This is a genomic window from Microbacterium sp. B35-30 (assembly GCF_010634855.1).
Lineage (GTDB): Bacteria > Actinomycetota > Actinomycetes > Actinomycetales > Microbacteriaceae > Microbacterium.
Genome location: NZ_MWLQ01000016.1, coordinates 1 through 108,667 on the forward strand (window position 1 = coordinate 1; position 108,667 = coordinate 108,667).

96 protein-coding genes are annotated in these 108,667 nt (G+C 70.7%); 32 read left to right on the forward strand and 64 right to left on the reverse strand.

Annotated features, from left to right (window positions below):
* Window positions 1-7: 7 nt before the first annotated feature.
* The 4 genes from B2K11_RS08660 to B2K11_RS08675 all read right to left on the reverse strand — a co-directional run bounded on the left by B2K11_RS08660 (window position 8) and on the right by B2K11_RS08675 (window position 9,577).
* Window positions 8-1,684 (reverse strand): ribonuclease J, encoded by a 1,677-nt coding sequence (locus B2K11_RS08660; RefSeq protein ID WP_163617879.1) that lies wholly within the window; start codon window positions 1,682-1,684, stop codon window positions 8-10.
* Window positions 1,685-1,756: 72 nt separating this feature from the next.
* Window positions 1,757-2,734, reverse strand: coding sequence for a 4-hydroxy-tetrahydrodipicolinate synthase (gene dapA, locus B2K11_RS08665; RefSeq protein WP_163617880.1), 978 nt, complete (start codon window positions 2,732-2,734; stop codon window positions 1,757-1,759).
* Window positions 2,735-2,849: 115 nt separating this feature from the next.
* Window positions 2,850-5,609, reverse strand: a complete 2,760-nt coding sequence (locus B2K11_RS08670) for a M4 family metallopeptidase (protein ID WP_163617881.1) — start codon at window positions 5,607-5,609, stop codon at window positions 2,850-2,852.
* A 47-nt stretch (window positions 5,610-5,656) separates the two neighbouring features.
* Complete coding sequence (locus B2K11_RS08675) at window positions 5,657-9,577, reverse strand: S8 family serine peptidase (RefSeq protein ID WP_163617882.1); 3,921 nt, start codon at window positions 9,575-9,577, stop codon at window positions 5,657-5,659.
* Between the two features lie 260 nt (window positions 9,578-9,837).
* Between B2K11_RS08675 and B2K11_RS08680 the strand changes: the two genes are divergently transcribed.
* Entirely contained in the window at window positions 9,838-10,464 is a 627-nt protein-coding gene (locus B2K11_RS08680) for a winged helix-turn-helix domain-containing protein (protein WP_163617883.1), read from the forward strand.
* A gap of 1 nt (window position 10,465) precedes the next feature.
* Here the strand turns inward: B2K11_RS08680 and B2K11_RS08685 are convergent, their stop codons facing one another.
* Genes B2K11_RS08685 through B2K11_RS08695 form a run of 3 tightly spaced genes read right to left on the reverse strand, consistent with a single transcriptional unit; the run spans window position 10,466 to window position 12,625 of the window.
* On the reverse strand, window positions 10,466-11,230 hold the full coding sequence (locus B2K11_RS08685) for an SDR family oxidoreductase (protein WP_163617884.1): 765 nt from the start codon (window positions 11,228-11,230) through the stop codon (window positions 10,466-10,468).
* Between the two features lie 10 nt (window positions 11,231-11,240).
* Window positions 11,241-11,819, reverse strand: coding sequence for a dihydrofolate reductase (locus B2K11_RS08690; protein ID WP_204260063.1), 579 nt, complete (start codon window positions 11,817-11,819; stop codon window positions 11,241-11,243).
* Window positions 11,816-12,625, reverse strand: coding sequence for a thymidylate synthase (locus B2K11_RS08695; RefSeq protein ID WP_163617885.1), 810 nt, complete (start codon window positions 12,623-12,625; stop codon window positions 11,816-11,818). The genes B2K11_RS08690 and B2K11_RS08695 overlap by 4 nt, the downstream gene beginning before the upstream one ends.
* 143 nt (window positions 12,626-12,768) lie before the next feature.
* Between B2K11_RS08695 and B2K11_RS08700 the strand changes: the two genes are divergently transcribed.
* The 4 genes from B2K11_RS08700 to B2K11_RS08715 all read left to right on the forward strand — a co-directional run bounded on the left by B2K11_RS08700 (window position 12,769) and on the right by B2K11_RS08715 (window position 15,256).
* The gene (locus tag B2K11_RS08700; protein ID WP_163617886.1) at window positions 12,769-13,206 is read left to right on the forward strand and encodes a thioredoxin family protein; all 438 of its coding nucleotides are present in this window, start codon (window positions 12,769-12,771) and stop codon (window positions 13,204-13,206) included.
* Window positions 13,193-13,765, forward strand: a complete 573-nt coding sequence (locus tag B2K11_RS08705; RefSeq protein ID WP_163617887.1) for a DUF4395 domain-containing protein — start codon at window positions 13,193-13,195, stop codon at window positions 13,763-13,765. Before B2K11_RS08700 ends, B2K11_RS08705 begins: the two co-directional genes overlap by 14 nt.
* 128 nt (window positions 13,766-13,893) lie before the next feature.
* A complete protein-coding gene (locus B2K11_RS08710) occupies window positions 13,894-14,319 on the forward strand; it encodes an OsmC family protein (protein WP_163617888.1) in 426 nt (141 codons plus the stop codon).
* The gene (locus B2K11_RS08715) at window positions 14,312-15,256 is read left to right on the forward strand and encodes a TIGR01777 family oxidoreductase (RefSeq protein ID WP_163617889.1); all 945 of its coding nucleotides are present in this window, start codon (window positions 14,312-14,314) and stop codon (window positions 15,254-15,256) included. The genes B2K11_RS08710 and B2K11_RS08715 overlap by 8 nt, the downstream gene beginning before the upstream one ends.
* Window positions 15,257-15,419: 163 nt before the next feature.
* Here the strand turns inward: B2K11_RS08715 and B2K11_RS08720 are convergent, their stop codons facing one another.
* Complete coding sequence (locus B2K11_RS08720; protein ID WP_163617890.1) at window positions 15,420-15,878, reverse strand: tetratricopeptide repeat protein; 459 nt, start codon at window positions 15,876-15,878, stop codon at window positions 15,420-15,422.
* Entirely contained in the window at window positions 15,875-16,690 is an 816-nt protein-coding gene (locus tag B2K11_RS08725) for a dihydrodipicolinate reductase C-terminal domain-containing protein (RefSeq protein WP_163617891.1), read from the reverse strand. The genes B2K11_RS08720 and B2K11_RS08725 overlap by 4 nt, the downstream gene beginning before the upstream one ends.
* A gap of 72 nt (window positions 16,691-16,762) precedes the next feature.
* Here B2K11_RS08725 and B2K11_RS08730 point away from each other — a divergent pair, with 72 nt between their 5' ends.
* Window positions 16,763-17,236, forward strand: a complete 474-nt coding sequence (locus tag B2K11_RS08730; RefSeq protein ID WP_163617892.1) for a GNAT family N-acetyltransferase — start codon at window positions 16,763-16,765, stop codon at window positions 17,234-17,236.
* A gap of 13 nt (window positions 17,237-17,249) precedes the next feature.
* On the opposite strand, the gene B2K11_RS08735 is transcribed toward B2K11_RS08730, so the two are convergent.
* The 3 genes from B2K11_RS08735 to B2K11_RS08745 form a co-directional block, all read right to left on the reverse strand.
* The gene (locus tag B2K11_RS08735) at window positions 17,250-17,852 is read right to left on the reverse strand and encodes a histidine phosphatase family protein (protein WP_163617893.1); all 603 of its coding nucleotides are present in this window, start codon (window positions 17,850-17,852) and stop codon (window positions 17,250-17,252) included.
* A gap of 121 nt (window positions 17,853-17,973) precedes the next feature.
* A complete protein-coding gene (locus B2K11_RS08740) occupies window positions 17,974-19,035 on the reverse strand; it encodes an aldo/keto reductase (protein ID WP_163617894.1) in 1,062 nt (353 codons plus the stop codon).
* 314 nt (window positions 19,036-19,349) lie between these two features.
* A complete protein-coding gene (locus B2K11_RS08745) occupies window positions 19,350-21,641 on the reverse strand; it encodes a polyribonucleotide nucleotidyltransferase (RefSeq protein ID WP_163617895.1) in 2,292 nt (763 codons plus the stop codon).
* A gap of 334 nt (window positions 21,642-21,975) precedes the next feature.
* Between B2K11_RS08745 and B2K11_RS08750 the strand changes: the two genes are divergently transcribed.
* Together B2K11_RS08750 and B2K11_RS08755 are read left to right on the forward strand one after the other, a co-directional pair.
* Complete coding sequence (locus tag B2K11_RS08750; RefSeq protein WP_163617896.1) at window positions 21,976-22,158, forward strand: DUF5302 domain-containing protein; 183 nt, start codon at window positions 21,976-21,978, stop codon at window positions 22,156-22,158.
* Window positions 22,159-22,173: 15 nt separating this feature from the next.
* Window positions 22,174-22,359: a hypothetical protein gene (locus tag B2K11_RS08755; protein WP_163617897.1), complete on the forward strand. Its 186-nt coding sequence runs from the start codon at window positions 22,174-22,176 to the stop codon at window positions 22,357-22,359.
* A gap of 18 nt (window positions 22,360-22,377) precedes the next feature.
* Here B2K11_RS08755 and B2K11_RS08760 read toward each other — a convergent pair whose 3' ends face one another.
* Window positions 22,378-23,175, reverse strand: a complete 798-nt coding sequence (locus B2K11_RS08760) for an MBL fold metallo-hydrolase (RefSeq protein WP_163617898.1) — start codon at window positions 23,173-23,175, stop codon at window positions 22,378-22,380.
* 282 nt (window positions 23,176-23,457) lie between these two features.
* Entirely contained in the window at window positions 23,458-24,909 is a 1,452-nt protein-coding gene (locus B2K11_RS08765) for a cation:dicarboxylase symporter family transporter (protein WP_163617899.1), read from the reverse strand.
* 180 nt (window positions 24,910-25,089) lie between these two features.
* Between B2K11_RS08765 and B2K11_RS08770 the strand changes: the two genes are divergently transcribed.
* Both B2K11_RS08770 and B2K11_RS08775 read left to right on the forward strand, forming a co-directional pair.
* Window positions 25,090-26,349, forward strand: a complete 1,260-nt coding sequence (locus B2K11_RS08770; RefSeq protein ID WP_163617900.1) for an ATP-binding protein — start codon at window positions 25,090-25,092, stop codon at window positions 26,347-26,349.
* Window positions 26,346-27,029: a response regulator gene (locus B2K11_RS08775; RefSeq protein ID WP_163617901.1), complete on the forward strand. Its 684-nt coding sequence runs from the start codon at window positions 26,346-26,348 to the stop codon at window positions 27,027-27,029. The genes B2K11_RS08770 and B2K11_RS08775 overlap by 4 nt, the downstream gene beginning before the upstream one ends.
* Window positions 27,030-27,075: 46 nt before the next feature.
* On the opposite strand, the gene B2K11_RS08780 is transcribed toward B2K11_RS08775, so the two are convergent.
* Window positions 27,076-29,046 (reverse strand): GDSL-type esterase/lipase family protein, encoded by a 1,971-nt coding sequence (locus tag B2K11_RS08780; protein ID WP_163617902.1) that lies wholly within the window; start codon window positions 29,044-29,046, stop codon window positions 27,076-27,078.
* A 139-nt stretch (window positions 29,047-29,185) separates the two neighbouring features.
* Between B2K11_RS08780 and B2K11_RS08785 the strand changes: the two genes are divergently transcribed.
* Both B2K11_RS08785 and B2K11_RS08790 read left to right on the forward strand, forming a co-directional pair.
* On the forward strand, window positions 29,186-29,779 hold the full coding sequence (locus tag B2K11_RS08785; protein WP_163617903.1) for a VTT domain-containing protein: 594 nt from the start codon (window positions 29,186-29,188) through the stop codon (window positions 29,777-29,779).
* A 155-nt stretch (window positions 29,780-29,934) separates the two neighbouring features.
* Window positions 29,935-30,774 carry a DNA/RNA non-specific endonuclease gene (locus B2K11_RS08790; RefSeq protein WP_163617904.1) on the forward strand — a complete coding sequence of 280 codons (840 nt, stop codon included), beginning with the start codon at window positions 29,935-29,937 and terminating at the stop codon, window positions 30,772-30,774.
* Window positions 30,775-30,777: 3 nt separating this feature from the next.
* Here the strand turns inward: B2K11_RS08790 and B2K11_RS08795 are convergent, their stop codons facing one another.
* The 5 genes from B2K11_RS08795 to B2K11_RS08815 form a co-directional block, all read right to left on the reverse strand.
* Window positions 30,778-31,422, reverse strand: coding sequence for an FMN reductase (locus tag B2K11_RS08795; protein ID WP_163617905.1), 645 nt, complete (start codon window positions 31,420-31,422; stop codon window positions 30,778-30,780).
* 1 nt (window position 31,423) lies between these two features.
* Complete coding sequence (locus B2K11_RS08800) at window positions 31,424-32,623, reverse strand: LLM class flavin-dependent oxidoreductase (RefSeq protein WP_163617965.1); 1,200 nt, start codon at window positions 32,621-32,623, stop codon at window positions 31,424-31,426.
* Between the two features lie 171 nt (window positions 32,624-32,794).
* Window positions 32,795-34,543 carry an alpha-glucosidase gene (locus B2K11_RS08805; protein WP_163617906.1) on the reverse strand — a complete coding sequence of 583 codons (1,749 nt, stop codon included), beginning with the start codon at window positions 34,541-34,543 and terminating at the stop codon, window positions 32,795-32,797.
* Window positions 34,544-34,552: 9 nt separating this feature from the next.
* On the reverse strand, window positions 34,553-35,434 hold the full coding sequence (locus B2K11_RS08810; RefSeq protein ID WP_163617907.1) for an alpha/beta hydrolase: 882 nt from the start codon (window positions 35,432-35,434) through the stop codon (window positions 34,553-34,555).
* Window positions 35,435-35,447: 13 nt separating this feature from the next.
* Window positions 35,448-36,944 (reverse strand): carboxylesterase family protein, encoded by a 1,497-nt coding sequence (locus B2K11_RS08815; protein ID WP_163617908.1) that lies wholly within the window; start codon window positions 36,942-36,944, stop codon window positions 35,448-35,450.
* A 128-nt stretch (window positions 36,945-37,072) separates the two neighbouring features.
* On the opposite strand from B2K11_RS08815, the gene B2K11_RS08820 reads away from it, so the two are divergent.
* Window positions 37,073-38,248, forward strand: a complete 1,176-nt coding sequence (locus tag B2K11_RS08820; RefSeq protein ID WP_163617909.1) for an acyltransferase family protein — start codon at window positions 37,073-37,075, stop codon at window positions 38,246-38,248.
* 62 nt (window positions 38,249-38,310) lie between these two features.
* Here the strand turns inward: B2K11_RS08820 and B2K11_RS08825 are convergent, their stop codons facing one another.
* Window positions 38,311-39,261: a WYL domain-containing protein gene (locus tag B2K11_RS08825; RefSeq protein WP_163617910.1), complete on the reverse strand. Its 951-nt coding sequence runs from the start codon at window positions 39,259-39,261 to the stop codon at window positions 38,311-38,313.
* A 68-nt stretch (window positions 39,262-39,329) separates the two neighbouring features.
* On the opposite strand from B2K11_RS08825, the gene B2K11_RS08830 reads away from it, so the two are divergent.
* From B2K11_RS08830 to B2K11_RS08845, 4 genes are all read left to right on the forward strand, one after another.
* The gene (locus tag B2K11_RS08830; protein WP_163617911.1) at window positions 39,330-40,472 is read left to right on the forward strand and encodes an epoxide hydrolase; all 1,143 of its coding nucleotides are present in this window, start codon (window positions 39,330-39,332) and stop codon (window positions 40,470-40,472) included.
* A gap of 193 nt (window positions 40,473-40,665) precedes the next feature.
* Window positions 40,666-41,706 (forward strand): 2-oxoglutarate and iron-dependent oxygenase domain-containing protein, encoded by a 1,041-nt coding sequence (locus B2K11_RS08835; protein WP_163617912.1) that lies wholly within the window; start codon window positions 40,666-40,668, stop codon window positions 41,704-41,706.
* Window positions 41,707-41,780: 74 nt separating this feature from the next.
* Window positions 41,781-42,806, forward strand: coding sequence for a PfkB family carbohydrate kinase (locus B2K11_RS08840; RefSeq protein WP_163617913.1), 1,026 nt, complete (start codon window positions 41,781-41,783; stop codon window positions 42,804-42,806).
* Complete coding sequence (locus B2K11_RS08845) at window positions 42,803-43,594, forward strand: 5'/3'-nucleotidase SurE (protein WP_163617914.1); 792 nt, start codon at window positions 42,803-42,805, stop codon at window positions 43,592-43,594. Before B2K11_RS08840 ends, B2K11_RS08845 begins: the two co-directional genes overlap by 4 nt.
* A gap of 147 nt (window positions 43,595-43,741) precedes the next feature.
* Here the strand turns inward: B2K11_RS08845 and rpsO are convergent, their stop codons facing one another.
* Complete coding sequence (rpsO, locus tag B2K11_RS08850) at window positions 43,742-44,011, reverse strand: 30S ribosomal protein S15 (protein ID WP_056121136.1); 270 nt, start codon at window positions 44,009-44,011, stop codon at window positions 43,742-43,744.
* Between the two features lie 217 nt (window positions 44,012-44,228).
* Here rpsO and B2K11_RS08855 point away from each other — a divergent pair, with 217 nt between their 5' ends.
* Together B2K11_RS08855 and B2K11_RS08860 are read left to right on the forward strand one after the other, a co-directional pair.
* A complete protein-coding gene (locus B2K11_RS08855) occupies window positions 44,229-45,539 on the forward strand; it encodes an MFS transporter (protein ID WP_163617915.1) in 1,311 nt (436 codons plus the stop codon).
* Between the two features lie 127 nt (window positions 45,540-45,666).
* Window positions 45,667-46,581 carry a DMT family transporter gene (locus B2K11_RS08860; protein ID WP_163617966.1) on the forward strand — a complete coding sequence of 305 codons (915 nt, stop codon included), beginning with the start codon at window positions 45,667-45,669 and terminating at the stop codon, window positions 46,579-46,581.
* Between the two features lie 21 nt (window positions 46,582-46,602).
* On the opposite strand, the gene B2K11_RS08865 is transcribed toward B2K11_RS08860, so the two are convergent.
* The gene (locus B2K11_RS08865; protein ID WP_163617916.1) at window positions 46,603-47,550 is read right to left on the reverse strand and encodes an AraC family transcriptional regulator; all 948 of its coding nucleotides are present in this window, start codon (window positions 47,548-47,550) and stop codon (window positions 46,603-46,605) included.
* A gap of 98 nt (window positions 47,551-47,648) precedes the next feature.
* Here B2K11_RS08865 and B2K11_RS08870 point away from each other — a divergent pair, with 98 nt between their 5' ends.
* Entirely contained in the window at window positions 47,649-48,296 is a 648-nt protein-coding gene (locus B2K11_RS08870; RefSeq protein WP_163617917.1) for an NAD(P)-binding oxidoreductase, read from the forward strand.
* 71 nt (window positions 48,297-48,367) lie between these two features.
* Here B2K11_RS08870 and B2K11_RS08875 read toward each other — a convergent pair whose 3' ends face one another.
* From B2K11_RS08875 to B2K11_RS08885, 3 genes are all read right to left on the reverse strand, one after another.
* Window positions 48,368-48,931, reverse strand: coding sequence for a YceI family protein (locus B2K11_RS08875; protein WP_163617918.1), 564 nt, complete (start codon window positions 48,929-48,931; stop codon window positions 48,368-48,370).
* Window positions 48,932-49,123: 192 nt separating this feature from the next.
* Complete coding sequence (locus B2K11_RS08880; RefSeq protein ID WP_163617919.1) at window positions 49,124-49,492, reverse strand: FKBP-type peptidyl-prolyl cis-trans isomerase; 369 nt, start codon at window positions 49,490-49,492, stop codon at window positions 49,124-49,126.
* A 185-nt stretch (window positions 49,493-49,677) separates the two neighbouring features.
* Window positions 49,678-50,904: a PrsW family intramembrane metalloprotease gene (locus B2K11_RS08885; RefSeq protein ID WP_163617920.1), complete on the reverse strand. Its 1,227-nt coding sequence runs from the start codon at window positions 50,902-50,904 to the stop codon at window positions 49,678-49,680.
* 85 nt (window positions 50,905-50,989) lie between these two features.
* Here B2K11_RS08885 and B2K11_RS08890 point away from each other — a divergent pair, with 85 nt between their 5' ends.
* Window positions 50,990-51,853 (forward strand): fumarylacetoacetate hydrolase family protein, encoded by an 864-nt coding sequence (locus B2K11_RS08890; RefSeq protein WP_163617921.1) that lies wholly within the window; start codon window positions 50,990-50,992, stop codon window positions 51,851-51,853.
* Window positions 51,854-51,938: 85 nt separating this feature from the next.
* Here the strand turns inward: B2K11_RS08890 and B2K11_RS08895 are convergent, their stop codons facing one another.
* The 5 genes from B2K11_RS08895 to B2K11_RS08915 all read right to left on the reverse strand — a co-directional run bounded on the left by B2K11_RS08895 (window position 51,939) and on the right by B2K11_RS08915 (window position 56,863).
* Entirely contained in the window at window positions 51,939-52,505 is a 567-nt protein-coding gene (locus tag B2K11_RS08895; RefSeq protein ID WP_163617922.1) for a DUF4190 domain-containing protein, read from the reverse strand.
* Window positions 52,506-52,566: 61 nt separating this feature from the next.
* Window positions 52,567-54,048, reverse strand: coding sequence for an aspartate ammonia-lyase (locus B2K11_RS08900; protein WP_163617923.1), 1,482 nt, complete (start codon window positions 54,046-54,048; stop codon window positions 52,567-52,569).
* Window positions 54,049-54,197: 149 nt separating this feature from the next.
* Window positions 54,198-55,109, reverse strand: a complete 912-nt coding sequence (locus tag B2K11_RS08905; protein ID WP_239525879.1) for a phosphodiesterase — start codon at window positions 55,107-55,109, stop codon at window positions 54,198-54,200.
* Between the two features lie 132 nt (window positions 55,110-55,241).
* The gene (locus B2K11_RS08910; protein WP_163617925.1) at window positions 55,242-55,571 is read right to left on the reverse strand and encodes a peptidase; all 330 of its coding nucleotides are present in this window, start codon (window positions 55,569-55,571) and stop codon (window positions 55,242-55,244) included.
* Window positions 55,568-56,863, reverse strand: coding sequence for an inorganic phosphate transporter (locus tag B2K11_RS08915; protein WP_163617926.1), 1,296 nt, complete (start codon window positions 56,861-56,863; stop codon window positions 55,568-55,570). The genes B2K11_RS08910 and B2K11_RS08915 overlap by 4 nt, the downstream gene beginning before the upstream one ends.
* Before the next feature lie 204 nt (window positions 56,864-57,067).
* Here B2K11_RS08915 and B2K11_RS08920 point away from each other — a divergent pair, with 204 nt between their 5' ends.
* Entirely contained in the window at window positions 57,068-59,188 is a 2,121-nt protein-coding gene (locus B2K11_RS08920) for a S9 family peptidase (RefSeq protein WP_163617967.1), read from the forward strand.
* Between the two features lie 184 nt (window positions 59,189-59,372).
* On the opposite strand, the gene B2K11_RS08925 is transcribed toward B2K11_RS08920, so the two are convergent.
* From B2K11_RS08925 to coaBC, 6 genes are all read right to left on the reverse strand, one after another.
* Window positions 59,373-60,323: a hypothetical protein gene (locus B2K11_RS08925; RefSeq protein WP_163617927.1), complete on the reverse strand. Its 951-nt coding sequence runs from the start codon at window positions 60,321-60,323 to the stop codon at window positions 59,373-59,375.
* Window positions 60,324-60,633: 310 nt separating this feature from the next.
* Window positions 60,634-61,662, reverse strand: coding sequence for an ATP-dependent 6-phosphofructokinase (locus B2K11_RS08930; protein WP_163617928.1), 1,029 nt, complete (start codon window positions 61,660-61,662; stop codon window positions 60,634-60,636).
* 152 nt (window positions 61,663-61,814) lie between these two features.
* Window positions 61,815-63,968 carry a DEAD/DEAH box helicase gene (locus B2K11_RS08935; protein ID WP_163617929.1) on the reverse strand — a complete coding sequence of 718 codons (2,154 nt, stop codon included), beginning with the start codon at window positions 63,966-63,968 and terminating at the stop codon, window positions 61,815-61,817.
* Window positions 63,969-64,229: 261 nt separating this feature from the next.
* Window positions 64,230-64,880 (reverse strand): hypothetical protein, encoded by a 651-nt coding sequence (locus B2K11_RS08940; protein ID WP_163617930.1) that lies wholly within the window; start codon window positions 64,878-64,880, stop codon window positions 64,230-64,232.
* A gap of 104 nt (window positions 64,881-64,984) precedes the next feature.
* Window positions 64,985-65,881 carry a glycerophosphodiester phosphodiesterase family protein gene (locus B2K11_RS08945; protein ID WP_163617931.1) on the reverse strand — a complete coding sequence of 299 codons (897 nt, stop codon included), beginning with the start codon at window positions 65,879-65,881 and terminating at the stop codon, window positions 64,985-64,987.
* 80 nt (window positions 65,882-65,961) lie between these two features.
* On the reverse strand, window positions 65,962-67,197 hold the full coding sequence (gene coaBC / locus B2K11_RS08950; RefSeq protein WP_163617932.1) for a bifunctional phosphopantothenoylcysteine decarboxylase/phosphopantothenate--cysteine ligase CoaBC: 1,236 nt from the start codon (window positions 67,195-67,197) through the stop codon (window positions 65,962-65,964).
* Window positions 67,198-67,268: 71 nt separating this feature from the next.
* Between coaBC and B2K11_RS08955 the strand changes: the two genes are divergently transcribed.
* Entirely contained in the window at window positions 67,269-67,985 is a 717-nt protein-coding gene (locus B2K11_RS08955) for an NRDE family protein (protein ID WP_163617933.1), read from the forward strand.
* Window positions 67,986-68,319: 334 nt separating this feature from the next.
* On the opposite strand, the gene B2K11_RS08960 is transcribed toward B2K11_RS08955, so the two are convergent.
* The 11 genes from B2K11_RS08960 to B2K11_RS09010 form a co-directional block, all read right to left on the reverse strand.
* The gene (locus B2K11_RS08960) at window positions 68,320-69,183 is read right to left on the reverse strand and encodes an aldehyde dehydrogenase family protein (RefSeq protein WP_163617934.1); all 864 of its coding nucleotides are present in this window, start codon (window positions 69,181-69,183) and stop codon (window positions 68,320-68,322) included.
* A complete protein-coding gene (locus B2K11_RS08965) occupies window positions 69,180-70,727 on the reverse strand; it encodes an aldehyde dehydrogenase family protein (protein ID WP_239525873.1) in 1,548 nt (515 codons plus the stop codon). Before B2K11_RS08965 ends, B2K11_RS08960 begins: the two co-directional genes overlap by 4 nt.
* Before the next feature lie 14 nt (window positions 70,728-70,741).
* Entirely contained in the window at window positions 70,742-71,749 is a 1,008-nt protein-coding gene (gene deoC, locus B2K11_RS08970) for a deoxyribose-phosphate aldolase (protein WP_163617935.1), read from the reverse strand.
* 53 nt (window positions 71,750-71,802) lie between these two features.
* Entirely contained in the window at window positions 71,803-72,744 is a 942-nt protein-coding gene (locus B2K11_RS08975) for a sugar-binding domain-containing protein (RefSeq protein WP_163617936.1), read from the reverse strand.
* A 115-nt stretch (window positions 72,745-72,859) separates the two neighbouring features.
* On the reverse strand, window positions 72,860-73,240 hold the full coding sequence (locus B2K11_RS08980; RefSeq protein WP_163617937.1) for a hypothetical protein: 381 nt from the start codon (window positions 73,238-73,240) through the stop codon (window positions 72,860-72,862).
* Between the two features lie 32 nt (window positions 73,241-73,272).
* Entirely contained in the window at window positions 73,273-74,100 is an 828-nt protein-coding gene (locus B2K11_RS08985; protein WP_163617938.1) for a hypothetical protein, read from the reverse strand.
* Window positions 74,097-75,068, reverse strand: coding sequence for a bifunctional riboflavin kinase/FAD synthetase (locus tag B2K11_RS08990; RefSeq protein ID WP_163617939.1), 972 nt, complete (start codon window positions 75,066-75,068; stop codon window positions 74,097-74,099). The genes B2K11_RS08985 and B2K11_RS08990 overlap by 4 nt, the downstream gene beginning before the upstream one ends.
* Window positions 75,065-75,508 carry a hypothetical protein gene (locus B2K11_RS08995; RefSeq protein WP_163617940.1) on the reverse strand — a complete coding sequence of 148 codons (444 nt, stop codon included), beginning with the start codon at window positions 75,506-75,508 and terminating at the stop codon, window positions 75,065-75,067. Before B2K11_RS08995 ends, B2K11_RS08990 begins: the two co-directional genes overlap by 4 nt.
* Window positions 75,509-75,561: 53 nt before the next feature.
* On the reverse strand, window positions 75,562-75,930 hold the full coding sequence (locus B2K11_RS09000) for a hypothetical protein (protein ID WP_163617941.1): 369 nt from the start codon (window positions 75,928-75,930) through the stop codon (window positions 75,562-75,564).
* Window positions 75,927-76,868 carry a tRNA pseudouridine(55) synthase TruB gene (gene truB, locus B2K11_RS09005; protein ID WP_163617942.1) on the reverse strand — a complete coding sequence of 314 codons (942 nt, stop codon included), beginning with the start codon at window positions 76,866-76,868 and terminating at the stop codon, window positions 75,927-75,929. The genes B2K11_RS09000 and truB overlap by 4 nt, the downstream gene beginning before the upstream one ends.
* Window positions 76,868-77,548, reverse strand: coding sequence for a uridine kinase (locus B2K11_RS09010; protein WP_163617943.1), 681 nt, complete (start codon window positions 77,546-77,548; stop codon window positions 76,868-76,870). The genes truB and B2K11_RS09010 overlap by 1 nt, the downstream gene beginning before the upstream one ends.
* A 107-nt stretch (window positions 77,549-77,655) precedes the next feature.
* On the opposite strand from B2K11_RS09010, the gene B2K11_RS09015 reads away from it, so the two are divergent.
* Window positions 77,656-78,594 carry an A/G-specific adenine glycosylase gene (locus tag B2K11_RS09015; protein ID WP_239525874.1) on the forward strand — a complete coding sequence of 313 codons (939 nt, stop codon included), beginning with the start codon at window positions 77,656-77,658 and terminating at the stop codon, window positions 78,592-78,594.
* Window positions 78,595-78,679: 85 nt separating this feature from the next.
* On the opposite strand, the gene rbfA is transcribed toward B2K11_RS09015, so the two are convergent.
* From rbfA to B2K11_RS09040, 5 genes are all read right to left on the reverse strand, one after another.
* Window positions 78,680-79,114, reverse strand: a complete 435-nt coding sequence (gene rbfA, locus B2K11_RS09020; protein ID WP_163617944.1) for a 30S ribosome-binding factor RbfA — start codon at window positions 79,112-79,114, stop codon at window positions 78,680-78,682.
* Between the two features lie 67 nt (window positions 79,115-79,181).
* Window positions 79,182-82,013 carry a translation initiation factor IF-2 gene (gene infB, locus B2K11_RS09025; RefSeq protein WP_239525875.1) on the reverse strand — a complete coding sequence of 944 codons (2,832 nt, stop codon included), beginning with the start codon at window positions 82,011-82,013 and terminating at the stop codon, window positions 79,182-79,184.
* A 91-nt stretch (window positions 82,014-82,104) separates the two neighbouring features.
* Window positions 82,105-82,359, reverse strand: a complete 255-nt coding sequence (locus B2K11_RS09030) for a YlxR family protein (RefSeq protein WP_163617945.1) — start codon at window positions 82,357-82,359, stop codon at window positions 82,105-82,107.
* Between the two features lie 105 nt (window positions 82,360-82,464).
* Window positions 82,465-83,454, reverse strand: coding sequence for a transcription termination factor NusA (nusA, locus tag B2K11_RS09035; protein ID WP_163617946.1), 990 nt, complete (start codon window positions 83,452-83,454; stop codon window positions 82,465-82,467).
* 112 nt (window positions 83,455-83,566) lie between these two features.
* Complete coding sequence (locus B2K11_RS09040) at window positions 83,567-85,465, reverse strand: lipase family protein (protein ID WP_163617947.1); 1,899 nt, start codon at window positions 85,463-85,465, stop codon at window positions 83,567-83,569.
* Between the two features lie 131 nt (window positions 85,466-85,596).
* Between B2K11_RS09040 and B2K11_RS09045 the strand changes: the two genes are divergently transcribed.
* The 3 genes from B2K11_RS09045 (at window position 85,597) to B2K11_RS09055 (ending at window position 87,782) form a co-directional block, all read left to right on the forward strand.
* Entirely contained in the window at window positions 85,597-86,415 is an 819-nt protein-coding gene (locus tag B2K11_RS09045) for a DUF1206 domain-containing protein (RefSeq protein ID WP_239525876.1), read from the forward strand.
* Between the two features lie 84 nt (window positions 86,416-86,499).
* Entirely contained in the window at window positions 86,500-87,021 is a 522-nt protein-coding gene (locus tag B2K11_RS09050; protein ID WP_163617948.1) for a pyridoxamine 5'-phosphate oxidase family protein, read from the forward strand.
* A 119-nt stretch (window positions 87,022-87,140) separates the two neighbouring features.
* Complete coding sequence (locus tag B2K11_RS09055) at window positions 87,141-87,782, forward strand: GPR1/FUN34/YaaH family transporter (RefSeq protein ID WP_163617949.1); 642 nt, start codon at window positions 87,141-87,143, stop codon at window positions 87,780-87,782.
* A gap of 130 nt (window positions 87,783-87,912) precedes the next feature.
* Here B2K11_RS09055 and B2K11_RS09060 read toward each other — a convergent pair whose 3' ends face one another.
* The 6 genes from B2K11_RS09060 to B2K11_RS09085 all read right to left on the reverse strand — a co-directional run bounded on the left by B2K11_RS09060 (window position 87,913) and on the right by B2K11_RS09085 (window position 96,370).
* The gene (locus B2K11_RS09060) at window positions 87,913-89,940 is read right to left on the reverse strand and encodes a PhoX family phosphatase (RefSeq protein ID WP_163617971.1); all 2,028 of its coding nucleotides are present in this window, start codon (window positions 89,938-89,940) and stop codon (window positions 87,913-87,915) included.
* Window positions 89,941-90,135: 195 nt separating this feature from the next.
* Window positions 90,136-91,185 carry a TIGR00730 family Rossman fold protein gene (locus tag B2K11_RS09065; protein WP_163617950.1) on the reverse strand — a complete coding sequence of 350 codons (1,050 nt, stop codon included), beginning with the start codon at window positions 91,183-91,185 and terminating at the stop codon, window positions 90,136-90,138.
* Window positions 91,186-91,366: 181 nt separating this feature from the next.
* Entirely contained in the window at window positions 91,367-92,635 is a 1,269-nt protein-coding gene (locus tag B2K11_RS09070; RefSeq protein ID WP_163617951.1) for a nucleotide disphospho-sugar-binding domain-containing protein, read from the reverse strand.
* A gap of 122 nt (window positions 92,636-92,757) precedes the next feature.
* The gene (locus B2K11_RS09075) at window positions 92,758-94,554 is read right to left on the reverse strand and encodes a proline--tRNA ligase (RefSeq protein WP_163617952.1); all 1,797 of its coding nucleotides are present in this window, start codon (window positions 94,552-94,554) and stop codon (window positions 92,758-92,760) included.
* Between the two features lie 74 nt (window positions 94,555-94,628).
* Window positions 94,629-95,837: a hypothetical protein gene (locus B2K11_RS09080; protein ID WP_163617953.1), complete on the reverse strand. Its 1,209-nt coding sequence runs from the start codon at window positions 95,835-95,837 to the stop codon at window positions 94,629-94,631.
* Window positions 95,834-96,370, reverse strand: coding sequence for an RNA polymerase sigma factor (locus B2K11_RS09085; protein ID WP_163617954.1), 537 nt, complete (start codon window positions 96,368-96,370; stop codon window positions 95,834-95,836). The genes B2K11_RS09080 and B2K11_RS09085 overlap by 4 nt, the downstream gene beginning before the upstream one ends.
* A 118-nt stretch (window positions 96,371-96,488) precedes the next feature.
* On the opposite strand from B2K11_RS09085, the gene B2K11_RS09090 reads away from it, so the two are divergent.
* Complete coding sequence (locus B2K11_RS09090; RefSeq protein ID WP_163617955.1) at window positions 96,489-97,931, forward strand: RNB domain-containing ribonuclease; 1,443 nt, start codon at window positions 96,489-96,491, stop codon at window positions 97,929-97,931.
* Between the two features lie 41 nt (window positions 97,932-97,972).
* Here the strand turns inward: B2K11_RS09090 and B2K11_RS09095 are convergent, their stop codons facing one another.
* From B2K11_RS09095 to ispG, 4 genes are read right to left on the reverse strand one after another with little or no spacing between them, the layout of a single operon-like run.
* Window positions 97,973-99,169: a benzoate/H(+) symporter BenE family transporter gene (locus B2K11_RS09095; RefSeq protein ID WP_163617956.1), complete on the reverse strand. Its 1,197-nt coding sequence runs from the start codon at window positions 99,167-99,169 to the stop codon at window positions 97,973-97,975.
* Complete coding sequence (locus B2K11_RS09100; RefSeq protein WP_163617957.1) at window positions 99,166-99,912, reverse strand: metallophosphoesterase family protein; 747 nt, start codon at window positions 99,910-99,912, stop codon at window positions 99,166-99,168. The genes B2K11_RS09095 and B2K11_RS09100 overlap by 4 nt, the downstream gene beginning before the upstream one ends.
* Before the next feature lie 38 nt (window positions 99,913-99,950).
* Window positions 99,951-100,832: an aminoglycoside phosphotransferase family protein gene (locus B2K11_RS09105; RefSeq protein ID WP_163617958.1), complete on the reverse strand. Its 882-nt coding sequence runs from the start codon at window positions 100,830-100,832 to the stop codon at window positions 99,951-99,953.
* Entirely contained in the window at window positions 100,832-101,983 is a 1,152-nt protein-coding gene (gene ispG, locus B2K11_RS09110; RefSeq protein WP_204260065.1) for a flavodoxin-dependent (E)-4-hydroxy-3-methylbut-2-enyl-diphosphate synthase, read from the reverse strand. Before ispG ends, B2K11_RS09105 begins: the two co-directional genes overlap by 1 nt.
* A gap of 138 nt (window positions 101,984-102,121) precedes the next feature.
* Between ispG and B2K11_RS09115 the strand changes: the two genes are divergently transcribed.
* Together B2K11_RS09115 and B2K11_RS09120 are read left to right on the forward strand one after the other, a co-directional pair.
* Window positions 102,122-103,357: a low temperature requirement protein A gene (locus B2K11_RS09115; RefSeq protein ID WP_163617959.1), complete on the forward strand. Its 1,236-nt coding sequence runs from the start codon at window positions 102,122-102,124 to the stop codon at window positions 103,355-103,357.
* A gap of 179 nt (window positions 103,358-103,536) precedes the next feature.
* Window positions 103,537-105,549 (forward strand): chorismate-binding protein, encoded by a 2,013-nt coding sequence (locus tag B2K11_RS09120; protein WP_163617960.1) that lies wholly within the window; start codon window positions 103,537-103,539, stop codon window positions 105,547-105,549.
* Window positions 105,550-105,674: 125 nt separating this feature from the next.
* Here B2K11_RS09120 and B2K11_RS09125 read toward each other — a convergent pair whose 3' ends face one another.
* Window positions 105,675-106,970: a M50 family metallopeptidase gene (locus B2K11_RS09125; RefSeq protein ID WP_163617961.1), complete on the reverse strand. Its 1,296-nt coding sequence runs from the start codon at window positions 106,968-106,970 to the stop codon at window positions 105,675-105,677.
* 95 nt (window positions 106,971-107,065) lie between these two features.
* Here B2K11_RS09125 and B2K11_RS09130 point away from each other — a divergent pair, with 95 nt between their 5' ends.
* Both B2K11_RS09130 and B2K11_RS09135 read left to right on the forward strand, forming a co-directional pair.
* Window positions 107,066-107,629 carry a hypothetical protein gene (locus B2K11_RS09130; protein WP_163617962.1) on the forward strand — a complete coding sequence of 188 codons (564 nt, stop codon included), beginning with the start codon at window positions 107,066-107,068 and terminating at the stop codon, window positions 107,627-107,629.
* Between the two features lie 136 nt (window positions 107,630-107,765).
* Window positions 107,766-108,476 carry a YcnI family protein gene (locus tag B2K11_RS09135; protein WP_163617963.1) on the forward strand — a complete coding sequence of 237 codons (711 nt, stop codon included), beginning with the start codon at window positions 107,766-107,768 and terminating at the stop codon, window positions 108,474-108,476.
* The last annotated feature ends 191 nt before the right edge of the window (window positions 108,477-108,667 follow it).

The following is a 108,667-nucleotide window of genomic DNA, read 5'->3' on the forward strand; positions in this document are numbered from 1 at the left end:
GATCTCGCTACGCTTCGATCACGAGCGGGACGATCATCGGCCGGCGGCGCAGGGACTGGTTGACCCAGCGGCCGATCGTGCGGCGCACGATCTGGGACAGCGCGTGCGGATCGCGGACGCCCGACTGGGCAGCCTCGGTGAGGGCTGCGGCGATCTTCGGCTTGACGGCTTCGAACACCGCATCGTCCTCGGCGAACCCGCGCGCGTGGATCTCGGGGCCCGAGATGACCTTGCCGGTAGAGGCGTCGACCACCACGATCACCGAGATGAAGCCCTCTTCGCCGAGGATCCGGCGATCCTTGAGGTCGGCATCCGTGATCTCGCCGACGGTCGACCCGTCGACGTAGACGAACCCGAGGTCGAGCTGGCCGACCATACGGGCTTCGCCGCCCTTGAGGTCGATGACGGTGCCGTTCTCGGCGAGCAGCGTGCGCTCGGGGGCGATCCCGGTGTCCTGGGCGAGGCGCGCGTTCGCCATGAGGTGGCGGTACTCGCCGTGCACGGGCAGCACGTTCTTCGGCTTCAGGATGTTGTAGCAGTACAGCAGTTCGCCGGCGGCCGCGTGGCCGGAGACGTGCACCTTGGCGTTGCCCTTGTGCACGACGTTCGCACCGAGCTTGGTCAGGCCGTCGATGACGCGGTAGACCGCGTTCTCGTTGCCCGGGATGAGGCTCGACGCCAGGATGACGGTGTCGCCCGGACCGGGCTCGATCGCGTGGTCGAGGTTCGCCATGCGGCTGAGCACGGCCATCGGCTCGCCCTGCGAGCCGGTCGACATGTAGACGATCCGATCGTCGGGGAGGTCGCGCGCCTTCTTGTAGTCGATCAGCACGCCCTCGGGCACGTGCAGGTAGCCGAGGTCCTCGGCGATCGTCATGTTGCGGAGCATGCTGCGGCCGAGCAGCGCGACGCGCCGGCCGTGGGCCGCCGCGGCGTCGAGCACCTGCTGCACGCGATGCACGTGGCTGGAGAAGCTCGCCACGATCACGCGGCGCGGCGCCTTGCCGATGACCTGGTCGAGCACCGGCCCGATCGAGCGCTCCAGCGGCGTGAAGCCGGGGACGTCCGCGTTCGTGGAGTCGACGAGGAACAGATCCACGCCCTCTTCCCCCAGCCGTGCGAATGCGCGCAGGTCGGTGAGGCGGCCGTCGAGCGGCAGCTGGTCCATCTTGAAGTCGCCGGTCGCGAGCACGGTGCCCGCGGGGGTGCGGATCGCGACGGCCAGCGCATCCGGGATCGAGTGGTTCACCGCGATGAACTCGAGCTCGAACGGGCCGAGGTTCTCACGCTGCCCCTCGGCCACCGTGAGGCTGTACGGCCGGATGCGGTGCTCCTTGAGCTTCGCCTCGGTCAGCGCCAGGGTCAGGCCCGAGCCCACGATGGGGATGTCGCTCTTGAGCTTCAGCAGGTACGGCACGGCGCCGATGTGGTCCTCGTGACCGTGCGTGAGCACGACGCCGACGATGTCGTCGAGGCGCCCCTTGATGGGCTCGAAGTCCGGCAGAATCAGGTCGACGCCGGGCTGGTGCTCCTCGGGGAACAGCACGCCGCAGTCGACCACCAGCAGCTTGCCGCCGTACTCGAAGACGGTCATGTTGCGGCCGACTTCGCCGAGGCCGCCGAGCGGGACGACCCGGAGGGTGCCCGCTTCGAGCTCCGGCGGGTCGTACGGGTTGGTGGGCATTGTGAAGCCTCCTCCGGATGCCGCGGCATCCGTTCATCAGCGTGCCGTCGCCCGATCGGCGACGGCACTTCGTCATCTCGTCGTGCCTGAGACCTTCGGCAGCGCACCGCCGGCGGCGGCGTTGCGGTCGGGACGGAAATTCGAGAAATCTGCGCCGGGGACACCCGTCACGAGGGCCAGCTCGTCCTCGATCTTGGCGGCCTCCCACTCCTCCGGCCCCACGAGCGGCAGGCGCACGCGCGGGCTGCCGATGCGGCCGAGGCCGTGCAGGATGTACTTCGCCGACACGGTGCCGGGCACGTGCGTCATGACGGCGCGCACGAGCGGCTCGAGCTGCATGTGCGCCGCGGTCGCGGTCTTCAGGTCTCCGGCGTTCACGGCGTCGATGATGGCACGGTACGGCGCGGGGGCGATGTTCGCGGTGACGCCGATGAGACCCACCGCGCCGATCGCGAGGTGCGGCAGCACGTTGGGGTCGTCGCCCGAGAAGTACATCAGGTCGGTCTGGTTGAGCACGCGGCTGACCTCGCTGAAGTCGCCCTTGGCGTCCTTGATGGCGAGGATGTTCGGGTGCTTGGCGAGGCGCAGGATCGTCTCGTACCGGATCGGCACGCCCGTGCGGCCCGGAATGTCGTAGAGGATCACCGGCAGATCGGTGGCGTCGGCGACGAGGCGGAAGTGCGTGAGGATTCCGGCCTGCGTGGGCTTGTTGTAGTACGGCGTGACGATCATGATGGCGTCGGCGCCGACCTTCTCGCTGGCCTTGTAGAGCTCGATCGCGTGCGCCGTCTCGTTGGAGCCGCCGCCGGTGATGATCTTGGCTCGCCCGGCTGCGACATCCTTTCCGACCTCGACGAGACGGATCTTCTCCGCGTCGGTGAGGGTCGACGTCTCGCCCGTGGTGCCGGTGACGACGATGCCGTCGGCGCCCGCGCCGATGACGTCGTCGATGTGCTTCTCGACAGCGGGCCAGTCGACTTCGCCGTCGGCCGTCATCGGAGTGACGAGCGCGACGAGAACCTGTCCGAATGGGTTTCCCGTATGCGTCATGCCTTCAGGTTATCGGCTCGGAGGCTCGCCACTCCTCCCCGTATGCGTGCCCGCACGCATACGGAGGGGACGGATGCCGCGCGACGCGGCATCCGTCCCCTCCGGTGTCAGCGGATCAGGAGCAGGTGCCCGCCGGAGTGGCCCGCATCACGAGCGTGTCGTACGACGTGGCCGTGTCGACCCAGACGACCGTCGAGCCGGTGTCGGCGGCGGCACGGTCGGTGAAGCCGGAGCTGCACGTCACCTTGCCGAGCGACTTTCCGTCGAGCGTGTACTGCAGCAGCGCCGGAACCCCGCCGCCCAGGCGCTCGCTGTCGCCCTCGGACGTCACCGTGATCGTCGTCGACGTCGCGACGAGATCGTGGATGTGGAGTCCGCCGACGTTGCTCTCCGGCACGATGTCGCTCCACGCGCCGCCCGCGACCGGGGCCTTGCGGATCGCGCTGTAGGGGTCGTTGCGGTCGTCGGCACCCCAGACGACCGACCCGCCCGCGATGGTCGGACGGATGATCGACCCCTGCGTCCGGGGGCCGACCTCGATCACCGCGCCGGTGTTGACGTCGAGCACCTCCACCGCGGTGAAGATCCGCGTGTAGGTGCCGTCGGGTAACGACACCTCGGTCGGGAACTCGCGAGCGTACGCGAGCTTGCCGGCCGTGATGTCGGGCACTCCGGTGGCGGTGCCCGGCAGGAGCGTGGCGGTGGCGCTGCCCAGTTTCGCGAAGCCCACCCGGCGGGACCCTTCTGTGTCGAGGCCGTCCCACGCCACGACGCCGTCGGATACGCGCACGTTGAACAGGGTCGTCGGGGTCGTGTAGACGACCTGCTCGGGGCCTCCCGCGAGCGACTTCGCCATCACCTGGGATCCTGCCGGCGAGAACCGGATCCAGACGACGGTCTTGCCGTCGGTGTCGGGGTAGACATCGGTCCACTCTCCGGGTGTGCTCACGAGGGCCGGCTTGACCTTGCGGTCGATCGTGCCCGCGTAGATGCCGAGATAGCCCGAGCCGTCGAGGCTCGGCACGTCGGCGATGGTCCACCATCCGCCGCCGGCACCAGCCCACGAGACTCCCCGGTAGTCGGTGAGGTTCTCGAAGAGGACGGTCCCATCGCGTCCCAGCTGCTTCTCCCACCCGGTCACGATGCCCCGGGAGTCGAACGCGGCCTGCACCGACTTCAGGTTCTTGCCCTTCAGGCCCTGAGCCTTCGCCGCGGCGAGCACGGCGTCGCGGGCCTGAGTGAATCCGTCGAGCGGAGTCAGGTAGTCCGTGAGGGCGCGGTAGATGATCGGGTCCGCCGTCTCGCCGCCGAGCGACTCACGGATGTCCCACAGCGCGCCGCCGAAGATCGTCGAGTTCAGGTGGACGCCGCCCGCGTCGTAGAAGTACGGGTAGCCGGCGAAGTTGGCGATGCCGGCGCCGTCGTCGAGGTCGCGCAGCGCGCACGCCGTCGGCGACGCGGCGTAGCAGAGGTCTTCGCCGAGGAGGCTCGCGTTCGGGTCGCTGAGGGGCGTGCCCGTGGCATCGACGTCGATCGCATTGCCGAAGTAGTCGGCGAACGCCTCGTTCAAGGCACCGGACTGACCGACGTACACGAGTCCCGCCGTGTGCTGGACGACGCCGTGGGTGAGCTCGTGGCCCTGCACGTCGAGGTCGGCCGTGAACGGTTTGAAGCTCCAGCCGTCACCGGCGCCGTAGGCCATCTGGTAGCCGTCCCAGTAGGCCTGGTTCCAGGTCGTCCCGCCCTCCCACTCGACGAGGCCGACGATCGAGCGGATCTCCTGTCCTTTGCCGTCGATGCTGTCGCGCCCGAGGCGGTTCTTGAAGTAGTCGTACACCTGACCGGCGCCCCAGTGGGCATCGACGGCCCCCATGGTGGTCAGCTCGGCCCCGAGCGCTGCCGTCGGCGACGAGGCGAGCTCGGCACCGGCAGGGATCGTTCCGTTCGGGTACGAGTAGCCCACGACGCCCGAGGCGTCGTACGTCTCGATGGGGGTGCCCGGGCGGGTCGTGTCGCGCAGCAGGAACGCGCCGCTCGCCGGGTCCTGCGTGAGGTTGACCGGCACATCGACACCGGTGAGCAGCGTCCCCGTGCCGTCCGCTCCGGTGCCCTCGTCGATCGCTGCTGCGGCGGCGGCGGGGGTGGCGGCCCCCGCGATCCCGAAGGTCTGGATGCCGCTGTACTGCAGCGTCGGGAAGCCGGTGGTCGCCTCGATGTACACCTCCTGCACGACCGGGGCGCCCGTCGCATCCGTGCCGCGCACGGTCACGTGTCGCGTGAGGACGCCCGCACCCTGCGGCAGGACGACCAGACCCTGGTCCGACCCGGTGAGCGCGGCCTTCGTCTCGCCGCCGACGGTGCCTGCGGCCTTCCCGCCGTACTGCACCGCCTGAACCGCACGCTCCACGGCGAGCTCCGAGGAGATCTTCGGCTCGACGTCGACGGTCAGGTCGGTGAAGTACTGCCCCGAGGTTCCCGTGACGATCCGCTCGGCATCCTTCTTCTTCATGCGCACGATGTACTGTCCGCCGAGCACCTCGACGCCTCCGTGCTGCTGTGTGAAGCGCACGGTCTCGTCGGTGCCGACCTCTGTCACGTCGGTGACGACGAGATTCGTCTCGACCGACGGGATGTGGTACCGATCCTTCTTCGCCTTGAGGTGTGCCAGGGCGGCCTTGTCGGCGGGTGCCTTGGCGTCGGTCGGCTCGGCGATGCCGTCGATCAGCGTCGGCGTGTCGGACTCCGGCGCGGTGGCGACCGGAGCGGCGGCCGCGGACGGGGCGGGACCGGATGCTGCGGCGGGGACGACGGCGGCGAGCACGAGAGCCGTGCCCACCAGCGCCGAGCACGCGGCGAGTTTCGCGGGGCGTTGCATTTTTCCTCCAGTTGTGGGGTGGAAGCTGCCGGCGGGTTCGCCGGCCGTCACCGAGCCGACCGGGTGAGGTCGACCGGCAGATAGGTGCGGCTCGCCCGGCCCGCGTCCGAGTCGACGAGCAGGGTCGCCGCGTTGGCGCCCGTCGCCGCGAGGGATCCCTGGACCTTGACCTTGAACGTCTTGCTGCCGCCGGGCTTGAGGGTCGCGGCGTCCTGGTTCGCATCCAGCCAGGGGATGTCCGCGAACGTGGGATCCTCCACGTTGAGCCGCCACATGAGGCCGTTGTTCATATCGACGACCCAGAGGTTGCCCGCCTCGTCGAACTCCATGCCCGCAGCACCCTGCGGAGACAGGTAGGTGTCGACGGTGCGGTACCGCGTGCACGTCGCCGGCGAGTCCGGGTCGACCTGCACCAGCTGCGGTGCCTCTCCTCCGAAGGTGGAGTACCAGAGTGTGTCGGAACCGACGTTGTAGGCGAACCCGAGCGCCGCCTCCGGCACGGCGCAGGCGTTCACCACCTTGCCCGGCTGGGCGTGGGTGGACCCGGCCACCGTGAGCACGGTGCCGACATAGGCGCTTCCGAGGTAGAACACGTCGTCGACCGGGTTGTAGGCGAGCGCGCTGTAGGCCTGCTGGTCGGCCCAGTACCCCGTGATGACCCGTGTCTGGACGCCGGATTCACGATCGAAGCAGTGGATGCTCCAATCACCGCCGTTCACGATCTGGCACATGTCGCCCGATCGACTGTCGAAGGCGAGCTCGAGCCGGTCGGCGCCGTCCATCTCGGCGACGTGCGGGGCGTCGCCGAGGCGCTCCCCCGTGACCGAGTAGAGCCCATTGCGCTGCTCCATCCAGTCCGATACCCAGAGCCGTCCGTCGTACCCGACGCCGAACACGCTCGACACCGGCATGGTGCTCCAGACGCCTTGGACCGGCATGCCCGCCTCCGGCGCCGAGAGCTGCGGGTTGCGCGGCATCTCGTCGAACGACAGGTGCAGCGGCGCGGAGCCCGAGTTCGTCACGGTGACCTCGACCCACTCGCTTCCGCGCCCGTCGGAGGTGAGCGACAGCTGCGACGTCGACAGGCTCGCGACCCCGGTCTTCAGCGCCGGCGAGAACGACGCGGCATCCATCCACGAGGCCAGCTCGACGGTCTGCGAGGCGGTCGCGTAGTTCGGTGCGGTCACGGTCACCTGCGCGGTGCCGACAGGAACGGCGAGCTCGTACGTGCCGTCGCCCGAGGTCGACGTGGTTCGCGTCGTTCCGTCCGCGCCCGCAGCGGCCACGGTGGCGCCCGCGACGGCGGCGCCGTCGTTCGCGTCGGTCACTGTCCCCGTGAGCCACGCCCGTTCGTCGCGCGTGAACCGGATCTGCCGCCCCGCCTGCAGGACGGGCTCGTACCGCGAGTACTGGGCGCCGACCTCGGATCCCTCGGCCTCGATCCCGACCGACGCGTTCCACCCGGCGCGTTCGGCGTCGGCTCCCACACCGTCCCCGTACGAGAACAGGACGTCGCCGTTCGCGACCAAGGTCGTCGAGAAGGTGAGCCGCTGGTCGGGAGAGAAGATGAGGAACACGTTGCGCCACTCGATCGTCACCGCGGGCATGCCGTCGACCGTCGTCTCGGCCGCGAGGATCGCGGAGGTGCCGTCGAGATCGAGGAGCATCCAGAACGGCGCGATGACACCGCCGGGAACCACGCCGCCCGGGTACGGGATCGGTCGCTGCCCGGGCCACTGCCCCTCGAAGGATGCGAACGAGACGAATCCGTTCGCAGACACGTAGGCCGTCGAGTAGCGGTCGTCGAACGACGGGAAGGCGAACGGCAGCTCGATCGCTGCAGCACCCCCATTCGCCCGAATGTCGAGGACCTGGCTTCCGGCGGGGAGTGGGGCGTCGGTGGACGTGCACGAGTACCCGCCCGAGAAGGCGACCCGCTCGAGTGCGGCATCCACCGTCTCTTCGCCGTCGACGACGACAGTCCGCTCCAGCGGCGCGACGCAGCGATCGCCCGTCGTGGTGAGCGTGAACGAACCGGCAGGCACGTCGTCGATCCGGTACCGGCCGGCGGCGTCGGTCGTCGCAGCAGGGAGCGGCCCGTTCAGAGCGACCGTGAGCCCTGCCATGGGGTCACCCACAGCATCCGTCAGCGTGCCCGAGACGGTGTGCCGGGTCGCGGTGGCGAGGCTCGCCGAGGCGTCCGAGCTCTCGCCGTCGGCGATGGTGACCTCGAGGGATCGGGCGGCGAACCCGAACGACGCGAGGGTCACGTCGTACGCACCCGGCACCAGCGGCAGTGCGAAGGTGCCGTCGGACTCCGTCTTGGTGGAGCGGCCGAACTCACCGTCGGCGACGACGTCGACGCCGACAAGCGGCGTGCCGTCGGCATCCGTCACCGTGCCGGCGAGTGTGCCGGCGCCGGTCGGGGCGGCGGCGATGAGCGCCGCGGCGTCCAGCTTGCCCTCGCCCCACACCGCGTTGTCGTCGGCGTCGCCGCCGCAGCGGGTGTCGTCGACGTCACGCGCGGTGCGGTCGAGCAGTTCGCGAGTGGCCGGGATGTCGCCCACGAGCGCCGGGGCCGCGCTCCAGAGCAGCGCGACGGCGCCCGCCAGGTGTGGTGCGGCCATCGACGTGCCCGTTTCCAGACGGTAGCCGCCTCCCGCAGAAGCCGAGCGGATCCGCACACCCGGCGCGGAGATGTTCGGCTTCACTTCGCCGTCCTGCCCGGGGCCACGGGAAGAGAAGTAGCCGATGTCGCCGTCTTCGCCGTACGCGCCCACGGAGTAGGTGACATGCTGCGAGCCGGGGTTGCCGGCGGTGTCGCACGCCGGGCCGGAGTTGCCGACCGACCACGCGCTGAAGATGCCGGAAGCATCCCACGCCGCGATGATGTCGTCGAAGAACGGGTCCTTCGACGCGGGGTCGCCCCAGGAGTTGTTCACGATGTGCGGACGCTTCGACGGGTCGCCGTTCGCCCAGTCCTCGGAAGTATCGGTCGGGGCGAGCATCCACTGCGCCGAGAGCATGAGACCCGTCTGCGAGCACTTGACGCAGCCGTTCGCCGCGATCCAGGTGGCGCCGGGTGCGACGCCGATGCGTTCGCCGTCGCCCGCGTCGCCCGTGATCGTCCCCATCGTGTGCGTGCCGTGGCCGTCGACATCGCACGGCCCGTCGGCCCAGCCGCACCAGCGGTCGATGTCGAGCCAGTTGTAGTCGAGCTCCAGCGAGCCGTCGGCCTGCAGCCCGCGGAAGCGGTCGTGCAGCGACGGATGCGTCACATCCACGCCGCTGTCGATGTTGGCGACGACGATCCCCTCGCCGGTGATGCCCTGCGCCCAGACGGCGGGCGCGCCGATCTCGTCGACGCCCCATGCGACGCCGTCGGCGTTCGCGCCCTCGCCTGCCGCGGCCGGCACCGATTCGACCGGCTCGGCGTTGCTATAGGTCGTGACCTCGCGGATCTGCGACACCTCGCTGTGCGCCGCGAGCATCGTCGCGAGCGCCAGGTCGCCGCCCGTGACCAGCACCGCATTCGACACCCAGAACGACGTGAAGGCGGCGCCGGCCGCATCCAGTTCGGCGACCACCCCGGCCTGAGACTCCTCGGCGTGCGCGCGCAGCGTGTCCCGCACCGCGGCACCCCGCTTGTCCCAGTCCGCGATGGCCGAGGCCGTTGCGAGGTCTGCCCGATCGGCGAAGCGCACCCAGAACGACGCGGTCGCCGCCTCCGTGAGCTGCGACTCGGCCTCGTCGGTCAGCTTCTCGCGCGCCGCTTCTTCCGTCGGCGTGCCGGCGTCGGGGAGGATGCCGTGCCGCCATGCGCCCTCCCCCATGTGACCTTCCGGCAGTCCTGGTGGGGGTGGCTCGGTCGCCGCGGCCGGCGGCGATCCGAGGAGGGTGGCGACGAGCGTCGCGGCGGCGAGGACGGCGGCGACAGTGCGGGGTCTGCGCTGGAGGAAATGACGCACGAGGGTCCTTCGATCGGGGCGCCGACGATGCGCGGCGCCGACGGCGAATCCGGTTGAGGGGATGAGGCTCATGCTGGGCCCCCCGCGAGTCGAGCGACAAGGGCGCTTCGGGGTCAGCTCATGGGCGAAAACTTTCTGTTGCCGCCGGTCCATGAGAGCGCTCTCACGGAATCGTTAACCCGCGGGAATGTGGCATGAGGCAGATGAAACACTCGACTGCTAGACAGGTCAGGTCTTCATCGGCGGCGAAAGGACGTGGCGTGTCGAGCGGAGTGGTGCAGGAGGCTGACGAGGTGCTGGTGCTCTGCGTGGGAATGCCGCTGCGGCATGTGGGTGAGCTCGCGAAGCTGCTCCGCGATCTGGCGGTCGTCGTCGCGGCGCCGGACGTTGAGGGCGCACTCACGCTGCTGCGTGACGTCCACGCAGGCCAGGACGATCCGGCTCAGCCGCCGCGCGCGGTCGTTCCTTCGGCGCTCGACGCCCACGCCGTCGGCCCCGCGGCACCGCTGATCATCGGGACACTGCGGATCGCCTCGGCCTCCCGCGAGGTCTCGGTGGCCGGCATCCGCGTGCACCTGTCGGCGCAGGAATTCGACCTGCTCGCCGCCCTCGCCTCCGACACCCACCGTGTCTGGTCGTTCGAGGACCTCACGGCACAGGTCTGGCAAACCGACTACCTGGGAGATCGCGAGCACGTCAACTCCGCGATCAAGAGGCTCCGTCGCCGTCTCGCCGGGCGTCCAGGGATTCGGATCGTCTCCGTGCGCGGGGTCGGCTACCGCCTGATGGTGGGAGGCGCGTCGTCGGTGCCGACCCCCCTCTCCGACGCCCTGCGTCGCTCACAGCGGCGGCCGCGCACCGACGACGCTGCAGAGGACGCCGCGTGATCTACCGGCCGCGCTCGCCGATGCGGGCCGCCAGGGACGGCGGCGCAAATCGTGCCAAGGTGACGAGGGCCTTGTAGCGGCGCGACGGGATCGACACGGCTCTGCCGCGGGCGACGTCGCGCAGCGATTCCGCCACCACGTCGCGGGCGTCGAGCCACATGGCGTCCGCCACACCTTCCTCGCCTGGGGCCAGCCCCAGGCGCTCGTGGAAGTTCGTGTGGGTGTACCCCGGGCACACCGCAGTGACCGTCACGCCGCGCGGGCCGTAGCGCCCGTTCGCCCAGCGGCTGAAGCTCACGAGCCAGCCCTTGCAGGCGCCGTACGTCGACCGCGGGATGAATGCCGCGACCGATGCGACGTTCACGATCCGGCCGTGGCCGCGCGCCAGCATCGGGCCGAGTGCGGCATGGGTCAGCCGCATCGGCACCTCGACGTGCAGCTGCAGGTGGCGGACCTCGTCCTCGACGTCGTTGCGCTCGAATGCCAGCGGCAGGCCGAACCCGGCATTGTTCACGAGGATCTCGATCGGCCTCACCTCATCGGCGACGCGTGCCTCCACCCGCTCGCGCTGGCGGGGCTTCAACAGGTCGGCGACGACGACTTCGACCTCCACGCCGTAGGTCGATCGCAGCCCTACCGCGAGCCGATCGAGCGCCTGCTTGTCGCGGGCGACGAGCACCAGGTGCGCGCCCCTCGCCGCCAGCTGTCTCGCGTACTCCGCGCCGAGTCCCGAACTCGCACCGGTGATGAGCGCCGTCTTCGCCATGCGCGTCAGCCTATTGGCGTGGGCCTTCGGAGCGCTCAGGCGGCGCAAGTCGCAGGAACCGATAACGGATGCCCGAACTCGAGGTGTGCCACCCTTCGACCGGGTCCGTCGAGATCGTGCGCCAGTCGGTGCGTTCGGGCGCCTGCGTGTCGCCCTGGATCTCGAGATCGAGCTCGGTGACCTCCAGCAGGTCGGCCAGATCGATCGCCTCGCGGAACAGCTCGCCCCCGCCGATGACCCAGATCCGATCCGGGTGCCCCTCGGCGGCCAGCGCCAGTGCGGACTCGAGCGAGGCCGCGCGCTCGGCACCGGCATCCTTCCAGTCAGCCCGTCGGGTGACGACGATGTTGCGCCGGCCCGGCAGCGGGCGGAATCGGTCCGGGAACGACTCCCAGGTGCGGCGGCCCATGACGACCGGCGCCCCGAGCGTCAGGGCTTTGAAGTGCGCGAGGTCTTCGGGGACGTGCCACGGCATGCCGCCCTGCGCGCCGATGACCCCGTGGTGCGCCTCGGCCCAGATCATGCCGATCCGGCGGATGCGGACACCGCCGGCACCCGCACCGCCGCCGCGCGTGAGGGGAGTCGTCATACCGCGACGGCGCCGCGGATCGCGGGGTGGTGCTGATAGTCCTCGACCACGAAGTCCTCGTAGCGGTAGTCGAAGATCGAGTCGGGCGTGCGGGCGATGCGCAGAGTGGGGTACGAGTAGGGCTCACGGGTCAGCTGCTCGCGAACCTGCTCGAGATGGTTGTCGTAGATGTGGCAGTCGCCGCCCGTCCAGACGAAGTCGCCCGGCTCGAGCCCGGCCTGCTGCGCCACCATGACGGTCAAAAGCGCGTAGGAGGCGATGTTGAACGGGACGCCGAGAAACAGGTCGGCGCTGCGCTGATAGAGCTGGCACGACAGCTTGCCGTCGGCGACGTAGAACTGGAACAGCGCATGGCAGGGTGCGAGCGCCATGTCGGGGATGTCGGCGGGATTCCACGCCGAGACGATCAGCCGCCGGGAGTCCGGGTTCGCGCGGATCTGATCCAGCACGAGTGCGATCTGATCGATGTGCTCACCCGACGGCGTCGGCCAGGAGCGCCACTGCACGCCGTAGACCGGGCCCAGCTCGCCCGCGGCATCCGCCCACTCGTCCCAGATCGAGACGCCGTTCTCCTGCAGCCACGCGACGTTGGACTCGCCCCGAAGGAACCACAGCAGCTCGTACGCGATCGACTTGAAGTGCACGCGCTTCGTGGTGATGAGGGGGAACCCCTCGGACAGGTCGAACCGGATCTGCCGGCCGAACGCACTCGTGGTGCCGGTGCCGGTGCGGTCGTCCTTGTGCGTGCCGTTCTCGAGCACGTCTCGCAGCAGGTCCTCGTACGGGGTGGGGATCGGCGTCGTCACGGCTGCCACGATACCCGCGGCCCGCGACGTGCGGGCCGGGGCCGCGCCGCGGCCGGCCGACACGACCTGCGTGTTGCGGCGAACGCGACTTATTCACACACATACGGCCCCTTGACAGCCGAAAAGGGTTAGCCTGATCTGCTGTGACCCTGGTCGGAGCCCTCATCGCCCTCGCCGTGCTGCTCGCGGCGACGGTGGCGCTCGGCGTCTTCCTGAACTGGCGCCAGTCCCACGCGCGCCACAACGTCGAGCACGAGGTCATCGAGCCTGCCCGCCTCGGCGCCGACGGGCTCGGCGAAGTCGCGACGCTCCTGCAGTTCAGCACCGAGATGTGCGCGCGCTGCCCCGGGGTGCACCGCACGCTCGCCGACATCGCCGACGGTCACGACGGCGTGCGCCACCTCGACGTCGATCTCACGCATCGCCCCGACATCGCCAAGCACTTCCACGTGCTGCAGACGCCGACAACGCTCGTGCTCGACCGTGACGGCGTCGTGCAGACCCGCTTCGGCGGCGCCCCCAGCCGCGACGTGCTCGAGCTCGAGCTCAACCGGCTGATCGCGGAGGATGCGAGTGTCTGAAACCGCAGCCGCAGCCCCGCGCGGTATCGACCCCCGCGGCCCCCGCTTCGGCGCTGCCATCACCTCGGTGCTGCTGCTCGTCGTGGTGTTCCTCGGACTGACCGGACTGTCGACGAGCCGCGTCTCCGACATCGATCCCGGATTCGTCATCGGCGGTCCGTGGCTCATCAGCCTCGCCACACCGCTCGAGCGCTTCCTCGACCCCGCCTTCCTCCTCCTGCTCCTGGTCGCACTCCTCTTCCTGTGGGGAGTGCTGTCGCCGCGCACCGCGCCGTGGGGCGTCCTGTACCGCAAGGTGATCGCGCCGCGTCTCGCACCCCCGACCGAGCTCGAGGATCCGCGCCCGCCGCGCTTCGCGCAGGGCGTCGGCCTGTTCGTCTCCGTCATCGGGCTCGTGCTGCACCTGCTCGGCGTTCCCTGGGGTCTCACGATCGCCGCCGCGGCCGCTTTCGTCGCCGCCTTCCTCAACGCCGTGTTCGGGCTGTGCCTCGGCTGCCAGCTCTACCTGCTGCTGCAGCGCGCGGGGATCGTCGGACGCGCGCGTCCCGCCGCGGCCTGACGCCCTGCGCCGAGAAGGGTGAGAAGGTCGCGACACGAGCGGCTCGAACCGTCGCGGCGCGGCATCCGACGCTTTAGGCTGACGCGAGACGCCCACCACCCGGGCGCACCGCGAGCGAGGAGGCCCTCATGACCGTCACCAGCGAAGCCACCGCCGCCTGGAAAGGCGCCCTGTTCGACGGATCCGGCGAGGTCAGCCTCGTGTCGTCGGGCCTCGGCACCTATCCCGTCAACTGGAAGGCGCGCAGCGAGGGATCGACCTCGGTCACCACGCCCGAGGAGCTCATCGCCGCAGCCCACTCCTCGTGCTTCAGCATGGCGCTGTCGCTCGCGCTGGCCGAGAACGGCACTCCCCCGGAGTCGATCGACACCACCGCGTCGGTGACCTTCAAGCCGGGCACCGGCATCACCGGCAGCCACCTCAACGTCAACGCCGTCGTGCCGGGCCTCGAGCCCGAGGACTTCGAGCGCATCGCGCAGGGCGCGAAGGTCGGCTGCCCGGTCTCGCAGGCGCTCGCCGGCATCGAGATCACCCTCGAGGCGACGCTTGCCTGAAGGCCGCTCGCCTGAGAGCCGACCGCCCGCTGACGACGGCCGGCGGGTCGTCGTCGCGGGGGCGTCCGGACTCACCGGCGGCGCGCTCGTCGAGAGCCTCCGCGCCGACGGCTTCTCGGTGACCACCCTCGTGCGCCGGCCGGCCGAAGCCGCCGACGAAGTCGAGTGGCTGACGACGGCCGAGCCGCTCGACCCCGCGGTACTCGCCGGCGCCGACGCCGTCGTCGGACTCAACGGCGCAAGCATCGGCCGCCTCCCCTGGACAGGTTCGTATAAGAACACGCTGCTGTGGTCGCGCATCGCGCCGACCCGCGCCCTCACCCGCGCGGTGCGTGAACTGGGAACGGATGCCCCGCACTTCGTGTCGGCCTCGGCCGTCGGCTACTACGGCTCGCGGCCCGGCGTGCGGCTCGACGAAGACGCTCGCCGCGGCGAGTCGTTCCTCGCGGATCTGTGCGGAGAGTGGGAAGCCGCAGCGTTCAGCGCGGGCCAGGATGCCGCGGTGGCCGTGCTCCGCACCGCCCCGATCGTGCATCCGGAGGGCGTGCTGAAACCGCTGCTCCTGCTCACGAAGGCCGGGCTCAGTGGGCCGATCGGACGGGGAACGCAGGTCTGGCCGTGGATCTCGCTCGACGACGAGGTTCGCGCGATCCGCCACGTGATCGCCGCACGCCTCACCGGCGCCGTGAACCTCACGGGCCCCACCCGCGCCACGGCCAACGACCTCGGCTTCGCCCTCGCGGTGCGGATGAACCGACCGTTCCTGCTGCGCGCGCCGGTCTGGGGCATGAAGCTCGTGCTCGGTCCCGACGCCACCGATGCTCTCCTCACCACCGACGCGCATGTCGTCCCTGAGGTGCTCCAGCAGTCGGGCTTCGTGTTCACGCACCCGACCGTCGAGGACGCCGTCACGGCCGTCGTGCCCGCCGCCTCCTGATCCCCCTCGGCCGGCGATACACGGGTGGCCCCGCTGTTCTCCGCGCGCCTATGCGTGCGAAAAGCCTGGCCGGTCACCCGACACGCCGGCTCATTCCCACCCTCAGCCGCGCACCGTCGTCACGGAGCCGTGTTTCTGCACGCGGCGCCTCGCGGACGACGCGTCAGCCGGCGTCGGGAGAGCGGTCGGCGGGCTCGAGACGGATCGCGGTGCGCACCGCCTCGCGCGCGCGGCGCCGGTCGCCCGCCGCGTCGTAGGCGAGGCCCAGCCGGTACCACGCCCGCCAGTCGTCGGGGTGGGCCTCGGCATCGGCGCGGTACGCCGGGAACACGGCATCCCCGTCCTCGCGCATCACGCGCCCGCTCGGGCGCACCGTCACCTCGTCGGAGGGCAGCCCGCCTTCGGACTCCAGCCTCCGGCCCAGCTGTTGCGCACGTACGCCGAACCACAGCTCGCGACCGAGCGCCCACGCGGCGATGAACGGCAGCACGATGAGCGCGATGCCCATCGCGACGCCGACCGGGTCTCCGCTCATGATCAGCAGCCACGCCCGCTGCCCGACGAGCACGATGTACAGCGCGAGCAGCGCCGCCATGACGACGACGCCGATGCGGGCGGTCATGCGCCGGTCGTGCGGGCGACCTGGCCCGGCACTCCGCCCTCGTCGACAGGAGCAGCGTCGGCAGGTGCCGTGCGGCGGCCGATCCCGATGTCGATCAGGCTGTCGAGGCCGACGACCACGCCCGTGGCGTCGCGCGCTGCCGCGAGGGCGAGACGGATGCCGGGGCCATACGCCTGGGCCGGCTCCACCGTGTCGTGCACGATCGTGAGCGACTCCCCCGCCCCGGAGAGAACCGTCTCCTGACGGGCGACGACGCCGGGGCGGCGCAGCGAATGGATCGGCACGCTCGCGACCTGCTGACCGCGGGCACGCTGGTCGACGTGGGGCGATTCGACCGGCCCGACCGACGTCCGTGCGGCCGCAATGAGCTCCGCCGTGCGGACGGCCGTGCCGCTCGGCGAGTCGATCTTGGTCTCGCGGTGGGCCTCGACGATCTCGATCGAGGGGAAGAACGGGGCCGCGGCCGCGGCGAGGGCAGAGCCGAGCACCGAGCCGATCGAGAAGTTGGGGATGAACACCACGCCGCTGCCGGCGGCCTCGGCGAGCGGGCGCACGAGCGCGATGCGCTCGGCCGACCAGCCGGAGGTGCCGACCAGCACATTGATGCCCCGCTCGATCGCCGCGCGCACGACGTCGATCGATACCGCCGGCGTAGAGGCGTCGACGACCAGGTCGGCGCCGTCGAGCTCGGACAACTCGGACCGCGAAGAGAGGACGCCGGCGACCTCGAACCCCGGCTCGGCCTCGACCGCGTCGCGGATGATCGCGCCGAGCTTTCCGGTGCCGCCCACGATGGCCACGCGTGTCGTCATGGATCCATCCTAGGCGGCGCCCGCAGGCCCCTCCCGGCCGGTGGCACCCGCGTGGCCGCCTACCCTGGAGGGGTGGTGAAACTGCGCTCCTCCCCCGCCGACGCACCCGATGCTCACGTCTTGCTGGCCGAGTACTTCCAGATCCGCACCGAGGGATTCGCGGTGCAGGGCGTCACGTATCGCACGACCTTCCCCGACCCGGCCGCGTTCGTGCCGCCCGCGGGCGTGTTCGTCGTGCTCGACGACGACGAGGGGGTCGCACAGGGCTGCGGCGGCATCCGTCTGATCCCCGACGGGCCGCTCGGCACACGCTACGAGCTCAAGCATCTCTACCTCCGCCCCGCGACACGCGGCCGAGGCTGGGGACGCCTGCTCGTCGAAGACCTCGAGCGGCGCGCCCGCGAGTTCGGTGCGGCCGAACTCGTGCTCGACACGCACCACTCTCTCGAGGCGGCCGGTGCCCTCTACGCGCGCACCGGCTTCGAGGCGATCGAGCCCTACAACGACAACCCCAACGCCTCCCGCTGGTACGGCAAGAGGCTCTGAGCGGCTTCGTCGGTCAGACCGGGTAGACCTCGGGCAGACCGGTGCGCAGTTCGACCGGCAGGTGGCCCATGTCGTTGTGCGACAGCAGCGTCCACGGCCGCCCCTGCTTCTGCGCGATCACGCTCAGGCCGCAGTGCGCCTGGTTCAGTGTCATCCAGCGCCATTCCGGCGCCTGCAGCACCTCGCGCACGAACCACGCGATCACGAAGTTGTGGGTGATGAGCAGCTCGTGCACGTCCCCGCGCTTGCGCGCGAGGAACTCGCTCGTCGCGTCCGACATCTGCGCGCGACCGGCCTCGACCTCGGCCTCCGTAACCGAGCCGAAGAACGGCTCGAACGCCGCCGGCGTCTCGTCGGTCATGCCGGTGGGCACGCAGTCGAACAGCAGCGCCGACGGCTCAGGCGACAGCGACGGCATCCGCTCGGCGACGGCGCGCGCGGTCTGGCTGGCCCGTTCGAGCGGCGAGTGCCACACCGCGTCGAACGGCACTCCCGACAGTCGATCCGCGAGAAGTGCCGCCTGCCGGCGTCCGCGGGGCGACAGCGGTCCGTCGACCAGTCCGTGCTGCGCGTCCTGATGTTCGCCGTGCCGCACGAGATAGATGTAGTGCGTCACGCAGCTCACTCCGTCGGGGTCACGTGCCCGGGGAAGGCACCTCCTCCACACTACGACACCGCGTCGCCGCCGCCGATGAACGTGGGACGGGCGCGTCGCCCGAGGTCCGTGCGCGGGAACCCTACTCCGACGCGCGAGCGATGTCGGACAGCTGGCTGCGGCTGAGGCGGACCCCGACGCCCTGCACGAGCTCTTCGACGTGCTGCGGAGCGTACGCGTTCACGATCGGTGCGACGACGAGCCTCTGTGCGAGCAGCCACGCCAGGGCGACGGCCGCGTCGGGGACACCGAGCTCGGCGCCGACGGCGTCGAGCGCCCGCAGCGTGCGGTTGCCGCGGCGGTTGAGATTCGCCGCCAGCTGCGCGCCGCGCACCGAGAGGGCGCCACGGAGCCGGGAACGCTGCCGGCCCGCGAGGAACCCATGCTCGAGCGCATGCGACGGCGTCACCGCCATCCCCTGCGCACCCGCGACGAGGCGCAGGTCGGCGTCGAACTCGTGCCGGCGCAGCACGTTGAAGGGGACGTCGAGCACCGTGATTCGCGGATAACCCGCCGACGCGAAGATCCGCGCCTCGACCAGCTGCGCGGCGCTGTAGCCGATCACCCCGATCGCGCGGACCTTGCCGGCGCCCACGAGCCACTCGGCGGTGGCCAGGGTGTCTTCCAGCGATGAGCCGGGGTCGGTCGTCGCATCGAGGTAGAGCACGTCGATCCGGTCGGTGTGCAGCCGCGTCAGGGATGCCTCGACGGCGCGGACGAGGTTGACCGGACCGAGCCCTGGATTGTCGGCGTGACCGCCTACCCGTACCGCGAGCACGATGTCGTCGCGCAGCCCGCGCGACTGCAGCCACTGGCCGATGATGTGCTCGCTTCTGCCGCTCGAGTAGCTGTCGGCGGTGTGCACGACGTTGCCGCCCAACTCGGCGTAGGCATCGAGGATCGCGTGGCTCGACTCGAGGTCCACGTTCCACCCGAACTCGGCGCCGCCCAGGATCAGCGGGAACACGTCAGCCCCGCTCTCGCCGAGTGCGACGCGAATGCTGCTGCCGACTCCGGGGCCCTGTACCGGGATCGGCGCGGACGGGTGCAGGCTCGGCGCTGCGGGAGCCTGCGGCGCAGCAGCGGTGACGGCAGCATCCGGGCTCGTCGGCGGAAGCGTCGAGTCAACGCCGAAGTAAGCCATGTGCCACCCCCCACGATTCCCCGCGGGGCCTCGTGATCACTGTCCACGCGCCCCCCGGCGCGTACTCACAGGCTAGGACAGTCCGGACAGCAGTCCGGTCACTGAGGCGAACTGCCGATAAACATTACATAACGCTTTGATCACGAACCGCCGAACCTTGCGGTTTTGTCCCCCTTTCGGGGGACAGATTGAGCGATCTGCGGACCGGACGACGAATGCCCGCCCCTCGGTGAGGGGCGGGCATCCGTGAACCTGCGGGTCTCGTCCCCGCTGAAGCGGAATCAGCGGGCGGAAGAGCCGTGGGACGGGAGCTTTCAGCCTTCGGCGGGAGCCTCCGGGCCTTCGCTGGCCGCGGCGCGACCCTCCTGGTCGGCGGCCTCTTCGAGCACGGGCTCGAGCGAAAGCTTGCCCCGGTCGTCGATCTTCGTGATCTTCACGAGGAGCTTCTGACCGACGCCGAGCACGTCTTCGACGTTCTCCACGCGCTTGCCGCCGGCGAGCTTGCGGACCTCGCTGACGTGCAGCAGGCCGTCCTTGCCGGGCAGGAGCGAGATGAACGCGCCGAACGTCGCGATCTTCACGACCGTTCCGAGGAACTGCTCGCCGACCTCCGGGTTGGTGGGGTTGGCGATCGCGTTGACCTGGGCGCGGGCGGCCTCGGCCGACGGGCCGTCGGTCGCGCCGATGTAGACGGTGCCGTCCTCCTCGATGGAGATCTGGGCGCCGGTCTCGTCCTGGATCGCGTTGATCGTCTTGCCCTTCGGGCCGATCAGCTCGCCGATCTTGTCGACCGGGATCTGGACGCTGATGACGCGGGGCGCGGTGGGCGCCATCTCGTCGGGACCGTCGATCGCGGCGTTGAGCACGCCGAGGATGGTCAGGCGGGCCTCGCGGGCCTGCTGCAGCGCGGCGGTGAGCACCGACGACGGGATGCCGTCGAGCTTCGTGTCGAGCTGGATCGCGGTGACGAACTCGCTCGTGCCGGCGACCTTGAAGTCCATGTCGCCGAGGGCGTCCTCGGCGCCGAGGATGTCGGTCAGCGCGGCGTAGCGCGTCTGTCCGTCCACCTCGTCCGACACGAGACCCATCGCGATGCCGGCGACGGGCGCGCGCAGCGGCACACCCGCGTTCAGCAGCGACAGCGTGGACGCGCAGACCGAGCCCATCGACGTCGAGCCGTTGGAGCCGAGAGCCTCGGACACCTGACGGATCGCGTAGGGGAACTCCTCGCGGCTGGGCAGCACCGGCACGAGCGCGCGCTCGGCGAGGAAGCCGTGCCCGATCTCGCGACGCTTCGGCGAACCGACACGGCCGGTCTCACCGGTCGAGTAGGGCGGGAAGTTGTAGTGGTGCATGTAGCGCTTGTGCGTGACCGGCGACAGCGAGTCGATCTGCTGCTCCATCTTGAGCATGTTCAGCGTCGTGACACCCAGGATCTGGGTCTCGCCGCGCTGGAAGATCGCCGAGCCGTGGACGCGCGGGATGACCTGCACCTCGGCGTCGAGCGGACGGATGTCGGCCAGGCCGCGGCCGTCCATGCGGACGCCCTCGGCGAGGATCCGACCGCGGACGATCGTCTTGGTGACCGACTTGTAGGCGGCCGAGAACTCGAGCGTCGCGACGGCCGGGAGCTCACCCGACTCGACGGCGGCGAGCAGCTCTGCCTTGACGGCATCCTTCAGCTCGTCGTCGGCGTTCTGACGGTCCTGCTTGTCGGCGATCTGGTAGATCGGGACGAGCTTGTCGTACGCGCGGTGGGCGACGAAGTCGTAGGTCTGCTGGCTGTACGGCAGGAAGACCGGGAATTCCTTGATCTCCTTCGCCGCGGAGTTCGCGACGACGTTCTGCGCGGCCACGAGCTGCTTGATGAAGGGCTTCGAGGCCTCGAGGCCCTCGGCCACGACCTGCTCGTTCGGCTTGACGGCGCCGCCCTTGATGAGGTTCCACGAACCCTCGGTGGCCTCGGCCTCGACCATCATGATCGCGACATCCTCGTTGCCGTCGGCGTCGGTGATGACGCGGCCGGCGACGATGAGGTCGAAGACGGCGTCCTCGAGCTGCGAGACGGTCGGGAACGCGATCCACTGATCGGCGTTGTCGCCGTGACCGGGGATGAGCGCGAGGCGCACACCGGCGATCGGGCCGGAGAACGGCAGACCCGAGATCTGCGTCGACAGCGAGGCCGCGTTGATCGCGAGCGCGTCGTAGAACTCGCCGGGTGCGATCGAGAGCACGGTCACGACGATCTGCACCTCGTTGCGGAGGCCGTCGACGAACGACGGACGCAGCGGGCGGTCGATGAGACGGCAGACGAGGATCGCCTCGGTCGAGGGACGACCCTCGCGACGGAAGAACGAGCCGGGGATCTTGCCCGCGGCGTACGAGCGCTCTTCGACGTCGACGGTCAGCGGGAAGAAGTCGAAGCCTTCGCGCGGCTGCTTGCCGGCGCTGGTGGCCGAGAGGAGCATCGTCTCCTCGTCGAGGTACGCGGCGACGGCACCCTGTGCCTGCTGCGCGAGTCGCCCGGTCTCGAACCGGACGGTACGGGTGCCGAAGCGGCCGTTGTCGAGAACGGCTTCAGCGGCGGTGATTTCAGGACCTTCCAAGAGGTCTCTCCTTCTTTGTTTAGGCTCGCACGCGCGTTTCGCGCACGAGCTTGTGCGAAGGAGCAGGAACAGGCAGATCTCGGCGCGCGGCTGTGCCGCGATTCGCGCCAGCACTGGCCACCAGTAGAAATCCACCCGGCGCCGACGCGACGAGGAGACCACCACAGGGGACCAGCTAGCTGCCGGCCTGCTCCGTGAGCTCATGTTGAATTGAGCGGATGCCCGAGGGCAGCCTGTCCGATCCTATCAGTGGTGCCCCTCCCGGCCCCACTGCCGGTGGGACGCCGGGAAACACCGCATGACATCGTCGTCGGGCGTGCGTAGGGTGGGAGTCATGAGCACCGACGAGAAGCCGGCGGGCGCGGCATCCGATGAGATGAAGCGCAAGTTCAAGGAAGCACTCGACAAGAAGAACGCGCAGCACCGCGAAGGAGAATCGCACCTCGACGGCGACTCCTCGATCCACGGGACCCACGGGGCCGTGACCAAACGCGAGTTCCGCCGCAAGAGCGGTTGACGATCGAAGGCCGGCATGAGCGAGTTCCGTGAGCGGATCCCGGACGACGACCGCGACGTCCCGCTCGACGACGACGCCGAGTTCGAGCTGCCTCCTGCCACCCTCGACCCCATGGAGTCGGTCGAGGAGCAGGTCGACGAGCTCGACCTCGAGGAGCGGGAGTCGGCGATCGAGTCCGGCGAGATCGATACCGACGCCTGACCAAGGGCCTCGCGCGGCTTAGCCGGTGAGCCGCTCCACCTGCCAGCGGTGGATGGCCGGCAGCCATTCCAGCGGGGCCGACGGACCGACGCGCGGATCGTCGCTGTCGGCGCCGTCTCGCACGGCCGTCACGTACGCGCGATCCTGCTCGATGCGCGCGCGCACCTCCTCGCCCCTGCCCACTGAGCCGTGGCCGGGAACGACGACATCTACGTCGTCTGCGACGCTGTCGAACAGCTGCAGCGCGGCGAGATAGTCGTCGATCGGCGTCGCGGCCTCCAGATCGAGGAACGGCATGAGGATGTCGGACAGCATGTCACCGGCGACGAGAACGCCCCGCTCGGTGATCAACAGCGCCGCATGGCCGGGCGCATGGGCCCGATGCTCGATGACCCGGACGCGCGGGCCGTCCCAGGGCACGAACTCCGCGTCCGGGGGCAGAGCGGTGATCAGTCCGAGCAGCTCCATGGGGATCTCGTCGGCGTACTCCGGCGGGAGTCCCTCGGCGATGCGATCATTCCAGTCCGTGTGCGACAGCTGGTCGCGGATGGATGCCGCACAGCGCGCCGTTCCGTATCGGGGCGCATCGCCGAACTCCGCGTGCCAGAGGACGTGGTCCCAGTCGGGGTGCGTCGAGAAGCCCGCGACGACGGGCTGATCCAGCTCGCGGAGGTCGTTCGCGAGGTCCGCCATCTCGGCGACGGTGATCCCGGGGTCGATGAGCAGCACGCCCGTCGCGCCCTGCACGATGACCGAGTTGCTCTGGATGAACTCGCTCTCGTGGACGAGGACACCCTCAGCGACGCGTCTCAGCATCGGCGTCCTTCCCCCTCGCGACCGGAGTCGGTCGTCATCGGCGCACCCCTGCGCACGGGCCCAGGCTACTCCGCCGGGGGTGGGGGTCGACCGGCGCGGGCGAGCTGGCGATAGCGGCCTGATCCGAGCCCGGCGGCGGGCGTGCGAGGGCAAAGAAGAAGCCCCGACCGTTACCACACAGCCGGGGCGAGACGAATGAGAGTTCGCCTATCACCTCCATCCTACCCCGCCGCCGACGCGTCTGCGCCCCGACGCCGGGGCGACGGGGCGCGGACGTGGCGGTCAGCGGGTGAACTGAGCCTCGCGCTCGAGCGCACGCCGCTCCTTGGCCTCGGCCTCAGCGACGGCGGCCTCCTCGAGCCCCTGGACGCCGACGGCCTCGGGCGCCGCCGACATGCCGTCATGATCGGTGCCTGACAGCGTGTTCTCATCGAACGGGAGCTCGCCCGCGAGAACCCGGCGGGCGCGCCCCGCGTCGAACTCCTTCGTCCACGATCCGATCAGCACCGTCGCGACGGCATTGCCGGTGAAGTTCGTCAGCGCCCGGCCCTCGGACATGAAGCGGTCGATGCCCACGATGACCCCCACGCCGTTGACGAGATCGGGACGATAGGCCTGGAGGCCCCCGGCCAGCGTGGCCAGGCCGGCGCCGGTGACGCCCGCCGCGCCCTTCGACGCGATGATCATGAAGACCAGCAGTCCGATCTGCTCGCCGATCGACATCGGCGCGCCCATACCGCTCGCGATGAACAGCGAGGCCATCGTGAGATAGATCGCCGTCCCGTCGAGGTTGAACGAATAGCCGGTCGGCACAGTGATGCCCACGACCGGCTTGGAGACGCCGAGGTGCTCCATCTTGGCGATGAGGCGCGGCAGCGCCGACTCCGACGACGACGTGCCCACGATCAGGAGGTACTCGCGGGCCAGGTACTTCACGAGGCTGAAGATGTTGACGCGCGTGACGGCGTACAGGAGCGTGCCGAGCACGCCGACGATGAACACGACGCAGGTGATGTAGAACGCGATCATGAGCGCGCCGAGCGCCCAGATCGCGGCGATCCCGGTGTTCCCGACGACCGCGGCGATGGCGCCGAAGGCACCGACCGGGGCGAGCCACAGAATCATGCCGAGGATGCGGAATACCAGCGCCTGCAGGTGCTTGACCGCGTTCATGATCGGCTGGCCCTTGTCGCCCATCTGCTGGAGCGCGAAGCCGACGAGCAGGGCGATGAAGAGCACCTGCAGCACGCTCTCGCCGGTGAAGGCCGAGAAGAACGTGGTCGGGATGATCCCGAGGACGAACTCCTGGGTCGTCTTGGCCTCCGCGGTCGCCTCATAGGTGGAGTTCGCCATGTTGAGGCCCTCGCCCGGGTGCAGCAGGTTGCCGACGACGAGGCCGATGGCGAGCGCGAAGGTCGACATCACCATGAAGTACAGCAGCGCCAGCCCGCCGATCTTGCCGACGGTCGCAGCTTTGGCGATCGAGCCGACCCCCACGACGATCGTGCAGAAGATGATCGGGGCGATCATCATCTTGATGAGGCCCACGAACGCCTCGCCGAGGGGCTTGAGCGCGACGCCGACGTCCGGCCAGATGAGCCCCACGGCGGCGCCCAGCACGACCGCGAGGATCACCGACACGTAGAGCCAGGTGTGCTTGTCCCATGCCTGCTTGCCTCGGCGCCAGTTGAAGCCGGGAAGGGTGAACGAAGTCGTCCGGGTCGAAAGAGCCATCATCGCCTCCTGAGGTGAACAGCCGTTGTCCATGCCGAACCCGATCGGGTCGGCCGTGTCCTCAGAGTGCTCGCCGCCTCGACAGCGGGCGATTTGTGGTCGTATTGGTCGCAGGAGGGCCCGGCCCGGACTCACCCTCGACCGGCGAGGATGGAGCCAGCACAGCCACGAGGAGGTCGCATGCGCGCAGATGCCCGCCGAGCGAGCGCCGCCTCGCTCGTCTTCTTCGCCGTGGCCGCCGCGGTGGCGATCCTGGTGGTGGTGCTCGCCGTGCTCCTCGTGCTCGACGCGCAGCGGTCCGCGCGCGTCGAGGCCGAGGAGGTGACCCGCGGCGTGGCGACCTCGATCGCCGTGACGCCGTCCGTCGCCGCCGCACTCGGCGATGACGAGCCGACCCCCATCCTGCAGCCGCTCGCCCAGGAGATCATGACGGATGCCGGCGTGGACTTCGTCACGATCATGACGCCGGACGGCATCCGCGTCGCCCATCGCGATCCTGGCGAGATCGGACGGGCTTACCTCGGCACGATCCCCGCGGAGCGTATGCCGCTGACCGAGGAGTTCACAGGAACGCTGGGTCCGTCGGTGCGGACGATCGTGCCGATCGAGGCCGACGGTGAGCTCGTCGGCTGGGTGTCGGTGGGCCGCACGGTGGGCAGCATCGCGTCCGATCTCGTTCCCCGGCTGCCGTTCATCGTCGTGATCGCGCTGGCGGTGCTCGTGGCCGGTCTCGCCGGGGCGCTCTTCGCCAGGCGCACGACACGCCGGCTCGCCGGTGACCTCCCGGCCGGCAGCATCCGCGATGCCGTCGCATCGTACGAGTCCATCCGTACCCTGGGCGAGGCGCTCCGCGCGCAGACCCACGAGCACGGAAATCGCATGCACACGGCCGTGTCACTGCTCGAGCTCGGGCGCACGCGCGAGGCCATCGACATCCTCACCGAGACGTCGCGGCAGAGTCAGGCCCTGGTCGACCAGGTCGCCGCACGGCGCGACGGCGATCCCACCGTGGGCGCGCTGCTGCTGGGCAAGGCCGCCCAGGCCCGCGAGCACGGTGTGCAGTGGAGCGCCGAGATCGATCCCGCCGCGCCGCGCAGCGTGCTCTCCCCCGTGGATGCGGTCTCGGTGGTCGGGAACCTGATCGACAACGCCTTGGATGCCGCGACAGCGGATGAGCCGCCGCGCTGGGTGCGCGTCGCGCTTGAGCCGGCCGGGCCCGACGCGCTTCGGATCGTCGTGTCGGACAGCGGGTCCGGCATCCCGGATGAGCTCCTCGAGCGCGTGTTCGAGCACGGGTTCTCGACGAAGCCGGCGGGAGCTGACGGCCGCGGCGTCGGGCTCTCCCTCGTACGCTCGATCGTTCGGGATGCGGGCGGCGGCATCTCGATCGCCTCCGCGCCGACGACGTTCACGGTCCTCCTCCCCGCGAGGCGACCGTGATCGGCGTGCTGCTCGTCGACGACGAAGCACTGACGCTCGAACTGCATCGCACGTACGTCGAGAGGCTGGAGGGTTTCCGCGTGGTGGCCGAGTGCAGCGGGGCGAGGGCCGCGGTCGCCGCGATCCTGGAACGACCGGGCGAGATCGACCTCGTCCTGCTCGACGTCACGATGCCCGACGGCTCAGGCCTCGACGTGCTCCGGCACCTCCGCGCGCGGGCGTCGGACGTCGACGTCATCGCCGTCACGGGGGTGCGCGATGCCGACGTCGTGCGGCAGATGGTGAGCCTCGGCGTCTTCCAGTACCTCGTGAAGCCCTTCCCGTTCAGCGTCTTCAGGGAACGGCTCGAGCAGTACCGCGGTTACCGGGAGCGCGCGGCGGAGGCAGCGGGGACGCCGACCCAATCCGAGATCGACGCGCTCCTCGGCGCCTTCCGTCCCTCGGTCCCGGTGGCGCTGCCCAAGGGCCTCTCGCCCGAGACCCTGGCGAAGGTGACGACGGACGTCCGCGCGCACGGGCCCGTGTCGGCCGTGGAATGCGCCGCACGGCTCGGGATGTCGCGGGTCGCCGCTCGCCGGTACCTCGAGCATCTCGTCGAGGCCGGGCGCCTCAGCCGTTCGCCGCGCTACGGCGCTCCCGGACGACCGGAGTCGGAGTACGCCTGGCGCGACGAGGCATGAGGCGTACCGTCGGGACGGGCCCGCTCCCATCGATGGACGGACGGCGCTATGCCCGGGTCGTCGCACGGACGTCGCCGCGGCCGCCGATGGCCACGTAGCCGGTGTGCTTCGGCGCGATGCCGTCCCCGGCGGTGCGTCCGCGCAGGCGCCGCCAGGCCCAGGGCAGCACGTCCCTGCTGAGCCAGGTTCCATACGCCACGGGGTCGTCGTCGGCGTGGAGGGCGGCATCGAGTCCGCCGAGTGCCTCGGCGTCGCGGACGCCGAGCACCTCGGCGGCACGATAGCCCAGGAACCGGTGCCCCCGCGAGCGAAGGTGCACCCGGTCGGACGCCCAGAGGTCGAGGTCTCCGATCGCGGGGATGGCGTCGAGATCGAGCAGCATCGCACCGGTGCCGGCGGCGATCCGCCGGAGCTCGGAGGCGAAGGCGGCGAACCGCCGCTCGAAGAGCACCGCGGCACGGCGGCGTGGCAGGAACGGCGTCACCAGCAGCACGTCGATGCCGGCGTCCCGCAGCGCGCGAACGGATGCCTCGAGCTCGGCCGCGAGCCGGGCGATGTCGACACGCCGGCCGACCAGGTCGTTGGCCCCCATGAGGATCGACACGAGGTCGGGCCGCAGCGCCAGCGCCTGCGGAAGCTGCTCGGCGGTCAGGTGACGCACGCGGCGGCTGCGGACGGCGAGGTTCGCGTACTGGAACGGCTCACGGCCGGATGCCTCGTGCGCGAGCAGCTGAGCCAGGCGGTCCGCCCATCCCCGGTACCGCCCCGCCGGCATCCGCGAGGTGTCGCAGAGTCCCTCGGTGAGCGAGTCGCCGAGGGCGACGTACCGCGACCACCGCGGTCGCACGTCGGCCGCGGCGGTCGGCGTGGACGGCCGGATGCCGGCGCGCCGGCGCAGCGCGTCGTCGATGGGGCGCAGCATCCGTGCGTCCTCGTAGTGATCGACCAGCTGGCCGCACAGGGCGTCCCACGTGCGGTCCCGCACCGACTCGTGAGCCGATGCCGCGAACGCACGCCGCTTGCCCGTGTCGCCGACGAGGTCGGCGACACGCGCGCGCAGGTCGCGCAGATCGCCGGGGCGGTAGAGCCAGCCGTCGACGCTCGAGCGCACCAGGTCCACCGGGCCCCCGGTCCCGGTGGCCACCACCGGGACGCCGCTGGCGAGCGCCTCCTGGATCGTCTGGCCGAACGTCTCGCTCTCGCCCGGGTGGACGAACACGTCGAAGCCGGCCAGCGCCTCGGCGAGCGCACCGCCGGTGAGGTGGCCCGTGAACACCGCCTCGGGCAGCGCCCGCTGGAGCGCCGGGCGGGCCGGGCCGTCGCCGACGATCACGAGTCGCGTGCCGTCGAGACCGGCGAGCGCCGCGAGGTCTTCGACCTGCTTCTCGGGCGCCAGGCGGCCGACGTACCCGACGATCGTCTTGCCCGGCGCGACACGTGCGCGCCAGGCGTCGCTGCGCCGCTCCGGGCCGAAGCGGGAGGTGTCGACCCCGCGCCCCCATCGACGCAGTCTGTCGACGCCGAGGGCCTCGAGCTGCTGCACCGAAGCCGTAGACGGGGCGAGGGTGAGGGTGGCCCGCCGGTGCAGGCGCGCGACGTGGCGACCGACGAGCGCCGCGGCCTGCGGCATCCCGTACTTCTCGGCATACGCGATGACGTCGGTCTGATAGACCGCGACGGCGGGGACGCGAAGCGCATCGGCCGCCACGAGGCCCTGCCAGCCCAGCACGAACGGTGATGCCAGGTGCACGACGTCCGGCCGGAACTCGCGGAGGATCGTCGTCAGTCGGGCGGCCCGGGCGAAGACGATGCGCACCTCGGGATACGACGGCAGCGGCGTCGACCGCAGCAGCTCCGTGCGGGCGCCGTGGAGGTCGGTGGTGATCTCTCCGGCGCGCGGCGCGATGACGAGCGTCTCGTGGCCTTCGGCCGCGAGATGGCGCAGCACGTGGAGCACCGACCCTGTCACCCCGTTCATGTGGGGCAGGAACGATTCGGCGAGCAGTGCGACTCTCACGCCTCCAGGGTGACGGCGCTGACAGGGACGGATGCCGCGAACCGGCGCCCGCGCGCAACTGTTCACCCGATGCACCGCGGCAGGTCACCGGACGTGCCCCGTTCCGTCGCCGTTCACCCCGGGCGGCTACCAAGGAGGGGTGGTCGAGGAACTGCTGACCGAGGTCGCGCGGAGTCCGTGGGCGCTGCCGCTGCTCTTCGTGCTCGTGCTGGGCGACGCGTTCCTCGTCGTCGTTCCCGGCGAGGTGGCGGTGACGGCGCTGGGCGCACTGGCGGTGTCGCAGGGTGAGCCCGCAGTGGGAGCAGTGATCCTCGTCGCCGCGGTGGCGGCGGTCACCGGCGACGCGGCGTGCTACCTCGTCGGGCGGACGATGGGACTCGAACGCTGGCGCTGGATGCGGACGCCCCGCGTGCGCACAGCGTTCGCCTGGGCGCGCGCACGGCTCGAGCGGCGCGCCGCGCTCGTGCTCTTCACCGCGCGGTTCATCCCGTTCGCGCGGCTCGCCGTCAACCTCACCGCGGGCGCGACCGGGGTCGCCGCGCCGCGCTTCCTGGCGATCGCGGGGCTCGCGGCCCTCGCGTGGTCGGCGTACCAGGCGCTGATCGGCGCGGCGGTGGCGGCGATCCTCCCGGGAGGACCGGTGGTCGCCGTGGTCGCCTCGGTCGCGCTGGCGGTCGGGATCGGCCTCGCGATCGACGCGGTGCTCGCCCGGCGCCTGCGCAGTGGCCGGTGACCGACGGCGTGGTGCACGACATCGGATCCGCAGGGACGGACGGGGTCCGCGACACGCCGGGGCGCGGCAGCCCGCAGCCGCGTGTCGGCGGGGATCCGCGCGCCAACGGGACCGATCGTGCGCGGCGCAGGCCGGACTGCGGTCAGGATGGAGGCGTGGCAGACGCGAACCCGGACGCATACGACGACCTCTTCCTCGGCATCCCCCTCCCGCTCCCCCGTCCCGCGGACGGCCGGGAGGTGCGGGATCTGACGTACCCGCGGTTCACGGTGCTGCTCGAGCCGGAGCGGCGGCTCGCCATCGTTGCGGCGGTGAACATCGACGGCTCGGCGCTGCACGATCTGCCGCGCACAGGCGAGTGGGAGCTGGACGCCCGGATCCCAGCTGCCGAGCAGGCGGGACCGGCCGTCTACGCCTCGAACGACCTCGACCGCGGGCACCTGGTGCGCCGCCGCGATCCGGGCTGGGGTTCGACGGCCGAGGCCCGCCGCGCGATGGAGGCCACTTTCACGTACCCCAACGCAGCCCCGCAGGCGAGCGGGTTCAACCAGTCGAAGGAGCTGTGGCTCGGCCTCGAGGACCACGTGCTGGGGTTCGCCGACACGACCGATGAGCGGATCAGCGTGTTCACCGCACCGGTGCTCGCCGACGACGACCCGCCGTACCGCGGCATCCGCGTCCCCCGTCGCTTCTTCAAGGTCGCCGCGTGGATGACCGGGGATGCGGCGTCCCCGAGCCTTGCGGCCGCCGGCTTCCTCCTCGACCAGTCGGAGCTCATCGACGTCAGCCAGGGGGCGCTCGCGGTGCCCTCGCTCGGCGCTTTCCGCACCTTCCAGGTGCCGATCGCGGATATCGAAGCCCTCGCCGGAGTCGACTTCGGTGCGCTCGTCGAGGCCGACGTGCTGCCGCACTTCGACAGGCTCACCGACCCAGCGGTGCGCGGAGAGGACGCCTGGCGTCCCCTCCGCGCACCGGAGGACATCGTGCTGGGCTGAGGGCTACTCCCCCGCAAGACCGCCGAGCAGGTGTCCGAACGAGCGGCCCTCGCCGAGGTAGTTGGCGGGGTCGAACGGGTCGGAGTCCGTGGCGGGCTCCCGACGCGCGATCGCCTCGGCGAGCTCCCGCGCCCCGCGGTCGATCCGCTCGCCGAGCGGCGCGATGTTGTCGGCCGATGCCCCCCAGTCGCTCGACGCGGCGAACACGCCGGTCGAGACCGGCTCGGCGTGCAGATACGTGAACAGCGGCCGGATCGCGTAGTCGATCGCGAGCGAGTGGCGGGCCGTGCCGGCGTTCGCGCCGATCAGCACGGGCTTGCCGGTCAGCGCATCGGGGTCGAGCACGTCGATGAACGACTTGAACAGTCCCGAATAGCTCGTGGAGAAGATCGGCGTGACCGCGATCACGGCGTCGGCCGAGACGACCGCGTTGATCACGGACTCGAGGGCCGGCGGGGCGAACCCCGTCAGGAGGTTGTTGGTGATGTCGTGCGCGTAGTCGCGCAGCTCGAACACGTCGACCTCGATCTCGATGCCGCGCTCCGACAGCTGCTTCGCCGTCGCGGCGGCGAGCCGGTCGGCGAGCATGCGGGTCGACGACGGGTTGGACAGACCGGCCGAGATGACGGCGATGCGGCGCGCGGTCATGTCACGCCTCCTTCCGGCCGAGGCCGAACGCGGCGCCCGCGGGGGCAGGGCTGTCCTGGTACGGGCTCGCGCCCACGAGGTTGTCGCCGCGGTTCGCACCGGGCACCGCCTGGCGCGGCGCCTGGTCGCCGTAGGCCGCGGCCACGAGGTTCGCGTGGGTCGGGGCATCCGGAACCTCCGGTGCACGGTTCTTCTGCAGCTCCTTGCGGAGCACCGGAACCACCTCGCCGCCGAGGATGTCGAGCTGCTCGAGCACCGTCTTCAGCGGCAGGCCGGCGTGGTCCATGAGGAACAGCTGGCGCTGGTAGTCGCCGTAGGTGTCACGCATGGCGGCGTAGCGGTCGATCACCTGCTGCGGCGAGCCCACGGTGAGCGGGGTCATCTCGCTGAAGTCCTCGAGCGACGGACCGTGGCCGTAGACCGGCGCGTTGTCGAAGTACGGGCGGAACGCCTTGACCGCGTCCTGCGACTTCGCCGCCATGAACACCTGGCCGCCGAGACCGACGATCGCCTGCTCGGGCGTGCCGTGTCCGTAGTGCGCGTAGCGCTGGCGGTACAGCTGGATCAGGCGCTGGTAGTGCTCCTTCGGCCAGAAGATGTTGTTCGCGAAGAAGCCGTCGCCGTAGTAAGCCGCCTGCTCGGCGATCTCGGGCGTGCGGATCGAGCCGTGCCACACGAACGGCGCCACGCCGTCGAGGGGACGCGGGGTCGAGGTGAAGCCCTGCAGGGGCGTCCGGAACTGGCCTTCCCAGTCGACGACGTCCTCGCGCCACAGGCGGTGCAGCAGGTTGTAGTTCTCGATCGCGAGGGGCAGGCCCTGGCGGATGTCCTTGCCGAACCACGGGTACACCGGGCCGGTGTTGCCGCGGCCGATCATGAGATCGGTGCGACCGCCCGAGACGTGCTGGAGCATCGCGTAGTCCTCGGCGATCTTCACCGGGTCGTTCGTGGTGATGAGGGTCGTCGCGGTCGAGAGGATCAGGCGCTCGGTCTGCGCGGCGATGTACGCGAGGGTCGTGGTCGGCGAGGAGGACCAGAACGGCGGGTTGTGGTGCTCGCCGAGCGCGAAGACGTCGAGGCCCACCTCTTCCGCGTGCTTGGCGATGCGAAGCGTCGCCTGGATCCTCTCCGCCTCACTGGGCGTGGTGCCGTCCGTCGGGTCCTGGGTGATGTCGCTCACCGTGAAGATGCCGAACTGCATTCCCGACCACGTGGTGCTGTCGCTCACGATCGCTTCTCCGCTCTTTCGCCGTGCGGGATCTCCGTCGCGGGCGAATCTATGCAAATGAATGTATCTCGTGCAACGCGTGCGCACCGATGTTATTCCCGAGCGGATGCCGCAGACTCAGCACCGCTCCCTCAATGATCGCCCCTACCCAGCGGCCCCCGCACGCAGCACCACGGCCTCCCACGGCCGCAGCCGCAGCAGGCCGCCGGCGACATCGGGTGCACCGTCGCAGTTGCCGATGACGAGCTCGGCCGTGGCAGGTTCGACGCCCGCGATCTCGACCTGCTGCGGGTCACCGGTGAAGTTGCCGGCGACGAAGAGCGTCGGCCCCCCACCGGACCGGGTGAACGCGTAGACATGCGGGTGCTCCGGCGCGACGAGGGCGAAGTCGCCGAGCCGCACGACCGGGTCGTCGTGGCGCAGCGCGATGAGCCGGCGGTAGTGATGGAACACGGATGCCGCATCCGCACGCTCTGCCTCGGCATTGACGGTCACGTGGTTCGGGTTGACCCCGATCCACGGCTCGCCGGTCGTGAACCCGGCGGCCGCGGTCGCGTCCCACTGCACCGGCGTGCGGGAGTTGTCGCGGCTTCCGCTGCCGAGCGCGTCGACCAGCTGCGCGTCGGTCAGGCGGCCATGGGCGCGCCCTTCGGCCGCGAAGCGGAGGGACTCGATGTCGCGATAATCCGAGAGCTCGCGGAAGTGCGCGTTCGTCATCCCGAGCTCCTCGCCCTGGTAGACGTACGGCGTGCCGCGGTGCAGGTGCAGCACCGTGGCGAGCATCGTCGCCGACTCGCGGCGATACGCCCCGTCGTCGCCGAAGCGCGAGACGCTGCGGGGCTGGTCGTGGTTCTCCCAGTACAGCGAATTCCAGCCGGCGTCGAAGAGCCCATGCTGCCAGCGGGCCATCGTCGCCTTCAGCTCGCGCAGGTCGAGCGGTCGCAGGTCGAAGCGCCCGCCGGGGCCGTGGTCGATGTGCACATGCTCGAACGTGAACACCATGTCGACCTCGAGGCGCGCGGGGTCGGTGAACAGGCGGCCGTCCTCGACGCTGGCACCGGGCGTCTCCCCCACCAGCAGCAGAGCCTGCCGGCGGCCCTCGAACACCTCGCGGTGCATCTCCTGCAGGAACTCGTGCAGGCGCGGGCCGTTGACCGTCTGCAGGCGGCTGTCGCCGAAGCGCCCGTCCACGACCACGCCGTCGGCCAGCGATCCGTCCGCGCCGACCACTTTCGAGATGAGGTTGATCACATCCATGCGGAAGCCGTCGACGCCGCGGTCGAGCCACCAGCGCATCATGTCGTAGACGGCCGCACGGACGTCCGGGTTCTCCCAGTTGAGGTCGGGCTGCTTGCGGCTGAACAGGTGCAGGTAGTACTCCCCTGTCGCCTCGTCGAGCTCCCACGCGGGTCCTGAGAAGGCCGAGGCCCAGTTCGTCGGCTCGGCGCCGGACGCGCCGGCCGCCATGCCCTCCCTCGGGGGGCGCCACCAGTACCAGTCGCGCCGGGGAGAGTCCCGCGATGACCGCGACTCGACGAACCACGGATGCTCGTCGCTCGTGTGATTGACCACCAGATCCATCACGACGCGGATGCCGCGCTCGTGCAGCGCGGCGATGACATCGTCGAGGTCTGCCAATGTGCCGAACAGCGGGTCGACGTCGCGGTAGTCGCTGATGTCGTAGCCGTTGTCGTCCTGCGGACTGCGATAGATCGGCGAGAGCCACACGACGTCGACGCCGAGCTCCACGAGATGGTCGATGCGCCGCAGCACGCCCCGCAGGTCGCCGACGCCGTCGCCGTCGGAGTCCTGGAACGAGCGCGGATAGATCTGGTAGACGACGGCGCCGGTCCACCAGGCGGGCGGGTCGTTCGGAGTCTCGGCCGCTGCCATCCCGTCACACTACGCCGCGGCGGCGAACAGCTGCAGCATGTCCCGCACCAGCTGGTGCGGCGCGGTTTCGCACGGCGCATGCCCCGTCACGTACGTGGCGACGCGGGCGCCGATGCGTGCCGCGTACTCGTCGTGCTGCGCCTGCGGCCAGAGGTCGTGCTCTCCGACGGCGATGAGCTTCGGGATGTCGATCGCCGCCACGTCGTCCGCGAAGTCGGGCGTCGCCATCATCAGCCCGACGACGTCGTCGATGCAGTCACGCCCGGTGACCGCGAGTCGCTCCCGCACGAACGCGATGCGCCCGGGGGGCGTCCGGTTGAGGTTGTAGCGGATGCCCCACAGGATGAGCCCCGCCGCCCGGTGTGGCGTCATGTCGGAGATGGGCCCGATGTGCTTGACCCCGCGGAACACCTGGCCCGTCGCCGGCGGCGCCGCCATCAGAGTGAGGCTGCGGAAGAGGTCGGGGCGCGCGACCAGCGCGAGCTCGGTGACCAGACCCGCGAAGCTGTAGCCGAGCACGTGTGCCGGCCCGCCGTCTTCAAGCACGGCGATGAGGTCGTCGATGAAAAGCGGGTAGTCGTAAGACGCGCGCGGCGGATCGAGGTGCTGCGGCCCGGCGCCGACGGACTCGTAGTGACCGGCGATGTCGTAGGACTCGACGCGATAGCCGGCCGCGGCGAGCAGCGGGAACAGGAGGACGAAGTCCTCCTTGGACCCGACGACGCCGGGGACGAGCACGACCCGCGGCGCGCCGTCGTCGCCCAGGCGCACCCGCGCGAGGCCGCCGCTGGGGGCGGGGAACGTATCCCGCTCGGTGCCCGCGGGGAACACATGCCAGTCGAGGTCGGGAATGCCCTGGTCGCGCTCGAGCGCGTCGTCGATCGTCGTCATCGCGACTGTGAGACTACCGCTCGGGAAGGCCGTCGAGCTCGTCCTGCCGCGGCGCGTAGTCGATGTGGCCGCCGTCGGCGTCGAACGCCTGCACCGGCCGGCGGGGCGACCATACCTCCCAGCCCGGATCGCCGCTCACGACGAACGAGACCCAGGCGCCGTGCATCGCGTCGGCGAGCGCCTGCGGGCCGTTCGGACCGCCGATGCCGATCGCGTCCGGCTGCCCGAGGCGGTCGAAGACGAACCCGAGCTCCATGACGTGCGCGGCGCCGAGTCGGTCGACGGGGCTCCGCCACCGGAACTCGTAGACCCAGGTCGCCGAATCGGCCGCCGACACGCGACCGTCGGCGAACCGCGTGATCGGCCCACGCAGCAGCATGTCGGTCATCACCTCGCCGAGCACCTCGCCGGGCGAGGCGTCCCGCCGTCGCGCGCGATGCGCACGCACGATGCCTGCGGGGACACGGGCAGCGAGCCGCGCCGCGGCCACGGTGAGCCACGTCGCCTTGTCGACCGCACCCGAGGGCACGAGCCACAGCCGGTACTCCTCGCTCGTGCAGCCGATGAGGACCGGGATGCCGCGGCCCGCCCCCGCCAGCAGCGCGTCCAGCGGATTGCGCGGCACGGCCTCGCCGCCGATCGCGAGCGCGACAGTCGGACCGCCGCCGAGCGGCGAGCCTCCCGCCGCCACGGCCGTCTGCTGCGCCACGAGGTCGGCCGCGGGCACGGCGGCGAACCCCGCACGCGTCGCGGCGACCTTGAGCCGCTTCGCGATCTCGCGCGTCATGCGCCCCGCCCTCTTCGGGGGCTGCGCCACCAGTGGCCCGGACTGCAGGATCGCCCGGTCGAACAGCTCCCTCGCGTGAGGCAGGGCGAGGAGGGCGGTCAGCGTGTTGGCCCCGGCTGAGTGCCCCATGACGGTGACCCGAGCCGGGTCCCCGCCGAACGCCGCGACCTCGCGGCGCACCCAGCGCAGGGCGGCCTCCTGGTCGAGGACGCCGAGATTCTGCGGCACGTCGTCGAGCACCGCGAAGCCCTCCTGGCCGAGGCGGTACTGGATCGACACGAATACGATGCCGTGGCGGGCGAACCGCTCGCCGTCATAGGTCGGCAGCGCGGCCGTGCCGCGCGTCAGCGCGCCGCCGTGCACGAACACCAGCACCGGAAGCGCCGCTTGCGGTGCGCGGTCGGAGGGCGTCCACACGTTGACCGTCAGGATCTCGTCGCCCGGCACCTCCACGGTGGAGAGGTAGGTGGCGACCGCCGGTGCGTACGGGCGCTGCGGCGCCGTCGGACCGAAGGACGAGGCATCCCGCTCGCCGTCCCATGGGGGTAGGGGCGCCGGAGGAGCGAACCGGAGTTCACCGACCGGCGGCGCCGCGTACGGGATGCCGAGAAAGCGGTCGATGCCGCCCTCGCGGGTGCCGCGGATGCTGCCCGCGCTCACCGTCACCACCGGCGAAGCCGACGCGGGCGTGGCTGAACGGGCTTCGGTCGCGGCATCCGTCATGTCATCCCCTCTGGCGCGCACCGTCGCACGCTCGCACTCAGACTCAGCCAGCGCGGGACTCAGTGTCGAGCGAGGGTGGGTACGGGTGGGCCCGGCTAGTCTGGTCAGCGCCCCGGCGAGAGGTGACGATGACCGGCAGCAGCGCTCCCCCCACGGCGACCACCCCGGCGGGACAGGTCGCCCGCCCGCGACGGCGCACGCCTTTCTGGGACAACGCGCGCTTCGCGTGCATCGTCCTCGTGGTGCTCGGCCACGCCGTGCAGCGGCTGACCTACGACTCCGATATCGCGCTCAGCCTCTATCTCGTCGTCTACGCCTTCCACATGCCGGCATTCGCCGTGATCTCGGGTTACTTCTCGAAGTCGGACGCCCCGACCAGAAGGCAGATGGCGCGCGTCATCACCGACATCCTCGTGCCGTACGTCGTCTTCGAGGGGCTGTGGACGCTCACGAAGTGGCTCGTCGAGGGGCAGGCGAACCCCAACCTCACCCAGCCGTCGTGGACGCTGTGGTTCCTGCTGGCGCTCGGAATCTTCCGCGTCGTGCTGCCCTACCTCGCGCTGCTGCGCTGGCCGCTCCTGTGGACGGTCGTCATCTCGATCGGCGCCGGCTACCTGCCCAACATCGACTCGACGTTCTCCTTGTCGCGGACACTCGGACTGCTCCCGTTCTTCACGCTCGGCTGGTGGCTGCGCGAACACGACATCGTCGCGCGCCTGCGCCTCCTCGATCGGCGCCCGTGGTGGGTGTTCGCCGCTGGCCTGGGCCTTTTCGCGGTCGCCGCGTGGGCGGCCTGGTTCTTCGTCGATGAGTGGCGCGCGATGAACCTGCGCGAATGGCTCTTCTACGACGAGAACTACGCCTCCATCGGCGGAACGCAGTGGTGGGCCGGTGGCGTGAGGCTGACCCTCATGATCGTCGCGGTGCTGCTGTCGACGGCGTTCTTCGCCCTCCTTCCACGCGGCACGCACTGGTGGACGCACTTCGGTCAGTACACGATGTACGTCTATCTGCTGCACTCGTTCGTGCTCTATCCCTTCCGCGAGAGCGGCGTGCTGCGCAACGCCGAGCCCACGTGGCTGTGGCTGCCGCTCGTGATCGTGGGCTCGGTGCTCATCGCCCTGGGACTGGCCACCAGACCGGTGCGGCGGCTGTTCCGCCCGCTGGTCGAGCCGCGCCCCGCGTGGCTCTTCGCCGATCTCACGCTCGCCCGACGCGAGGGCCGGCGGAGCGATCCCACGGGCTCGCGCCGACCGCGGGAGGAACCGCGGATGCCTCGGCCCGACCCGCGCCAGAACGGCTGAGCGGCCGGTCCACGACGCTCTCTGTCCGGTCGCTGTGCCGATCGGATCGGCTGGCGATGCGGTCAGCCGGCCGCCCGCGTGTACCGGTCGGCGAGTCGAAGAAGGTGCGGCACCAGCTCGGCGGGCGAGTCGACGGTGAAGTCCATGCCGAGCATGCCGATGTACGCGGCGATCGTCTCGAGGCTGTCGGCACCCGTCAGGAGCACCGAGGTCGCCGGATCGACCGCCTCCACGACGCCGACCGTCGGATTGATCCGTGCGATCACCCTGTCGGCGGGCGCCGCGATGCGCAGGCGCGCGTGCACCTTCCAGCCGCCCGCCGCGATGGATCGCAGCGCGAACGCGGTGAAGTCGCCGCCCGGCACCGAGACGGGCTCGAAGGGGCGGCGCGTGGGCATCCGGGGCTCGATCCAGTCGAGGCGGAAGGTCTCCCACTCGTCGATCTCCGGATCGCGCGCCACGAGGTACCAGCGACGCTGCCAGCTGAGCAGGCGGTAGGGCTCCACCCTTCGCGGGACGCCGCGATCGTCGAATCTCAGCCACTCCCGAGCGTGCACGGCCTGGGCGACGGCGCTGAGCACATGCGGGTCGACCTCCGGATCCGGGGCGTCCGTCCCGATGTTCTCGGGCCCGCTGTCCACCGTGGCGGCGACCGCGTCGACGGTCGGCCGCAGCCGCTCGGGCAGCACCTGCAGCAGCTTCGCCAGCGCGCGGGTGCCGGCCTCCTCGACGCCCGCCACGCCGCGCGCCACCCGAAGCCCGATCGCCACCGCGACCGCCTCGTCGTCGTCGAGCAGGAGCGGCGGCAGCTTGCCGCCGGCCGCGAGGCGGTATGAGCCGGCCCGGCCGCGCTCTGCCTCCACCGGATAGCCGAGTGTGCGAAGTCGCTCGATGTCGTTGCGGACGGTCCGCACCGACACGTCGAGACGGGCGGCGAGTTCGGGGCCCGGCCACCGCGGGCGGCTCTGGAGCAGGGCCAGGAGGGCGAGCATCCGGGCGGACGTGTCGGCCATCGCGAACTCGATTCGACGGGTGGATAAGAGGAAGAGAACGTGCCTGTTTTGACCGTAACGTCGAAGACATGAACACCGCAACCACCTCCACCGCAGACATCCGCCCCTTCCGCATCGACGTGCCGCAAGCAGCGGTCGATGACCTCGCCGACCGCCTCGCCCGCACCCGTCTGCCCCAGCCCGCGCCGTCCGACGACTGGGACTCGGGCACGCCGATCTCGTATCTCGCCGAAGCCGTCGCGCGCTGGCGCGACGGGTTCGACTGGCGTGCCGCCGAGGCGCGCATGAACGAGTTCCCCCACTTCACCACCGAGATCGACGGGCAGACGATCCACTTCCTGCACGTCCGCTCCCCGCACGATGGTGCGACGCCGCTGATCCTCGCCCACACCTACCCGGGATCCTTCGTCGACTACCTCGACATGATCGGCCCGCTCGTCGACCCGGTCGCGCACGGCGGCCGCGCCGAGGACGCCTTCGACGTGGTCGTGCCCGACGCGCCCGGCTTCGGCTTCAGCCAGCCCGTCGCCGATTCCGGCTGGACGGTCGGCCGCGTCGCCGCCGCATACGACACGCTCATGCGCCGGCTCGGCTACGAGTCCTACGGCATCCATGGCAGCGACAACGGCGCGATGGTCGCCCGCGAGCTCGGCCTCCTCGACCCGGAGGGGTTCCTCGGCCTGCACGTGCTGCAGCTGTTCTCGTTCCCGTCGGGCGATCCGGCCGAGTTCGAGAAGCTCGAGCCGCAGGACTACGCCGGCCTCGAGCACATGCAGTGGTTCCAGTCGGTGGGCGCCTACAACACGATGAACGCCGCCCGCCCGCAGACGATCGCCGCCGCCCTGTCGGACTCCCCCGTCGGCCACCTCGCCTACGCCGAGCTGTTCAACTCGTTCGGCAACGGCACCGCCCTCGTGCCGCTCGACGCGATCCTCACCGAGGTGAGCGTCGCGTGGTTCGCCAACGCGTCGGCGGGCATGAGCCGCGCCTACCGCGACAACGCGCTGGCCGAGGCCGAGCCTCGGGTGAGCGACGCGCGCACCGGCGTCGCCGTCTTCAAGGACGACTTCCAGACCATCAAGGTGTTCGCCGAGCGCGACAACTCGAACATCGTCCACTGGAGCCGCTTCGAACGTGGCGGCCACTACGCGGCCCTCGAGGTCCCGGAGCTGGTGGTCGGCGACATCCGCGCCTTCTTCGCCCGCCGCTGATCCCCCGCGCTTCCCTCCGCCCCGCCCCTCTTCCCTCATGTTGAGTTGGCGTATATGTACGCGACACGCCGGCGTGTCGCGTACATATACGCCAAGTCAACGGGGAAGAGAGCGGGGCGGGGGTGCGCGAGAGCGAGGCGAAACGGGAGGCAACAAACAGACGGATGCCGCGGCATCCGTTTACTCTCGCCTCATGACCGAGCTGAACTTGCCGATCCTCGACCTCTCGCGGCTCGACGAGGGACCGGAGGCCGCCGCGCAGTTCCGCGACGATCTGCGCGCGGCGACGCACGACGTCGGCTTCTTCTACCTGACCGGGACGGGTATCTCACCCGAGCTGGAAGCCCGCCTGCACCGCGCCGCCCGCGACTTCTTCGCCCTCCCCGAAGCCGACAAGCTCGCCATCGAGAACGTCAACAGCCCGCACTTCCGGGGCTACACGCGCATCGGCGGCGAGCGTACGCAGGGCAAAGTCGACTGGCGGGAGCAGATCGACATCGGACCGGAGCGAGCGGCAGTGTCGGATGCCGATGCCCCGGACTTCGCGCGGCTCATCGGCCCGAACCTCTGGCCCGACGCGCAGCCCGAGCTGCGGGAGGTCGTCTCGGAGTGGCACGACCACCTGTCGGGCGTCGCACGCAGGCTGCTGCGGGCGTGGGCGCTGTCGCTCGGCGCCCCGGAGAGCTACTTCGACGAGCACTTCGGCGAGCCGTCGACCCTCATCAAGATCGTCCGGTACCCCGGCAAGGAGGACCCCACGCCCCAGCAAGGCGTCGGAGCGCACAAGGACTCCGGTGTGCTGACGCTGCTCTGGGTCGAGCCCGGCAAGGGCGGGCTCCAGGTCGAGCGGAGAGACGGCGTCACGGGAGATCAGCACTGGGTGGACGCTCCCCCGGTTCCCGGCGCGTTCGTCGTCAACATCGGCGAGCTGCTCGAGTACGCGACTCAGGGCTACCTGATCGCGACGAAGCACCGCGTCATCTCCCCCACCTACCCCGACGACCGCATCTCGGTCCCGTTCTTCTTCAATCCCGCGCTCGACAAGCGCCTGCCGCTCATCGACCTCCCGGCCGAGCTCGCGGTGCAGGCCCGAGGTGTCACGCAGGACCCGGCGAATCCGATTCACGCGCTGTACGGCGAGAACGCGCTGAAGTCGCGCCTGCGCGCGCACCCGGACGTCGCCGCGATCCACCATGCGGATCTCGTCGCGGCCCGGGCTGCGGCATCCGCGTGACGCACTTCTTGCAGGTCTCTCCCGCCGGTGCCAGGGGGTGCCGGAGCGTTCGACGCCCCGCCTAGCGTGGCGGCATGAGCGACGTGACGATCTTCGCGCCCTCCCCGACGCTCACCGTCACGGTCGAGGAGCACGACGGCGAGCCGGACGTCCACGTGCACGCGGGCGGCCAGGGCGTCTGGCAGGCGCGCATGCTGCTGCGGCTCGGCGTATCGGTGACGCTGTGCTGCAGCCTCACCGGAGAAATCGGACGGATGCTGCAACACCTCCTGGAAGACGAAGGCATCACCGTCGCGGGCGTCGAGCGACCCGGGAAGGGCTCCGCGTACGTGCACGACCGCCGCGGCGGCGAGCGCCAGATCATCGCCGAGACGGAGGGCGACCCCCTCGCGCGCCACGATCTCGACGAGCTCTACGGCGTGACCCTGCGGGAAGGGCTCGCCTCGGGCCTGACGATCCTGAGCGGACCGGCCGGCGACGAAGCGCTCCCGGCCGACACCTATCGCCGTCTCGCCGCCGACCTGCGAGCCGGCGGTGCCAAGGTGGTCGTCGATCTCGCCGGCGCTCGGCTCGACGCGGCGCTGGAAGGGGGCGTCGATGTGCTCAAGGTGAGCGACGAAGAGCTCGCGCACGACGGGCGGGTCGACGACGACTCCGCCGTCGCGATCATCGCTGCGATGCGTCGACTGCACGACGGCGGAGCGGGCGCGGTGATCGTCTCGCGCTCGCTCGAGCCGACGCTCCTGCTCGACGCCGCCGGAATCCTGGAGGTGAACGCGCCCCGCATGGAGGTCGCCGACACCCGCGGCGCCGGCGATTCGCTCACCGCGGGCGTCGCGGCCGGCATCGCACGGGGCGAGAGCCTCCGTGACGCCATCGTGACCGGTGCCGCCGCAGCGGCCCTGAACGTGACCCGGCATGGCCTCGGCACGGGCGACCCCCAGACGATCGCCGCGCTGCGGGCGGCGGTGACGGTGCGGGAGATCGTCGACGATGCCGAGGCGGGGATGGAGCAGCCGGTGACCGGACACGTCAGCCCCGACGGACTCGCCGCACTCGCGGAGCCGGCAGCGCCCGCCGAGCCAGGAGAGCAGCGATGATGCGCACCCTGATCACCAACGACGACTGCATCGACGCCCCGGGGCTGCACGTCCTGGCCCGTGCCGCCCTCGACGCCGGGCTCGATGTCACCATCGCGGCGCCCGTGCGGCAGTCCAGCGGATCCAGCGCATCGATCGTCGCCGCCGAGGAGGACGGACGCATCGCCATCGAGCGGCGCGAGCTGACCGGGCTCGAGGGCGTCGCGGCCTACGCGGTGCGCGGCGGGCCGGGCCTCATCGCGCTCATCGCGGCGCACGGCGCCTTCGGCGACCCGGCCGAGCTCGTGCTCTCGGGAGTGAATCACGGCGCGAACGTCGGTCGCGCCATCCTGCACTCCGGCACGGTCGGCGCCGCCCTGACCGGCGGCCTCAACGGCGCGTGGGCTGTCGCGGTGTCGCTGGACGTCGGCATGAATCCGACGCAGTTCCATTGGGATGCCGCAGCCACGGCCACGATCGGAGTCCTGCCGTTCCTGCTCGAGCGGCCGCGGGGAACGGTCCTGAACCTCAACGCGCCGAACTCCCCGGCGAACCGCGGCATCGTGGAGGCAGCTCTCGCCCCGTTCGGTATCGTGCAGACGACGTTGAGCGAGCGGGACGCCGGCCACATCCGCCTTGCCGTCGAGGACCTGCCCAACACCCCGGAGCCGGGCAGCGACGCCGCACTCCTGGCCGAGGGCTGGGTGACCCTGACCGGGCTCGATCCCGTGTCACAGCTTCCGCTCGGCTTCGAGGCGGCCGAGGCATCCGCCCGCCTGTCACAGGGCGCCTCGCCCGGCACGTCATGACAGGCAGCTACCGGCAAGAGGCGGTGAGCAGCACGTAGCGAGGCGGCGAGGGCGAGCGCGGGCCGGCGAGCGGAAAAGGTGAAGGCCCCCCCCACACCGCGGGGAGGCCTTCCAAGAATGTTTCGCGCGATTGTACGCTGGCTGCGATTAGCGGCGCAGTCCGAGACGCTCGATCAGCGACCGGTAACGGTTGATGTCGATGTCCTGGAGGTAGCCGAGCAGACGACGGCGCTGACCGACCATCAGGAACAGCCCACGACGCGAGTGGTGGTCGTGTTTGTGCTCCTTCAGGTGCTCTGTAAGGTCCTTGATGCGCTGCGTCAGCATCGCGACCTGCACCTCGGGGGATCCGGTGTCACCGGGGTGCGTCGCGTACTCTTCGATGATCGCCTTCTTGGCGTCTGATTCGAGTGGCATAGATGGGATCCCCTTTCTCGTCGTTGCGCGGCGCCCGACGCCTGATGCGCGAGCTCTCTTTATCCGCGGCCGATCTAACGGCAACCTGAAGAGTCTACCAGCGAACGGATGCCGCGGCGAACGCGCTCCCGTTGAGCCCGGGTACGCTCGAACCCGTGCCCCACCCCCTCCGCGTCGAGCCGCAGTGCCGCCGTGGAGCGCCGGCCGAGGTCGCCGGGTGAGCACCGAGCAGCATCGCAGCCACCTCATCGACCTGCGGCCGTTCCGCACCAGTCCCGCGTTCACGCGGATGTGGATCGGATCGACGCTCGCAGGCCTGGGCGGCCAGCTCACGATCGTCGCGATCATGCTGCAGATGTACGACCTCACCGAGTCCACGTTCGCCGTCTCGATGATCGCCGTCGCCGGGCTCGTGCCCATGGTCATCGCCGGCATCTACGGCGGCATGCTGGCCGACGCGTTCGACCGCCGGGCAGTCGCTTTGATCGCCGCCACGGTCACCTTCGGCTCGACGGCGCTCCTCGCCGTCCTCACCTGGGCGAGCCTCGAGACGGTGTGGTGGCTGTACGCGCTCAGCATCGTCAACTCCGCGGCCAATTCGATCGTGCTGGCGACCCGCCAGGCGATCGTGCCGCGCCTGCTCCCCCGCGACCTGCTGCCGGCCGCCTCGGCCCTCGGCGGCATCACCGTCGGGATCATGGTGATGGCGGGTCCCGCGCTCGCCGGCGTGCTGGTGGCGCTGACCGGTTACGCCTGGACGTACACGCTCGATGTGATCCTGATGACCTCGCTGTTCCTCGGCCTCTGGACACTGCCGACCCTGCGTCCCGAGGGCGAGGTCGTCCGGCCCGGACTCGAATCGCTCCGGGACGGCTGGCGGTTCCTCCGGCGCGCGTCGAACATCCGCCTCCAGTTCATCCTCGACATCATCGCGATGACGTTCGGCCAGCCGCTATCGCTGTTCCCCGCCATCGGTGCGGTGCTGCTCGGCGGCGGGCCGATCACCACGGGCGTCCTCACCGCATCCGTCGCGGCCGGCGCCTTCGCATCCAGTCTGTTCTCGGGCCGCGTGGGCGGGATCCGCCGCCAGGGTCTCGGCATCGAGCGCGCCATCCTCGTGTACGGCGGTTCGATCGCCGCTCTCGGCCTGGTCCTCGGGGCGGCCGCACTCGGGTGGCTGGCACCCGTCGGAGTCGATGCCGACACTCCGAACGTCGCTCTCATCGCACTCGCGTGCGTCGTGCTCGCCGTCTCGGGCGCCGCCGACAACATCAGCTCGATCTTCCGCAACACCATGGTGCAGGCGGCCGTGCCCGACGCGATCCGTGGCCGGCTGCAGGGCATCTTCATCGTCGTGGTCACCGGCGGACCGCGCTTGGGCGCCCTCTACGCAGGGACGCTCGCGACCCTCACGGCGCTGTGGTTCCCGCCACTGCTCGGCGGCTTCGTGATCATCGCGCTCGTGGCGATGCTCGTGCGCGCCAGCCCGCGCTTCCGCGCGTACGACGCCGAGCACCCTGTTCCGTGACCGGGGTCGCACCGTAGTCGAACCGTCGCAGACCGGCGGATTTCGGCCGTCGCATGCGACGGCGCGCCACGCCGTCGCAGGGCGACCGTAGGGTGGCCACGTGGCTTCGACGACCGACACGACTCCCATGACACGCGCAGAGCGACTGCCCTCCGCGCGCTGGATCACGGTGCAGTTCGTGCTCGCCGGAATCGTGTGGGGCTCGAGCTTCCTCTTCATGAAGGTGTCGCTCACCGGCATCTCACCGGCGCAGGTCGCCTGGACCCGCATCCTGCTGGGCGCGCTCACGCTCGGCGCGCTCGTCCTCCTGCGTCGCGAGCAGCTCTCGCGCAGTCTCCGCGTGTGGGCCCACCTTCTCGTGCTGGGCCTCACGTTCTGCGTCATCCCGTTCCTGCTGTTCTCGTGGGCGCAGCAGTACGTCAGCTCGGGCGTCGCCAGCATCTTCAACGCCACCACGCCGATCATGACCGCGATCATGGCGTGGCTCGTCTTCCGCGTCGAGAAGCTCAAGAACGTGCAGGTCGCCGGCATCGGCGTCGGCATCCTGGGCGTGGTCGTCATCATCGCACCGTGGCAGGGCATCGCCTTCGACGGCAGCCTGGTCGCCGAACTCGCCATCCTCGGCGCGACCGCGAGCTACGGCTTCAGCCTCGCCTACATGCGGCGCTTCGTCTCGAACACCGGGATGTCGGCGCTGGCGTTCACGTTCGGCTACATCGCGATGGCGGGGGCGGTGATGGTCGTGCTCACGCCCTTCCTCGTCCTGACGCCGGTGCGCCTCGACGCGCCCATCGTCGTCAGCCTCGTCCTGCTCGGCTGCCTCGGCACCGGGATCGCGTACGTCTGGAACCAGAACACCGTCCGCGCGTGGGGTCCCACACGAGCATCCACCGTCACCTACATCACACCGGTGGTCGGCGTCATCCTGGGCATCGTCATTTTGGGCGAGACGATCTCGTGGAACGAGCCCCTGGGCGCGCTCGTCGTTTTCCTCGGCATCCTGCTCGCACAAGACCGCCTGCGCCGGCGACCGCGCGCCTGACGACCGCCCGATCCGCTCGCGTCAGGCCGCGGCCCGGCGGACGCGCCCCGGCGTCTCACCGGTGACGCGGGCGAAGGCACGGCTGAACGCGGCCTCGGATCCGTACCCGTGCGCAGCGGCGACCGCCGCGACGCTGCGCCCTTCGGCGAGCATCGCGCGCGCGGCGCGCATCCGCGCCGCCGACACGTAGGTCATCGGCGGCGTTCCGACCACCGCGGTGAACCGCGCCGCGAAGACGGAGCGCGACATCGTCGCGCGGCGCGCGAGCGCGTCGAGAGTCCACGGATGGCCCGGATCATGGTGGACGGCAGCGAGCGCGGCGCCGAGCTGGGGATCTCGCAGCGCAGCGAGCCAGCCGCTGGACTCCGACTGCTGATCGGCCAGCCACGCCCGGACGGTCTCCACGACGAGCACGTCCGCCAGCCGCGTGGCGACGGCGTCTCCCCCGGGCTTCGGCTCCCGCAGCTCGCGCGCGAGCAGGGGCAGCAGCGCCGCCATCACCGGATGCCGAGCCGAGTCGACGATGACGACCGACGGCAGCACCGCGAGCATGTCATCGACCGCGGGAGAGTCGAACGCGACCACGCCGCACAGCAGCGCCAGCGGCGGATCGGCGACCTCGGGTCCGATCCGCAGCACCGAGAACGCATCGCCGAGCATCGTCTGCGGCAGAAGGTCGGCGCGTCCGACGATCTGCGCACCCGGACTCGTAGAGACGCGGTGCCCGATCCCCCGCGGCACGAGGGCGAGCATTCCGGCATCGAGCGGCACAGCATCGGCACCCTCGACCTCGAGGTGTGCCGTCCCGTGCGCGACGATGTGGAAGCTGAGCGTGCCCGGGAACTGCGGCATCTCCACGGCGCCCTCCGCAGACGCTTCCGTCCACGAGTAGAACGCGCCGCGCATGCGGACGCGGTAGAGCGCGGCGGTGAGGGCGTCCTCGGTGTCCCACGGCATGGTGACACTCATGAAGCCCCCGGACGATCGGTCATGGAATACGTACTTCTGACGATAGATCATCCGGCGCGGGACTGGAAGGGTTGGATCACCACCGAAGGGAGAACCTCATGAACATCCTCGTCATCGGCGCCACCGGCGGATCCGGCCGCGCCGTCTGCGACGCCCTGCTCGAACGCGGCCACCGGGTGACGGCGCTCGCGCGCCACGCCTCCTCGCTGCCGGGCCGCGAAGGTCTCGAGCGCGTCGACGGCGACGCGACACGCGCCTCCGTCCTCGACGGCGTGGTGCCCGGCCACGACGCGATCGTCGTGACCCTCGGCATCTCGGAGCCCACGCTCCGGGTGCGGCTCCGCGGCGCTCAGGGCACCGCCGACGACGTGCGCTCGAAGGGCACGGCGGCGATCGTGGCGGCGGCGCGGCGCGCGGGCGTGAGTCGGCTCGTCGTGCAGTCGTCGTATGGCGTCGGCGACACGCGCGCCCTGCTGCGACTCACCGACCGGATCCTGTTCGCGCTGCTCATCCGTCCGCAGATCATCGACTCCGAGATCCAGGAGGGCGTCCTGCGGGGATCGGAGCTCGATTGGACCATCGTGCAGCCGGTGTACCTCACCGACGGCGACTCCGCCGAGCACTTCACGTCGACCGACGGCAGCATCCGCCGCAACAAAGTCGCCCGCCGCGGGGTCGCGCAGGTCCACGCGGAGCTCGTGGAGAGCTCCGGCCGGGCGCGCGAGACGGTCTCCGTCTCGGGTTGACGCACAGCACGCCCGAAGAGCCGCGAAGAGCGGATGCCTCGATTCGAGGCATCCGCTCTGGGGGTTGCGTGTCAGTCCTGCTGGAGCGCGCCCTGCAGATCGAGCGTGATGGTGACGTCCTTGCCGACCAGGACGCCGCCGGTCTCGAGCGCGGCGTTCCAGGTGAGGCCGAAGTCCTCACGGTTCACGACGGTCTTGGCGGTCGCACCAGCCTTGTAGTTGCCCCACGGGTCGGTGCCGAAGCCGCCGAACTCGAACTCGAAGGTCACCGGCTTGGTGACGCCGCGGATGGTGAGGTCGCCGTCGACCAGGAAGTCGCCGTCAGCGATGCGCGCGCCGGTCGAGCGGAACTCCATGGTCGGGTGGTTCTCGACGTCGAAGAAGTCGCCGGAGCGGAGGTGGTTGTCGCGACCGTCGTCCTTGGTGTCGACCGAGGTCACGTCGACGCTCGCCTCGACCTGCGCGTCGAGCGGGTTCTCGGGGGCGATCAGGGTGGCACTCTTCATGCCGAAGGTGCCGCGCACCTTCGAGATCATCATGTGGCGGACGCTGAACGTGACCTCGCTGTGCGCGGGGTCGAGCACCCAGGTGCCGGCCTTGTAGCCGGGAACGTCGATCGTGGTGGTGTCGGTCATGGTCGTCCTCCGTGGTGGATGGGTCGCAGCGGGGCGCGGCGAGGCTTGATGGACGACAACGCGAGAGGTCGAGATCTATTCCCATGAATGAAAAACTTCTCACGCACCCCGCGGCCGGTGATCGGACGCCGGACATGACGAAGGGAGCGGATGCCGCAGCATCCGCTCCCCGTGAACGTCGACGTGGAGGGGTCAGCCGACCTTGACGAGGTCGATGACGAAGATCAGCGTCTTGCCGCCGAGGAAGTGGCCGCCGGCGGGGCCGTAGGCGAGGTCGGGCGGGATGACGAGTTCGCGGCGACCGCCCTCCTTCATGCCCGGGATGCCGTCCTGCCATCCCTGGATCAGGCCGCGGAGCGGGAACTGGATGCTCTCGCCGCGGTTCCACGACGAGTCGAACTCGTCGCCGGTGTCGTACTCGACGCCCACGTAGTGGACGGTCACGGTGTCGCCGGGCTTCGCCTCGGCACCTTCGCCCACGACGATGTCGCGGACGACCAGATCTGCCGGCGCCGGGCCGGCAGGTGCGTCGATCTCGGGCTTGGTGCGGTCGTCAGTCATGACACCATCCAACCATCCCGCGCTCCCGGAGGCCGAGGAAGTTCGCCGTCAGGGGAACCACCGGCGCTCTCTTGACACTCGCGCGGGCCCCCGGCATCCTGGTCGCAGGCCAACTCAGCGCTCGGTAGACACGCAGGCATCGCCGCGGCACCGAGCGCTGAGTCTTGTTCCAGGTGCCTCTGCGGTCAAGGCGCGAACATCGCCGCGCGTGTCGTCGCCGCCCTCGCCAGCAGATCCTGCTCCTCCGCTGCGGCGTGCGGGTCGCGGCCGGTGATGGCGCGCTGGCGCGTGGCGGCGAGCGCGGTGGCGTCGGTGATGAAGCTCCTCATGAGCGCGCTGCGATCGCCCCGCAGCGTGCGCGCCCACGCCAGCGCCGCCTTGCGCCCGGCGGACGTGGCGAGCATGTCGACCTCCTGCGGGGTGAACCATCCCGCGGCGGCGTAGTCGCCCAGCCGTCGCCGGGTGAGCCGGGACTCCTCACGCCGCAGGGCGACGATGCCCAGGACGAAGCCGATGAACAGCGGCACCTGCAGCGTGAGGTAGAGCGCGAAGAAGTCGCCGAACACCGCGGAGCCGTTCCAGAACGCGTGCAGCGCGATCGCGCCGGCCAACCCCACGAGCCACGGTCCGATGGCCTGACCTGTCGAGACCCCGCGCCGCGCGGCGAGGCCGAGGACGAAGCCGGTGACACTCGTGAACATGACGTGGGCGAACGGCGAGAGGATGCCGCGCAGGAAGAACGTCATGGACGTCTCGGCGGCTCCCCCCTGGATGAAGCTCACCGCGAAGTACTGGATGTTCTCGGTGAACGCGAAGCCGGCGCCGACCAGCGCGCCATACACGATGCCGTCGACCGGGCCGTCGAACGCCCGGCGTGCGGTCGCGAAGATGAGGAACACCCCCAGGCCCTTCGCGAACTCCTCGACGACCGGCGCCTGCACCACGGTCTGCAGCACCTCACGCGCGCCGGTGGCGGGGCCGAACACCATCGACAGGAGCAGGTCGACTCCCAGGGCGATGCCGACGGCGGCGATGGCGCCCCACGCGATCGCCAGCACCAGCAGTCCCCGCGGCTCGGGCTCCCAGCGGTCGACGATGCGCACGGCGAACAGCACGCCGACGAGCGGCACCAGGGCCAGCAGCATCCCGATCAGCGAAGCACCGGGACCCAGGGCGTTCAGGAAGTACCCGACCAGTCCGATCAGGATCAGCACGAGGACGCCGATGATCCAGATGGACGCCGTGCGTCCCCCGCGCGGTACTGCGGCGGTGGGGATCTGGACGGGAGCGGGCGAGGTCGCCGGTGGCGTGATCGGCGCCGCGGCGGCGTGCCGGGGCTGCGCGAGCGCCGACGCGAACTCGGGCGGCGTGTGCGAGGGCCGTGGCCTGGCGGCACCGGGGTCGTGCGTCATGCGCACAGCCTAAGGCTGCACAGGACTCACGCGTCGCGCACGCTGCCGTGGCACTCCCGCGCGGCCCTCCGGCTAGGTTGGGGGGATGCGCTTCGCCCATGTCGTGCCACCGGAGTCGGGCGGGCCGAGGCTCGCACTGATCGAAGGCGACGAGGCTGTCATCGTCGAGACGCTGTTCGACGGGGCCCCCCGCGTGCTGGAGGAGCTGATCGCCGGCGGCGACGCGCTGCTCGCACGCGTCAGGGATGCCGCGGGCCAGGGGCCGCGGCATCCGCTCGACTCGATGCGCTTCGCATCGGCGGTCCTCACCCCGCCCGTGATCCTCGCGATCGGGCTCAACTACGCGGCGCATTCCAGTGAGCTGGGACTGAAGACCGACTCCACGCCGACCGTGTTCGTGCTGTGGCCGAACTCGCTCGCCGGGCACGACAACACGACGACCTGGCCGCGCTCGCTGAGCGAATCCGTCGACTACGAGGCGGAACTCGGCGTCATCATCGGCACGCCGGCGAAGGACGTCGCACCGGAGGATGCCCTCGACCACGTGTGGGGGTACACCGTGGTCAACGACATCACCGCGCGCGACATCCAGTACTCCGAAGCACAGTGGTCGCGCTGCAAGTCGTTCGACGGCTTCACGCCCACGGGCCCGTTCGTGGTCACGGCCGACGAGGTTCCCGACCCGCAGGACCTCCATATCTGGACGGTGCTCGACGGCACCACGCTGCAGGACGCCACCACCGGCCAGATGGTGCGCCCGGTCGCGGCTCTCATCTCGCATCTGTCGAAGTCGGCGACGCTGCTGCCCGGCACCCTCATCTCGACCGGCAGCCCGGGCGGCGCCGGCTACTCCCGGGATCCGCAGGTGTTCCTGCGCGACCGCTCGACGGTGACCGTGGGGATCGACGGCATCGGCGCCCTCACGACCCACTGCCGCATCCTCGGCTGAGGCCGACCGGCGCACGGACGAGGGGCGGATCCGCGATGCGGACCCGCCCCTCGTCGCCGGTTTCAGCTGATTGCTGTCGCCTACGTCAGTTGCAGGTGATGGTGCCGCCGCTCTCCAGATCCCAGACGCCCGGGCCGAGTTCGGCACAGGCCGCGGCGAGGCCGCCCACCACGAGCGACACGATGACGATGGTCAAGATGATGCTGAGCACCAGCAGCACGGCACCGACGATGATCGCCGCCACCGCCCAGCCGTTCTTGACGCCGGCCTTGCGGCTCTGCACGAGCGCCACGATGCCGAGGACGAGGCCGACCAGCGAGACGAAGAACGACAGGATGAACGCGACGATACCGAGCGTCTTGCCCGGGACGGGGCCGTCGGCCGGTGCGCCGTACGCCGCCGGCGGTGCGGTCGGGTACGCGGGGGCCGCTGCGGGGTACGCGGGCGGGGCCGCCTCGTACGCGGGCGGAGGTGTCGTGTCCGTGGGCTGGGCGGCCGCCGCCGGCGCCGCGTACTCCGACCCAGCGGCGGGGGCGGCGTACTCGGGCTCGGCGGGCGCGGGGTACGCGTCGGCGGGCGGCTGAGGCGCAGTCGGCTCCCCCACGGGCTGCTGAGGCGGCTCGGGTGCGGCCGGGTTCTGCGGATCGGTCATTTCTCGCCTTTCGTTCGAGTCTCCCTGACGTTATCGATCGGGAGCCGCCCGCGGCAACCGCTCAACGAGACTCGGCGCGCTGCTCGACCACGACGTCTTCCGGCGCCTGCTGGATCGGGATGGCGGCCGTCACCGTCTCGAGCCCCGACAGCCGCGCAGGTGACAGCTGCTTGGCGACCTCGTCGCGCGACATCAGGCCCGCCTCGACGACGAGGTCGGCGACGCTGTGCCCGGTCAGCAGCGCGGTCTTGGCGAGCGCTGCGGCGGCGGCGTAGCCGATGAACGGCGTCAGCGCCGTGATGACACCGACGCTGTTGCCCACCATGGCTCCGAGCCGCTCGCGGTTCGCGGTGATGCCCTCGACGCAGTTGACCCGCAGAGTGAGGATCGACTGTCGCAGCCACGTGATCGACTGGAAGATCGAGTGCGCGATGACAGGCTCGAACGCGTTGAGCTGCAGCTGGCCGCCCTCGACGGCCATCGTCACGGTCAGGTCGGCGCCCGCGATGGCGAACGCGACCTGGTTCACGACCTCGGGGATGACCGGGTTGACCTTGCCGGGCATGATGCTCGAGCCTGCCTGGCGGGCCGGGAGGTTGATCTCGCCGAAGCCCGCCTGCGGGCCGGACGAGAGCAGCCGGAGGTCGTTGCAGATCTTCGACAGCTTGATCGCGTTGCGCTTCAGCGACGCCGAGAACGACATGAACGAACCGGTGTCGCTCGTCGCCTCGACGAGGTCGTTCGCTGTCGCGAGGTCGAGGCCCGAGATCTCTCGCAGGTGCCGCAGCACCGCCGGGGCGTAGGACGGGTCGGTGGTGATGCCCGTTCCGATGGCCGTCGCGCCCATGTTGATCTCGTAGAGCAGGTACGCGTTCTCCGTGAGGCGCTGGTGGTCGTAACCGAGCGTGGTCGCGAAGCCGTGGAACTCCTGGCCGAGGGTCATCGGCACGGCATCCTGCAGCTGCGTCCGGCCGACCTTGAGCACGTCATGGAACTCGACCGCCTTGGCCAGGAAGGCCCGTCGCAGCAGATCCAGCTCTTCGAGCAGGGTCTTGAGGTCGAGGCCGAGCCCCACCTTCACCGCGGTCGGGTAGACGTCGTTCGTCGACTGGCTCCGGTTGGTGTCGTCGATCGGCGACAGGAACGCGTAGTCGCCCTTCGGCCGCCCGGCGAGCTCGAGGGCGACATTCGTGATGACCTCGTTCGCGTTCATGTTCGTCGACGTGCCGGCGCCGCCCTGAATCACGCCGACGACGAACTGGTCGTGGAACTGCCCCTCGATCACGAGTTGCGCGGCGCGGCCGATCAGATCGGCCTTGGCCGGATCGAGAACCCCGATCTCCCGGTTGGCGCGGGCGGAGGCCTGCTTCACCATCGCCAGCGCTCGCACCAGGTCGGGGTAGACCGAGATCGGCCTCTTCGAGATCGGGAAGTTCTCCAGCGCACGGGCTGTGTGGATGCCCCAGTACGCGTCGGCGGGGATCTCCAGGGATCCGAGGGAATCGGTCTCGATGCGGGTGCGCGTCATTGCGTCCAGTGACATGTGTGTGGTGTCCTCGTGGGTCGTTCACAGCGGTGTGCCGGGATGCTTCGAGACTACTCGCGACGCGGTCCCGCCCGCCTATACGCGGCGTACAGCGAAACGGGTCGCCTCGTACACGGGGGCGGTCCGCCGATGGTGTTCGAGCGCGCTCAGTGAGGCTTGCGCGAGAAGGCCTCGAGCCGCTGCTCGGGCGTGAGTCGCGACATCCGCTCGACCCACTCCGCCGAGAACACGTCAGCGGTGGGTGCATCGACGACCGGGACGACAGCGTGGGTGATCGTGTCGTCGTACACGTGCACGAGGTGGAAGGACTGGCCGGCGTCCATGCCGTTCACGTCGACCGCGGCCCGCGCCAGGTTCATCGTGTAGCAGGTGGCGGCGGCGACGCTCACGGGGACGCCTGCGAAGGTGCCGCTGGTCGAATAGTGCAGGTGGCCGGCGAGGATCGCGCGCACGTCTGTGCCGGCGATCACCTCGGCGAGGCGGCCCTGGTCGCGGAGCTCCAGAATGTCGAACAGCGGCACATGGGACGGCAACGGCGGGTGATGCAGGGCGACGATCGTGCCGAGCGGGGCGGGGGTCGCGAGCGCGTCCCGCAGCCACTCGAGCTGCGCGGAATCCAGATCGCCGTGGTGCCAGCCGGGCACCGTCGAGTCGAGGCCGATCAGACGGAGACCGCCGAGGTCCCACACACCGGTGACGGGCTGCTGGGTCGGCTCGAGCCCGAGCAGGTCGCGGCGCATCGCCGGCCGCTCGTCGTGGTTGCCCGCCAGCCACACGATGGGCGCTCCGAGCCGCTCCGCGACCGGTTCGACCGCCGCGCGCAGCGCGGTGTACGCCTCGGGCTCACCGAGATCCGCCAGGTCGCCGGTGAACACGATCGCGTCGGGACGGATGCCGATGGCCTCGGCGGCGGCGAGCGTCCGGGTGAGATTCGCCGCCGTGTCGAAGCGGCCACCGAGCAGCGCGTTGCCGGCGAGCAGGTGCGTGTCGCTCACGTGCAGCAGGGTGCGCCGTGCCGGCGGGTGCTGACCGAACTGGATGGGTACGCCCGGGCTCACCCGGCCGGATGCTCCGGGGGACGCGTCGGCTGCGCCGGCAGGGGTCGTGGACGCCATGGCCTCAGCCTAAGCGCTCGCTCCGACAGGCCTCACGCGGCGCACGGGAGCGGGCCTCACTGGGGTGGGACGACCTCAGTGGTTGAAGACGATGAGCAGGAGCCCGCCGAGCACGGCGGCCGCGCATACCGCGAAGCAGAGATAAGCGGCCGCAAGCGCCACGCGCTTCTGGCCCTCGGTCAGCGGGCTGCGCTTGGCGGCCTTCGCTGCGGCCTTCTCGGCGCGCCGAGCCTCTTTCTCGGAGATCACGGTGATGGCGTCGGTGAACTCGGCGGGGGCGACGACCGGCGCCCGGCCGGCACGCACGAGAAGTCGCAGGCCCAGCGCGTAGAAGGCGACGACGAGCACCGCCGCGGTGAAGGCGGCGACGAAGACGAGCACGAACGAGTCCCAGTGGATGGTCATCGCGGGCCGCCGTTCTTGGGGCCGTTCGCAGATCGCTCCGCGGCCTTGGCTGCCTTCTTCGCCGCGGTCTGAGCTGCCGCCACGCGCCGTGCCTCCTCACGCGCGATCGCGCGCTGACGGCGGGTCGGCGGCGGGTTGCGCTTGACCTTGACGGCGCGGCCGGAGTCGGCGACCTCGCTCATCGCATTCGACGCCGTGACCTCGTCGCGGCGGGAGCGCCGGAAGAGGAAGAGGATGATGACGACCGCGAGCACCGCGTCGATGATGACGCCCCAGACCGGGAGCCACACGACGATGAGCGCCGCGACGGCGCCGACCGCGCCGGCAGCCGGGAGCGTCAGGACCCAGCCCACCATGATGCGGCCCGCCGTGCGCCACCGCACCTGGGAACCCCGGCGTCCGAGGCCGGATCCGATGACCGAGCCCGACGCGACCTGGGTGGTCGAAAGTGCGAAGCCGAGGGCGCTCGAGGCGAGGATCGTCGAGGCCGTCGACGCCTCGGCCGCGAAGCCCTGCGCCGGCTTGACCTCGGTCAGCCCCTTGCCGAGTGTGCGGATGATGCGCCAGCCGCCCATGTAGGTGCCAAGGGCGATCGTGATCGCGCAGGCGAACACCACCCAGGTCTGCGGCTCGGGGTTCGAGGCGGACTGCAGGCCGGCCGTGATGAGGAGGAGCGTGATGATGCCCATGGTCTTCTGCGCGTCGTTCGTGCCGTGCGCCAGGGCGACGAGGGATGACGTGAAGATCTGCCCGAAACGGAAGCCGTCGCGCCCGTCGGGCTTGCTGTCGTAGCGCCGGGTGAGCGCGTAGGCGAGCTTCGTCGCGGTGAAGGCGATGAGCCCGGCCGTGACCGGGGCGATGAACGCCGGGAGGATCACCTTGGACATGACGACGCCGAAGTTCACGGCCGTGAAGCCGACGCCGACGATCGTGGCGCCGATCAGCCCGCCGAACAGCGCGTGCGACGACGACGAGGGAAGACCCAGCAGCCACGTGAGCATGTTCCACGTGATGGCGCCGATGAGTCCGGCGAGGATGATCTCGGGGAAGATGTCGTGGGAGATCTGCTCCTCGTTGATGATCCCGCCCGAGATGGTCTGCGCCACCTCGGTGGACAGGAACGCACCGACGAGGTTGAGCACCGCAGCGAGGAGCACAGCCGTCTTGGGCTTGAGGGCGCCGGTGGCGATCGGCGTCGCCATCGCGTTCGCCGTGTCGTGGAAGCCGTTCGTGAAATCGAAGAACAGCGCCAGCGCGATCACCAGAACGATGATGAGGGTTGCGGTTTCCACCGTTCGCTTTCGGTGAGGAGGAGTGGAGAGATGGTGCCGACGAGATCGGCGCGACGAACGAAGAGTTCACCAAGAATTCAGGAACCGGCAACCGGCCAGGAAGAATCCTACATCGGCGACCCTGACGGTCAACTCGGAGGCGACTAGCGTGGAACGGTGACTCTCAGCGACTCCGTACCCGCCGCGTCCACCCCGGCCACCGGCATCCGTCCCCCGCTCGACGCCGGCCAAGTCCCTCCCGTCGCCGACAGCAGAATCACCGTGCGCTCGCACCACGGCGACGACGTCGAAGACCGCTACGAGTGGTTCCGTGAGAAGGAGGACGCCGCCGTCATCGCCCACCTCGAGGCCGAGAACTCCTACACGCAGCAGCGCACGGCCCATCTGGAGGGACTCCGCGAGCGAATCTTCGGCGAGATCAAGGGCCGGACGCTCGAGACGGACCTCTCGGTGCCGACGCGCCGCGGCGACTGGTGGTACTACGGCCGCACTGTCGAGGGCAAGCAGTACGGCATCCAGTGCCGCGCGCCGCTCGCGTCGCCCGACGACTGGACGCCGCCCGAACTCTCCCCCGATGTCGAGGTGCCTGGCGAGCAGATCCTGCTCGACGGCAACATCGAGGCGGAGGGTCACGAGTTCTTCTCGCTCGGCAGCTTCGAGGTCTCGAACGACGGCGCCCTGATGCTCTACGGCGTGGATGTCGCCGGCGACGAGCGCTACACGGTGCGGGTGCGCGACCTCTCGACCGGCGAGCAGCTGGCCGATGAGATCCCCGACACGTTCGCCGGCGCCACCTTCTCGCCCGACGGCCGCTTCATCGTCTACACGACCGTCGACGACGCGTGGCGCCCCGACACCGTCTGGCTGCACGAGCTGGGCACCGCGGTCGCCGACGACGCGAAGCTCTTCCACGAGCCCGACGAGAAGTTCTGGGTGGGCGCGGGCTTCACCCGCAGCGACCGCTTCCTGGTGATCGGGCTGGGCTCGTCGATCACCTCGGAGGAGTGGCTGCTGGATGCCGACGACCTGCGCGGCGAGCCGCGCGTCGTGTGGCCGCGCACCGAAGGGGTCGAGTACGACTCCGAGCACGCCGTCGTCGACGGCGAGGACGTGCTCTTCATCCTCCACAATGACGGCGCCCTGGACTTCGAACTGGTGCGGGTGGCGGCATCCGACCCGTCCGGAGAGCGCGCGGTCGTGATCCCCCACCGCCCGGGCGAGCGGCTGCTGGGCGTGTCGACGTTCCGAGACTGGGGCGTGGTCGGCTACCGCCGCGGCGGCCTCCCCCGACTCGGCATGCTCGAATACTCGTCGAGCGAGGTCAGCGAGATCGCGTTCGACGAGCCGCTGTACTCCGTGGGCACCGGCGGCAACCCGGAGTGGGCTCCCCCGCTGCTGCGTCTGGGCTACGGCTCCTTCGTCACGCCCGGCACGGTGTACGACCTCGATGTCGCGACCGGTGAGCTGCACCTGCGCAAGCGCCAGCCCGTGCTCGGCGGCTACGAGCCGTCGGAGTACGCCCAGGAACGCGTCTGGGCGACCGCGCAGGACGGCACGCAGATTCCGATCTCGCTGGTGTACAAGCGGTCGTTCGGCGACGCCGGCGCCGCCCCGCGACCGGTGCACCTGTACGGCTACGGGTCGTACGAGCACTCGATCGAGCCCGGCTTCTCGGTCGCCCGCCTCTCGGAGCTCGACCGGGGCGTCGTGTTCGCCGTGGCCCACGTGCGGGGCGGCGGCGAGATGGGTCGCCAGTGGTACGAGGACGGCAAGCTGCTCAGCAAGCGCAACACCTTCACGGACTTCGTGGACTGCGCCCTGCACCTGATCGACAACGGCTACACGACGCCCGATCGCCTCGTCGCCGAGGGCGGCTCGGCGGGCGGGCTGCTGATGGGCGCCGTCGCCAACCTCGCGCCCGAGCTCTTCGCCGGCATCCTCGCCGACGTGCCGTTCGTCGACGCGCTCACCACGATCCTCGACCCGTCGCTGCCGCTCACCGTCATCGAATGGGATGAGTGGGGCGACCCGCTGCACAACGCCGACGTCTACGCCTACATGAAGTCCTACTCGCCGTACGAGAACGTGCGGACGGATGCCGCGTACCCGCGCATCCTCGCCGTCACGTCGCTCAACGACACCCGCGTGCTGTACGTCGAGCCCGCGAAGTGGGTGGCGCGCCTGCGCGAAGTAGGCGCCGACGCCCTGCTCAAGTGCGAGATGGTCGCCGGCCACGGCGGCGTCAGCGGACGCTACAACGCCTGGCGCGAGCGCGCCTTCGAGCTCGCCTGGCTGCTGGACGTGCTGGGCGTCGCCGACGCGTGAGCGTGTCCCACTTCCACGCCGTCGTGTCCCACTTTCTGCCGCACAGCGTCGGCTAGGCGAACGAAAGTGGGACATGACGGGCTAGGCGCCACCGATGGCCTGATCGTGTCCCAGTTCCTCGCCGACGCGTGAGCGTGTCCCACTTCCACGCCGTCGTGTCCCACTTTCTGCCGCACAGCGTCGGCTAGGCGAACGAAAGTGGGACATGACGTCCCTGACCGGGGCGCCAACCTGCCCGGATGAGAGCGTCACGCACCTTCGCAACGGCTGAGCGGCCGTCACCGCGCATGTGGTGGTTGAGGACGCGAACGTGATCCCACCCGAGAGCACGGATGAGATCCCAGCGATCGGCATCCTTCGCGAACTGTTCCGCGTCCTCGGCGTGGACCCGTCCGTCGTACTCCGGTGCCACGCGCCATCGGGGGTACGCAAGGTCCAGCTCCGCGACCGCAGCACCGCGATGAGTCCTCAGAGTCCAGTTGATCTCGGGCTCGGGAAGACCAGCACGGACCAGCAGCAGGCGAAGGCGCGTCTCACGCGGGGACCTCACGCCCCCGCGAGACTCGGCCAGCGCTCTCCGCAGAATGCCGCCGCGGATGTCACCTAGGGTTTCGACCTCGGCGACGAGATCTTCGATGGCGGCGATCGGCCGTCGCCCCCGGTCGCTGATCAGGAAATCAGCCGCAGCGACGAGATCGTCGAGCCCCCAGAGCGTGCCCGCTTGCCGCCAGGCTCGCACCGGGTGCTCGATCGGCAGCCCGTTCGGAAGAATCAGCGTCGCCGACTCGCGCAGCTGCAGGCGATGGCCGGTGACCCCCGAGGTCCGTGGCTCCCGAGCGGGTCGGTGAGCGGAAACGTGCACAGCGGGGCGGTGGGGCCACTCAGGAGTCGGCGCGCCCATGAGGCTCAACGCCGTCTCATGACTGAAGAACTGCCATTCCGCGAGGCGCGGGGCATAGTCGAGGCAGGAAGCCAGCAGCGTCGCTTCAGGGGTGTCTCCCAGTGCACGGACGCCGTGGAACGGCCGACGCAGGTCGCCGCGGTTCAGCCTCGATGGAGCGACGCCGAGCGCGACGGCCGTAGACACACTGAATCGCGCGGGCAGTTCTGACGGCAGGGGCGAGCGGCGCGGCATCCGTTCACCTTCCCGCAGCACCGCCGAACGGATAGGTCTTGATCGGCGATCTGTGAGCACCTGATCGCCAGGCGCCGTCGGGGAGGAGGCGATGAGCAGCCTGCGGAGCCGACCACGAACATCCCGTGGCATCGGATCGAGCGAGCATGTCCCGATTTCCATTCCTCAGCCTGCCGCCTACGAACGAAATCGGGACATCGGGGCCAAAAACCGGGACATCAAGAGCCAAAACCGGGACATCAAGAGATGAAGGTGAGCGGATGCCTCGGGGCGAGGCATCCGCTCACCGTCCCGTCCGGCGCGGGAGACGTCACCCGAAGAGCGCGGCGGCCTCTTCGTAGCGGTAGAGGGGGACGGTGTTGAGCTCGCCCAGCGCCTCGGCGAAGGGCACGCGCACGATGTCGGTGCCGCGCATGGCGACCATCTGACCCCAGGCGCCGTCGACGACGGCGTCGGCGGCGTGCAGGCCCAGGCGGGTCGCCAGCACGCGGTCGAAACCCGAGGGCGAGCCGCCGCGCTGGATGTGGCCCAGCACGGTGGAGCGCGTCTCGATGCCCGTGATGCGTTCGATCTCGGGCGCGAGGACCTCGCTGATGCCGCCCAGACGCGGACGGTTGAAGGCGTCGAGGCCCTTGTCGCTGAACGCCTCGTCCATGCCGGTGAGCGTGAAGCCCTCCGAGACCACGACGAGCGGCGCGCGACCGCGATCGTGCGCCTTCGTCACCTGGGCGCAGATGTCGCCGATCGACATCGGCACCTCGGGGATGCAGATGGCGTGCGCGCCGGCGGCCATGCCGGCGTGCAGGGCGATCCAGCCGACGTGGCGCCCCATGACCTCGGCGACCATGCAGCGCTGGTGGGAGTCGCCGGTGGTGCGCAGGCGGTCCATCGCGTCGGTGGCGATGTTGACGGCGGTGTCGAAGCCGAACGAGTAGTCCGTCGCGCGCAGGTCGTTGTCGATCGTCTTCGGGACGCCCAGCACGTTGATGCCGTCGTTCGCGAGGCGGTTGGCGGCCGCCAGAGTGCCCTCGCCGCCGATGGCGATGATGCCGTCGATGCGGTGGCCGTACATCGTCTTCGCGATGTTCTCGGCGCCGCCGCGCGGACCCTCGTACGGGTTGGTGCGGCTGGTGCCGAGGATGGTGCCGCCGACCTTCGACAGCCCCTTCACCTCGTGCCGCGTGAGCGGGAAGAAGTCGCCGTCGACCACACCCCGCCAGCCGTCGCGGATGCCGACGAACTCGAGGTCGTAGGTCGTCGTCCCCTTGAGCACGACGCCGCGGATGACCGCGTTGAGCCCGGGGCAATCGCCGCCGCTCGTCAGGATGCCGATCTTCATAGCTGTGTTCCTCGCTGTCCGGTGAAGAGAGTCGGCGACGCTGCCTCCCCCGACATTAGTGCCGGACGCGCCGGCCTGCCACACGCACCGCCCGAGCCCGCGCCGACGACGGAGGGCGGCGCGAATTCGCGCCGCCCTCCCCCATACGCGCTTTACGCGGCGCCGAGCGCCTGCCGCAGCACATGCATGAGCGCCGACAGCTGCACCGAGTCGCTCGACTGCGGATCGACGGCCTCGCCGTCGAGGGCCCGCGCGGCGAGCCCCTGCTTCGAGTCGATCAGCTCGGCGATCTTGGTGTCGATCGTGTGCGCCGCGATGATGCGCCAGGCGGTGACCGGCTCGTCCTGGCCGATGCGGTGCACGCGGTCGATCGCCTGCGTCTGCTCGGCCGCCGTCCAGGACAGCTCGGCGAGCACGACGTTCGACGACGCCTGCATGTTCACGCCGACACCGGCCGCGGTCAGCGAGCAGACCGCGATGCCGACGGCGGGATCGTTGTTGAACTCGTCGATCGCCTGCTGGCGGGCCGCCGTGGCCTGATCGCCGCGCAGCGATACCGTCTTGAGTCCCGCTGCGGCGAAGTGCGCCTCGGCGGCGTCCATGACGTCGATGTGCTTGGCGAAGAACACGACCTTGCCGACCGAGCGCTGCAGCTGCACCGCGTAGTCCGCGGCGAGCACGGCCTTGGCCTGGCCGATCTTGCGCACCATCGTGAAGACGTTCTCCGAGCCTGTGCCGGCGGCCTTCGACTCCTCCAGCTCGTTGTGCGCGACCAGCCGGACGATGTCCTCGTCCACCTCGCCGGGAGCGAGGCCCCGGTCGCCACGCGCCTGGATGATGCGACGGTACTTCGCGGCGAGCCGCTCGCCGAGCTCGCGCTCGGCCTGCCGGATCGACCGGCCGAACTCGTCGTCGAGCTCCACGGGGAGATCGGCGATGAGCTTGTCGGGAAGGTCGGCCGCGACATCCTTCTTCTTGCGCCGCACAATGCCCATCGAGATGACCGCATCGCGGGCCTCGGGATAGAACGCCTTGTCGGCCGGCGTCAGACCGGTCTCGTCGAGCTTCTCCATCAGCACGGGGCCCGGCTTCTCGCCGTTGGTCCATCCGAGGAACCGCCAGATCGCGTCGAAGTCCTCGACGTCGTTGATGAGCGGCGTACCGGTGAGGGCCAGCAGCAACGGGTCGCGCACCTGCTCGCGGATGCGGGTCGCCAGCGCGAGCACGTTCTGCGACCGCTGCGAGCCGAGGTTCTTAATGAAGTGCGCCTCGTCGACGACCATGCCCTTCAGCCCGATCGAGCTGAGCCACGACAGATGCCGGTCGAGGATCTCGTAGTTGACGATGAACACGTCGGCGAACGCGTCGATGTCTTCGCCGTCGCCCTGGATCACCGTGGCGCGACGCTGGGGCGTCCAGCGCTCCACCTCGCGCGCCCAGTTCATCTTCACGACGTTCGGGACGACCGCGAGGAGCGGGTACGCGTTCGCGACGGATGCCGCGAGCACCGACTCCGCCGTCTTGCCGAGGCCCGGTTCGTCGGCGAGGAGGAAGGCGCGGTGCCCGGCGCGCACGGACTCGAGGAACCTCGACTGGTGCGGCATGACCTCGAGGCCCCTGGGCGACAGACGGTCGAATTCGGGGACGGGCGGCAGATCCATGGTGGCGCTGCCGCCGCCGGCACCGGTCTCGAACGCCTTGTACAGCGGGCCCATGAGCTCCCAGCTGTCCAGGCGCCGACGCGGCGTCTCTTTGGAGGGTCGAGCCGAGAGGTCGGGCGCGAGGAAGGGGTTCGCCTCGCGTCGCGCCACCACCTGCTGCGGCACCACCTGGCGCTCGACGAGCGCCGCAGGGACGACCGGCGCCGAGACGGGCGCGACGTCGGTGATGATGAGCTCGTCAGGGGCGAGCTCGGCGCCCGACTCCAGCAGCCAGTCCCGGCGCATGCGGCGCGCGACCGGTGAGGTGGCCTGGTCGACCTCGAGCAGCTGGATGAGCGAGGTGTCGCGGGCGGCGGTCTTCGCCAGGATGGTCGCGACGCCGTCGAGCCGCTTCAGCAGCTCCGAGCGGGTGGCATCCGTCAGCTCGGTGTCGCCCTTCACGCGGGCCCGCTCCTCGCGCACCAGGAACGCGATGACCTGGAACTTGACGCGGTTGGTCGGCCCGAGCTTTCCGCGCTGGGCCTTGGCCTCGACCTCGCGCACCTTGCGGGCGAGGATCGGGATGATGGGGGCCTCGTCGTCGCGACGTGCGGACGAGGTCTTGCGGCGACGCTGCGCCGTCTGGGCGGTTGCCGTGGGCGGCATGCTCCTCCTGAGCGTGAGTGCCGGCTCGGGACCGGCGAGGATCGGATGACACCGATGGTTGTGCGTGCTCCCGCGGGCGGCGCTAACGCCGTCGCGAACGCGGGATCGGGGACTCGCCGCCGGCGGTCGCGGGCACTCGCTTCTGCGAGCTGCGACGTCGTCGGTGGTTCTTCCCTGGGCTCATTCTACGGGACGACTCCCCCATCCGGGGAAGTAGGCCCGCCGAAGGGATGCGGATTCGAGATGCGGGGACCGCAGGCCTCAGCCCCAGAGGGTCGCGACCACGTCTTCGGTGTAGCCCTCGGGCGCGAAGTTGATCCACGCGGTGGTCACCATGGCGCCGTCGCCGACGTAGTGCGTCTCACCGCGGGTGTACTCGTTGTCGTCGAGCGTGATGCCCTTCTGCTCGATGCGGCACACGGTGCCGTCGCCCAGCGCCTCGCAGCCGAATCCGGCAGCCGGCAGTGCCGCGACGATGGCGGCCGCCTGAGTGCCGTCGATCTCGGTCACGTTGGTCGCCAGGCCGTACTCGCTGGGCTGCCCCCACGAGCACCGCAGAGTCGGAGCACCGCCGTGGATGATCTCGAGCAGGTCGGCGTTCTCCGTCGACAGCATCGTGACGCCGGGGTCGTTGAGAGGCGGATTGGCCGACTGCAGGTCGGCGAGCATGGACGCGGAGTAGATCTGCTCGCACGCGGTGGGCAGCTCGAACGCGGACTGCGGCTTCTCGGTCTCGATCGGCGAGACCGACGGTCCGGGCGTCGTGTCCCTCATCGTGGGCGAGGGAGATGGGCTGCTGGAGGGAGTGATGGCGGGCTCGGGGCGGCACCCGGTGACGACCGACGCGAGCACGACCAGCGCGGCGCACCCGACCACGACCCGCTTCCACCGGCTCCGCTCGACCGTTCCCACGTGACCCGTCCTCTCGTGCGCCGAAGGGCGCCGCGATTCGACCCTAACGACGCGGAGGATCGGATGGCAGTGCCCACGCCGGGCGGACGGCGTCGCGCCGAGACTCAGGGTCCTGCGTAGGCGCTCTGCCACTCGGAGAGCGTGTGGGGGTCGTCGGTCACGATGCCGTCGACTCCGAGCGCGGTGACGGCGTCCCACTGCGTGTCGCTGTTGAGCGTGTACACGACGACGCGCGCGCCCACCGCGTGCAGCTCGTCCACGATGCCCGGGCGCGCCAGCACCGCTTTGCGGCTCACCAGCACGCCGCGGGCGCCGGACTCGGCCACCGCGCTCACGACGTCGGAGGGCAGGTGCTTCAGGATGAGCAGCCGCGACAGCACCTCCGACTCCGCCGCCGCCAGGGCGAGGGTGCGCGCGTCGAAACTGGCGAACACGATGCGCCGCTCGAGGCTGCGCGCCGCGACCTCGGCGACCGCCGCGTCGATGGCGGCGGCATCCCATCCGCCCTTCAGCTCCACGATGGCGCGAGCGTCGGCCGCGACGAGCACGTCCAGGAACTCGGTGAAGGTCGGCACGGGGGTCCCGGCATAGGCGGCGTCGAACCAAGACCCCGCATCCAGCGCGCGCACTTCGGTGAGCGTGAGTGAAGCGAGGCGCCCGCGGCCGTCGGTCGTGCGGTCGACCGACTTGTCGTGCATCAGCACCGGGTGACGATCGGCGGTGAGCGCGACGTCGACCTCGACGTAGTCGAAGCCGGCGTCGAGCGCGGCGGTGACGGCGGGCAGCGTGTTCTCGGGCGCAGTGGAGGCTCCGCCGCGATGGCTCGCGATGAATGCGGCATCGCCGGGCGTCCGCTCCTCGCCCATGAGCTCGCTCGAGCTGACGCGTGCGGGCGTGGCGCCGAGGACGGCGATGACGACGCTCGCGATGGCGAGCACACACATGACGGACAAGGCATGGATCCGGTCGCGGGCGCGATCGGATGCCGCGGGGTAGGGCATCGGGCATGTCCTCCGAGGGTCATACACCACGTCACCGTCGACGTGGTGCGGACCACTCTACATGCGCCGTTACTGTTTCGTTACTTTGGATTCCCGCTGGTTCGCCTCACGACGAGCACAGCGTCCCAGAGTGCCTCGGCGACGTCGGTCTTGCTGCCCCGGCGGGCCGCGACGACCTCGCCGCCGACGTCGATGACGGTCACCGCGTTGTCGGCGGCCTCGAATCCCTTCGTCCAGCCGACCTCGTTCACAGCCAGCAGGTCCGTGCCCTTGCGGGCGGCCTTGCGTCGTCCACGGTCGAGCAGCGTCTCACCGTCGCCCGGCGTCTCGGCGGCGAACCCGACGATGGTCTGGCCCTCCCGACGGCGACGGACGAGCCCGGCGAGGATGTCGTCGTTCTCGATGAGGTCGAGGGTGATCCCGCCGCCCCCCGCGGACTCCTTGGAGCGCTTGCGCGGCGACACCTCGGCCACGCGGTAGTCGGCCACGGCCGCTGCCATCACGATGACGTCGGCGTCGCCCGCCTCGGCCTCGACGGCGGCGCCGAGTTCCGCCGCGGTACCGGCGCGCACCACCCGCACACGCGGGACAGCGGATGCCGCGGCCAGCACGCCGTCGTCGACATGGGCGGCGACGAGCACGACGTCGGCGCCGCGCTCGGCGGCAGACAGCGCTACGGCCACGCCCTGGCGGCCGCTCGAGCGGTTGCCGATGTAGCGCACCGGGTCGATGGGCTCGCGCGTGCCACCGGCGCTCACCACGATGCGGAGCCCGTCGAGGTCGCCGGCCCGTCCGCCGGCCGCGGCGAGCGCGGCGTCGAGGATCGCCTCGGGCTCCGACATCCGTCCCGGTCCGCTGTCGCCGCCGGTCAGCTCACCGCTCTCGGGGCCGACCACGATGACCCCGCGCTCGCGCAGAGTCGCCATGTTGTGCACGGTCGAAGGGTGGCGCCACATCTCGGTGTGCATCGCCGGCGCCACGACGACCGGTGCCGTGGTGGCGAGTAGGGTCGTTCCGAGGAGGTCGTCCGCGAGTCCCGCGGTCATCTTCGCCAGGGTGTTCGCCGTCGCGGGCGCCACGATCACGAGGTCGGCCGCCTGGCCGAGCGCGACGTGACGGACCCGCGCGACGTCGTCGTGGACGGAGGTCGTCACGGGATGACGGCTGATCGCCTCCCACGTCGGCAGCCCGACGAACCGGAGGGCGTCGTCCGTCGGGACGACATGCACGTCATGCCCCGCCTTGACCAGCAGGCGCACGAGCTGCACCGTCTTGTAGGCGGCGATGCCACCCGTGACCCCGACTACGACGAACACCCTCCGATCTTGGCACGCCCGCCCGACTCCCCGGCTCCACAGCCGGACGACACCCCCGAGGAGCTCTCCGCATGTGCACCGTTGTGATCCGCGTCCCGGCATCGGCCGACGAGCCCACACGCGTGCTCGCGATCCGTGACGAGGATCCGGAACGGCCGTGGAATCCGCTCGGCCGCTGGTGGCCCGAAGCGCACGACGGCGTCGTGGGGGTGCGCGACGTCCGCGCCGGCGGGGCCTGGCTGGCGGCCGACCCGGCAGCCGGCCGGCTCGCCGTGCTCCTCAACCGCGCGGACGAGTCCTCGCGTCCGGAATCCGAGCTCGTGTCACGGGGCGGCATCGTGCTCGACTCCGTCGCGGGTCGCTCACCGGCGGGCGAACCGCCGACGCACGGCTTCAATCTCGTCGAGGTCGACGGCGCGCACGCACGCGTGCTGACGTGGGACGGCGTCACCCTGCGCACCCTCGAGCTCGAACCCGGAACCCACATGATCGCCCACGACGACGTCGACGACACCGGCACCCCTCGCATCGCCCGGTGGCTGGGCGAGTTCCGGTCGGCCGAGCCCTCGGACAAAGGACGCTGGTGGATGCCGTGGGTCGAGGTGCTCGAGCGATCCGCTGAGCTCCCGCCCACCGACGACCGCGCCATCATCCGCGACAACCGTCCGTACGGCTACCCCACGCTGTCGCTCCTGGCCTGCGTCGCGTCCGTGTCGGCGGACGACGTGGACGTCCACTACGGCGAACTGGCGCACCCGGGCGAGTGGGGCGGGCTCGCGCTCGAGTAAGGAGCGGCGGCGGGCCGAGGTGTGCGCCGCGTCCGAGGCGTTTCGACTCGGTCGCTGGCGCTCCCTCGCTCAACGACCGGTTTCCATTGCCCCGGTCGTCGCGCGAGCGAGTCGAAACGCCGGTTCCCCCCTTCCCGGTCGTCGAGAGAGCGAGGAACGAGCACGACGAACCCCCCGGCTCCCCTCCCGGTCGTCGAGCGAGCGAGGAACGAGCACGACGAACCCCGGCTCCCCCCTCCCGGTCGTTGAGCGAGCGAGGAACGAGCGAGACGAAACGCCCCGAACTTCCGCACGCGGTGGGTTCGAGGCGCTCCGTCAGGCTCTCAAGCTCGGGTCAGACCAGGCTCTTGGTATGCCACACCGTCTTGGTCTCGGTGAACGCCGTGATGCGGGAGAGGCTCGGGGCCGCGGCATCCGTGCCGTTCTCGGGCGGGAGCACGCGGGTGAGCGTCTCGGCCGCGGCGATCTGCAGGTCGACCCAGTCGAGGTCGCCGGCGCCCACGAGATCGAGCGCGTGCACATCGGGGTGGGATGCCAGCCACGGGGCGATCTCGGCGGGTGAGCCGGTCAGCACGTTGACCACTCCCCCAGGCACGTCGCTCGTGGCCAGCACTTCGGCGAGCGAGATCGCCGACAGCGGGTAGCGCTGGGATGCCACCACGACCACCGCGTTGCCGGCCACCAGAGCCGGCGCGATCGCCGACACCAGGCCGACGAGCGCCGTGTCCTGCGGGGCGATGACGCCGACGACGCCGGTCGGCTCGGGCACCGAGATGTTGAAGTACGGTCCGGCCACGGGATTGCCGTTGCCGACGACCTGCGCGAACTTGTCGCACCAGCCGGCGTACCAGACCCAGCGGTCGATGGCCTCGTCCACCTCGGCGGCGGCGACGGATGCCGAAGCCCCGGTCTGCTGCACGATCTCGTCCGCGAACTGCGCGCGACGGCCCTCGAGCACCTCCGCGACCCGGTACAGCACCTGGCCGCGGTTGTAGGCGGTCGCCCCCGACCAGCCCTTGATGGCGCCGCGGGCCGCGACGACGGCATCCCGGGCATCCTTGCGCGAGGCGAGTGCGGCGTTCGCGAGGAAGTCGCCCTTCGGCGTCGCGATCTCGTAGGTGCGCCCGGACTCGCTGCGGGGGAAAGCGCCGCCGATGTAGAGCTTGTACGTCTTCGGCACGGTCAGTCGCTTGCTCATGCGGAGACCTCCTTCTTCGAGCGGGCCTGTTCGCGTTTCGTCTCTGCGTTTCGACTCGCAGGCTCGCTCAACGACCGGCGCTCGCTCAACGACCGGGGGCCGACGCTCGCCGCGCCCTTGAGATACGCGGCGAGGCCGTGACGACCGCCCTCGCGGCCGTAGCCCGACTCCTTGTAGCCGCCGAACGGCGACGACGGGTCGAACCGGTTGAAGGTGTTCGCCCAGACCACACCCGCCCGCAGGCGATCGGCGACGGCGAGGATGCGCGAGCCCTTGTCGGTCCAGATGCCGGCCGAGAGGCCGTACGGGGTGTTGTTCGCCTTTTCGATCGCCTCGGCAGGCGTGCGGAACGTCAGCACCGACAGCACCGGTCCGAAGATCTCGTCACGGGCGATGCGGTGGCTCGCCTGGACGTTCGTGAAGATCGTCGGGGCGAACCAGAAGCCGTTGTCGGGGATGACGCACGGCGCACTCCAGCGCTCTGCGCCCTCGTCCTCGCCGACCTTGCTCAGCTCGCGGATGCGGTCGAGCTGCTCGCGCGAGTTGATCGCACCGATGTCGGTGTTCTTGTCGAGCGGGTCTCCGAGGCGCAGCGTCGACAGGCGGGACTTCAAACGGTCGACGACCTCGTCGTGGATCGACTCCTGCACCAGCAGCCGGCTGCCGGCGCAGCAGACGTGCCCCTGGTTGAAGAAGATGCCGTTGACGATGCCCTCGATCGCCTGGTCGATCGGCGCGTCTTCGAACACGATGTTCGCGGCCTTGCCGCCGAGTTCGAGCGTGAGCTTCTTGTCAGTTCCGGCGACGGCCTTCGCGATCTCGCGACCGACGGCGGTCGAGCCGGTGAACGCGACCTTGTTGACATCGGGATGCCGCACCAGGGCCGCGCCGGTCGCCCCGGCGCCCGTGACGATGTTGACGACGCCCGGCGGCAGGTCTGCCTGCTGCAGGATCTCGGCGAAGATGAGCGCCGACAGCGGCGTCGTCTCGGCGGGCTTCAGGACCACGGTGTTGCCGGCGGCGAGTGCCGGAGCGATCTTCCACGCCAGCATGAGGAGGGGGAAGTTCCACGGGATGATCTGACCGGCGACCCCGAGGGCTCGCGGGTCGGCGCCCAGGCCGGCGTAGTCGAGCTTGTCGGCCCACCCGGCGTAGTAGAAGAACCACGCGGCGACGAGCGGCACGTCGACGTCGCGGCTCTCCTTGATCGGCTTGCCGTTGTCGAGGCTCTCGGCGACGGCGAGCTCCCGCGCGCGCTCCTGCACGAGCCGGGCGATCCGGAAGAGGTACTTGCCGCGATCGCGCCCGCTCATCTTCGACCACGTCTTGTCGTAGGCGCGGCGCGCGGCGGCGACGGCGGCATCGATATCCGCTTCGCTCGCGGAGGCGATGGTGGCGATGTGCTTCTCGTTGGCGGGCGAGATCGTGGCGAACGGCTCGCCCGACCCGGCACGGAAGTCGCCGTCGATGAACAGCCCGTACTCGGGCTTGAGGGACAGGATGGCGCGCGACTCGGGGGCGGGCGCGTATTCGAGGAAACTCATGTCTTCTTTCCGGCTCAGTCGATGGTCACGTAGTCGGCACCGGAGTAGTGACCGGTCTTCAGCTTCTGGCGCTGCAGCAGCACGTCGTTGAGGAGGCTCGAGGCGCCGTAGCGGAACAGGTGCGGCTGCAGCCACTCCTCGCCCACGGTCTCGGCGACGGTGACGAGGTACTTGATGGCGTCCTTGGACGTGCGGATGCCGCCGGCCGGCTTCACGCCGACCTTCTCGCCGGTCGCCCGGTGCCAGTCGCGCACGACCTCGAGCATGAGCAGCGTCACCGGCAGGGTCGCCGCGGGCTGCACCTTGCCGGTCGACGTCTTGATGAAGTCGCCGCCCGCGAGGATCCCGAGCCACGAAGCGCGCTTGATGTTGTCGTAGGTGTTGAGCTCGCCCGTCTCGAGGATGACCTTGAGGGAGGCATACGTGCCGTCCTCACGGCGGCATGCCTGCTTCACCCGTGCGATCTGGTCGAACACGAGACCGTATCGCCCGGCGAGGAAGGCACCGCGGTCGATCACCATGTCGATCTCGTCGGCGCCGTGCGCCACCGCCTCGGCGGTGTCGGCGAGCTTGATGTCGAGAGATGCCCGGCCGCTGGGAAACGCGGTGGCGACGGCGGCGACGCTCACTCCGCCCTCGTCGGGGTCGCCGTGGGCAGACCCGAGCGCCTCGACGGCGTACGGGACCATGTCGCCGTAGACGCAGACGGCCGCCACGCGCGGGCAGGTCGGATCCGAGGCATCCGGATTCAGTGCCTTCGCGACGAGCGAGCGCACCTTGCCGGGGGTGTCGGCGCCTTCGAGGGTGGTGAGGTCGATCAGCTCGATGATCTTGTCGAGCGCCCACGCCTTCGAGGTGGTCTTGATCGAGCGGGTGCCGAGCGAGGCGGCCCGCTGCTCCAGGCCGACCGCGTCGACGCCGGGAAGGCCGTGCAGATAGCGCCGGAGTGTGGTGTCGTCGGGCTGCCCGCCGAGCAGCTCGACGGCCCGCTCGGGGAGCGTCACGATGGAGGTGCCTGACATGTGCTGACCTGGCTTTCGTGGAAGGGATGTGAAACGGATGCCGCGGCTCGGCGTCACCGGTCGAGCAGGTGATGTGCCGTCGACTCGTCGGTGACGAGCAGCGAGCACAGACCGGAGGCGACCACGGCGTCCGCGATCGCACGCTTGGCCTCCGCCGCGATGACGGCGATCGCCACGTCGGCGCGGCGGAGGTCATCGAGGGAGATGCCCACGGTGCGGGCATCGAGGTCGTGGTCGACGATGCGTCCGTCGGCGCTGATGTAGCGCCCGACCACGTCGCCGACGGCGCCGGCCGCGACCAGGCGGTCGATGTCGTTCGGCGTGAGGTAGCCGCTGTCGACGTGGACGGAGCGGTGATCGGCTGCACCGGCGCTGAAGAGGTACGCGTCGGCGGAGCGCGCGGTCTCGAGGATGCGGGCCACGACGCGATCCGCCTCGATCGCCTCCTTCGTCGCGCGCTGCTCGAGGATCGCAGGACTCGGCAGCAGTGCCGCGGCACCGCCGCCCTTCTGCGCGATGCTGACCGCCGTGGCGGCCGCGGTGCCCGGGCGCTGGCTCATGCTGACGCCGCCGTTGATCTGCACCACATCGGTGCCCGACGACCAGCCGTCGCGAAGATGGTGCGCGATGTCGGACAGCGTGCGTCCCCAGCTGACCCCGAGAACGCGCGGGCTCGGCCGCAGCGCCGTGAGGTGATCGGCCGCCGACTGCGCCACGCGCTGCTGCAGCTCGTCCTCGCTGCGCACCCCGGCGCGCGAGACCACGATCGCCGCGACTCCGCGCTCGTCGCGGAGGCGCCGCTCCAGCTGCGGACGGCGGGCACGGGAGTGCAGGATCTCGATGCGGACGAATCCCTCGTCCTTGGCCTGGGTCAGCAGGCGCCCCACCTTCCAGCGGGTGATCTGCAGGTTGCGGCCGATCTCCTCCTGCGTGAGGTTCTCCTCGTAGTAGAGCTCGGCGGCCCGGATTGAGAGAAGTTCGTCGACGGCGTCCACGATCCTCCCTTCGTCGTCCACTCCAGGCTGACATATGCGGGCGACCGCCGCCAACATCTGAACGAATCTTGCTCAGATGAGCAGACGACGGTCCGCGCGTCCCACCACGGTTGTCTCAGCCACCCGGTTCGGCCGGAGCCGGTGCCGCGGCGGTCGACTTCGCCTGCCGCAGCAGCACGATGACCCCGATGCCGACGACGACGACGAAGGCGATGGACAGGGTCGTGAACGCGAACCAGTTGTTGTCGAGCACAAGGACGATCGCCGCCGACACGACCGCGATAGCCGCGGCGATCAGCTTCGAGGCGAACTTCATCCCGATGCCGGGGGTGAGCCGGCCGGCGGGTGAGCCGCCGCGCGCAAGGATCAGGTCGGCGAACGCGTCCAGCGTCGCGAGCAGCGAGGCCGAGAACGCGACCGCGCACCCGAGGGCGCCCCACAGGTTCGGGGAGTCGGAGGCCGCTGCGTCGGCAGCCATGAGGACCAGCGCGTGCACGCCTCGATCGTAGGGCGACCGCGTACTCCGGTCTACGGGCGTTGCGCGGGGGGCTCATACGCCGGCGGCGGCTCGTATGCGGGAGGCCCCTCATACGCCGGCGGCACGTCATACGCGGGAGGAGCGGCGAGGGAGACTGGTCGCAGCAGCGAGTCCACCAGCTCATCCGGCGTGACGCCGCGCTCCGCGGCTTCCGCCCGCAGCAGCGCGATGGACGCCGGCGACAGCGATGCGTCGTCTGCTTCCCCACTGTCTCGGCGCGGGCGTTCCCGCAGCAGCAGCGACAGCACGGGGAGCACGATCGCGCCGAGCGCGGCGAGGATCGACACGATGCCGAGCACGCGGGAGTACGGCTCGCCGCCGTACTCGTCGGTCCACACGGGGTAGATCACCATCGCGAAGACGATCGCGAAGAGCGCGAGCGTCACGATCAGTCCGATGCGAACCGCCGTCCGGCGCCGGTCCGCCAGCAGCAGGAGCAGCGAGGCGAAGGAGAACGCGACGGATGCCGCCACCGCCGTCCACAGGGAGTCCCAGAACGCCTCGGCCTCCCAGGTGGGCTGGCCCCACAGGGCGATGAGCACCAGCACCGCTGCGACGACCGACACGCCGGCGCCGATGTACCCGAACGTCTGCAGCCGCCGCCCCACGAGAGAGACGCAGCACAGCACCGCGACGCTGAAGGCACCCACGACGGATGTGGTGCTGAGCACCCGCCACGCGGTCGGCCCGAGCTCGGCGCCGAGCAGCACGACGATGCCGCTGATGGCGGCGGCGCTGAACGAGACGACGATGACGGCGACGATGACCCGGCGAGCGAGCGACACGGGAGTGCGCGTCCGGCCCGCCGGATCGGTCATGTCAGCTCCTCACGCACCTTTGCGACGTCGGCGGTCATCGTCTCGATGAGCAGCTCGACCCCCTCGAACGCGACCATACCGCGGATCCTCGCTACGAACTCGATCTCGACGACGTGTCCGTAGAGGTCGAGATCCGTCTCGTCGAGCACGTAGGCCTCGACCTGGCGCACGTCGATGTCGTCGAACGTCGGGTTCGTGCCGATGCTGATCGCGGCCGGATAGCGCACGCTGCTGCGCGGCGTGGATGCGCCGTCCTGCGGCATCCCCTCGTCGACCAGCCAGCCGGCGTAGACGCCCTCGGCGGGCACGAAGCCCTCGAGCGCCGGCGACAGATTCGCCGTGGGGAAGCCCAGCTCGCGCCCGCGCTTGAGCCCGTGCACCACCTCGCCGCGGACGGCGTGCGCGCGCCCGAGCAGGCGCGAGGCGCCGGCCACATCTCCGGCGTCGAGGAGCTCGCGCACCCACGTCGAGGACACACGGCGCCCGGCGTCGATCGCACGCACATCGTCGACGACATCGACGTCGAAGCCGAACTCGCGTCCCAGTTCGCGCAGGAGCTCGGGGTTGCCCGCGCCGCCGCGGCCGAAGCGGAAGTCCGCGCCGACCATCACGATCCGCACGCCCAGCGCGCCGACGAGCACATGCTCGACGAACTCCCGGGCACCGAGGTCGGCCAGCGTTCGGTCGAAGGTCAGCATCAGCGTCGCGTCCACGCCCGCATCGGCGAGGAGTCGCAGCTTCTGGTCGACCCCGACCAGGCTTTCGGGGCACAGTTCGGGGCGCAGCAGCGCCAGCGGGTTGCGGTCGAACGTGACGGCTACGACGCGCGCGCCGGAGGCCTCGGCATCCACCCGTGCCCGGTCGATGACCGCGCGGTGGCCCGAGTGGACGCCGTCGAACTTGCCGATCGCGACGACGGACGGGCCGAAGCCCGCCGGCACGTCGCGGGGATCCCGGAAGACGATCACGACGCCACCGCCGCAGGCGTCGTCGCAACGGGCTGTGCGACGGGACGATGCGTCGCCAGCCACCACATGCCGAGGAACGGCAGCACGAGAGGCACGAACAGGTAGCCCGAGCCGAACCAGGACCAGACCGTCGGATGCGCGAACAGCTCGGGCATCACGAAGCTCAGGGTGCCGACGATCAGCACGCCCGCGAGCTCGAACACGATCGCCACCCACGCCACGACATACCAGCCGCGACTCCCGGCGAACACCAGGGCGAGCGTGGCGACGATGTACACCAGCGCCGAGAGCGCCGAGAGCGTATAGGCGAGCGGCGCCTCGTCGAAGCGCTCGACGATCTGCACGAAGGACCGACCGGTGGCGCCGAGTGCCATGATCGCGTAGACGATCACGAGCACGCGGCCGATGCCGGTCATGCGGGGGCGGGCGGAAGACGACATAACCAGACGAGTTTAGTTCTTGCCGCGGGGCGCTTTGCCGTGCCCGACAGCCCTCAGGCGACCTGGACGGTCCAGATCACCTGCATGCGCCACACCATCACCGCGATCGAGAGCGCGGCGATGCCCATGATGACGGTGCTCCAGCGGCTGCGCTCGAGCAGCGCCCACGCGACGGCGGCGACGGGCAGCAGCACGGCCGAGACGAGGTAGACCCAGAACTCCAGCAGACTCCCCGATGGCGGATTGCCCGCGAACGGCGCGACGATCGCGATGACGACCTGGGCCAGGAGCAGGAGCTCGACCAGGGCGAGCGAGCCGACGGTCCAGTCGCTCGGGCGCCGGCCGGCGAGTCCGGCGATGACGCAGAAGAGGCCCGCCGCGACCGCGACGACCACCTGGACGATCGTGAACCACAGGATCATCGGGCGGCCTCCTCGGGCATGTTCATCGCGCTCTTGACGTCATCTCCCCGGCGCTCGACGACGCCGACGAGCCGGCCGTCGGGGTCGATCGCCGCCGCCGGGGTCGCGGGAAGCCGTCCGGCAGCGCCGAGCAGCCGCTTGCCGTGACGAAGGTCCCGCGCCTCGTCGGCGGTCACGTCGAACCGGCCCAGCACCGCATCCGCTGCCGTCGCGGGGCTCAGCAGCATCGCGTCGGCGAGGTCTGCGACACCGGGCGCCCCCGCCACGTCGAACGGGCCGATGCGGGTGCGCCGCAGCGCGGTGAGATGCCCGCCCACGCCCAGCGCGGCACCCAGGTCACGGGCGAGCGAGCGGATGTACGTGCCGCTCGAGCAGTCGACGACGACATCGAGGTCGATGACGCCCGGCATCGCCGAGCCTGCGGTCGCGGTCCCGGCCTCCGTGGCCTGCGAGCCGGTCGAGGGGCGCCGTTCGGCGAGGACCTCGAACCGCGACACCGTGACCTCCCGGGCCTTGAGCTGCACCTCCTCCCCCGCGCGGGCGAGGTCGTAGGCCCGGCGCCCGTCGACCTTGATCGCCGAGTACGTGCTGGGAACCTGCGAGATGCGACCGGTCAGGGCCGCGATGCCCGCCGTGATGGCCGGGGACTCCAGGGACGAGGCATCCGTCACCGCGACGACCTGCCCCTCCGCGTCGTCGGTGTCGGTCGCGACGCCCAGCCGGATGGTCGCCTCGTAGGTCTTGTCCAGCCCGACGATGAACGTGAGCAGCCGCGTCGCGCCCTCGACGCCGAGGACGAGCAGCCCGGTCGCCATCGGGTCGAGCGTGCCGGCGTGGCCGATCTTGCGCGTGCCCAGCGCGCGGCGCGCTCGTGCGACGACGTCGTGCGAGGTGATGCCGCCGGGCTTGTCGACGAGGAGGAGTCCGGGTGCCGCCATCAGCCGCCTCCGACGATCCGCGGGTGAGCGAGATCCGAGTTGTCGACGATGACGGATGCCGCCGCCCGCGGTCGTGCCTCGCTCAGGTAGATCTCCTGCCCCTGCCGATACCGCGCGTTCGAGGGTGCTTCCGGGTCGGGGTCGGAGCCGTCACGCAACGCCATGCGGGCGAAGGTCATGTCGAAAGGCACGTCGAGCCAGACCGACCAGTCCCACAGGTCTCGCAGCTCGGGCCTGTGGAGGAAGATGCCGTCGACCACCAGCACCGCGTCGAGCGGCGCCGTGACCCACTGCGACTCGACGGGAGCATCGCGGACGACGTCGAAGGCCGCCAGCTGGAAGCCGGTGGTCCCGGCGGTCTGGGCGCCGTCGCGGAACGGGTCGATCAGCACGCGCCGGAACGTCGCATAGTCGAACGAGTCGCGGTAGAAGCCCTCGGGGCTGTTGCGGCCACGGAGGTAGCGCTCGCTCCGGGGCCGGTGGAAGCCGTCGATGCCCGCTCGGAACACCGCGTCGCCGGTCTCGGCGAACACCTCCGCGAGCCCGTCGGCGAACACCGTCTTGCCGGCGCCGTCCAGCCCGTCGATCGCCACGATCACGCGGCCCCCGGCATTGCGCCGCCGGACACGGTCGCGCAGTCCGCGCCACAGCGTCGTGGTCGGCGTGACGGGAAGGCGCATGGATCCAGCCTACGGGCCGCGACCGCACGCCCCGCGCGGCGGAGATCTACCCTTTCGCGGTTCCCGGAGGCGCGAAAGGGTAGATCTCCGCACGTACGCTGGAGCGCATGCCCGAGCTCGCGACGCCGCCGGATCTCGTGACGCCGCCCGAGCTCGCGACGCGGCCAGACCTCGCCACCCCGCCCGATCTCGCCCGCCCACTGGCGGAGTGGTATCGGGCGAATGCCCGGGACCTGCCGTGGCGGCGGCCGGGGTTCGGGGCCTGGGGCGTGCTGGTGAGCGAGTTCATGCTGCAGCAGACGCCGGTGAACCGCGTGATCCCCCATCTCGAGGCGTGGCTCGCCCGGTGGCCGACGCCGTCGGACCTCGCCGCCGCCGCGCCCGCAGACGCGGTGCGGCAGTGGGCGAACCTCGGCTATCCGCGGCGCGCGCTGTGGCTGCACCGCGCGGCCGTCGAGATCCGCGACCGCCACGACGGGGTCGTGCCGCGTGACGTCGACGCGCTCCTCGCATTGACCGGCATCGGCGACTACACCGCACGCGCGGTGGCCGTCTTCGCGTACGGCGACCGTCATCCGGTCGTCGACACGAACACCCGGCGGGTGCTGGCACGCGCGATCGACGGCCGGTCTCAGCCCGGCCCGCCCTCGCGGCGCGACCTCGAGGCGATGACGATGGTGCTCCCCCGGGCGCGCGAGACGGCCGCCGTCGTCAACGCGGCGACGATGGAGCTCGGGGCGGTCGTCTGCATCGCCCGTACACCGCGCTGCGACGTGTGCCCGTTACGCGACCAGTGCGCATGGCGCGCGGCGGGGTATCCCGACACCGGCGATGACCGCCGCAAGCAGGCACGCTACGAAGGCAGCGACCGGCAGGCGCGCGGGGCGGTGCTCAAGACGCTGCGGGATGCCGCAGCCCACGCGATCCCGCTGGCAGAGGTGGTGCCCGACTGGCCGGACCCCCTCCAGCGTGACCGCGCCATCGACTCGCTCATCGCCGACGGGCTGGCCGAGGCATCCGACGGTCTCCTGCGGCTGCCGCTCTGAGCACTGAGCAGCGGGCCGTGAGTACCGCAGACGACAGACGCCGCGACCGGCGGACCGGTCGCGGCGTGTCGAATCCGACGAGGAGTCAGTCCTCGCCGTCGAGCTCGCGCGGCTTGACATACGGGTCCGCCTCGCCGGCGTAGGTCGCCGAGGAGGCGAGACCTGCCACCGCGGCATCCCGCTCCTGCGCTTCGCGGAGCAGGTCCGCGATGTGACCGGCGTTCTCGGGGATCGCGTCGGGGATGAACTCGAGCGACGGGGTGAGACGCACGTTGAGGTGCTTGCCCACCTCCGAGCGGAGCATCCCCGTCGCCGACTTCAGCGCCGCCGCCGATCCTTCGCGCTCCTCGGGGGAACCCAGCACCGTGTAGAACACGGAGGCGTGCTGAAGGTCACCCGTCACGCGCACATCGGTGATGGTCACGAATCCGAGCCGCGGGTCGCGCAGGCCCTTCTCGAGCCGCTCGGCGAGGATGACGCGAATACGGTCGCCCAGCCGGGCCTGACGTTCGCTGGCCATGATTGCTCCTTAAGGGGATGATTCCGGATGCCTCGAACAGAGGCATCCGGAATCAAGACACGCGGACTCAGCCGCGGGGCTTCTCGATCATCTCGGTGGTCTCGATCTCATCGCCCACCTGGATGTCGTTGTACTTGCCGAGGCCGATACCGGCTTCGAAGTCCGTGCGGACCTCGGTGACGTCGTCCTTGAACCGGCGCAGCGACTCGATGGCCAGGCCATCGGCCAGGACCACGCCGTCGCGGATGACGCGCGCCTTGGCGTTGCGCGTGATCGTGCCCGAGCGGACGATGACACCGGCGATGTTGCCGAACTTCGAGGAGCGGAACACCTCGCGGATCTCGGCGACACCCGACTGGACCTCTTCGTACTCCGGCTTGAGCAGGCCCTTGAGCGACTGCTCGACATCGTCGATCGCGTTGTAGATGACCGAGTAGAACCGGACATCCACACCTTCACGTGCGGCGCGCTCGCGCGCCTTCGTGTCGGGACGGACGTTGAAGCCGATGACGATCGCGTTGTCGATCGTCGCGAGGTTGATGTCGGACTCGGTGACCGCGCCCACACCGCGGTGGATGATCCGCAGCTGGACGGAGTCGTCGACCTCGATCTTGAGCAGCGACTCCTCGAGGGCCTCGACGGCACCCGAGACGTCACCCTTGATGATGAGGTTGAGCGACTCGACCTTGCCCTCTTCGAGCGCACGGGTGAAGTCCTCGAGCGAGATGCGCTTGCGGGCCTTGGCCAGCTGGGCGTTGCGCTCGGCAGCTTCACGCTTCTCGGCGATCTGGCGGGCCGTGCGGTCCTCTTCGGTCACGATGAACGTGTCGCCGGCTCGCGGCACCGAGTTCAGACCCTGCACCTGCACGGGACGCGACGGGTAGGCCTCTTCGACGGCGTCGCCGTTCTCGTCGGCCATCGCACGCACGCGCCCGTAGGCCGTGCCGGCGACGATCGCGTCGCCGACCCGCAGCGTTCCGGACTGGATGAGCACCGTGGCGACCGAACCGCGACCCTTGTCGAGCTTCGCTTCGATCGCGACACCGCGCGCGTCCTTGTTCGGGTTCGCCGTGAGGTCCAGACCCGCGTCCGCGGTCAGCAGGACCGCGTCGAGGAGCTCCTGGATGCCGGTGTTCTGACGAGCAGAGACATCCACGAACATGACGTCGCCGCCGTACTCCTCGGCCACGAGCCCGTACTCGGTGAGCTGCTGGCGCACCTTGGCGGGGTTGGCGTCGGGCTTGTCGACCTTGTTCACCGCGACCACGATCGGCACGTTCGCCGCCTGGGCGTGGTTGAGCGCCTCCACCGTCTGCGGCATGATGCCGTCGTCGGCGGCGACCACCAGGATCGCGAGGTCGGTCACCTGCGCACCACGGGCACGCATGGCGGTGAACGCCTCGTGACCCGGGGTGTCGATGAAGGTGATCGCACGCTCGATGCCCTCGTGCTCGGTCCACACCTGGTACGCACCGATGTGCTGCGTGATGCCGCCGGCCTCGCCCGCGACCACGTTGGTCTGGCGGATGGCGTCGAGCAGTCGCGTCTTACCGTGGTCGACGTGACCCATGACGGTCACGACCGGAGGCCGGATCTCGAGGTCTTCCTCGTTCTCCGCCTCCAGCTCGGCCTCGAGATCGAGACCGAAGCCCTCGAGGAGCTCCTTGTCCTCGTCCTCGGGCGAGACCATCTGGATCTTGTAGCCGAGCTCGGCGCCGAGCACCTCGAAGGTGGCCTCGTCGAGCGACTCGGTCGCGGTCGCCATCTCACCCAGGTTGAACAGGATGGTGACGAGCGTGCCGGGCTGCACGGTGTAGCCGCGCAGCGCCTCGAGCTTGTCGGCGAAGTCCGCGATGGATGCGCCGCGGCGCAGGCGGATGATCTCGCCGTTGCCCTTCGAGACGTTGACGCCGCCGACGACCGGCGCCGACCGCATCTCGAACTCCTGCCGCTTCGCACGACGCGACTTGCGCTGCTTCGACTTGCCGCCGCCCTTGCCGAAGGCACCCGCGGTGCCACCGCCGGGGCCACGGCCACGACCGCCACCACCGCCGGGACGACCGGCGAAGCCGCCCGCGGGCGCTCCACCGGGAGCGCCGCCGGGACGCTGGAAGCCACCGCCGCCGGCGCCGCCGGGACGGCCGGGACCGCCGGGACGCTGCTGGAACGGGGCACCGGGACGACCGCCGCCACCGGGGCGACCCGCCCCACCCGGACGCGGAGCGCCGGGACGAGGAGCACCCGGGCGCGGAGCCTGGGGACGCGGGATGTTGCCGGGGCTCGGGCGCTGACCCATGCCCTGCGCCGACGCGAAGGGGTTGTTGCCCGGGCGGGGGCCGGCGGGACGCTGACCCATGCCCTGCGACGACGCGAAGGGGTTGTTGCCCGGGCGCGGCGTTCCACCACCGGGACGGGGCGCCTGCGACGCGGGCGTGGCCGGCGTCGGTGCGCCGGGGCCGGGCTTGGGAGCGCCGGGAGCAGCCGGAGCGGCGGGGGCGTCCGCTGCCGGAGCCGCCGGAGCGGCCGGAGCGGCCGGAGCCTTCGCTGCGGGAGCCGGAGCGGGTGCCGCGGCGGGCGCCGGTGCGGCGGGCGCCGCCGGAGCGGCAGCCGGGCGCGCCGGACCTGGCTTCACCGCGGGACCGGGCTTGGCCGCGGATGCACCGGGCTTCGCTCCGCCTGCGGCGGGCGCCGCCGCGGGCTTGGCCGCAGGTGCGGCGTCAGCCGACTTGCTCTGGCCGTCGGCCTCGAGCGCAGCGCGAAGCTTTCGCGCCACGGGGGGTTCGATGGTGGACGAGGGGCTCTTGACGTATTCGCCGAGCGCCTTCAGCTTCTCGAGCGCGACCTTGCTGTCGACGCCGAGCTCGGAAGCGATCTCGTGCACGCGTGGTTTGGCAGCCACAAATTCTCCTGTCTGGGTCCACCCAGACAGGGCAGACCGTTAATCGCGGACGGGTCTCATTTCGAGCCGTTCACTTTGTTTCCATAGCCGTTCAGCCTTTTGTTCGCTGTAGGTACTGGTCGATGGTCTGCGTGTCAAGCGGGCCTGACACACGCAATGCTCGTACGAAGGCACGGCGCCGAAGGGCGGCATCCATGCACTCCGGCGTCTCGTGCACCCACGCGCCTCGTCCGGGCATCGATGCGCGCTCGTCGAGGACGAGGACGGAATCGATGGATACCACCCTGAGGAGGGCGGACCGGGGAGCACGCGTGCGGCATCCGACGCACGTTCGTACAGGTTCCATTCTACACCCCGGGGCCTGATGCCCCGGACCTCCTTCGTCTACGCCTCAGGGCCTGTGCCCCGGACCCGTTCCTCACACCGAGCTACTGAGGGCGGCGCGGCCGCGTCAGCTCTCCTCGAGAATGCTGTCGGGCTGGATGTCGATCTTGGCGCCGGTGAGTTTGGCGGCGAGGCGGGCGTTCTGGCCCTCCTTGCCGATGGCGAGCGACAGCTGGTAGTCGGGCACGAGCGCCCGGACGGCCTTGTTCGAGGCATCCAGCACGAAGCTCGACGTCACCTTGGCGGGCGACAGCGCGTTCGCGACGAACTTCGCCAGCTCGGGGTCGTAGTCGACGATGTCGATCTTCTCGCCGCCGAGCTCCTCGGTGACGGCCCGCACGCGGCGGCCGAGTTCGCCGATGCATGCGCCCTTGGCGTTGATCGACGGGTCGTTGGCCTTCACCGCGATCTTGGTGCGGTGGCCGGCCTCGCGGGCGAGCGAGACGATCTCGACGAGTCCCGCCGGAATCTCGGGAACCTCGAGCGCGAACAGCTTGCGCACCAGACCCGGGTGGGTGCGCGAGACGGTGATCTGGGGCCCCTTGGCGCCCTTGGCGACCGACGTCACGTAGACCCGGAGGCGGGCGCCGTGCGCGTAGTCCTCCGTGGGCACCTGCTCCTCGGGAGGCAGGATCGCCTCGACCGAGCCGAGATCGACATGCACCATGCGGGGGTTGGGGCCCTGCTGCACGATCCCGGCGACGATGTCGCCCTCCTTGCCGCGGAACTCCCCCAGCACGGCGTCGTCGGCGATGTCGCGCAGCCGCTGGCTGATGACCTGCTTCGCGGCGAACGCCGCGATACGCCCGAAGTCCTCGGGGGTCGACTCCTCTTCGCCGATGACCGCGCCCTCGTCGTCGAGCAGCGGGATGAACACGGCCACGTGACCGGTCTTGCGATCCAGTTCCGAGCGCGCGCCGTCGGGCAGCTCGCCGGTGGGCGAGGTGTGCTTGGCATAGGCGGTCAGGATCGCCTGTTCGATGATGCGTACGAGCTCCTCGAAGGGGATCTCCTTCTCGCGCTCGACAGTCCGCAGCAGTCCGAGATCGATGTCCACAGTGGCCTCCGTATTCAGCTCTCACCGGCGCGTCGACGCACGCCGGAACCCTCCAACATTACCGGATGCCGCGGCGCACGGTTTCGGGCCCCGCAGGCGCCGGTGGTCGCGATCAGTTCAGGCAGTCGTCGACGTGCGTGTCGGCGTGACGGAACCTCGCATCGGTCCAGTCGATGAGCACGGGGACGAAGTGCGATCCGGGCAGGAGGATGCCGAGGTGGTCGTAGCCGCGGTACTCGAGGAAGCGGACCTGGTTGCCGTCGGCGCACAGCTGCTCGACGAACTCGTGCTGGAGATGCGGCGGAATGACCTCGTCCTCGTCCCCCCAGCCGATCAGCATCGGCTGGCCCCACGGACCGGTCGGCGTGTTGTCCGCCAGCCGGCGGCCGAGCGCGCCCGCGGTGAGGTCGCCCACGAACAGCGGGCGGTCCTCCGAGACGCCGAGCGCCGTCGCCACCGACACGATCACGCCTGGCTCGGACGGGCAGCGCTGCGTCATCTCGCGGACGATCGCCTCGGAGCCGGGCGCGATGTAGCGCGTGAGGTCGATGTCGTCGTAGGTGTCGGCGTACGGCACCAGCACCCACGAGATGAGGATCGACAGCATGGCGTTCGCATCCCCGCTGGTGAGCTCCTCGGCGAGCGCGATCGGCTCGGCGACGGGCGCCAGCAGCGCGGTGCCGCGCACATCGATGTCAGGCGCGTAGTCGCCGGCGATCTGCGACGTCCACAGGGCGGCGTGCCCGCCCTGCGAGTGCCCCCACACAGCGGTGCGGCGGGACAGGTTGAGGCCCTCGACCTCGCGCGCGGCCAGCACCGCATCGAGAGACGATCGCGCCTCACCGCGACCGATGAGGTACGGGAACACGCCCGGTGCGCCCTGACCGGAGTAGTCCGAGGCGACGACCACCCATCCCCGGGCGATCGCCTCGTCGAGGCCCGGGATCGCCCACTTGGTGGCCGACGCGTCACGCAGGCTCGGCGCGCAGCCGCGCGCGACGCCGGTCGTCCCGTGGTTCCACGAGACGACCGGCCGAGGCCCGGGCGGCGCCTCTCGCGGCGTGATCACGAGCGCGCTCGCCACCGCGGGCTGACCGTTGGCGTCGCGGGTCGTGTACAGGATCCGCCGGACGTCGGCGCCGGCGGGCTTCTGCCCCGAGAAGTCGTCCGTGCGGATGAGGTGCCCGTGCTCGTACGGCACGACGGAGGGCGGATCGTAGAACGCGTCCACGACCTGGGCGCCGTCCTGGAACCACGAGTTCGCCCACCACCCGCCGACGGCGAGCGCCACGAGCAGCGAGGCGAGGGCGTAGCGCCCTGTGGCCAGCCAGCCGGCGCGCGCCCGACCACGCCGGGCTGCGTCGGCTGCCGCAGACCCGGAAGCGGATGCCGCGGCATCCGTACCCGCCGTGTCCCGAGCGGGCTCGCCGGTGGCCGGGACGGATCGCCGCCCCTCGACGAAGGCCCGCACCGCGCGGACGAGCAGCGACGCGCCGAAGATCACGGTGCGGACGCCGAAGATGAGGGCGACCAGGAGCACGGTCACATCCGGCCACGCGTACGACAGGATGCCGAACGCGATCTGCGCTCCGCCCCAGACGCCGGCCAGCACACGCTGGCTGACGCTCCCGCGACGCACCGCGTCGTAGATCGATGCCAGGCCGCCGAGGACGAGAAGCACCGCGATGATCTCGGGCAGCAGCTCCAGGGTGCGGCCGAGGCCGAGGAGGATCGCGAGGCCCAGCGCGATCCACACTGCGCCGAAGCCGACGCGCGACCAAAGCGCGGTCTCGGGGGCGGCCAGCATCCGTGCGACGCCGGAGAAGATGGCGCTGAGTCCCACATAGACCGTCAGCAGGACCAGCGACGTGAGGGGCCGGGTGACGATGAGGAGACCGACCAGCAGCGCCAGCGCACCCACCACGACGAGCACGACCGGAGGAGCCCCGCGCACGAGTCGCGGCACCACGCTCCACCCGGAGACGGGAGGTCGACGGCCCTCGCGGATCATCCGCCCCATCATAGATGCGCGTTCGAGGGGCGCCCTTCACCGGCCGGACGTGCCGACACGGACCCCCGCGCGTCACGCGCGGTCCGCGTCAACCCCCTCTCTCCGGCGTCCGCGCGGTCTAGCGTGAGGGCGTGAAAGCGAACGCGAAGCACCTGGCTCGTGAAGCGGAGGCCAGCTCGGTCTTCGAGGCGATGGCTCGTGCGGGGTACGTCGCGAACGGCATCATCCACATCCTGATCGGCGTCATCGTCATCGTGGTCGCGGCAGGAGGGGACGGCGAGGGCGACCAGGCGGGTGCGATGAAGGCGGTCGCCGGAGCGCCTGCCGGCTTCGTCGTCCTGTGGCTCGTCGCGATCGGGCTGTGGGCGCTGGCCGTGTGGCGCGCGGCCGAGGGGCTCCTCGCCCGCGACCTGTCGGGCGACGTCAAGGGCGCCGCGCGCAAGTGGGGGCGGCGACTCGCCGACTGGGGGCAGGCCCTCGTCTTCGTCGCGCTCGGGGCCATCTCGGCCGCGGTGGCGATGGGCGCGCGCCCGAACGGCGAGGAGGCCGCCGAGGGCGCCAGCCAGGTGCTGCTGCGGCTCTGGGGCGGATCGATCGTGCTCGGGCTCATCGGGCTCGGCATCGGCATCGGCGGGATCTCGTTCGTCGTCATGGGGGTGCGGCGGAGCTTCCGCAACCGCATCCGCACTCCCGACGGCAAGCTCGGACGGGGCATCACGGTGCTCGGGATCGTCGGCTTCGTCGCCAAGGGCATCGCGCTCATCATCGTGGGCGTGCTGCTCCTGGTGGCCGCGGTGGGCACCGAACCCGACGCCGCAGGCGGGCTGGACGGCGCGGTGGACGCGCTCCTCGACCTGTTCCTGGGTCCTGCGCTCGCTTGGATGGTCGGCCTCGGCTTCATCGCGTACGGCGTCTTCACGGTCGCCCGCGCGCGCTTCGCGCAGATGTGATCGCGCGCTCGAACGGCGTTACGGCGTGGCATCCGTGCTGTCAATGGTCTGGCGAGGGCACACGGCGGCGCCGAGGCTGGGGGTATGACGCACACAGAAGAAGATCTCGTCACCGGTCCCGAGGCGATCGCCAGGGTCAAGGAACTCGTCGAAGACATCGACTTCACGATGCTGACCACCCGGGACGCCGCCGGCAATCTCGTGAGCCGGCCGATGAGCACGCGACAGATGGACGAAGCAGGCGACATCTGGTTCTTCACCCTCGCCGGAACCGCCAAGGTCGCCGAGGCTCAGGCCGACCCGCAGCACGACGTGGGCCTGTCTTACCTCGACCCCAAAGGGCACCGCTACGTCTCGGTCGCGGGTCGCGCCGAGGTGGTCCGCGACGACGCGAAGATGAAGGAGCTCTACTCCCCCGACCTCGACATCTGGTTCGAGGACGGCCTGGACACCCCCGGGATCGTGCTGCTGCGCGTGACTCCGGTGGAGTGCGAGTTCTGGGAGCCGAAGCACGGCAAGCTCGTCGCGGCGGCCGGCATGCTGAAGGCCCTGGTGACGAAGGACACGCCCGACGACACGATGTCGCACGGCAGGGTCAGCTGCTGACACCGAGCGGACGTCGCCGGTGGCGGCCGCGAGCCGCCGTCGCGATCGGACGTGGCGCAGCCCCGCGCGTCCTCGCCATACTGGGCGAAGACGCGGGTGGCGAGCACGGGAGGCACACTATGACCGACGGCACGACCAACATCGCCATCACCGACGCCCTGCGCGTGCCTCCCGGCGGCGGCCTGCGGGTCGCCGATCCGGGGCTGATCGGACTGCTGGGCTTCGTGATCGCCACGGTCACCGCCCAGCTCGCTCACCTCGGCCTGCAGGACGACGCCCCGGTGTTCTGGGTGGGCGCCGTGTTCGGCGGGGTCGTGCAGGTGACGGCCGGCATGCTGTCGTACTTCGCCGGCGACAACTTCCACTTCATCGTCTACAACGCGTTCGGGTGGTATTGGATCGTCGTGCCGGGGTTCCTCCTCGGCGAGGAGCTGGGCTTCTTCGAGGTCACCGCCCAGGCGCGGGGCCTCTTCTCGCTCGTGTTCGCAATCCTCGCCCTGCTGTTCACCCCCGCGGGCGCCGTGCACAACACCGTGCTGCCCGTGACCCTGCTCGCCGTCTCATTGGGGCTCGGCTTCCAGTCCGTCGCGGCATTCGCCGACACCGAAGCCCTCGCGATCACCGGTTCGATCATCCTCCTCGTCGCGTCGGCGCTCGCGGCGTACCTGCTGGTCGAGAAGTTCTACTGGCGCACCATCGGGCGCCGCGTGGTGCCCCTCGGCCCGCCGTGGATCCTCGGGGATCCCAACCCGGAGTCCTGACGCCGGGCTGCGCCCGCACGGCCGACACCGAAGCACTTCGCCTCCCTCGCGACCGGGTCCCGACGAACGACGCCGCGTCGCCCGGGTGAGGGGCGGCGCGGCGTCGTCACGAGGTGCGGCCGAGGCGAGGTCAGGCGCGATAGACCTGCACGACCGACGGGCGGGGCGCGTTCGGCGCATCGCCGGGCTCTGCCGACCCGTAGTCGGGGAACAGCGACGTCGGTGCGGCGAACGTGCCGCCCTCGCCCGGGTGCTGCACCGCGACGAAGACCATGCCGTCCTTGTCGTGGATCACGGGGCCGCACGTCTCGGCCTCGCGCGGGACCGCGAGGAACTGCTGCACGTGTCCCCGCTCCGCACCCTCGAGCGGAACGAGGAACAGGCCATCGTTGTAGCCGATCGTGCTGGGCGCGCCGTCGGTCGAGACCCACAGGTTGCCTGCGGAGTCGAACGCGACGTTGTCGGGGCACGAGATCGGCGAGACGAGCTCCTTCGGGAAGCCCGCGAAGTACGTGTTCGCGAACACCGCGGGGTCGCCGCACAGGAGGAGGATGCTCCAGCCGAACGTCGTGCCGGACTGGCCGGCGGTCTCCGTCAGCTCGATGACGTGGCCGTAGCGGTTGCCGGTGACGGGGTTGGCCTCGTCGAGGGTGGCGACCGAGCGCGCCGAGTTGTTCGTGAGCGCCAGGTAGACCTTGCCGGTCTTGGGGCTGGGCTCGACATCCTCGGGGCGGTCCATCTTCGTCGCGCCCACGGCATCCGCTGCGAGACGTGTGTAGACCAGCACCTGCTCCGTCGTGAAGCCCGCGACGACGGATTCGCCGTTGCGGGTGAGCGGGATCCACGTGCCCGAGCCGTCGAAGGCGCCGTCGGCGGGGAGCGCGCCCGTGCCGAGGATCTCACCGGCCGGCGAGTTGCCCTGGAACTTCGCGACGTACAGGTCGCCCTCGCTCAGCAGCTCGAGGTTCTTCTTGCGCGAGCCCGAGATCTTGTTCTTCGACACGAACTTGTAGAGGTAGTCGTTGCGCTCGTCGTCGCCCATGTAGGCGACGACATGGCCGTCCTCGGCGACGATGACGTTCGCGCCCTCGTGCTTGAACCGACCCATCGCGGTGTGCTTGCGCGGCGTCGAGGTGGGATCCTGCGGATCGATCTCGACGATGTATCCGAAGCGGTTGGGCTCGTTGACGAAGTCGGGGTTGTGCGCGTCGAAGCGGGGGTCGTACTTGTCCCAGCCCGTCTCGGTGGAGGTCGAGGACGTGGACTGGTAGCGCTTCTGCGCGGCGGTGTCGGCGGCCCACGCGAAGTAGCCGTTGAAGTTCTCCTCGCCCGAGAGGATCGTGCCCCACGGGGTCGTGCCGCCGGCGCAGTTGCCGAGAGTGCCGTGCACCCAGCGACCCTCCGGGTCGGCGGCGGTCTTGACGAGGTCGCTGCCGGCGGCCGGGCCGGTGAGCTCGAACACGGTCTCGACCGTGATGCGGCGGTTGCGCTTGCCGTCGACGACGTACGACCAGGGCGCACCGGTGCGCTTGCGCGTGATCTCGACCACCGACATGCCCTGCGCCGCCTTGAAGATGTCTCCGCGCCGCTGGAGCTCGGCGGGGTCGCTCGACGGCGGGAACATGATGCCGGGGTTGCAGTACTCGTGGTTGTTCACGAGCACGCCGGTCTTGCCGCTCGGATCGGCGACGATGTCGAGGTAGTCGGCGTTGTAGCCGAACTGCAGCGCCTGCGCGGCGGGGGTCTGGCCGTTGAAGTCGAACACCGGGGCGTTGGAGAAGAGCGGGTCGCCCCAGCGGATGATGGGCTGCCACCTGTACCCCTGAGGAACGACGAAGTCGTCCACGAAGCGGTTCACCGGCGCGATGGCGTCGAACGGGAGGCTGCCGCCGGCCGGGCGCGCGAACGCGGCTCCCGCGCCGCCGACACCGGCCGAGCCGGGGGCCGACAGAGGGGCCTGCTGCCGCAGACCGCCCACGGCGATCGCAACGGCGCCGGCCGCACCGAGACCGAGCAGCGCGCGGCGCGACAGTGCGGCCGAGGCGACCTCCTGGAAGGTCTCATTGTGCGACGAGTTGCACTCGGGGCCGAGGCACGCGTTGGCGCACTTGTACTGGCAGGTCGCGGCGAGCCGCTTGCCGCGCACATGGTCGGCCATGGGAAGTGGACGGCGGAATCCTTCGACGATGCTCACGATCGTCCTCTCTGCGTGCATGACGGTCGGTCGGGGTGGCGCCAGCCTGTTCCGGTGCGGCGACACCCGCGGTAACCGCAGATGAACGACGGGCAACCAGCGCATGAGAACGGACTCATCGACGACGGATGCCGAGGCAGAGGTGAACGTGCCGGCAGCTCAGTCCTTCGGCGCCGACGCGAGCGCGTTGATGGCCCGGATCAGGCGGTGAAGCTCGCCCACGCGGAACTGGTTGAGCCGCAGCACCAGCCGGGGCAGCTCGAGCTGGTCGTCGTCCTCGACCTCGACGCGCAGCGGTCCACGCCGTTCGATGCGGCCCTCGATCACGAGATCGCCGAACGCGGCGTTGAGCGCCTCGACCTCGGCATCCGTCGGCTCGGCCTTCAGCCGCAGCACCAGCCGCTTGCCGACCCACCGCAAGGACGAGTAGTTGCGGTAGAACCCGGAGAGCTCCTCGACGGCTGCCGTCACCGAATCGGTGACGAGCACCCGATCGAAGTCACCCTCGGAGATGACGCCACCCGGCCGGAGGTGGTCATCGATGAATCGCCGCAGCCCCGACCAGAACGTGCCGCCGGGCGCATCCAGCAGCACGATCGGCGTGGGGTCCGCCTTGCCGGTCTGCTGGAGCGTCAGCAGCTCGAACATCTCGTCCAGCGTGCCGAAGCCGCCCGGCACGCAGACGAAGCCGCTGGATTCCTTCACGAGCATGAGCTTTCGCGTGAAGAAGTACTTCATCGCGACGTTGCGGGCGTTCTCGCCGACGATCGCGTTCGGCTTCTCCTCGAAGGGCAGCCGGATCGAGACCCCGAGCGAGTTGTGCGGTCCCGCGCCCTCCGCCGCGGCCTGCATGATCCCGGGACCGGCGCCCGTGACGACCATCCAGCCGTGCTCGGCGAGCGCCGCCGCCACCTCGGACGCCTGCCGGTAGAGCGCGTCCTCGGGGAGGGTGCGTGCGGAGCCGAAGATCGTGACCTTCGGCACGTCCTCATAGGGTGCGAACAGCCGGAAGGCCGCTCGCATCTCGGTGAGCGCGGAGCTCGCGATCTTCAGATCGAGCCGGTCGGCGCCGTCGATCCCCAACCCGATGCCGGTCGCGAGGATCCGTGCGATGAGATCGGCGTTGTCGGTGATCCCCGCCGCCGCGATCGTGGCGCGCATCTCCTCTGTGACGGTGTGCGAGATGGTTCCCGTGTCGCTCTGACCCATGACGCCAGCGTGCCACGATCAGCCGCTGCGCGGGTGAGCGACGTCCGAACATCGGATGCCGCAACCCGCGCGCGGCGTGCAACCCGTGGGCGCGGCATCCATTCGTTCCGCTTGCGCGCCCCGAACCGGCATCCGCTGTCCGGACTCCCCGCAGCGAGTGCCGGAAGCGACAGCGCGAAGGTCAGCGCATGCCCTCGAGGAGCTCCGCCGCGTGGGCGGCGCCGCCCAGCGATCGGAGCTGCGCGCCGACGCGGGCTGCGGCATCCCGGAACGACGCTTCCCCGAGGACGCGATCGACCGCCGCGGCGACCGCCGACGCCTTCGGTGTGCCGGTGCGCAGGTTCACGCCCGCCCCGCTCCACGCGACCCGCGACGCGACCTCGGGCTTGTCGAGGTCGCCGCCCGCGACCACGAGCGGCACACCGCGGGCGAGTGACGCGAGCGTGCCGCCCCAGCCGCCGTTCGTGATCGCCAGGTCGACCCGCGGAAGCAGTGCGCCGAACGGCGCGAAACCGGTGACGCGCGCGTTCGACGGCACCGCGAATGGGAACGCGTCTCTCCCGCGAACACCGGTGGTCGCGACCACGAGGATGTCGCGGTCGGCCAGTGCCGTCACCGACGGTCGCACGAGGTCGTCGGGATCGATGTTCGCCGTGCCCTGCGTCACGAGCACGATGCGCCGGCCGTCGAGCTCGTCCCACCACGAAGGCAGGTCGGCGGGGTTCGACGCGGCCGTCTGTTCCGCGAGCTCCCCGACGAAATGCAGATGCGTGGGGCGGTCCGTGCGTCCATAGTCGAGCAGCCCGGAACCACTCGCCGCGATCAGCGTCGGCGAGAACACCATCCGGTCCATGGTCCGGCCGCTCTGTTGCAGCCCCACCGCGCGTTCCGCGTCACCGATCGCGGCGACGAGCGGCCGCGAGACGAGCGGGACCAGCCCCCGCAGCGCGGCGTCGCGCGCCTTCGTGACCGGGTTCGCGCCGGGTCGCAGCCCCATGCCGCTCGGCGGCCCGGCCGGCCCCGGGAGGTTCAGCGGGAGCACGGCGACCGTGGCCCACGGCATCCGATGGCGTTCGCTGAACAGCACCGCGCCGAGCGACATCTCGTCGGCGGCGAGCACGTCCCACGGCTCGCGCTCCCACTCCGCCGTGAGGTCGGCGACCTGCGCGGGGGCGGTGCCGATGAAGCAGTCGATCACGTTGATGAACAGCTGCCGCATGCCCTTCTTGCCGACGAGGCGCGGGAAGGTGGCGGACACGTCGTTCTCGTCGAAGTCGGGCGCCTCGCGCCACGGCACGAGGCGCGCGCCCGACGCCTCCACCCGAGAGCGGAACCGGGATCCCGTGTAGAAGCGCACATCGTGCCCGCGCTCCACCAGCTGCCGCGCGACCGCCGTCAGTGGCGCGACGTGTCCGGTGAACGGCATGGCGATGAGCAGGAACCGACCCATGCGGGTCATCCTCGCGGTCAGGAGCACCGCCCGCCAGGGCTTCACCGATTCCGGATACGCGAAAGGCTATGGTTCCGCGGCAGGAATCTACCCTTTCGCGCCTCTCTCGGGGGCGGTGCGGATCAGGGGCGCAGGCGGGCGACGACCTCGGCGACCGGGACGACCTCGCGGTCGCCGGTGCGGCGGTCCCAGAGCTCGACCTGCCCGTCGGCGGCCCCGCGGCCGACGATGACGATCTTCGGCACGCCGACGAGCTCGGCATCGCCGAACTTCACGCCCGGCGAGACCTTGGGGCGGTCGTCGTAGAGCACGTCCAGACCGGATGCCTCGAGATCCGCCGACAGCTGCGCAGCGACGTCGAACACGACGACATCACGGCCTGCAGCGACCACGTGCACGTCGAACGGAGCCACCGATGCCGGCCAGATGAGGCCCTTGTCGTCGTTGTTGAGCTCGGCGATGATCGCGAGGATGCGGGTCACGCCGATGCCGTAGGAGCCCATCGTGACGGTGACGAGCTTGCCGTTCTCGTCGAGGACCTTGAGGCCGAGGGTCTCGGCGAAGAAGCGGCCGAGCTGGAAGACGTGCCCGATCTCCATGCCGCGCGCGAGCTCGACCGGGCCGGAGCCGTCCGGTGCAGGGTCTCCCGCGCGCACGTTCGCGACCTCGACGAACCCGTCGCCGGCGAAGTCCCGCCCGGCCACCAGCGTGTGGACGTGCTTCTGGTCGATGTTGGCGCCGGTGATCCACGCGGTGCCGTCCGCCACGCGCGGGTCGAGCAGGAAGCGGATGCCGGTGGCCGACTCCTCGCCGAGCACCGCGCCGGTCTCGGACCACGGGCCGATGTAGCCCTTGACGAGCAGCGGGTGCTTCTCGAAGTCCTGGTCGGTCGCGGGCTCCACGGCGGCGGGCGCGAAGGCGACCTCGGCGCGCTTGTCGTCGATGTCGCGGTCACCGGGTACACCGACGATCACGAGTTCCCTGGTGCCGTCGAGGTGGGTGAGGGCGAGCACCACGTTCTTGAGGGTGTGCGCCGCTGTCCACGACAGCGCGCCGTCGGTCGCCGGTCCGGCGATCCCCGAGGCGGGGGCGTCGAGGTGGGCGTTCGCGTGGTCGACGAGCGTCTGGATCGTGGGCGTGTCCGGCGAATCGAAGATCACCGGTGCGCCCAGCCCGTCGAACCGGATCGGCGACGGAGGGGTCGTCGTATACGCCTCCACGTTGGCGGCGTAGCCGCCGGCCGAGCGGACGAACGTGTCCTCGCCGACGGGGGTCGGGTGCAGGAACTCCTCCGACCGCGCGCCGCCCATCAAGCCGTTGTCGGCCGCGACGATGACGTATTCCAGTCCGAGCTGCTGGAAGATCCGCTCGTAGGCGTCGCGCTGCGACTGGTACGAGGCATCCTGACCCTCGTCGGTGTAGTCGAACGAGTACGCGTCCTTCATCGTGAACTCGCGGCCGCGCAGGAGTCCGGCACGCGGGCGGGCCTCGTCGCGGTACTTGTCCTGGATCTGGTAGATCGTCAGCGGGAGGTCCTTGTACGACGAGTACAGGTCCTTCACGAGGAGCGTGAACATCTCCTCGTGGGTGGGCGCGAGCAGGTAGTCGGCGCCCCTGCGGTCCTGCAGCCGGAAGATGCCGTCGCCGTAGGAGGTCCAGCGGCCCGACGCCTCGTAGGGTTCGCGCGGCAGCAGTGCCGGGAAGTGCACCTCGTAGGCGCCCGCGCTGGTCATCTCGTCGCGGATGACCTTCTCGATCTTCGCCTTGACCTTGAGCCCCAGCGGCAGCCAGGTGAAGATGCCCGGCGCGGCCCGCCGGATGTAGCCGGCGCGCACGAGCAGCCGGTGGCTCGTGACCTCCGCGTCGGCGGGGTCTTCACGGAGCGTGCGGAGGAAGAAGTGCGACAGACGGGTGACCACGAGGGTCAAGTCTAGGGCGAGCGGATGCCGCGGCCTCTCCGGGCAGCGCGGGCGTGCCTCGCCGCTTCCCGGAGTCAGGGGCGCATCAGCGCGAGCACCACCGCGGTGAGCGGCAGTGCGTCGGTCGTGCTCCGGATGATGTCGGGCGTCACCATGAGGACGTTGACGCCGTCGGTCGCGACGATCACGGAGCCGGATCCCTCGTAACGGTCGAGCCCGGGGGCGACGACGGCGGCCTGTGCCCCGTCGACCGTCACCGGCTGCGCGTCCGTCGCGTCGAGCGCCGTCTGGAATGCGATCGCGCCGCCGGGGACGACGTCGACCCGGACGACCTCACCCGAGGTCGTGTCCCCGCTCCCCGAGGTGAAATGCAGCTCGCACCAGTTCGTGACGCCCGCGAAGAGCGCGATGCCCTCCAGTCGCTCGGTCGCCTCGCCGCCACTGCTCTGTCCGAGCAGTGCGATCCGCTCGAAGCCGTAGACCGCCGGGTCGATGGATGCGACGATCGCGGCGCAGTCGGGCAGCGCCCACCACTCGGCCGTACGGGCCGCGGGGCTCGGGGCCGGGTGATCGGCCAACCGGCGCGACGCCTCCGCGAAGAGCCCGGCCACACCGGCCGCCGTCACGGAATCCTTCTCGCCCCCGGCACGGACGACCATCCAGGTGCCGCCGACGACGCCCGCCTCCGTGCACTCGACGCGCGTCCCGTCCTCCGTGACGGGCACGCACCCGGTCGCGGTGCCGGACCGCAGAGCGTCGCCGACCACGGCCTCGGGATAGGCCATCAGGTGTGCGGTGGCCGCCAGGTACACGCCGTCCGAGACCCAGACGCAGTCGATGCCCCCGAGGACCTCGTTCGCGCCGGTCTTCCAGCGGTAGTCCGACAGCATCATGTCGATCTTGGCGACCGCCTCCACGTCCGCCTCGTCGAGCGCGTTCTCGCATTCTCCGGCGAAGGGAGTGACGCCCGCAGCCGGCGCAGACGGAGTGCTGGGTGCGGGTGTCGGAGTCGGCGTCGGGGTGGGCGTCGACTCGGGGGTCGGCGAGGGAGACGGCGTCGGCCGGGTCTCGCTCGTCGTCGGCGCGGGCGCCGGCCGCGCGTCGGACCCGAGCAGGGCGGCGGTCGTGATGGCTCCGCCGCTCACCACGCCGATCAGCACGAGCGCGATCGCGCCGGCGGCGATCCGCATCTGGCGCTTGCCCGCGGGGCGGATGCGCTGCGCGCCCGCCAGAACGAGATCGCGCATCTCGATGCGCTCGTTCGGGGTGAGGTCGTCGTTCATGCCCATGCTCCCTCGATCGAAGCCATGTCTTCGCGTAGCTTTGCCTTGGCGCGGGCGAGCCGCGACTTCACGGTGCCCACAGGGATGCCGAGTGTCTCGGCCGCCGCCCGGTCGGGATAGCCCTCGAGGACGGTCAGTACGACGACGCTCTGCTCGCGGGCGGGCAGTCTCTTCAGGGCGGCGAGCACACCGGTCTCGTCCGGACCCTCCGGTGCTCCAGGGTTCGCCGCGACCGGCGTCCGGGCGAGGAGCGACCGGTAGCGGCGGCCGGAGCGCTCGAGATTGCGGGCGCAGTTCGAGACGGTGTTCAGCAGCCACGGCAGTGGCGAGCCGTCCACGAGGCGCACCGATTCGCGCTTGCGCCAGAGTTCGAAGAACCCGATCGTCACCGCATCCTTGGCGTCCTCTCGCGCTGTGAGCAGACGGCGAGCGTGCCGGAAGAGACGTGCCTCGTGGCGGTCGAACAGCATCGCCAGCGCGGCCTCGTCGCCGGCCAGGACCCGCTCCCAGAGGGAGGCGTCGTCATCTTCCATACTCTGTAGTGTCCGGGTTCGCGTGGATGGTTCATATCCCATTGGGCGGCGGCCGGAGAAGCGCGAGATCATTCCGCCTGCCGCACCATCGGCCCGGTCGTCTGCCTACACTGAGCGGGTGCCCGCACGTCGCCCCAGAGTGGTCCCGGCACGGGCCCACGACGACCTGACCGAATCGCTCGCGCAGCTGCGGACGGAGCTCGACCTGCAGGCCGGCTTCCCGGCGGAGGTCGAGGCCGAAGCACAGCAGGCGGTGCGCAGCGTCCCGACCGAACCGGCGGCCGCGCAGCTCGACGACCTGCGCGACATCGAGTTCCTCACGATCGACCCCGCGGGCTCCACGGATCTCGATCAGGCGCTGCACCTCGAGCGCACGGCGACGGGCGCGGTGCTCCAGTACGCCATCGCCGACCTGCCCGCCTTCGTGGCACCGGGTGGCGCCGTCGACGGCGAAGCGCGTCTGCGCGGGCAGACGCTGTACGCGGCCGACGGCCGGATCCCGCTGCATCCCGTCGCCCTCAGCGAGGACGCGGCCTCGCTGCTGCCGGGGCGGGAGAGGCGTGCGTTCGTGTGGCGTTTCGTGCTCGACGATGGCGCACGCCCGGTCGAGACCACCCTGCGCCGCGCGGTGATCCGCTCCCGCGCCCAGTGGACCTACGTGGATGCGCAGGCCGCCATCGACACCGGCACCGCGCCGGAAGCGCTGCGAGCGCTCGCGTGGTTCGGGCCGCTGCGCCGGGAACGCGAGGCGGAGCGCGGCGGTGTGAGCCTCAACGTTCCGCAAGCCCGCATCGTCGCCGACGATCACGGATACCGCCTCGAACGGGAGGCGCCGCTCGCCATCGAGGACTGGAACGCGCAGGCCTCCCTGCTGACGGGCATGGCGGCGGCAGAACTGATGCTCCGCGGTGGCGTCGGCATCCTCCGCACCATGCCCGCCGCTGAGCCCGATGACATCACCGCGTTCCGTGCACAGACGGTGGCGCTCGGCATCCCCTGGCCGGAAGACGTCTCGTACGGCGACTATCTGCGCTCACTCGACCGCGATCTGCCGGCGGCGCTGGCGATCCTGGATGCCGCTGCCGGGCTTTTCCGCGGCGCCGGCTACGTGGCCTTCGACGGCGACCCGCCTGCCGATCCTCTGCAGGCAGCGATCGGTGCGCCGTACGCGCACGCCACCGCTCCCCTGCGCCGACTGGTCGATCGCTGGTCGCTCGTCACGTGCGAAGCGCTGGCGAATGGGCGTGAGGTTCCGGAGTGGGTGCGCGAGACCCTCCCCACCCTTCCGAAGATCATGGCTCGTAGCGACGGCGTGGCGAACCGGCTGGATGCCGCCACGCTCGACAGGGTCGAGGCCGCGCTGCTCTCACGGCACGAAGGGCAGGTCTTCGAGGCGGTGGTGCTCGGCCGGCGCAACGACGGCGCTCGGGTGCAGCTGACCGATCCTCCGGTGACAGCGAAGGTGACCGGCCTCGACGCCGCCCCGGGCGAGACGGTGCACCTGCGTCTCACGCGCACCTCGATCGCGACCGGCACGATCGTGCTGGAGCCGACCGCCTAGCCTCGTGTCGCAACGCTGGGCGCCGGTGAACCGGTCGCTCGTCAGCGCGAGCGGCGACCCGCGTGGAGCACCTCGCGCACCACGAGCCCGGCCACGAGAGCCCAGAACGCCGCGCTGACACCCGCGATGGCGACCCCCGACGCCGCGACGAGGAACGTCACCACGGCGGGCAGCCGCTCCCCCGGGTCGTCGATCGCCTGCTGCACGGCCGACCCGAAGGCGCCGAACAGCGCGATGCCGGCGACCGCCGGGATGACGGCCTCCGGAGCGACCACGACCAGCGCTACCAGCGCCGCCGACAGCCCGCCCAGCACGATGCCGGCGGCGCCGGTCGACACGCCGGCGATCCAGCGTCGCTTCGGATCGGGATCGGCGTCGGGCGCCGCGGCGAGCGCCGCGCTGATCGCCGCGAGGTTGATCGCGTGCCCGCCCGCCGTCGCGCCGATCGCGGTGCCGACGCCGGTGACGAGCATCGCCGGCCGCCACGGCACCTCGTAGCCGAAGCTGCGCATGATCGCGACGCCCGGCACGTTCTGCGACGCCATCGTCACCAGGAAGAGCGGCAGCGCGAGGCCGACGACGGCTCCGAAGGTGAGCGTGGGCGCCGTGAGCTCGAGCCGCGGCACGAAGAGCGCCGGGTCGATCGTCGCGCCCGTGACGGCGACATCCACCCCCACGACCACGGATGCCGCGACGAACGCGAGCGGCACGGCCCACCGGGGTGCGATCCGCACGAACACCAGCCACGTCACCACGACCGGCACGACGCCCCACGGGTTGACCACGAGGCCCGTGACCGGCGCGAGGCAGAGCGGAAGCAGCACGCCCGCGAGCATCGCCTGGGCGATGGAGGGCGGGATCCGGGCGATGAGCCGGCCGAGCTGCGGCCACAGCGCGGTCAGCAGGATGAGCGCCGCCGTCACCAGGAAGGCCCCGACCGCCGCCGGCCATCCGCCCTCGACCGAGCCCGTCGCGGCGAGCACGGCGGCGCCGGGTGTGGACCAGGCGACCGTGATCGGCATCCGGTACCGCCAGGCGAGGAGGATGGCCGAGGTGCCCATGGTGAGGCACAGCACCAGCAGTCCGCTCGCCGCCTGGGCGCGCGTGGCGCCGACCGCGTCGAGCCCCGTCAGCACGACCGCGAACGAGCTCGTGACACCGACCAGCGCCGTCACGATCCCCGCGACGATGGGGCGCGAGAGGGGCGCGACTGCCTCCGAAGGCGCGGCGGCGCTCATGCGTTCTGCCGACCGCGGTAGACGGCGGTCCGGAGCTCGACCTCCCAGACGTCGCGCGCGGGCATCCCGACCTCGTGCGCGACGGCGACCTCGGCGTCGACGTCGTACGGCACGCGCACGAAGCGCACCTCGAACGGCGCGGGCGCGGTCGCGCCGAGCACGCCCTCGAGGATCACGTAGCTCGGCGTCGGCTCGTCGAGCGGATTGCCGACGCTTCCGGTGTTGAAGAGCGTGCGGCCGTCGCGCGACTCGAGGTACGCATCGTGGACGTCGCCGTAGCCCACGACCGTCGGTGCCGGGCCGTCGCCCGTCATGGCCGTGGCGCGGAACATGCCGTCGAACTCTTCATCGGTGTGATGGAAGCGCACCCGCACATGCGGGCTCGCGGCCGACGCATGGAACAGCCGGATGCGGCGGCCGCTCATCACGAGGTCGTGGCTGAGCCCGAGACTGCCGAGCCACTGCCGCTGTGCGGCAGAGAGCTCGTCCCGCCACCACCGCATCTCCTCCGGCTGGTCGTCCCCGACGGTGCCGATGAAGTCGTCCCAGTTGCCGCGGATGTTGACCTCGCACACCTCGCGCAGCCGGTCGCAGGCGGCCGCACCCCGCGGGCCCTTGCCGATGTTGTCGCCCAGATTGAAGATCCGACGGATGCCGTGTCCGGCGATGTCGTCGAGCACCGCCTCCAGCGCAGTCAGGTTGCCATGGACGTCGGAGATGACGGCGATCCGGTCGAGAGGCACCTTCGGATCATGCCACGGCTGGCGGAGCGAGAGCGGTGTCAGCGCTCGAACTCGGCGAGCGCGTCGGCGATCATGCGGTGGCCCTGCGCCTCGAACGCCTCGTCGCCCACCTGATGCGCCCAGCAGGCGGTGCCGATGGCTTCCCGCAATCTCAGCAGGAGCCAGTGAGACGGCCCGGAGGCGCGGTCGGACGGGCCGGAGCCGAGCTTCGGATCGCGGCCGTACCCCTCGAAGAACGCGGTCTCGCAGGTGGGATTCTCACGCCATTCCTGCGCCGCGAGCCGCACGAAGTCCGTCGCGGCCGGGCGGAAGGCGAACCTGCCGAAGTCGATCACCCGCACCACGCCGCCGTCCACGAGCCAGTTGCGGGGCTGCCAGTCCCCGTGCGTCGGAACGAGGTCGTCCTCGACCGGCGGCAGCGCGGCGAGCGCGTGACGCAGCCGTGCCTGCATTTCCGGCGCGATGGCGTCGGACGTGTCGAGCCAGCGCAAGGCGCGACGCGTGGCAGCGGCATCCGTTCCGTCCGACGGGCGGGAAGCCTGGTCGTGGAACCGCCGCAGGAGCTCTCCCGCGCGCCGGTGCACCCCCGGGTCCACTCCCGCAGGCGTCCGGTACGCGAGCACGCCGGGCAGCCAGTCGAGCACCAGCACACGTGCCGCGCGGTCGGCGTGCAGCAGAAGCGCCGCATGCCCGCCGTGCTGCCACGGTGAGACGAACCCGCCCTCATGAGCGTCGAGCTCGCGACCCATGTGGTGGTCGGCGTCGCCGGACGCCTTGACGATCAGCTCCCGCTCGGCGTGCCGCACCCGCAGCACGACTGTCTCCACCTGGTTCCAGCTGAGGTCGGCGACGACCTCGGCTCCCGGCAGCCACTCGTCGACCCGAACCCGCTGCACGGCCGAGAGCCGGCCGAAGCCCATCAGGACGTGACGACCTGCGCTGTGCCGACTGCCGCGTCAGGGCCCATCTCGGCGGCGAGGCGGTTCGCCTCCTCGATGAGGGTGGCGACGATGTCGGCCTCGGGGACGGTCTTGATGACCTGCCCCTTCACGAAGATCTGCCCCTTGCCGTTGCCGGAGGCGACACCGAGGTCGGCCTCGCGGGCCTCGCCCGGCCCGTTGACGACGCAGCCCATGACGGCCACGCGCAGCGGCACGGTCATGTCCTTGAGGCCCTCGGTGACGTTGTCTGCCAGCGTGTAGACGTCCACCTGGGCACGGCCGCACGACGGGCACGACACGATCTCGAGCTTGCGCTCGCGCAGGTTGAGGGACTGCAGGATCTGGTGGCCGACCTTGACCTCTTCGGCGGGTGGCGCCGACAGCGAGACGCGGATCGTGTCGCCGATGCCCTCGGCGAGCAGGATGCCGAACGCCGTCGCGGACTTGATCGTGCCCTGGAACGCGGGGCCGGCCTCGGTCACGCCGAGGTGGAGCGGCCAGTCGCCCCGCTCGGCGAGCAGGCGGTAGGCCTTCACCATGACGATCGGGTCGTTGTGCTTGACCGAGATCTTGAAGTCGTGGAAGTCGTGCTCCTCGAAGAGGGATGCCTCCCACACGGCGCTCTCGACGAGCGCCTCGGGAGTCGCCTTGCCGTACTTCTCGAGCAGGCGCCGGTCGAGCGAACCGGCGTTGACGCCGATGCGCAGCGAGACCCCGGCGGCCTTCGCCGCGGCGGCGATCGCGCCGACCTGATCGTCGAACTTGCGGATGTTGCCCGGGTTCACGCGCACCGCGCCGCAGCCGGCGTCGATGGCCTGGAACACGTACTTGGGCTGGAAGTGGATGTCGGCGATCACCGGGATCTGGCTCTTCGCCGCGATGATGTGCAGCACATCGGCGTCGTCCTGCGACGGCACCGCCACGCGCACGATCTCGCAGCCCGAGGCGGTGAGCTCGGCGATCTGCTGGAGCGTCGCGTTGATGTTGGTCGTCGGCGTCGTCGTCATGGACTGCACGCTCACGGGGGCGTCGCCGCCCACCAGCACCTTGCCCACCTTGATCTGGCGGGTCTTGCGACGGGGGGCGAGCGTTTCGGGGACCTTGGGCATCCCGAGATTGACGGCTGGCACGCCCCCAGCCTACGCGGCACGGAGCCCGCGGGGCCCGGCGTCGCCGGGGAGGAGCCTGCCGAAGTGCTGAGCGGATGCCGCGACCGATGAGACCCGCTCGCGTGCCGGCGCGTCGCGCAGACGGTGTATCTTCCCGCCATGAGCCTGAGCCACCACCTCGGACGCATGACCGGCAGGGACCCGAACGAGGCCCATCGGGCAGCGACCCCGCTGGAGCTGCTGTTCGACCTGACCTTCGTCGTCGCCTTCAGCCAGATCTCGTCGCAGATGGCCCACTACCTGGAGCTCGGCCACGTCTCCTCGGCCCTCATCGGGTTCGCCTTCGCGACGTTCGCCGTCACCTGGGCGTGGATCAACTACTCGTGGCTGGCGTCGGCGTACGACACCGACGACGCCTACTTCCGCGTCTCGACGCTGGTCGTGATGGTGGGCGTGCTGATCGTGGCGCTCGGCGTGCCGGACGTGTTCCACTCCATCGACGACGGCGACTATCTGAACAACACCGTCATGGTGGTCGGGTACGTCGTCATGCGCGTCGCGACCATCGCGCTCTGGATCCGCGCCGCCGTGCAGGACGAGAAGCGGCGCAAGACCTGCATGGCGTACATCGTGAACGTCTCCATCGCTCAGCTGGGCTGGATCGTCCTGATCTTCCTCAATCTGCCCGTCGGCACGACGTTGGTGTTCACCACGCTGCTCATGCTGTTCGAACTCGCGGGACCGCTGTTCGCCGAGAAGCGATTCGGACCGACGCCCTGGCATGCCCACCACATCGCCGAGCGCTACGGACTCCTCGTCATCATCACCCTGGGCGAGGTCATCCTCGGCACCATCCTCGCGATCTCCGCGGTCGTGCAGGACGACGTCTGGTCGCTGGAGGCCGCCCTCATCGCGTTCGCCGGGACCGCGCTGGCGTTCGGCATGTGGTGGAGCTATTTCGTCATCCCGTTCGGCGAGGTGCTCGCGCATCATCGCTGGCGCGGGTTCCCGTGGGGCTACCTGCACCTCTTCGTCTTCGGATCGCTGATCGCCGTGGGCGCCGGGCTCCACGTCGCCGCGAACGTCATCTCGCACCACGCGCACGTCGATGAGACGTTCGCCGTGCTGAGCATCGCGATCCCGGTGCTCGTCTACGAGACCTTCCTGTTCGGCATCTACGCGCTGACCGTCATGCAGTTCGACCCGTTCCACATCTGGCTCTACGTGGGCTCGGTCGCGTTCCTCGCCGCGAGTGTCGTGGCCGTCGTGGCCGGCGCGTCGCTCGGCGTGGCGCTGCTGCTCATCGCGTGCGCGCCCGCCGTGGTGGTGGTCGGCTACGAGACCGTCGGCTGGCGTCACGGAGCCGAGATCCTGGAGCGCGCGCGACAGACGTAACCTCGACGGCGGCGGCCGACGGGGGCCAGGAGCGGTGTGGTAGGTTCGGCGCATGTCCGCACGCCTCACCACCTGGTGGCTCACCGCATAGGCGGTGGGTTTCGCGCGACCCAGACCGCCCTCGGGGCGGTCTTCTTCTTCGTAAGGGATGCCTCCCCCACGACGAAAGAACCACAGCCATGACCGGGCCCGCCCACCCCTCGCTCCGCGAGATCGCCGACCGCGGCATACCCTTCGCCCTCATCGCCCGTGATGCTGCGACCGTCGAGCTGCTCACGGGAGACGTCGTCGACGTCGACCTGCTGTCCGACATCCCGCTCACCGATGACTCGGGAGCACCGCGAGAGGTGCTGGCCCTGGTGCCGTTCCGACAAGTCCGCGAGCGCGGGTTCGAGTGCCACGACGACGGAGCACCGCTGCGCTGCCTCATCGTCCGCGAGCGGACAGCGCTCCCCCGCGACGAAGCTCTCGCGCAGCTGCCCACCGAGCCGGTCGCGCTGCAGGACGCGGGCTTCGACATCGCCGACGAGGAGTACGCCGACATCGTGCGGCGGGTGATCGCCGACGAGATCGGGCGCGGCGAGGGCGCCAACTTCGTCATCCGCCGCGACTTCACCGCGGGCGTGTCGACGGACGCCGCCACCGCCGCCCTCACGTGGTTCCGGGCTCTCCTCGAGCACGAGCGCGGCGCCTACTGGACCTTCGCGGTCGTCACGCCGGGCCACGTGGCCGTCGGCGCGAGCCCCGAGGCGCACGTCAGCGCCCGTGACGGCGTCGTCACCATGAACCCGATCTCGGGGACGTTCCGCCACCCCGCCGGGGGCGCGACCGCCGAGACGCTCACCGAGTTCCTCCGCTCCACGAAGGAGACCGAGGAGCTGTTCATGGTCGTCGACGAGGAGCTCAAGATGATGAGCGCCGTCTGCTCCGACGGCGGCCGCATCACGGGCCCGCACCTTAAGGAGATGTCGCGGCTCACCCACACCGAGTACGTCCTGCGGGGACGCAGCCGGCTGGATCCGCGCGACATCCTCCGCGAGACGATGTTCGCGCCGACCGTGACCGGCTCACCCATGCAGAATGCGTGCACGGTCATCAGCCGGCACGAGACGACGCCCCGCGGCTACTACTCCGGCGTGGCGGCGCTGTTCACCCCCCGCCTGACCCTCGCGGCCGACGAGGCGACGCACGACCTCGACGCCCCGATCCTGATCCGCACCGCGTACCTTCAGGACGGCCGCCTGCGCGTCCCGGTCGGTGCGACGCTCGTCCGCCACTCCGACCCCTACGGCGAGGTCGGTGAGACGCACGGGAAGGCGGCCGGAGTGCTCGGCGCGATCGGCGCTGTGCCCCGTGACGCCGCAGCAGAAGCCGCCGTCGCCGCGCCGGCGAAGGGCACCGTGGCGAATGGCACCGTGGCGAATGGCACCGTGGCGAACCTTGCGGTGGCGGACGTCGCAGCGGCACACGTCATCGACGAGGACGCCCCCGCCCCCGCCCCGCGCCGGCTCGCCGACGACCCGGCGATCGCCGAGCTGCTGGCCTCGCGCAACGGGCGCCTCGCCGAGTTCTGGCTGAACCCGCAGGGCGCCGATGGTCCCGCGCCGTTCGCGGGCCGGTCGGCACTCGTCGTGGACGCCGAGGATCGCTTCACCACGATGCTCGCGCATCAGCTCCGCCATCTCGGACTCGAGGTCGAGATCGCGCCGTGGGACGCGGTCACCGACGCCCAGGTCGATGGGGCCGAGCTGCTGGTCTCCGGGCCGGGGCCGGGCGACCCGCGTGACGCGTCGAGCCCCCGCATCCGCCGCATGCGCGAGGTCGTCGCGCGACGACGCGAGGCCGGCCGGCCGCTCCTCGCGGTGTGCCTCAGCCACCAGATCCTCGCCGACACGTTCGGGATCGGTCTGGCACCGCTCGACGCGCCGCACCAGGGACTTCAGAAATCCGTCGACGTGTTCGGGATGCCCGCATCCATCGGCTTCTACAACACCTTCACAGCCCGCGTGCCCGCCGGCACCACGCGCGCGGGCGAGGCGGAGATCGCGGCCGACGCCGCGGGCGATGTCTACGCGCTGCGCGGTCCGGGCTTCGCGTCGGTGCAGGGGCACCTCGAGTCGATCCTGTCGCGCGACGGCATGACGACGCTGCAGCGCCTGGTCGCCCAGGCCCTCACGCCCGTCACCGCCTGAGCCGGGGCATCCGCCGCTCCACGGCATCCGTCCGCCCGCGGGAGCCCCCCTCCCCGCGGTGCCGTGCGAAATATACCCTCTCGCGATTCCCTGGCACCGGAGTCGCGAGAGGGTATATTTCCGCGTCAGATGAGCGAGACGGGGTTGAACAGGTCGGCGAGGATCAGGATGCCGCCCATCACCAGCAGTGCGATGAAGACGGCGAAGGTCACCGGCACGAGCTTGGTCGCATCGACCGGCTTCGGCGGCGGCCGGTTGAACAGCTTCGCCCACGCGCGCTTGAGTCCGTCCCACAGCGCGACGGCGACGTGCCCGCCGTCCAGCGGCAGCAGCGGGATGAGGTTGAAGACGAAGAGGGCGATGTTGAGCGAGGCCAGGAGCGAGAGGAACCCCGCGACCCGATTCAGGATCGGCGAGTCCGCTGCGGCCACCTCGCCGGAGAGCCGCCCCGCCCCCACGATGCTGAGCGGGCCGTTCGGGTCGCGCTCTTCGCCGGTGACGAGGTCGACGCCCGTCTCCCACACCTTCGCGGGAAGCTGCCAGATGATCCCCGCGACGGCTCCGACGTTCTGCAAGGCCATCTGCGGTCCGGCCAAGATCGGCTGTGTGACGTAATCGACGGACGGGCCGATGCCGACGAAGCCGATCTCCTCGGTGCTGGTCGTGCCGTCGGCGGCCGTCACCTCGGCCTGGATCGCCGCAGGCGTCACCTGCAGACTCTGCTCGGTGCCGTCGCGCTCGACGACGAACGTCAGCTGCTCGCCGGGTGAGGAGCGGATGATGGCGGTCGCCTCGTCGAAGTCCGCGACCGGCTCGCCGTCGATCGACACGATCGTGTCGCCGGCCTGGATGCCCGCCTCTTCGGCGGGGGCGGCGGGCGCGGATTCGGCGCATTCGCTCGAGCTCGTGGTCGGGACGCACTCCGAGAGCCGGGCGACGGTGGTCGTCGCGGTCTGCACGCCGATGCCCGTCAGGAGGATCGCGAACAGCACCATGGCGAACAGGAGGTTCATGACCGGGCCGCCGAGCATCACGACGATGCGCTTCCAGACCGGCAGGCGGTAGAAGACGTGTGCGTCATCATCGCCGTGCACCGTCTCGTCGTTGGCGTCGCGGGCGTCCTGCACCATCGTGGCGAAGAAGCCGCCGGCGGCGCGTCCACCCCGGCTCGCGGCCTGGGGAGAGGGCGGATACATCCCGGCCATAGAGATGTAGCCGCCCACCGGGAAGGCCTTGAAGCCGTACTCGGTGCCGCGGATGCGTCGGGACCACAGCGTGGGCCCGAAGCCGATCATGTACTGGCCGACGCGGACGCCGAACTTCTTCGCGGGCCACAGGTGGCCGAGCTCGTGCAGCGCGATCGACACGGCGAGGCCCACGACCATGAGCACGACACCGATGACGAACGCGAGGATCTCCACACGCCCACGGTACCCGCGTGATGCTTTGAGTTGGGTGTGACGGTGCACGCGAGGGCTGCCGCGCTCCTCCCCTAAGCTCGAGGCGAGGAGGAGCCGTGACCCCACGCCACGTGCGCGCGCTGCGCGGCACTGCCGCTGCGTGGGTTGCCACCGTCGTCGCCGCCACTGCCCACACGCTCGCGGGCGGCGGAGCGCCCTCCCCCGCACTGGTGGCCGCCGTCGGCATCCTCGCCTCGCCGTTCGCTGTCGGCCTGATCGGGCGGCGCCTGTCCGCGTGGCGCGTGGGTGCGACCGTGCTCGCGAGCCAGGCGCTCTTCCACGTCGCCTTCGCCGTCACGGCCGACGCGGACGCTGCGGCGCTGCACGGGCACCACGTGACCCACCTCGGCGGCGATCTGAGCGCCCTCGTCGTCCCCGACGCACCCATGCTCGCCGCCCATGTGCTCGCCGCGTTCGGCACCGTCCTGGCACTCCACGGCGGAGAGCGGATGCTGCGCGCCCTGGGCAGCGGCATCCGATCGATCTTCACGCGGGTGCGGGGCATCGCGTCGCGTGTGCCCACGCCGAGGCTGCCTGCCGCGCAGGCACCCACGCGCGGTGCCGCGCCGCGCATCCTCCTGTCCGACGTCTCACGGCGCGGACCACCCGCCTTCGCCTGAGCGGCGCCTCGAGCGCCGCACCCGTCGCCGGCCGCGCCCGATGCGCACGCCGGATTCACCCGCGTACGCGCACTCGCCGCGACGCGTCGTTCGGCCGTCCGCGCCGACGACCTCGACGAAAGACGAAAGCACACTCATGACCACGCACTCCCCCCTGTCCCGCAGCCGCCGCATCGCGATCGGTGCGACCGCCGGCCTCGCCCTGGCGCTCGGCGCGCCACTCGCCGCGTCCGCGCACGTCCATGTGAACCCCGGGACGGCGTCCGCCGGCGGCACCGAGACGCTCGCGTTCTCGTTCTCGCACGGCTGCGACGGCTCCCCCACGACCGCCCTCGCCATCGACATCCCCGACGGAGTCGGCAACGTGACGCCGGCTGTCCAGGGCGGCTGGAGCATCACGCGCGAACTCGGCGCGGACGGCGTGCCGACCCGCGTCGTCTACACCGCCGCCACCCCCGTCGAGGACGGCCTCAAGGCGACCGTCTCGATGGATGTGCTCTTCACCGAGGACGCGGCCGGCACGACCCTCGCCTTCCCGGTGACCCAGACCTGCGCCGAGGGCGAGACGGCGTGGACGCAGATCGCCGAGGAGGGTGAGGACCCCCACGACCTCGACGCACCGGCGCCGCTGATCGAGGTGGGCGCCGTCGCGGCCGACACCGGCCACGACACCGCCGCGGCCACGCAGCACACGGCCGACGAGGACGCCGAAGCCAGCGCCGAGACGGCGGATGCGGCATCCGCCTCCTCGGCCGACCCGGTCGCCCGCTGGCTCGCCGCCGGCGGACTCGCCGCGGGGCTCGCAGCGCTCGTGATCGTCCTCGTGCGCGGCCGCCGCAAGGCCTGACCCGGCAGGGCCGTTGGCCCGCGGGCGAGGCACCGCCGCCCGCGGGCCCCTCTGCCCGGGCCGTTGAGCGAGCGAGGAACGAGCGAGACGAAACGCCTGAACCCACGAGCAAGCGCCGTTTCGTCTCGCTTCGCTCGCTCAACGACCGGACACGACGACACGCAAGGACTCCCCATGACCGACACGCTCGC

Excerpts from the sequence above, each read along its gene's own strand:
- B2K11_RS08660 (WP_163617879.1), bottom strand. The coding sequence starts at position 1,684 with ATGCCCACCAACCCGTACGACCCGCCGGAGCTCGAAGCGGGCACCCTC.
- dapA (WP_163617880.1), bottom strand. The coding sequence starts at position 2,734 with ATGACGCATACGGGAAACCCATTCGGACAGGTTCTCGTCGCGCTCGTC.
- B2K11_RS08670 (WP_163617881.1), bottom strand. The coding sequence starts at position 5,609 with ATGCAACGCCCCGCGAAACTCGCCGCGTGCTCGGCGCTGGTGGGCACG.
- B2K11_RS08685 (WP_163617884.1), bottom strand. The coding sequence starts at position 11,230 with ATGGCGAAGACGGCGCTCATCACCGGTGCGAGTTCGGGACTCGGCGCG.
- B2K11_RS08690 (WP_204260063.1), bottom strand. The coding sequence starts at position 11,819 with ATGACGACTCCCCTCACGCGCGGCGGCGGTGCGGGTGCCGGCGGTGTC.
- B2K11_RS08705 (WP_163617887.1), top strand. The coding sequence starts at position 13,193 with ATGCGAGTGTCTGAAACCGCAGCCGCAGCCCCGCGCGGTATCGACCCC.
- B2K11_RS08710 (WP_163617888.1), top strand. The coding sequence starts at position 13,894 with ATGACCGTCACCAGCGAAGCCACCGCCGCCTGGAAAGGCGCCCTGTTC.
- B2K11_RS08720 (WP_163617890.1), bottom strand. The coding sequence starts at position 15,878 with ATGACCGCCCGCATCGGCGTCGTCGTCATGGCGGCGCTGCTCGCGCTG.
- B2K11_RS08725 (WP_163617891.1), bottom strand. The coding sequence starts at position 16,690 with ATGACGACACGCGTGGCCATCGTGGGCGGCACCGGAAAGCTCGGCGCG.
- B2K11_RS08740 (WP_163617894.1), bottom strand. The coding sequence starts at position 19,035 with ATGGCTTACTTCGGCGTTGACTCGACGCTTCCGCCGACGAGCCCGGAT.
- B2K11_RS08750 (WP_163617896.1), top strand. The coding sequence starts at position 21,976 with ATGAGCACCGACGAGAAGCCGGCGGGCGCGGCATCCGATGAGATGAAG.
- B2K11_RS08755 (WP_163617897.1), top strand. The coding sequence starts at position 22,174 with ATGAGCGAGTTCCGTGAGCGGATCCCGGACGACGACCGCGACGTCCCG.
- B2K11_RS08760 (WP_163617898.1), bottom strand. The coding sequence starts at position 23,175 with ATGCTGAGACGCGTCGCTGAGGGTGTCCTCGTCCACGAGAGCGAGTTC.
- B2K11_RS08765 (WP_163617899.1), bottom strand. The coding sequence starts at position 24,909 with ATGGCTCTTTCGACCCGGACGACTTCGTTCACCCTTCCCGGCTTCAAC.
- B2K11_RS08770 (WP_163617900.1), top strand. The coding sequence starts at position 25,090 with ATGCGCGCAGATGCCCGCCGAGCGAGCGCCGCCTCGCTCGTCTTCTTC.
- B2K11_RS08795 (WP_163617905.1), bottom strand. The coding sequence starts at position 31,422 with ATGACCGCGCGCCGCATCGCCGTCATCTCGGCCGGTCTGTCCAACCCG.
- B2K11_RS08800 (WP_163617965.1), bottom strand. The coding sequence starts at position 32,623 with ATGCAGTTCGGCATCTTCACGGTGAGCGACATCACCCAGGACCCGACG.
- B2K11_RS08805 (WP_163617906.1), bottom strand. The coding sequence starts at position 34,543 with ATGGCAGCGGCCGAGACTCCGAACGACCCGCCCGCCTGGTGGACCGGC.
- B2K11_RS08810 (WP_163617907.1), bottom strand. The coding sequence starts at position 35,434 with ATGACGACGATCGACGACGCGCTCGAGCGCGACCAGGGCATTCCCGAC.
- B2K11_RS08815 (WP_163617908.1), bottom strand. The coding sequence starts at position 36,944 with ATGACGGATGCCGCGACCGAAGCCCGTTCAGCCACGCCCGCGTCGGCT.
- B2K11_RS08820 (WP_163617909.1), top strand. The coding sequence starts at position 37,073 with ATGACCGGCAGCAGCGCTCCCCCCACGGCGACCACCCCGGCGGGACAG.
- B2K11_RS08825 (WP_163617910.1), bottom strand. The coding sequence starts at position 39,261 with ATGGCCGACACGTCCGCCCGGATGCTCGCCCTCCTGGCCCTGCTCCAG.
- B2K11_RS08830 (WP_163617911.1), top strand. The coding sequence starts at position 39,330 with ATGAACACCGCAACCACCTCCACCGCAGACATCCGCCCCTTCCGCATC.
- B2K11_RS08835 (WP_163617912.1), top strand. The coding sequence starts at position 40,666 with ATGACCGAGCTGAACTTGCCGATCCTCGACCTCTCGCGGCTCGACGAG.
- B2K11_RS08840 (WP_163617913.1), top strand. The coding sequence starts at position 41,781 with ATGAGCGACGTGACGATCTTCGCGCCCTCCCCGACGCTCACCGTCACG.
- B2K11_RS08845 (WP_163617914.1), top strand. The coding sequence starts at position 42,803 with ATGATGCGCACCCTGATCACCAACGACGACTGCATCGACGCCCCGGGG.
- rpsO (WP_056121136.1), bottom strand. The coding sequence starts at position 44,011 with ATGCCACTCGAATCAGACGCCAAGAAGGCGATCATCGAAGAGTACGCG.
- B2K11_RS08860 (WP_163617966.1), top strand. The coding sequence starts at position 45,667 with ATGACACGCGCAGAGCGACTGCCCTCCGCGCGCTGGATCACGGTGCAG.
- B2K11_RS08865 (WP_163617916.1), bottom strand. The coding sequence starts at position 47,550 with ATGAGTGTCACCATGCCGTGGGACACCGAGGACGCCCTCACCGCCGCG.
- B2K11_RS08870 (WP_163617917.1), top strand. The coding sequence starts at position 47,649 with ATGAACATCCTCGTCATCGGCGCCACCGGCGGATCCGGCCGCGCCGTC.
- B2K11_RS08875 (WP_163617918.1), bottom strand. The coding sequence starts at position 48,931 with ATGACCGACACCACCACGATCGACGTTCCCGGCTACAAGGCCGGCACC.
- B2K11_RS08880 (WP_163617919.1), bottom strand. The coding sequence starts at position 49,492 with ATGACTGACGACCGCACCAAGCCCGAGATCGACGCACCTGCCGGCCCG.
- B2K11_RS08885 (WP_163617920.1), bottom strand. The coding sequence starts at position 50,904 with ATGACGCACGACCCCGGTGCCGCCAGGCCACGGCCCTCGCACACGCCG.
- B2K11_RS08890 (WP_163617921.1), top strand. The coding sequence starts at position 50,990 with ATGCGCTTCGCCCATGTCGTGCCACCGGAGTCGGGCGGGCCGAGGCTC.
- B2K11_RS08895 (WP_163617922.1), bottom strand. The coding sequence starts at position 52,505 with ATGACCGATCCGCAGAACCCGGCCGCACCCGAGCCGCCTCAGCAGCCC.
- B2K11_RS08900 (WP_163617923.1), bottom strand. The coding sequence starts at position 54,048 with ATGTCACTGGACGCAATGACGCGCACCCGCATCGAGACCGATTCCCTC.
- B2K11_RS08910 (WP_163617925.1), bottom strand. The coding sequence starts at position 55,571 with ATGACCATCCACTGGGACTCGTTCGTGCTCGTCTTCGTCGCCGCCTTC.
- B2K11_RS08925 (WP_163617927.1), bottom strand. The coding sequence starts at position 60,323 with ATGCCGCGCCGCTCGCCCCTGCCGTCAGAACTGCCCGCGCGATTCAGT.
- B2K11_RS08930 (WP_163617928.1), bottom strand. The coding sequence starts at position 61,662 with ATGAAGATCGGCATCCTGACGAGCGGCGGCGATTGCCCCGGGCTCAAC.
- B2K11_RS08935 (WP_163617929.1), bottom strand. The coding sequence starts at position 63,968 with ATGCCGCCCACGGCAACCGCCCAGACGGCGCAGCGTCGCCGCAAGACC.
- B2K11_RS08945 (WP_163617931.1), bottom strand. The coding sequence starts at position 65,881 with ATGCCCTACCCCGCGGCATCCGATCGCGCCCGCGACCGGATCCATGCC.
- B2K11_RS08955 (WP_163617933.1), top strand. The coding sequence starts at position 67,269 with ATGTGCACCGTTGTGATCCGCGTCCCGGCATCGGCCGACGAGCCCACA.
- B2K11_RS08960 (WP_163617934.1), bottom strand. The coding sequence starts at position 69,183 with ATGAGCAAGCGACTGACCGTGCCGAAGACGTACAAGCTCTACATCGGC.
- B2K11_RS08965 (WP_239525873.1), bottom strand. The coding sequence starts at position 70,727 with ATGAGTTTCCTCGAATACGCGCCCGCCCCCGAGTCGCGCGCCATCCTG.
- deoC (WP_163617935.1), bottom strand. The coding sequence starts at position 71,749 with ATGTCAGGCACCTCCATCGTGACGCTCCCCGAGCGGGCCGTCGAGCTG.
- B2K11_RS08985 (WP_163617938.1), bottom strand. The coding sequence starts at position 74,100 with ATGACCGATCCGGCGGGCCGGACGCGCACTCCCGTGTCGCTCGCTCGC.
- B2K11_RS08995 (WP_163617940.1), bottom strand. The coding sequence starts at position 75,508 with ATGTCGTCTTCCGCCCGCCCCCGCATGACCGGCATCGGCCGCGTGCTC.
- B2K11_RS09000 (WP_163617941.1), bottom strand. The coding sequence starts at position 75,930 with ATGATCCTGTGGTTCACGATCGTCCAGGTGGTCGTCGCGGTCGCGGCG.
- truB (WP_163617942.1), bottom strand. The coding sequence starts at position 76,868 with ATGGCGGCACCCGGACTCCTCCTCGTCGACAAGCCCGGCGGCATCACC.
- B2K11_RS09010 (WP_163617943.1), bottom strand. The coding sequence starts at position 77,548 with ATGCGCCTTCCCGTCACGCCGACCACGACGCTGTGGCGCGGACTGCGC.
- B2K11_RS09015 (WP_239525874.1), top strand. The coding sequence starts at position 77,656 with ATGCCCGAGCTCGCGACGCCGCCGGATCTCGTGACGCCGCCCGAGCTC.
- rbfA (WP_163617944.1), bottom strand. The coding sequence starts at position 79,114 with ATGGCCAGCGAACGTCAGGCCCGGCTGGGCGACCGTATTCGCGTCATC.
- B2K11_RS09030 (WP_163617945.1), bottom strand. The coding sequence starts at position 82,359 with ATGGAACCTGTACGAACGTGCGTCGGATGCCGCACGCGTGCTCCCCGG.
- B2K11_RS09040 (WP_163617947.1), bottom strand. The coding sequence starts at position 85,465 with ATGATCCGCGAGGGCCGTCGACCTCCCGTCTCCGGGTGGAGCGTGGTG.
- B2K11_RS09050 (WP_163617948.1), top strand. The coding sequence starts at position 86,500 with ATGACGCACACAGAAGAAGATCTCGTCACCGGTCCCGAGGCGATCGCC.
- B2K11_RS09055 (WP_163617949.1), top strand. The coding sequence starts at position 87,141 with ATGACCGACGGCACGACCAACATCGCCATCACCGACGCCCTGCGCGTG.
- B2K11_RS09060 (WP_163617971.1), bottom strand. The coding sequence starts at position 89,940 with ATGGCCGACCATGTGCGCGGCAAGCGGCTCGCCGCGACCTGCCAGTAC.
- B2K11_RS09065 (WP_163617950.1), bottom strand. The coding sequence starts at position 91,185 with ATGGGTCAGAGCGACACGGGAACCATCTCGCACACCGTCACAGAGGAG.
- B2K11_RS09070 (WP_163617951.1), bottom strand. The coding sequence starts at position 92,635 with ATGGGTCGGTTCCTGCTCATCGCCATGCCGTTCACCGGACACGTCGCG.
- B2K11_RS09080 (WP_163617953.1), bottom strand. The coding sequence starts at position 95,837 with ATGAACGACGACCTCACCCCGAACGAGCGCATCGAGATGCGCGATCTC.
- B2K11_RS09085 (WP_163617954.1), bottom strand. The coding sequence starts at position 96,370 with ATGGAAGATGACGACGCCTCCCTCTGGGAGCGGGTCCTGGCCGGCGAC.
- B2K11_RS09095 (WP_163617956.1), bottom strand. The coding sequence starts at position 99,169 with ATGAGCGCCGCCGCGCCTTCGGAGGCAGTCGCGCCCCTCTCGCGCCCC.
- B2K11_RS09105 (WP_163617958.1), bottom strand. The coding sequence starts at position 100,832 with ATGGGCTTCGGCCGGCTCTCGGCCGTGCAGCGGGTTCGGGTCGACGAG.
- B2K11_RS09115 (WP_163617959.1), top strand. The coding sequence starts at position 102,122 with ATGAGCCTGAGCCACCACCTCGGACGCATGACCGGCAGGGACCCGAAC.
- B2K11_RS09120 (WP_163617960.1), top strand. The coding sequence starts at position 103,537 with ATGACCGGGCCCGCCCACCCCTCGCTCCGCGAGATCGCCGACCGCGGC.
- B2K11_RS09135 (WP_163617963.1), top strand. The coding sequence starts at position 107,766 with ATGACCACGCACTCCCCCCTGTCCCGCAGCCGCCGCATCGCGATCGGT.